The organism is Streptomyces sp. NPDC058086 (assembly GCF_042885015.1).
GTDB lineage: Bacteria > Actinomycetota > Actinomycetes > Streptomycetales > Streptomycetaceae > Streptomyces.
Genome location: NZ_JBHVST010000034.1, coordinates 1 through 96,935, shown reverse-complemented (window position 1 = coordinate 96,935; position 96,935 = coordinate 1). Strand labels below are relative to the sequence as shown.

Genomic DNA, 96,935 nt, shown 5'->3' with positions numbered 1-96,935 from the left:
ACGACCTGCGGGCCCTGATCGTCCTGGCGCCGGAGCTCGCGAACATCTCCTACCGGAAGCTGCTGATCGACTACGCATGCGCGGGACCGGGGCTACCACGGGAACTCGTGGCCAAGGCCCGCCGTATCCGCGAGAACTGAACACGCGCCCTCTGGCAGGACGCTCAGGTGCTGATCTTCAGCACGGAGTACAACGAAAAGGGCCCTGGGACGATCTCCCAGGGCTCTTAACCTGTGTGCACTCGGCAGGATTCGAACCTGCAACCTTCTGATCCGTAGCTCTACATAGATCGGTCAGCGGTGGTCATACAGGTCGCTTCACGGTCTTCTGCGGGCTTTGCTGGACGCGGTCGGTCGCTGTGGTTGCTGTACTTCGGTGCTGTACTGCCGCAGTCACCAGCCACGCCACTCATCGGTGTTCTCGGCGCGCCCGACATTGCATCGCATCGCCAGAGCTGCCACGTCGATGCCGTGCTCGGTCAGCGTCTGGTCGCTACACCCGCGCCGTGACCGTTGACGTCTCTCCTGTCCCGGTGTCTCGATCAGGCGGCGCCGTGCCACTCGCCCGAGGAGGCGCGCAGTCCGCGGACACCGTTGGGGGTGCCGATGCCGGTGGGTGCGTCGTATCCCGGCATCGCAGCGAAGCCGTCAGCAGCGCCGGTGGTGATGTCGAAGAAGTCCTGCCGGTGGGCGTAGGGGTAGGAGTTGGGGAAGGTGCCGGGGGCGGGGTTGCCGGCCAGGGCATACATCCCGGCGATCAGCGGAGCGGAGATGCTGGTGCCGTTGGCGACGAACCAGCCGGTGGAGCCATTGAAGGGGGTCGTGTCGTACACCGCGAAGTCGTCGGCGACGGCGGAGACGTCGGCGATGGTGCGGTTGGTGCAGATGGTGTCGTGCTGGAAGGCCGGCTTGGGTTCGAAGAGGGAACAGCCGCATCCAGTGTCGCTCCAGGCGCTTTCCGTCCAGCCGCGACGGTTGTGCGCACGGGCCAGCGTGGTCCCGCCCACGGCGGTGACATAGGGGGATGCGGGCGGATACTGCGTTACGCCTGCGTGGTCACCCGATCCGAAGGTGAAGGCCACCCCGGGGTGGTTGAAGTGGAAATCGAAGTCGCCCTCGAACGAGGCCTCCGGCAGGACCCAGCTGTTGGAGATGAACTTCGCGCCCTGAGCGACGGCCTGGTCGACCCCGGCGAACAGGTTGGTGAAGAAGTTGTCGTCGGTCTCGACGACCAGGATGCGGCAGTCCGGGCAGGCGGCGCTCACCGCGTCCACGTCGATGGACGACTCGAATGCCCAGGTGGGGTCGGTGGCGGACGGCGGGGTGGTGCCGCCGTTCTGGTTGATCACGCGAAGGCAACCGTTGGCCTTGGTGCACGGCGGGAGGTGGAACTGGCGGCGGTAGACGGCCAGGTCGCTCTCCAGGTTGGGGTTGTGGAAGGCGACGTCGATGGCCACTGTGCGGCCTCTGCCGTGGCTGCCGGACAGCTTGTAGGCACTGCGGATGTCGAACGGGCTGAGGCCTGGTGGCATCTGGCCTGGTGGAAGGGAGGAGAGAGGCCTGAAGTTGGGGTTGAGCATGGCCAGACAGGCCCCGTGGTTGAAATTGAATGTCGGCTGACAAACACGCACGGAGGCCCGCGGTTTGGGATTGCCGGCGGCCGAATCGGGGGCTTGGACCGTCTGTGTGCGGTGGCCGACAGGCGATCCATCCGCCTGGGCGGTCGCCGAAGCTGCTGCCAAGCCCACCAGCACGAAGGCAGCGGCCAGCAGCGACCGGATCGGACGGGCGCGGAACATGACACTCCTCCGGGGCCGGACGGGCGGCACCGTGCTCGGGCGGGCTGTCGCCGCCTGGCCTTCGGGCTCGCGTCCTTGACCCGTCCCTCCCGGCTTTCCCCACCGGTCCGCGCAACCCGTAGCGGCGTCTGCCGCGGCGCCCACTGTCGGCGCCCGAGTGCGAGACCGGTCCGAGCAGCGCCTGATCACCCGCCGGATGGCGTACGGAAACCACCCGTACAGCAGAAGAAGACCGCCACACCCGCGACACGGCCTGACCGAACGACATTCACCTCGCCGAAGCCTCTGTGAACCGTGCCGCGTCCGCCGAAGGTGATGATGTGCCCCCATGATCGAGTTGCTGCTCGACTCGTTGAGTCAAGATCCAGGTCGGCGGCGCCTCGATGGCCGAGTCAAGGCGATGGGCGCCGGCCAACAGTGAGGACGGCGCCCATACGAGGTCAAGGCTTTGAGGTCTGTGCTCATCCTTATCAGGTCGATCACAGGGGCTTGTCAACGTCGGCCAACGGTCCCTGCGCCTCGGTTGATCGTCCACTGAGGCCCGGCACCGACCGCTGCTGTTCGTGCTTGTTGGTGTCAGCCACTGGTGTCAGCCGACACACATGGTCTTGACAAGGGCTGCCCACGACCTGTGCCTGGACCCGCGGCCGCTGGAGTCTTAACTCACTTCACGCCGACGTAGACACCCGTGGCGCTGACCGCCGGGGTCGTGGTGGTGCCGGCGAAGCTGTAGCGCCAGTAGCCGCTGTAGTTCGCGGTCGCGGTGGTCTTCAGGTTGCCGTACGAGTCGGTGTACACAGTCTTGATCGTGGTGTATGTGGTGGTGCCGGCCTTGCGGAACTGGAGCTTGACCGGCTGGTTGGTGTAGCCGTGGTACAGGTTGTCGTCCCAGTCGGCGCGGGAGAGCTTGGCGGACGCCGTGAACGTCTTGCCCTTGTAGACGGACGTCGAGCTCACGGTGGTCGTCAGCTTCGAGTAGCGCTGCACCAGGGTGGTGCCCAGGCCGCTCTGGTCCTTGTAGCCGACCTTGCTCATGTCAGGGTTCTGCTGGTCCTGGCCGTTGAAGGCGACGGCCTCGGCGGCCACGTTCCAGGTGCCGGCGTCGTCGGTCGGGTAGATGTTGATGGAGCCCTTGCAGGTGGCCGTCGTCGACGAGGGCCAGCATCCGCGCGTCGGCGGCATCGGACTTGGCTCGGGCAGCGCTGCCACGATCGCGGTACCGGGCTGCTGCCAGCGGGTTGATCGCGTAGATCTTTCGGCCGGTGGCTCGCAAGCAGGCGACCAGCAGCCCGCGCGGAGTCTCGATGGCGACCGGGGTCAGGCTCTCGGCGCTGTCACCGTGCCGGGCCAGCAGTTCCAGCAGCGCGTGGAAGCCGGCACTGTCGTCGCTGATCCGCAGCTTGGCCAGCTGGTATCCGTCGTGGTCGACCAGGGCTATGTCGTGGTGAGGTCGGCATGGAGCGCGGTTTCGGGATCACTCCCGGCCCGTTTCTCCATGCCGCCCTACCCAACCGCACGCCCGGTTCGGGAAGGGGCCGTCGGAAAAGGACCCCAGCCAGGGGCACCTCGTCGGCGGCCTACTTCACACGCCCTGGCCATGGAGCTGGACGATCCAGGGTTTCACCACGGCGTGCTGTCCGACTTCCGTGAGCGCCTCGCCCAGGACTGCCGCGCCGACCGTCTTCTCGACCTGGCGCTCGCGCGCCTGAAGGAGGCCGGACTCGTGCGCGAGCGCACCACGCAGCGCACCCACGCCACCCACGTCCTGGCTGCCGTGCGCGACCTGACCCGGCTGAAACTGGTCACCGAGGCCGTCCGGGCCGCGCTGGAAGAAGTGGCCCGCACTGCTGCACACCTGTTGACCGGCCTGGTCGACGAGGACTGGGGGCGCCGCTACGGCCGTCTGGTCCGTCTGGGCAAGAACCCCACCCGGCCCAAGACCAGGATCCTCGCCGCCGGCGACGACGCCTGCCGACTGCTGGAACGCCTCCACCGGCACGAACCGGGTTACCGTCCCGGCCCGCAGGCCGAGGCGCTGCGGACATGGGGCCACACACAGACCACACGTCAACCATCGACTGCGGCACGCCGCATGAGGCGGGGGCGCAGGGCGACAAGGAGTGCAGCGATGACGGCCCAGAGCGCGAGCGTGACGATGGGTCCCGTCGCGTGCGCGCCCCCGAAGTAGCTCAGGCTGCGGATTGCGCGGACGGCTGCGCCAGGCGGTAGCAGTGCCGAGACGGCTCGGGCGGCGCTGGGCAGCAGATCAGCCCCTATGACTGCGCCACTGGTGGCGTTGCCGACGGTGAGCAGCACGAGGGTGGCGATGGGGAGGCCGACTGGGCCGAGGTAGGCGCCAAGCAGTTTGGTGGTGAAGGCGGCTGCGGCTGCCAGCAAGGTGAGGGTGAGGGCCAAGAATATGACGGGAGCCGGGACAGCACCCAGAAGGGGACCGGCGATGATCGCTGCGAGGGTGCCGATGGCCGTCGAAGCGCCGCCGAGCAGCCAAAACCGGTGACGCAGGTGCAGGAGCTTTGCCAGGCCGAGTACGTTCGAGGCGAGGACGAAACCGGCCAGGGTCACACCGAAGGCCACGTAGAAGCCGGCCAAGCCGCGGGCGTCGAAGCGGGCCAGGGGGACGACGTCCTTTGTGGTGACATGCATGCCCGCGCCGTTGGCGTAGACGCTGACGAGGTTCTTCACCGCCGCAGTGGTGGATGGGCCATCCGCCCCGGCGATCTCGAGACGCAGCCGCCCTGCGCTGTCGGCGCTGAGCGCGGCGGCAGCGTCGCCATGCTCCACTGCCTCGTGCGCGGCCTCGGCGTCAGCGGCCAGGTGCACCTCGACGCTGCCGCCAAGGGCCTGGCGCATCTTGTCTGGCAGGTGGTGGGGCGCTGTGACAGCGATGGGGACTTGATGTGGCTGGGGGTCACGCTGCAGGCCGATGTAGCAGCCGATGAAGGCCGATACGACGATCAGGGCGATCAGAATCGGCTGGAGCCAGACCTGTATTGGCGGGCGGTGGGCCTCTTTCGGCCTGGGCAGGAGTTCGGCTATTGCGGGTGCTTCTTGGCATTCGTGGGCTGATCGGATAGGGGTTTCCAAGGCTGGGCCTTCTGGTTGAGGGACGTGGGGGTCGTCCAGAGGGAGCGGGCGGAGGTCAGCAGGGCGGCCAGATCTCCGCTACAGGCCCCTGATATTGCGGGCAATCGCGCGCAGGCATGCGGCAGGGGCACCGAAGACACTTAAGAGCATATGCTCGTATTCTGCATACGGCAAGTACATTCCCTGCATGGTCACCGTGCAGCTGTCGAACCATCGCTCTCACGGCACGGACCGGCACGAGCTCAAAGAGATGAGAGTCGTGACCAGATGCAGGCACGGCCCCGCTGTGGCCTGCGTAACGCCATCACGCGCGTTTGCACGAAGACGGCCGGCCGCCCGGTGAATGCTGACCCACTGCCGGCCCGGCGATGGCTCGGTTTCGAAGATCTCGCTGCTGCGCCGGGATCGACACCCGCTCAATGCCCCATCTCCACGATGGGGCACCACAGGTCACACAACAAGGCACGCTCCCGGCAGCGGCGCCAGGCGCGACCATCACCACGCGCACGCAGTGCGCACATCATCCCCGAGGAGATCGACCAACGACGACGCAGGATGAGACGCGGCTGCCACGGAGGCAGACCACCAGGATTCAACCGGGAGACATACCATCGACGCAACATGATCGAGCGCTGCTTCAACCAACTCAAGGGCTTCCGTGGGATCACCGCCCGGCGACCTGGGCGTCAGCCTGCAGCACGGCGGCTACCAGCGCATGTGCGTTCATGTCGATGAGGTCGACGCAGTGCGCACCAAACTCGCCGAGCGCGGCGTCGACCTCATCGGCGAGCCTTTCGAGATCGAGGACATCAGCCGCCGCCTGGCGTTCTTCCGGGACACGTGGGGCAACGTGATCGAACTGTCCCACAAGCTCCCCGCGCCGGATCCTGACCGGCCCCCGCTACGCCCTGGACGGCGTGTTCACCCGAGCCCTGGAGCAAATCCAAGCCCACGCCGAGACCGTCGGCGACATCGACTCGCTGGCGCAGATCGGCTCCACCATCGTCCACGCTCACCAACACTCCGCCGCCACGGGCAAAAAAGGGGAATCCGCCGGCCGGACGAACCGGACGATCACGCCCTCGGCCCATCTCACCTGTGACGGCAAAGGCCGCCCGCTCGCGATCCCGGTGACACTAGGGCAACGCCACAACAGTGTCTGCGCGCGGCCTCTGGATAGAATGGATCCGTGTTCCTCGCACCGGCCTTGGCCGACCGCGCTGCAGGCCCGACCAGGTCATCGCCAACAAGGCTTAAAGATCCCACGGTTGGCTGACCGGACAGAGTTCGCGGTTGCCTCACAGCCGACGGAGCCGGACGGCCCAAGAGGCGGCGCCTGGGCTGGGCAGTAGGGCCTGCCCCCGGAATCGTCGTTTCAGGACTCGTCGGCGAGGAAGTGCTCGGCGAGGGGGGTGCCGGCGAACTTCTTGTTCATCTCGCGGGAGAAGAGCAGCAGCGTGTTGCGCGGCCGATGGAGCACCGCGAGTTCCTGGGCCTGTCCGACGGCGTTGCGGGTGACCGTGACGACAACCTTCATGGGCTCGCCGAGGACTGAAGCATCGTAGATCTCGAGGAAGCCGTTGTCGCCGAAGTCTCCGGTGAAGCTGAAGTCCTGGAACTCGTACAGTTCGCGGGCCTTGACCACGATGGCGCGGACCGCCTCCGCGCCACGGGCGGTGCCGTTCATGGCGGCGCCTTCCAGGGTGACGTCGTCGGCCAGGTTGTCCAGCCACCATGGGTAGTAGCTGAGTCCCTGGCGGCCGTTGTCGCTGTTTTCCGCGTTCGTCATGTCATGCCTACTTCCGAGATCCGGCCCTGGCCGCTTACATATGGACCGGCTACCGGTGATTCCAGCGAGCAGATACGAGCATATGCTCTTATTTTTCCGGTAGCAAGCCTGTCGTCCGGCCGGCGTGGCGCCACCAGGGGCCGGCTGGCCTCGTCACAGCCGCAAGCTACGAGTACATGGGAGCAGAGTCTCCAGGTTGCCGAGGGCGCGGGCGGCCAGGTTGGCCAGGCTCCGCTTGATGTGCGCCCACGCGCCCTCTACCGGGTCGAGGTCGGGCACGCACCCTGGCCCACCGCCTGCACCACAACACGCCGGGGCAAGATGCACGGCCTCACCGCATGAACACGTATGCAGCCCTCACACACTCAAGACTGTGAGCTCGCAACTGGGCGTCCACAACGCCCTCGAGCCTTGCCACTCACAGTCGGCACGCAGCGGACCAGCCGGACGACGCCGACCCAGTGACCGTCACCCAACCACACTTGGCGCGCCGCCAGCCCCCTACGCAGTCACGATCCATCCGGAAGGCCGCACAGCCGCTCGCCAATCAGGGGCGAACCGTTGCGGCGGCCACCCAAGCCGTTACAGCGGCAGACCGCCCCCCCCGGATGGACGACATCGCGCTGCTGCTCCTCAGATTTGTCACCGCCAGGTGACCTCGGTTGGTGACCGAGTTCACCGTGGGGACGGCTGTGGTTGTACCAGTCGACCCCACTCGATCGGCCGCGCGAACCACTTCGGGTTCAGCAGAGGGCGCTTGATCAGGAGCGGCGCGTGCTAGCGTGCCGAGGCGTCTCAATCGTTCATGAGTCTCCGTCAGCTTGTTTACCGAGACTCTGTGTTGGCTGGTGCGGTCTCTTCGGGGCTGGCGCATACTGAGGGCCCGCTTTTCGCGTCGGGTGGCCGCCGGGTTCCACTTCACCGGTGTGGTGGTGTGGTGAGCGGGCCAGCGTCAAGTTCGGTGAAGGCGGCGTTGGCCGAGGCCACGACGACGGCGGTGTTGTCGAACAGTGTGCCGTTCCAGCCCCAGGCAAGGTGGATTGATGGATGCATGAGGGGCAGCGCTGATCGTTGCGGCGGTATTCATCCACTGGGTGCAGGCAGCGGCCCTGGCGGGGGCCACAGCCGGCACCCAGCCAGCTCTCATAAGTGCCCTGCGTCAGCCCAGGAGTTCGGCTGAGGTCGTCACGATGCTGTCGGGTGCCTGGTGGCCGAGGTCGTGCTCGATGTAGTCGACGTGGAAGCCGTCGTTCTCCAGGGTGGGGACGATGCGGTGGCTGGTGTTGGTGAGGGGCAGAATCGTGTCGCGCCGGCCGTGGGAGATGAAAATGGTCGGGCGGCCGTCGCGGCGGCCCGGCGGGATGCAGCCGGGGGAGTAGGCAAGGACGCGGGTGAATAGGTCCCCGTTGGCCAGGCCGAGGCCCAGGGCGTAGGAGGCGCCGTCGGCGAAGCCGGCGACGGCGATCCGGTCGCGGTCTACTGCGAAGTGGTCGAAGACGGTGGCCATAGCGTGCTGCACGCTGGCCGCGTCCTTGCCGAATGCGCCGTCCGCGATGGCATCCCAGGTGACCTGTTCGGAGCTGGGGGCCAGGAGCAGAACCTTGCGCTGCGCGGCTTCCGTGCGCAGCAGGGTCAGCATGTCGCCGGGTACGCCGGTGGCTCCGTGGAAGGCGACCAGCAGAGGAGGCACGCACCAGTGGGGCAGGCGGGGCGGCACGTAGAGGAGGGCGGGTCTGGTGGGGGTGTCGAGCCAGTGCAAGCCTGCACCGAGCGGAGCATGAAGGGGCGGGGCGGGCTCTACGGCCAGGGCGCCGTCAGCGAGTCCGGTGGAAGTGGTGAGCACGGTTCCTCCGTGAGGCAGTGGCTGCGGCGCCGCGCCCGAGCTCCGCGACGCGGAACCGAAGGGGTGCGGTGGCGCGCGCCCGTTGCGGGACGAGGTGCGCCACCGGTGCTGCGCCGAGAAGGGGGAGGGCGCATCGCTCGTCGGTGACGGGGCTCCGGCCGGCGGGGCCAGAACGGAAAGCCGCCGTCGTGTGCGTTGAGGGCAGCTGCCCGGGATGGTGTTGACGAGCTTGAGCACGAGGGCATGAAGCGGCCCTCCGCGGTCATGCCGGCGCCGGTCCACGAGATCCACAGCATGGTCATGGCGATGAACAGTGAAATGGGCTCGCACCACAAGACGCGGAAGCACCGCTGATCAAGAAGTAGCCACCCTCACGCACCGACCTCGCGACCGAACGCGGGGCCGGATCCGGGGCGACGCGACCTCCACTCTGGTGTGACGCTGCTCCCCGGATCGGCACCGTCAGGCGTCGTCCGCAAGGTTCCTCGCTGGCCTGGGCGGCCTGGCCTGGACGAGCTCCTTGACGTCGGCCTTCGCCGGATGGTGGTCCATGCTTGTGAAGGGGCCGAGCCTGCATTCATTGAGCCCGCAGACCCTGAGGAGCGGGAGGCGCCGGTGCCGGCCTTCAGGCCTTGTCCGGCGGTCAGAAGACCTGGGCGAAGCAGCCCAGGGTGACAGCTATCGAGAGCACTGCCAGCGAGACTGCCATGAGGGGCTTGGGTACGTGCATGGGAATCCTCCATCGTTTGGGCTGATGTGGCTCACAGGCAGTACCGAACGAGCCACTCGTCGGCGTTGTATGTGTTTGTCGCCGGGTTCGGCATCGTGGCCGCCCGTTCTTCGATCATCTCCTCGGGGAGGATTCGCTTCGGCAGCTCGCCAAACCGGGCGGGCGCACCAGGCGGGCGGCGGGTGGTGAGGTGGAGCTTCGGGGAGAGTTCGGCCGCTGCGGAGAGTGTCGGCTCACGCACGGGAGCAGATCCGATGGGGGTTTCCATGACAAGGCTTTCGGGTGGAGGGGTGCGAGGCTCGCTGGAGGGGTCAGGAGGGAGCATCATGCCACAGTTATGAGCATATGCTCGTATTTGTCTAATGGCAAGAGTGGGTGGTTCGGGGTGGACTCGTCGGCCCGTCGTCGACCGTTGACGTCAGGGTGACTGTCGCATTTGAGAGTACCTGCTCGTATCATGGGTGGGTGAAGCTCTGGAGGAGACAATGACCACTGCGCCGACGAATCCCGGCGACTCGTGCAACAACCTGGCCCTGCGCAAGGCGGCCCGGTACCTCGGTGCGACCTACGACAAGGCCCTGGCCCCCGTTGGTCTTCGTGCGACGCAGCTCAGCATCCTGCAGAAGCTGAGTGTGCACGGAGAAATGACGATCACCGGCCTCGCCGACGTGATCGCCATGGACCGCACGACGATGGCCTCAAACCTCAAGCCGCTTGCCCGCGAGGGTCTGGTAACCGTCGAGTCATCGGCAGCCGACCGCCGCGCACGGATCACCGCCATCACGCCGGACGGCCTCACCCGACTGAAGGCGGCGCTACCACTGTGGAATGCGGTGCAGGCCCAGTTCGAGGAGAACTTTGGCGCCGACGAGGCAGCCCATCTGCGCGCGTACCTCGAAGCCGTCCTTCAGACCGGATTCGAGCCCTGGGCCGAGTAGGGCACGACGCTTCTGGCGCTACTGAGGGCTGACGCCAGCCGCCCTGACGTCACCGAAGTGCCCGTGAACACGCCGGGCGTGACGGACCCCTTGACGCGGCTGCTTCCCTGGAGCGGGCGCATGGGGGGAGTCGTCGAGGGTGTGTGAGATCGGGCGTCGACGGCAGGGACTCGCTGTGCAGCCTGGACAGGCAAGGTCATCACGGAGTCGACTCTGTCGGCCGCGACGCAGGAACTGATGAAGATCAGGGCCGGCCAGATCAACGGCTGAGGCTTCTGCACCGACATGCACACCAAGGACGCCACGCACGGCGGGGAGACCTCGGTACGTCTCAACCTGATCGCGACTGAGGCCACGGTGTTCACCGAGGCCGAGCGGGCGGCCTTGGAACTGGCGGAACAGGGCATGCGCATCGCCGACGCGGCCGGTGGCGTCACCGACGAGGCCTGGGCGAACGCGGCCAACCGCTACGACGAGGACCAGTTGGCCGGGTTGGTGTCCCTCATCGCCCTGACCAACGCTTACAACCGCACCGCATGAACGTCATCATCCAGCGTCCGGTCCAGCTTCGACGACGCCTCCACCGTTAACTTCCCAGCCGGCGGCAGCCACGGCATCACGCCCTGCAGCGCGGCCTTCGCTTTCTTCTTCCCCAACCCCATCCACACTCGATTACGGAGTCGATCTGAACGCCGAGGGCAAGGTCCGCCGTTCCGCAGGTCTCGCGGTCACGCCCTCGGTACCCGGCGCCCCGGAACCGGCGTGTCACTACGAACAAGTGCGCCGTGGCGTTCTACGACCGCTCGCGCAATAAAGCGGGATCTGGCACGACGTACGCATCTGCGGCAACGCCGCGGGCCTCCCGGGCTCGTCGCAAGCAACTGCCTTGATCACCGGCGGCGGGCCGCTCCTTGAGAAGGGGCTCGTCAGGGTCGGCTGACGGAGATGTCGTCGGGGGCGTCGAAGGGGGCCGGGGTGAGGTCGATGAGGGATGCCTCGGTGTCCGGGCTTCCGCCTGGCCCGGTGGTGCCGGTGCGCTGCCGGCGGCGATCGTTGTACCAGGCGATGGCGCACGCCGCCAGGTACAGCAGGCTGATGGGGGTGGCGAGCAGCAGCATGCTGAGCGGGTCGGTGCTGGGGGTGGCGAGCGCCGCGAAGGCGGCGATGGCCATGAACATGCCGCGCCACCAGTCGGCCATCCGGCGTGCGCTGATCACGCCGCCGAGGTTCAGCAGCACGAGGAGGACGGGGAGTTCGAAGGAGAGTCCGAAGACGAGGACCATGCGGGTGGCGAGGTCGAGGAAGTCGTCGACGGGCAGGAGGTTGGTGGCGTTGTCTGGGGTGAAGGAGATGAGTACCCGTGCCGTGGTGGGCAGGGTCCAGTACGCCACGGCGGCACCGGTCAGGAACAGGGGGATGCCCGCCCCGAGAAAGGTCAAGGTGTATTTCTTCTCGTTGCGGTGCAGTCCTGGTGCGACGAAGGCCCACAGCTGATACAGCCACAGCGGGCTCGCGGCGACGACCCCCGCGGTGATCGACACCTTCAGCGCGAGGGTGAAGGGTGACAGAAGGCCGTTGAGGGAGATCACGCCGCAGCGGCCCGCGTCGTCCGCGCCGGCCGGTTGGCCCGGAGCGCAGCCGGGCAGGGGATCGATGAGGAATCCGATCAGCTGCTTGTAGAACAGGGCTGCAACGACGGTGATGAACAGGATCGCTCCGACGGCCTTGAGCAGGCGGTTGCGCAGCTCGCGCAGGTGCTCCCCCAGGGACATAGGCGCGGCGTCATGTGCTGGTTGGGTCGGCATGGGCGGTCCCGGTCCCTTCAAGTGCGGCACCGGCCGGGTGCTGGTCGGTGGCTTCGGCGTTTCAGCGCCGGTGGGAGGTGTCTGCCTCGGTCGCCTCCGGGGCCGTGTGCCGGCTCTCGGCCGCGAGCTGGTGGGCTGCGGTGGCGTGAACGGTCGGGGGTTCGTCCGCGTCGTCCTTCTGCATGGCCTTGGTCTCGCTCTTGAGGATCCGCAGCGACTGCCCGAAGGAGCGGGCCATATCGGGGAGCCGCTTGGCGCCGAACAGGAGCACGACGACGAGGAGGATGAGGATGATCTCGGGTGATCCGAGCCTGCCGAACATGGGCGTTTCCTTTCCGAGGGTCTGAAAGCGCAGGGGCGGTGCTCCTGCGCGGTGGCCTGGCCGCGGACGGATGCGGCAGCCAGGACCTGCGTGCCGGTCAGTGCGTTGACGGGCTGGGCCGACGGCGAGGCGGCCGTGGTCCTTCCCGGTTACGGGCCGTTCTTGTCGAGGCTGTAGCGCCCCGCGCCGGTGGCTTCCCGAGGCCCGTGGCCGGTGGCCGTGGGAAGCGGGCCGGGTGCGGCGGCCTTCCCGAGGCCCTTTGAGGTGTTGGTTCCGGCGCTGTCAAGCGGTTCGTCCCCTAGGCCGAGGTCGGCGGTCAGGTCGCCCAGGCCCAGGCTCTGGTCACCCAGCAGGTTCTTGGCCACGAAGGTCTTCGGGTTGAGGTCCTCGAGATTCAGGTTCTTGAGCTCGGTGGGGAGTTCGTCTCGAATGCTCGCCTGAGCGCTCTGCGAGAACTCGCGGAGCTTGCGCAGGGTCCGCACGGTGTCGGCCACCATCTTGGGGAGCTTGTCGGGCCCGACAAGAATGACGGCCAGCACGATCAGCGTCACAACTTCGAGTGGGCCGATGTCGGAAAACATCCATGCCTCCCGTCGGGGATGGTGAAGGCTCCGCCGCTCCTGGAAGGAGGCGAAGCGTGGCGGTGCCAGATGGCGTCCCGCCACGTGGTGTAGGGGATCAAGACACCGGAATCCGCAGGCCAGGGGCGCCGACCATGCCCGATCGGATATCCAACTCGCCTTACCGGGACGCTTCGTGGGCTGCAGTCTCCGCAGAGATCGCCAAGGGTCTCGAACCGGAGCGTGTAGCGCTTGATCCCCTGCACCACGTCGCGGGACACGACCGCGTGCTGCCAGTCGTCCGAAGGAGCGCCTGCCGAACGCAGGCCGGCCGCACGACGGCGTGCGGCTCCCCGGGGGCTGACCACCCCGGGTACAACTACGCAAGAGCGTTCGCTCCGGTCCTGCCCGCCGGGACACCCGGCGGGCAGGACGACCTCGGTCGAGGGCCCCTGCGGTGGGACTAGCGCAGGAGCCGGGCAAACATACCGGGCTCTTTGGTGAGGAGCTCCGGCTGCTCGAAGGCGGCGACATTGCCGCCCGGTCGAGCGCGTGCCGTCACGTCCGGGGCATGCCCGGACGTCTGGCTGTCCGTTAGCGGGACGGGCCGGTGACGCGGCGGTACGGGGCCAGGAAGCGCGTCAGTTCCGACAGCAGGTCCCTGGGGGCCTGCTCAGCGACCCAGTGGCCGGCACCGGGGATGACCACACCTTGCACGTCGTTCGCGAGGGGAATCATCGCCTTCCCGACCAGGTCACCCCAGCTTTCCGATCCGCCGATCGCCAGGACGGGCATCGTCAGCTTGTTCTCGGCGCGCGTCGCGTTCTGCGCGGTGGTGGCGTCCCACGCGCGGTAGAGACCGAAGCTGCCGCGCAGGGTCTCGGGGTCGGAGAAGAGACGGAAGTAGTACTCGCGCGCGTAGTTGGGCAGCTTCTGTCCGCCCTGGATGTCGAACTCGTAGCCGAAGAAGATCTCCTCCCGGCCGCTGACCAGCTTCTCGGTCAGCTTGTGGTTGACCCGGTTGAAGGGGATGTGCCAGAGCCTGTTGTTGTGGTCCTCATCGATGAACAGGGGCGGCGAGGCCTTCAGCGTCGGGGGCCCGGGAACCTCCAGGAGGGCCACGCGGGCGACACGCTGTGGATGGTCCGCCGCCAGCGCGTAGCTGATGATCAGGCCGGTGTCATGGCCGGCCACGGCGAACCGCTGGTGACCGAGGGCGTCCATAAGGGCGACCAGGTCGTTGGCGAGGGTAGCGGTGTCGTACCGGCTCTTGGGCTTCTCGGTCAGACCGATGCCGCGCTGGTCGACGGCGATGACCGTGTAGTGCCGGGCGAGCTCCGGCATCACCATGCGCCAGGCGTACCAGTTCTGCGGCCATCCGTGTACCAGCAGCAGCGGCGGGCCGTCGCCTCCGATGACCGCGTGCTGGCGCAGTCCGCCGGCCTGGATGAACCGGCTGGTGAACGTCTTGGTGAACCCGGCCGGAAGCCCCGGAGCCGTGGAGACCGAACCCAAACCCCTCGGTCTGCGCACGGCGGGGGAGGCAGCGGCGACGGTGGTCAATCCGCCTACCAGCGAGATACCGGCTGCGGCAGCAGCAGAAGCAGCCGCGCCGCCGACGAAGCCGCGTCGGGACAGCCCGCGCCGGGCACGGTGTGACAGCGGCTTTGATCCGGGGCCTTCCTGCGTGGGCGGCTCCATGGGAGACATGGTCATGAAAGTTTTCCCTTCGAACGTTGCTCGAGCGTCAGGGCGAAGCCAGGACCTCGAGACTAAGGAGCATATGCTCGTGTTTGGGCCGGCTTCGGGATCCGACTGATGGTGCGCCGGGGCTGTGTTCAGGGGCTGATCGGGGCCGGCCGTCCTGCAGGCTGGTCGTCGCCCGTCATTCCCGGGTGGCTGATGAGATGTCAGCGGCCGGGGAACCGCTGCGTGATCTCCTGGAGCACCCAGCCGTTGCCGTCCGGGTCGCTGAAGGTGGCGAAGGAGCCGTAGGAAGCGCGGCCGGGGTGCAGGCCGGCAAGCCGCCCCTGTCCCTCGACCCGGTGGGTGACCTCTCCGGCCTCATGGCCGTGGTAGAGCAGTCCTGCGGCGTCGTGGAAGACTTCGCCCACCTCGATGCCGCGACCGACGAGTTCTGCGCGGGCCTCCTCGATGTCGGAGACGGCGAGGTACAGGCCCTGGGCCGAGCCGGGTGTGGCGGAGGTGATCCCCGTGCCGAACATGATCGAGCACTCGGAACCGGGCGGCGTGAAGTGCACCGCGCGCCAGTTCTCGCTGGCGGCCATGTCGATGTCCAGACGGAATCCCACCTGCTCGTAGAAGGCCTTGGCCCGATCGACATCGGAAACAGGCAGCACGGTGACTTCGAGCTTCATGTACATGTAGGGGTCTTTCTCTCTTGATGTCGGTGAATCTCACACCTGTGAGTCACCGGTCGATGGGGGCCGGGGGCGGCGGAGCAGTACGAGCTGCCCACCGGCTCGGGGATTGCGATCCGGAGGGCGGACGATCGCGTTCCAGGTGGCGCACGCCTGCTCGATGCCGCCGCTCTTGAGGTGCATCTCGGCGCCGGTCACCAGGTCGAGCGCGACGACCCGACCTGCACAGGTGTCAGATGGGCGGGCTGTGGCGGCGAGGGCGTACGACAGCCGACCGTCAGCGCTTCAGGTGGACGGTGAAGTGCCTCTCGGTGTCACCGGCAGGAACGGTGCGAACAAAGCCTCGGGCGTTGCGGTAGTCGCCTGATCCGCCGGTGATGCCGACGTCGACGTAGGACGGGGCGGGCAGGTGGAGCAGCGCCTGCGCGGCGAACTGTCCCTCAGGCAGAGAGAAGGTGCCCAGGCACTGGAGCGCGGCCGGATTGACGCGGGTGTAGGTACAGACGACGCTGTGATCGCCGACCTTCTCGCCGTCGCGGTAGAGGTCTTCGTGGATGACGCGCTGGTCACCCGGGCTGATTCCCGCCCGGCCCAGATCGAGGTCTTCGATCGAGGTCTGTTTGCCGACCAGCTCGAAAGTTTTCGCGCGCTGGTCAACGACGTGCGCACTGGTGGAAGTTGACATGTCGGCCGACGCCAGCGGGGCGATGGCGACGCCGCCGGCGACGACAGTGGCGATGCCGGCGGCTGCACTCAGGTAACGCAGCTTGTTGATCTTCAATGTAGTCGGCAACTTGCCGCTCCGTTCTGTGGTGTGTCGATTCGGTGGCGGCAGAACCTTGGCCCGGATGCGCGGGGCCGACGCCTGCTCCGATCGACTTGTGAACAACCTCTGTTGGGGTGGCATTTCGACACTCATACAACCTCCGTCACCCTCCAAGGGGGTGACGGATCATCCGGTGATGACTGCCCTGGATGCCGAGCCGTGCTCTTGCTGGTGCGGACCTTGTGCAGTGCCAGGTTGTTGCACGTGTCGACGAGGTCCGCCCGCGTCGGGGTCATGTCGTCATGACGGGGCTTACCGATACACACGATAGGAGCATATGCTCCTATTACCGAAATGACAAGGGCTGGGTCTTGGGCGACGCCTACCGTGACCCCCGGTCCATCGCCGGGGGTGCGGGCGCGCGATGGTCGAGTCGCCCCCCGGCCCATCGCGGTCGGACGGTGATCCACCCGCGACCCGGACGTCCTCATCGTTGCGGACGCCGGATGCGACGCGCACCCCTCCGCGTCTTCCCTGTTGCCCATTTGGAGGCGGTCGCGGTGATATCGGTATGTCGCCGGCGCCAGGCGTCGCAGATGCGACATGTTGCCAAAGGTGACGGCCATGTGAGGAGCGGGCGCGGGCACCCCTTCGGGACGCCGCCATGGGTGCCCGGGCGACTTGGCGTCGCCGAGTCGTGAAAGGGTTCGGGGGATCTGCTCCTTGCTATCCAGCCAATAGGAGCATATGCTCCTATTGGTCCAGTGGTCACGTAGCGGAGCTGGAGTTGTCCGCTCGGCCGGGCCCCATCCCTCCTGGACCGCCTCGACTGCCTCTTTATCGCGTGCCCGTCCGGGTGCGCGCAGCATCGCGAGGTCTTACTGACCGTACATTTGCAGGGAGTATCACCATGACTGTCGTAAAGGCCGCTGCAGTCCAGATCAGTCCCGTGCTCTACAGCCGCGCGGGCACCGTAGAGAAGGTCGTGAAGAAGATCCGCGACCTGGGCGAGCAGGGTGTCCAGATCGCGGTCTTCCCTGAGACCGTCGTTCCCTATTACCCCTACTTCTCCTTCGTGCAGCCGCCCTACGCCATGGCCAAGGAGCACCTGCGCCTGCTCGATCAGGCGGTGACCGTACCGTCCGCCGAGACCGACGCGATCGCCGAAGCCGCCCGGGAAGCCCACATGGTCGTCTCGATCGGCGTCAACGAGCGTGACGGCGGCACCATCTACAACACGCAGCTGCTGTTTGACGCGGACGGCACACTGATCCACCGCCGCCGCAAGATCACGCCGACCTATCACGAGCGGATGATCTGGGGCCAGGGCGACGGTTCGGGCCTGCGTGCGGTAGATAGCGCCGTCGGCCGCATCGGACAGCTCGCATGCTGGGAGCACTACCTGCCGCTAGCTCGCTATGCCCTGATCGCCGACGGCGAGGAGATCCACGCCGCAATGTACCCCGGCTCCTTCGGCGGCCAGCAGTTCGCCGACCAGATCGAGGTCAACATCCGCCAGCATGCGCTGGAATCGGCCTGCTTCGTGGTCAACGCCACCGCCTGGCTCGATGCCGACCAGCAGGCGCAGATCGCCAAGGATACCGGCGGCCCCGTTGGTGCGATCTCCGGTGGCTTCTTCACCGCCATTATCGATCCCGAGGGCCGCATCATCGGCGAGCCGCTCACATCCGGCGAAGGCGAAGTGATCGCCGACCTGGACTTCGCGCAGATCGACCTGCGCAAGCGCCTGATGGATGCGCGCGGCCACTACAGCCGCCCGGAACTGCTCAGCCTGCAGATCGAACGCACGCCGGCGCCCCACGTCCGTGAGCGCAGCACTCGCCTGCCGGTCCAAACTGGCCGGGCGGCTGAAGAAGGCCGCCCCGTCGAAGCCCAGTGAGCTGTTTGCGGAGCCTGGAGGCCCTGCAGGGGGCTCGAACCGGACAGTAGGGGTTTATATTCGTAAATTCGGCGCGCGGTCTCATGCCGCCCATGTGCCTAATGCGTCGCGGTGTCGCGAATCCGCTTCTTGTTTTCCCGCCTCGCCTGGGAAGTGCCCCGGTGAACGGCTGAGCGACAAGTGTCGGATCAAATCCGAAGGGATATGGCCCCGGTCGACGACGCCGATGCCATCCTCAAGCTCGCCGAGTACCAGGACTGCTGGTCTTATGGAGGAGTTCCACTTTGACCGGATTCCGCAGGCCAGACGAAAGCTGCCCCACGAACCGGATGGGACCGGGCACCTGATCGGCGCCAGGCGGGAATAAAAGCGCGGTGAGAAGCTTAAGCCGCAATTCCCATTACTTATCACCGCCGCTCGTAACAATGGCACAGATTAGGCGAGGCTGAGGATGACCCTGCGGGGTGCGTCCTGCCATGCGAAGAGGAGGAACCCATGACTGAGTCACAGACTGAGAAGCAGCGCGTTAACATCGGAAAGCAGCACCCGGCCAATTACAAGGCTCTTATCGCCCTGTCCTCGACAGTGGAAGACACCACCACCGCGGCAGGTCTTGACCCGCTTCTGGTCGAGCTTTTGAAGATCCGCACGTCCCAGATCAACGGCTGCGCGTTCTGTCTCAAAATGCACACCCGCGACGCGCTCAAGAAGGGCGAGAACCCGGACCGGATCGCAGTGCTGCCCGCGTGGGAAGAAGCCGATTACTTCTCCGAGACCGACCGCGCGGCCCTACGTCTTACAGAGGCCATCGCGCACGTGTCCGAGGGGCACGTGAGCGACGACGACTACAAAGCGGCAGCAGTCGTGCTCTCCGCAGATCAGGTCTCGGCGGTCGCCTGGCTGTCAGCGTTGATGAACGCCTTCAACCGCGTCGCGATCACAAGTCGATACCCGGTCACCGGCAACTGAAGGTCACGTCCGCTGGAGTGGTGTAGTCGAGGCATGGAGGCAGGGCCTGTCACCGTGCCACCTTGGCGTACTCCGCCAGGATGGGCTGTTCCGGTGCGATCACCGTGTCGGGGATCTCCTTGAGGGAGAAGAAGCGCCAACTGGGGCCCCTGTCTACCAAGTCCGCCTCCCGCTGTCCACGGCCACCATCTCCACCGTCAACCGCCTGATCCGCGCCCACCTCAAGAAGATCGGGTCGCGGTGGCGGAAGCTGTCGGCCGGCCGGATCGCGGTCATCGTCCTGGCCGTCCTCCGTCACGACCAGCGGCTTTGCGATATGGCCGGCGGCAACAGCATTTCCGCCAGCACCCTGCGCCGCTGGGTCAACGAGCGGGCTTCGAGTCTGTTGAAGCCCCGCATGGCCACGGTCGCCGTCTCAGAACGACAGCGGCTGGCCGGGGAGGACGCCCTCAGCCCCTGCCAGCGAAATGCCCCGGGCAGCGGCCTGCTACCCGGACCCCGGGCGACCGGCCTCGGCATACCGCGCAGACTCCTGGCAGAAGTCGAGAAAACCACGAGCCCACGCACCGATGCCCTCCACATACCGGCCGACCGCCGCCTGCTCATCCGGCGCCAGGCCCATGGTCAAGGCGGCGGCCTGCAGATCGCCCGTCGCGACAGGCAGTTCGGCGATACGCCAGGACAGCCACCGGTGCACCTCGTCCACAGCCTCCTGCAGCGCCAGACAGTGATGATGCTGCAATACCACCACCAGGTTGCTCGTTTCGCCGCTGAGCAGCTCCTTACGCACAGAGAACAGATCGTTGGTCCAGCAGATGACATCCGCGGCGGTATCCCGCAGCCGGCGACAGGCCGGCGAGGACCACACCGGCTCGGCCAGCTCCGCGTCCTGCGCGTACTCGATGAGATCAAAGCACCAGCCCACCGCTCCGGACACCCGCCGCCAGCAGACATAAGCCTGCGGCGCCGGCACGCTGCGGTCCACACGGCGCTGGATCATGTCCCGGTTGGTGCCTATCCATTCCGCCAGATGCCGACGGAAGCGAGCGCGCCACGCGGGGCCCATGCAGCCGGCCACCCGCGGCACCACCTCCGCCAGGACGCGTACGGTCGCCGGCGCCGGTTCGGGCACGGCGCGCTTCCCGCCGGTGACGGCGCAGACCATGGCCTCCAGCTCCGCGTCGACCGTTCCGGATGCGGCCCGGTGGGCGTCGCTGCGGTCGTCGACGACGAACATCCACAGGACCAGGCGGGACAGCTCGGCCAGCCGCTCCGGTGGTGCCCATGGCCAAACTCGTCCGGCGAAGGCGGTATGGCACTCCCTGCGGGCCTGCTCGGCCGCCTCCGCGGACAGCAGCCCCGACTCCTGCGCCCAGGCGGTGACGTGAGGCTCCACCTGCGGCAGGCCCGGATTGAGCAGCGAGGGCCCGGAGATCTGCACGGCAGGGGCAGCAAACCCTTGCACGGCATCGGCGCGGACGGCCCGCGCTCCGGTCCCGTTACTTGCGCTGGCAGGCGTTTCTCCCACGGGAACCCCCTCCCGGCCCGATGACCACCCGGGCAAGGACCATGTCTGGTCGGCCATCCCCGCCGACCGCCTCTTACCCACCCAGCCGCGACCGGACGCCCGGAATCTCCCCGGAGAGTCGAGGCATTGGCCGCGAAGGCCTGCGCATGACGACCCGGACAGTCCCGGTACGGGCGGCGCGTGGAGGAGCTGCCCGGGTCGTGGGGCGGCGGCGGGGACGTAGGAGAGTGCTTCGCTGCGATCGCAACCGGGCACGGCGACGGTCGTGTTGAGGTCAGTGAGCCCGTTTCACCCTGAAGTTGCTGGTTGCGGGGGTGGTGTGATGGCTCTTCCTCGTACTCATGCTGGCCGTGGCCGGCTGTCCGGGCTGTAGATCATCTGTCAGCGGGTCCTACGTTGTTGGTGGGTTGGATGGCCGCCATGGACCAGGACGCGGTCGCCCTCGGTCACGCCCTCGAGGTCGACGAGGCCCTGCCACGCCGTCAGCCCGACGACCGGCAGCGCCGACGCCTCGACGTGCGAGAGCGACGCCGGCTTGCGTGCCAGGTGCAACGCCGGCGCCGACACGTCCTCGGCGTACGCGCTCGCCGCCCGCGGGAACAGCGGCATCCCGAACACCTCGTCGCCGGGCCTGAACCGCCACGTCCCCGCGGCACGATGCCGGTGGTCGGCTCGCAACGGCCGTGGATCTCGGCCCGGGGGACGTCGTAAGCGGCCAAGTAGGCCAGGGCGCCGCCGCGTCCGTACTCGTGGTTGACGCGCATCGCCCGGGTCTGTCCGGGGGCCAGAGTCGGGTGGCAGCGGCAGCGGGCCTGGATCGAGGTCTTCTCGTCGCTGGACAGGACGTACTCGTCGTCGCCGAGTGGGATGCTTTCGAAGGTGCGGGCGTACAGGTCTAGGACCCGCTGGGCCTGGCGCGGAAGTCCGGGTCGCGGATGAAGATCCAGGACCGGTACTGCCAGGGCTTGAGCGCGTCCTCGCGTAACCAGCGACGCACCGTGGACGCGGAGATGCTGTCGGTGATCCCGCGCGCGTTCAGCTCGGCGGCCAGTTCCGGACACGACCAGCGCGACAGCGGTATGCCGGTCTCGGCCGGCAGTTGGCAGGCCAGGGCCTTGGCCTCGGCGACCTGCACGGGGGTGAAACGGGCCGGGCGCCCTGAGCGTTTGCGGTCGGCCAGGGCCGGCAGTCCACCGTCGGCGAACCGACCGCGCCAGGTGCGCACGGTGTCCACGTGCAGCCGGGTCTCGGCAGCTATCCGGGCGTTGCCCCGGCCGCGCGCCGCGAGCAGGACAACTGTGGCGCGCTGCCGAGCCCGGTGCTCAGTCTTGTGGCCGTAGGCCATCTTCTTCAGGCGGTGGCGCTCGGCGGCGGTCAGGGTAAGGCACACGGCGCGGCCCAGGGGCATGGGAGGCAACGGCCAATCTCGGGAGAATCATTCGGGTGATCGACACCCTCTCCAATCTCCCCAGCTGTGTCTCACGCTGATCTGACGAGCCAGCCGGCCAGGACTCCAAGAGCGGCGACTGCCCCGGGGGTCAGGATCCCGAGAAGAGCATCTGCGCATGCGCGGGCTGCCCGGTATGCAGTCGAGGGCTCGTTGAGGCCAAGTCCGACGGCCGCATGCCGAGAGATCTTGACGGTTCCCAGTGAGCCTGAGATCCCCGAACTGTGAACCACCGCCTGCCCCATGGGACCCATGAGTACCTCCTTGTCCACAAGGAGGACGATGCCCCGGCAGTCCTTGATCCAGAACTCGTCCAACCAGCCGGTCTTGCTGGGGACACGAACTCGACGTATCTGCGTCAGCTTGCTCAGATCGACCGTGCGGTCGCCCGTGACAGTCCGAGCAGTCACAAGCTGCCAACCAGGGCCGTGCCGTACCGGGCGAAACGTCGTGTACAGGAGCGGAAATCCCAGCGCCAAAGCCAACCCCGCGAACATGGCGGGCACCCACGCACCGGACCGCATTACCCCGAATCGCTCCAAGAGCGCAGGTACAACGATGGCGCCACCCACGGCCCCACCGAGAACTGCAGCACCCACGTGTAAGCGACGACGGGATGTCTCGGCCGGAACCGCCGCCCGTGACGCCTTCTCGACAACGATGCCCGCGCCAGCGGCGCGGGCCGCGGAGCGGAACTTCTTCTCCTGCTTCTTCGACACCAGCGGAGCGTACCTGCAGCATTCTGAGGCGGTCCCCGCGCTGACGGGACTCCGTCGGAGCCTGGCCGTGCACACGCGTCGCCTGGTGGACGCCGGAAGCTTCACCCCGGCGGCGCCGGCGGATCCTGCGGGCCGGCCGCCGGAGGACCCTTGCCGGCCCGCCAGACCCGTCGTTCAGATCCTGTTCGTCCGCTACCTCGCCGCACGCCCTCTGGATGAGATCCAGTGCGTGGCCCAGACGCGACGACGTGACAGATGCACCCTCAGGATGCTTGACACGCACGGCCCGGCGGGCGTCTGGCGACTGGCTCCCGCAACAGCCACCCAGGGGCAACTGGCGCTTCCTGCCGGGGTAATGGCCTTGTACGACCTGAACTCCCTGCCGTACGCCGAACAGCTCCGCTGGCGGACACAGCGCTGTCCCCAGCACGCGTCCACCCCCACAGCCGCGGACCTGGCACTGACAGACTGGGAACCCTTCGACCCGCTCGTCCACCACCCGTACGTGCACCGGCGTCTCCCGACCCACAGCCGCCGGCCTCATCCTGGCGGCGGGGCTCGGAACGGAGCCCGGCGATGAAGAGACAGCACGCCGTAGAGATCACTCTCACCAGGCCGGTCACCCGAGTGGAGCTGCACAGAGCCAGTCGAAGAGTGCCGCTCGCGACGAACGCGGACCGCACCCGCCTGATGGCTGTGCGCCAGGCCAAGTCACCGGGACGCGCCCTGCGGTCCCTTCGTCAGGACCTCCATCGCCTCCTGCCCATCGACGTCTTGACGACCCACTACCCCGACGCATCAGGCCATGTCCTGCTCAATGTCGCGTTCACCCGCGCCATGCGCTCCGCGATCGACCAGACCGCGACAGCTCGGGGGCAGAAGCCCGCAGAATTCCTCGCCCGGGCCGTCGTCAAAGCAGTTGGGCGGGACGAGCGGGCTCGCACCCGGCACCTGACCGCGCAGCTCCAGGACCTCCTTGTCCATCACACCCCTGAAGCCGTCCTCGCCTGTGCGGCACGCGTCCTGCCCGACCACCAGCGTCCGCCGTTGAGATCCTCGCGCGACGCGGACGGTCGGCGGCGAAGTGCCGCACATACGACCCCTTGATCCTTCTGTACGCGGAGCTCTAGTTGAATACGCCTACCGACGAACAAGCCCACGCTGTCGACACCTTCCGGGACGGCCACCACATCGTGCTGCAAGCCGGTGCCGGGACGGGTAAGACCAGCACACTGGTCCTGTTGGCCGCGAACACACGACGCCGAGGTCGCTATCTCGCCTTCAACAGGGACATTGCCGATGATGCTGCTACCCGGTTCCCGCGCTCCGTGCAGTGCAGGACCGCTCACGCCACGGCCTTCGCGGCCGTCGGCCACCGGTTCGCCCGTCGGCTCAGCAGTCCGCGCCAGCCAGCCTGGCGGATCGGGCGAGCCCTGGGCGTCGGGTCTCCTGTCCGCATCGGTGATCACGAGATCAGCCACCGGACTCTGTCCCACACCGTGCTGCGTACGGTCACCTGCTTCTGCCAGTCCGCCGACAAGACCCCGGGGCCCCATCACGTTCCGGCGCTGCGCAGGTTGGGCACACCGAACGAGCGCGCCCAACTCGCCGAAGCCGTCATGCCGTTCGTCGGAAGGGCGTGGAAGGATCTACAGAATCCCGACGACGGTGTAGTCCGCTTCGAGCACGACCACTATTTGAAGATGTGGGCCCTGACGGAGCCGAAGATCGAGGCCGACTTCCTCCTCCTCGACGAGGCCCAGGACACCAACCCCGTCCTGGAGCAGGTCTTCGCCGCCCAACGCGATCACGCTCAGCTGGTCATGGTCGGCGACTCCGCCCAAGCCATCTACGGGTGGCGCGGAGCCCGGGACGTGATGACAGGCTTCGACGCCACCCACCTCACCTTGACCCACTCCTTCCGCTTCGGCCCGCTCCTTGCCGAACAGGCCAACAGGTGGCTCGCGCTCGCCGATGCTCCGATTCGGCTGACCGGTTCCGACAGCATTCCGACACAGGTTGGCCTGCTCACTTGCCCGGACGCGGTGCTGTGCCGCACCAACATCGGCGCAATGACTGAGGTCGTGAGGCTGCTGGAGGCGGGCCGTCGGGTGGCGCTCACCAGGGGCGGACAGACGCTCGCCGCACTCGCGCTGGCCGCCCGGGACCTCAAAGACGGCCGACGCACATCCCACCCCGAACTGGTTCTCTTCGCCTCATGGGGTGAGTTGCAGGAGTACGCGGAATACGATCCCGCCGGCCGAGATCTCCAGCCGTTCGTGGAACTTGTCGACACGCACGGGCCCGAGGCCATTATCGCCGCTGTCGACGCGCTGACCGACGAAGACAAAGCCGAGGTCGCGGTCTCCACCGCGCACAAGGCAAAAGGCCGGGAGTGGCTCGAGGTCAGAATCGCCGACGACTTTCCCCCGCCGCCGGACAGCGACCAACTGGACGACAGCGGCCACCCGATTCCGGAACCTGTAAGCGAAACGGACGCCCGTCTCGCTTACGTCGCCGTCACTCGCGCCCGGAACCAACTGGACCTCGGTGGGCTCGCATGGATCGAGAACCAACCAGTCCCTGCTGATGGCGCCCGGCAAACCGACGTAAGTGACTGACCGGTAATTTAGCTTCGGACCCCACTCAGTTGGAGTTGCCACGAGCAAGCAGGAGTCCAGCTGCGTACAGAACCTGGCGTACAGCCCGCGTCGTCTGGCCCATGAGGTCACTGACGCACCTTCACTACCTGCCGACGGCGGACAGGTCCCGTCTGCCCGCCGTCGGGTTCGGGCACCTGTCAGGGGACGAACATCGAGGCGCGGGATCCAGTGATCCAGCCGACGACGTGGTCACGGTCCGCTTCGGCTGTTCGGACATCTGCGACCTTGCGTCCTCTGTTGAGGATGACCATGCGGTGAGTGACCTCATAGCAAAGGGGCAGGTCGTGTGAGACGACCACGACCGCTGTTCCCTGCTCGGAAAGTTTCCGGATCAGGTCCTCGACCTGACGCGTCTGTTCGTATCCGAGCGCTGCCGTGGGCTCGTCGAGCAGGAGAATTCCGTGTGACTCTCCGGCGACCCGGATGGCGCTTCTCGCGAAGGCGATGGCTTGGCGTTGACCGCCTGACAGAAGCTCCACCGGGCGAATCATCGGCGCGGTGCGGACACCGAGTCTGTCGAGCTGCTCCTCCGCATGACGGCGTTGCGCTTTGTGGTTGACGAACCCGAACCAGCCGAGCGGTCCCTGGTAGAGGATCTCCCGACCGAGATTCAGGTTGGTCGCTATGTCCTGGGGCTCTACCAGGGACAGGTCCTGGTAGACCATCTGGATCCCGGCGGCTGCGGCATCCTTCGGTGCGTGGAAGGCGCGCGTCTCCCCGTTGACGAGGATCGTGCCGTGTGTCGGACGGTGTGCACCCGACATCACCTTGAGCAACGTGGACTTGCCCGCACCGTTGTCTCCCAGCAGGCCCACGACCTCTCCGGGGCCGACGCGGAAATCGATACCGTCAAGCGCCCGCACGAATCCGTAGTGGTGCTCGATACCGGACAGTTCCATCGCAGGGACGGTCATTCCTACACCTCCTTCTGATGGACCGAGAGATTGGCGGACATCAATCGCTTGGCGACGCTGGTGTGGATGGCTCGCTCCACGAAGAGCGAGCCGATCAGGAGGACACCGGTGGACACGGTCGCCCAGTATGGCTCCACGCCACGGATGGTGAGCCCGTTCGAGATGGTCGCCAGGATCAGGGCGCCCACGAGGACCCGGGGGAAACTGCCGCGGCCTCCGGAGAGCACGATGCCGGTGAGCGACACGGCGGTCAGTGAATTGAAGATGATCGACGCGTCGGCGGTCGGACTGGCCTGTGTCACCGTCGCGGTGCTGACGAGACCTCCAAGAGCCGCCAGTGCCCCCGAGATGACGAAGCCGAGGAGCCGGTACGCGCCGCTGTTGATTCCTGCGCGGCGTACGGCTTCGGCGTTCGCTCCCACGGCCATGACACGGAGCCCGTCGCGGGTACGTGTCAGGAACAGGAATCCGATGACGTAGACCGCGGCGACGATGAAGACGGGACCGGGAATGCCTGCGAAACCCCCGTACGCGAAGTAGTGGTGGGTCCCCATGAAGTTCAGCTGCGTCAGACCGGGGAACGACTGGCCGTGGGAGATGACGGCCGCCAGGCCGGAGAGCGCTGAAAAGGCACCGATGGTCACGATGATGGAGCTGAAACCGCGCAGCACGATCAGGCCGTTGACCAAGCCGACGACCAGTCCGCAGGCCAGCCCCGCGACCAAGGACAGCCAGGTGGGCGCGCCATGGGTGAGGAGCCAGCCGCACACACAGCTGGCGACGGCGGCCGTTCCGGGCAGGGAGAGATCCAGGGACCCGGTCATGACGCCGATGGCGACACCGGCGGCGAAGATCGCTGTGATCGCTGCGGCGTTGGCCACCAGGACGGCGTTCGTCATGGTGAAGAAGTACGGCGATCCCAGGAAGGCGAAGACCACGATGAGGATGCCCCACATCACGAAGACACCCTGATCCCGCAGGAAGACCAGCGCGGAGACGGATCGCGGCAGACTGTGGGACGCGAGAGCGGCTGCTCCCTGGTCCTCGCCTTCGTCCCCTGCGGCGGACGGCACAGTCTGTCGGCCGGTGGGCGCCGTCGTCACTGGCCGGCCTTTGTGATCTTCTGCGGCACCGTGAGCTGTTCGCCGTTCGCGGCCGGGTCCTTCACCAACTTGAACAGTGCGTCCATGGCCTGCTTGAGATCCCCCTGGTAGTCCAGGGCGACGAGGGCGTAGATCTTCCCGGCCTTCACCTTCGCCAGGGTTTCCGGAGACCCTCCGGCGGTGACCAGGCAGGGAAGCTTCTTGCCCGCTGAGGCGAACGCACCGATCGCACCCTGAGCAGCTTCGTCGACGGCACCGATGACCGCCTCGGCATCAGGGTGCCCCTGGAGGGAGTTGCCTATGTCGGTCTGAGCCTTCACGGTGTCCGGGGCCGCCTGGATTTTGGCGACGATCTTGGCGCCAGGGGCAGTGGCGGTCAGGGCGGCCTTCGTGGCCGCCTCGGTCTCGGCCGCGCCGGAAATGCCCGGGACGTTGACCGTGTGGATGACCTCGGTCTTCCCTCCGAGCTTCTCGTTGATGCAGTTCCCGAGCTGCGTGCCGAGTGCCTTGCCGATGGCCGCGGTGTCGGTGCGGTCGAAGGTGATGCCCGGCGTCATCCCGGACAACCCGTAGTCCGAGGGCGTCCCGGTGACGACCATCGGCACGCCCTTCTTCTGCGCCGACTCGACGAGTGGCCCCGCGGTCTTCGGGTCGAGCATCAGCGCGTAGACCCCCGCGGCCTGGCCGGTCTGCACCGCGGTCTGCAATTGGCTGAGCTGTGTCTGCGCGCTGCCGTTGGCTTCCTGGACGATGACCGTGTAGCCCTTTTTCTGAGCCTCGGCCTTCACTCCCTTGGCCAGCTCCTGCAAGGCCGGTGAGCTGGCGTAGCCGGGCGAGAATATGATCGTTTTGCTCCCGGAGTCACTGTCACCGGACTTCTTCGCGTCAGTGCTGCCGGCGGGGTCCGTGGTGCCGCCGCAAGCGGCGAGTGCGGTGAGTGCGCCTACGGAGACCGCGGCGGTCACTGCACGACGAAGGGGGCGGGCGTACTGCATCTGTGCTCCTACTTCCGAGGACGGCTGCTTCGCCGCCCGGGGCTTGTACCTGTGGTGCTCACGAGCGAGGCACCCGAGCCAGATGGGCTTGCCACGGCAGCCGACGGATTCGAGGCCGCGTGAAGATGGCTTGTCGAAATGTCTACAGAGCGGGCTGCGTGACGTGCATCACCAGGTAGTGGGCGCAACCGTAGGTCCAGGCACATAGGCACTGCGAGCGTTATGCGCGTGGCTGTCGTCAATAACAGATATTGATGACATCAATGGCGATATCGATCCTCGGTGAGGGGCTTTCTGCGCCTTCCGCTCACGCCTCAATTCGTCGAGATTCGGGAGGCCGACCGAGTTCTGTTCACGAAACAGAACTTTTTCCTTGGCGGCGACTGGAGTTCACGCTCACGCGTACCGAGCCAACTGATCGCCTTCGGAAAGCGCGAGCAGCCTTCTCCGTCAGACAGGACAGGGGTTTTCCGCGCTGGGCGCCGCACAATACCGGGGTGCGTCGAAGGGCTGCCGGCGGCTTACCTGTAACGGGGCGCGGCCATCGGCTCTTGGGCTGCCATGGACGGGTTTCGTGTGGTGCCATGCGTTGCGACCGGGCGCTGCGTGCGGCATCGACCACCGCTCGCCGGAAGGCCGCCGTCGAGCCGTATCGATCGTTGTCGAAGGTGTGGCTGCCCTCGAGGTGCCGTGTGAATTCGGTCAGGAGTAGGGCCGGGAGCGCCCGGCGAGCGCTCACGCTGTCTGCGTCGCTCGCCGGGCTACGACCTCGGTGCCCATCGCTGCGGCTACGGACGCCAGTTGTGTGGACGTTCCCGTTCCGGCGGCCGGGACGTCATCTGTTGCCCGACAGGGGAGTCGCCATGCGGTGGCTTCAGTAGCCGACTGTGAAACGGCGGTTGAGGTGCCGCGGGTTCTCGATCTCGTCCACAAGGGCCACGGCATAGTCCTCGTAGGTGACGCGGGCTTGGCCGTCCTCACCGGTGACCGGATGGTCAAGGCCGCTGCGGTAGGTGCCGGTGCGCTCGCCGGGGGCGAAGTGCACGGGCGGCGGGGAGATGTACGTCCAGGTGACGTCGTCGCCGAGGGCGAGGTAGGCGTCGAGGGCCTGGATCTGGCCGACGGCGTAGGGCTTGAACTCCGCGGGGAAGCCGGGGGCATCGAAGAAGCGCACACCCTCGTCGTCGAGGAGGCTCGCGCCGCCGCCCATGTGCACGATGCGCGGGCCGGTAGGACCCAGGGCACGCACGGCCGCGGCGACGGTGGCAACGGCGTGGGTGTACAGACGGGCGTCCGGGCCGCCGACGGTCAGCACCAGCACGTCGGCATCCTTGGCCAGGTCCCCGACCGTCCCGGCGTCGGTGACATCGCCGGACACCGGCCGCACCCCACTGGGCACGGAGCCGAGCCGGGTGAGGTCCCGGGCCACCGCGGTGACGTCGTGCCCCCGTGCGGCAGCCTCGGCGACGACACGGGAACCGGCCTTTCCGGCGGCTCCGAACACCACGATCCTGCTCATCGTCCTCGTTCCCTTTCCTTGTCCTGTATGGCGGTTCAGGTCTCGCACAGCAGTTCAGGCGCCTTGTGTGCCAAAGAGGTACTGGTTGCCGATGTCGATCAGGAACGGGCCGCCGTAGGACGGGTAGCGCTCCAGGATCGCCTTCTTGTACGCCTCACCGTCGTCGCCGAGCAGTTCGCGCGCGGCGGCCAGGTAGCCGCGCAGCTCGGTGTAGACGGCTGGTGTTGCGGGCAGGCCGTGCCCGGCCAGGATCGTGTCGTACGAGGTGTCGGCGGCCAGCGTGTCGAGGGCCTTCTGCCAGCCGTCGATGTCGTTGTTGCCCAGGAAAAGATGGGTGGCGTGGTAGACGAGGTCCTGGGCGACCAGGACGCCCTGCTCGGGCAACCCGATGACAAGCTCGTCGGCCGCCTCGCCGCCCGCCACGGCCTCGAAGACGAACGGTACGCCGTCGATGACCTCGGTACCCGGGCTGATCTCCACCGCAGGCGTGACGTCGGCGACCGGGATGAGCGTGCCGGTCGGGTCTTGCGCGTCGCCCTGGGCGGCGATCTGGTCGCGCACGGCGGGCAGCGCGTGCACGGGTGCCCCGAAGCGGGCCGCGCCGTGGAAGTGGTCGGGGTGGGCGTGCGTGATGATCAGCCGGTCGATCGGCTTGCCCAGCCCCTTGGCGTAGGCGACGACCTCGTCGGCGTACCCCAGTGCGTACTGGGCATCCACGGCCACGATGCGGGCCGGGGTCTCGATCAGCTGGGTGGTGACATTCAGACTGTCGGCCGGTGCCATGTAGCTGTGCACGCGGACGGCGCCCTTGTCGATGACCGTGACGGTGCCGTTCATGTCGCTCTTCTCCCTGCTGGGGCGGTATCCGATCGTTGCTATAGCTCCACTGTCATCCCGGCACCCGCAGGGGGCGAGATACGCTGAAGACTCCTTATGGTCAAAGACGGACATGAGCGAGGTCTCGATGTCGGCCTCCGAAGTCGCGCCCACCCGTGACGCGCCGATCCCCGGCTTCTCCTTCAACCCGCCCGCCGCCCCGGTCGAAGGGTTCGAGCTGACCGACCTGGCGAGTCTGCACGAGCGGATGGGCGACGGCGGCCTCCAGCGCGTCCACCGCGTCGGCTTCCACACCGTCACCCTGATCACCGAGGGCAGCGGGGAACACGCCGTCGACTTCGTCACCTATCCCTGCCGCCCGGGCACACTGCTGTGGATCCGCCCCGGCCAGGTCCAGCGCTTCGACCGTCCCGGCACCATGCAGGGCACCCACCTGCTGTTCACCTCGGCCTTCCCGCCTCGCCTGGCCAGCAGCGACCGCCTCGTGCGCGAGTGGTACGGCCCCGTCGTCCGGCAACTGGGCACAGGCCACGACTACGCCGCCCTGTCCGCTCTGCTGAGCAGGCTGCGCGCAGAGTTCACGCGCCCGGACGGCACCGTGTCGCGGGAGATCATCCAACTCCTGCTCGCCACCGTGCTGTTGCATATCGACCGGCTGCAGCAGCCCGGGACGAACGGCGACCCGCACGCGGGCGGAGAGGTCTACGTCCGCTTCCGCGCCGAACTGGAACGCTCCTACGTCAGCACCCGCCGTGCCGAGGACTACGCCCACCGGCTCGGCTACACCGTCAAGACCCTCACCCGCGCCTGCCTCGCCGCCACCGGGCAGACCGTCAAACAGGTCATCGACGCCCGCGTCGCTCTCCAGGCCCAGCGACTGCTCGCCCACACCGACGAGCCGGTCGTGGTTATCGCTCGCCGCCTGGGCTTCTCCGAACCCACCAACTTCGGCAAGTTCTTCACCCGCCACACAGGGACGACGCCTGGCGCCTTCCGTCGCCACCACGCCGCGCAGTGACCCGCGGCCCCAGGAGCCGACGGACCCGACCATTTGCTCAGACGACCCATGGGCCCGTGTGCGGTGACATCGCCGGCCTCACGGGAGTCGGGACGATCGCACAGCGCTCTCTCGGTTGGCTCTCGGGCCACTGACCTCGTCCTCCCAGTTTCTGTCGCAAGGATCAGTGACGCATCGCGCCGCCTGGCGGCGAAGGGACTCACAGCGGACTCCCCGTCAGTTCCCAGCTTTCTCTCCGGGTTTCCCCTGCCGTACAGGTCAGAGTCGACCAATGCGCCGCCAGGACGCGGGTGCGCACGGGAGCCGTCCCACCGACCCCCACTACTCGAGGAACCCATGACGCAAACGTTCAGTGGCTTGCGTACGGCTCACAGTTTCCAGTCGCCGGCACCGGCCGACGCCGCGGACTCGGCGGCACCACGCACGTCGACGGTCGAGATCGTCATCCCGGTCTACAACGAGGAACGGGCCCTGCCCGGCTGCATCCGGACCCTGCACGCGCGGCTGCGCGACGAGCTGCCGTACCCCTGGCGGATCACCGTGGCGGACAACGCCAGTGTCGACGGCACCCTCGCCGTGGCCCGGGCACTCTCCGAGGAGTTGCCCGGTGTCGGGGTCGTCCACCTCGAACGCAAAGGCCGTGGCCTCGCGCTGCGTACCGTCTGGGGGACGAGCGACGCCGACATCGTCGTCTACATGGACGTCGACCTGTCCACCGGCCTGGACGGGCTGCTGCCACTCATCGCCCCACTGGCCAGCGGCCACTCCGACCTCGCCATCGGCAGCCGCCTCGCCTCGGGCGCACGCACCGTGCGCGGTCCGCGCCGCGAGCTGATCTCCCGCTGCTATAACGCCCTGATCCGGCTCACCCACGGTGCCCGCTTCAGCGACGCCCAGTGCGGATTTAAGGCCGCCCGCACCGAGGCGCTGCGCCCGCTGCTGTCGAAGACCGAGGACGACGCCTGGTTCTTCGACACCGAACTGCTGCTGCTCGCCGAGCACAACGGACTGCGTATCCACGAGGTTCCGGTGGACTGGGTGGAGGACGTCGACACCCGGGTGGACGTCGTCGGCACCGCGACCGACGACCTCAAGGGCCTGTGGCGGATGGCCCGGCTCAAGGCGTCCGGTGCCGCCCGTGTCCCGGTCCCGGCCCGCCCGCAACCGGCCGCCGAGCACCCCGACGCGGTCCTGGCCCCGGATGCGGCCCGTTCCCAACTCGCCTGGCAGATCACCTGCTTCGTCGTCATCGGCATCGCCTCGACCGTCGGCCAGGCCCTGCTGTACTGGCTGCTGCGCGGCTGGTGGCAGCCGGCCCTCGCCAACTTCGTCTCCCTGCTGGTGCTCACGCTCCTCAACACCGAGGCGAACCGCCGACTCACCTTCCGCTACTCCGCGGACGGTATCGGTGCCGGTCGCGCCCATCTGGGCGCGGGTGCGCTGTTCGTCGTCGGCTACCTGATCACCTCGGCGGCCGTCCTGGTCTTCCGCGACGCCGTGCCGGACGCGTCGGCCGCCGCCGAGACCCTCATACTGGCCGTCTCCTCGGTCCTGGTGACCGGCATCCGCTTCCTGGTGCTGCGGCTGGCCGTGTTCCGCCGCGCGTCCTGACCCCTCCCGAGATCCGAGACCTGAGAGCGAATCTCCCCGTGACTCACACCACCGAGGCGCCGTCGGGCACCGTCACGCGCCTTCCCGTCATCAGCCGCGCCTTGCCGCGCTGGGCGGCTGCCCCCGTCGCGCTGGGCCTGATCCTGTTGCTGTCCGCGCTGCTGTACGGCTGGGCGCTCGGCTCCCTCGGCTGGGGCAACACCTACTATTCGGCCGCCGTGAAGTCGATGGGCCAGAGCTGGACGAACTTCCTGTTCGGCTCCTTCGACCCGGCCGGAGTCATCACGGTCGACAAGCCCCCGGCCGCGCTCTGGCCACAGGTGATCAGCAGCAAGATCTTCGGCTTGCACGGCTGGGCACTGATCCTGCCCCAGCTGCTGGAGGGGGTCGCCACCGTCCTCGCACTGCACCGCACTGTCCGCCGCTGGGCGGGGGAGGGCGCGGCGCTCCTCGCCGCCCTGGTGATGACTCTGACCCCGATCACCGTGGCGATCAACCGGGACAACAACCCCGACACGCTGCTGGTGCTCTTCCTGGTCAGCGCGGCGTATGCGCTGACACGCGCCTTGCAGTCCGAGTCGGGCCGGCACGGCATGTGGTGGCTCTGCGCGAGTGGATTCCTGATCGGCTGCGGCTTCCTCACGAAGATGATGGCGGCCTGGATGGTGCTGCCGGCCCTCGCCGTGGCCTGGCTGGTCGGTGCCACCGGAACCTGGCTCGCACGGGTCGGGCGTCTGCTGATCGCCGGTGCCGTGTGCGCCGTCTCCTCGTTGTGGTGGGTCGCCATGGTCGCCTGGTGGCCGGGTGAGCGGCCGTACATCGGCGGCAGCACCGACGGCGGCGCCTGGGACCTGGTGACCGGTTACAACGGGCTCGGCAGGATCTTCGGTGAGAGCGCGGGCAGCGGCGGCATGGGTAACATCGGCGGCGCCTTCGGCGGTGAGGCGGGGCTGCTGCGGCTGTTCAACGACCAGGTGGCCGGGCAGATCAGCTGGCTGCTGCCGGTGAGCGCGGTGGCGCTGATCGTCGCCGTGGTCGGGGTGGTGCTGCGCCGGCGCGGGAGCAGTTCAGCGGGCGCGGCGCTGGAGGGCTCCGGGTGGGTGTTGTGGGGGACCTGGCTGCTGGTGTGCGGGCTGGTGTTCTCCACCCAGGAGGGCACGTTCCACCCGTACTACACGACCCAACTCGCCCCGGCCATCGCCGCGTTGACGGCCGGCTTGGTCATCGCGCTGACGCGGGCGCACCGTGCCGGGGCACGATGGGCGCTGCCGGTGGGTGCCGGGACCGTGCTACTGACCGTGGCATGGGCTGTGACTGTGATCCGCCGGGTTCCGGACCGGCACGGATGGCTGGCCTGGGTGGTGCTCGCGCTGGGGCTGAGCGCTGCGGGGTTGCTGGCCGCCGCGATGCTGAAGCCGCGGTTGGCGTCGGCCGCTCTCGGCGGCGCGGTGCTGGCGGTCCTGCTCGCCCCGGGCGCGTGGGCCGTGAGCGTGCCGGGCGGATCCGGATCGGCGATGGGCGGAACGAACCCGACGGCAGGACCGATGACAATGTCCTTCGGCTCCGGGCGTATGCCGGGAGGCAACGGCGGCGGCGACCTGCCTGAGGGGTTCGAGATGCCGGGAGGTAGTGGGGGCGGTGATCTGCCTGAAGGCTTCGAGATGCCGGGGGGCAGTGGCGGCGGTGATCTGCCTGAGGGCTTCGAGATGCCGGGAGGTAGTGACGGCGGTGACCTGCCCGAAGGCTTCGGTGGCAGCGGTGGCTCAGGTTCGGGCCAAGGCGGAGCGATGCCCTCGTTCCCGGGAACCGGCGGTGGCTCGGGCGGCTTCAGCGGCCGTCCTGGCGGATTCGGTGGAGCGGACCGCGGCAGCACCCTCAGCTCCGACCAGCGCAAGATCCTCGACTACGCCGCCGAACACTCCAAGGGCGCTCGTATCACCCTCGCCGTCGACGGTGGAGCCACCGGGGCGGCTGCCTACATCCTGAACAGCGATGCCACAGTGATCGGCATGGGCGGCTTCCTGGGCAGCGACGACGCACCGTCCGTGCAGCAGCTGGAGAAGTGGACCAAGAGCGGAGACCTTCGCTACGTGCTTGGTTCGTCGGACGGCGGCATGCGTGCCCGGATGGGCGGCGAGAACAGCGCGGCCACCGAGCGGTCCAACTGGATCAGCCAGAACTGCACCGAGGTACCCGCCAAGGAGTACGGCGGGAGCACCGACGGGAGCGGCTCCGGCGCGGGCGGCATGATGGGCGGTATGAGTACGACCCTGTACGACTGCGCCGCCACGACCCGGAACAAGTAATCGCTCGACAGAACGGATCACACAGCACGATGCCCGACCCCGCCGCCGCGCCTGCTCCGAGCCGCCTCCTCGTCGTCGAGGACGATCCCAGCATCCGCATGCTGCTGGAGTCGGCGCTGCGACTGTCCGGCTACGAGGTCTTCGGTGCCGCCACCGGTCAGGAAGCACTGCGAGATGTGGAGGACCGCCGCCCGGACCTCGTCCTCCTCGACATCATGCTGCCCGACCTGGACGGCCTCGAAGTCACCCGCAGGCTGCGGGCGGCCGGGATCCGCACACCGGTGCTGTTCCTCACGGCCCGCGGTGAGCTCGCCGACCGCATCGCGGGCCTGAGCGCCGGTGGCGACGACTACGTGACCAAGCCCTTCAGCATCGAAGAGGTGTTGCTGCGCATCCGCGCCATCCTGCGCCGGACCTCCCCGGAGCACCTGTTCGGCCCGGACGGGACCGACAGCGGAATCCTCCGCTTCGCCGACCTGGAGTTGGACGAGAACGCGCATGAAGTGCACCGGGCCGGCAACTACATCCCGCTGTCCCCGACCGAGTTCAACCTGCTCACCTACTTTCTCGAGAATCCCAACCGGGTGCTGAGCAAGGCCAAGATCCTCGACCGGGTGTGGGGGTACGACTTCGCGGGCGACGGCCGCATCGTGGAGACGTACATCAAATACCTGCGCCGCAAGATCGACCGTTTCGCTCCGCCCCTGCTGCACACCGTGCGCGGCGTCGGATACTGTCTGCGGTTCCCTCAGGGCCACAGCGAAGGAACCGATCGGTGACCCGTCGTCGGTGGGTGCTGCGCCCCCGCTCGCTGCGCGGCCGGCTCGTGTGGGGCGTGACCCTGCTGGCCGCGGCCGCAGTGATGACCGCCCAGGCCATCGGGGTCGCGGGCATGCACTCCTGGCTGCTGAACCGGGTCGACGCCCAATTGAAGGAGTTCGCCCTTCCGGAGCGGGCCACCGCAGACGACGGCGAGCCGCCCGTCAGACCGGTACCGGGCTCCGTCACCCTGCCCTCGGACTTCCGGGTCACCTTCTACGACACCGCGGGCAAGGAGCAAGGCACCATCGGCGGCGGAAGCAAACCGGGCCCGCAGCTGCCGCGATCCACCGGCGAGTTGCATCTGACGCAGGGACAGGAGAGCACCGTCCCCGCCCGGTCCGGCGACGGCCAGTGGCGGGTGCTGTGGCGGGAAGTCCCGGCGAAGGGCACCTCGTACGTGGTCGCCCTGCCACTCGACACCGTCGAGGGGGCCTTGTCGAAGCAGCTCGCCCTCAACGCCGTCGTCCTGGGCGTGGCCGTGATCGGCCTGATCGCCATCGGGCGCACAGTGGTCCGCCTCGGACTCCTGCCGCTGACCCGCATGGAGCACACGGCCCAGCACATCACTGCCGGGGACATCAGCCTGCGGCTGCCCGACACCGACCCGCGCACCGAGACCGGCCGCCTGGGCACCGTACTCAACGACATGCTCGACCGCCTTCAACAAGCCCTACGACAGCGGGAGTTCTCGGAGGCCCGGTTGCGTCGCTTCGTGGCTGACGCCGGCCATGAACTGCGTACGCCCCTCACCACGGTCCAGGGCTTTGCCCAGCTCGCTCTGCGTCATCCAGACCGTCCGGCCGAACAGCGTCGCGAGGCGGATGAGCAGATCGTCCGCAACGCCGAGCGCATGAACCTTCTGGTCGACGACCTTCTGCTGCTCGCCAGGCTCGACCAGCAACCCGCCTACCGCACCGACCTCGTCGACCTGCTGTCGCTCGCGGCGGACGCGGTGAGCGCGGCGGCCGTGCGCGCGAACGGCGAGCACCGCGTGACGCTTAGCCCTCTCGACGCGAAGACCGACGACGCCGAACTGGAGGTCGTGGAGACGGTGGGTGATCCCGATCGCCTGCTCCAGGTCGTGAACAACCTCTTGTCCAACGCCCTTGTCCACACGCCGCCGGGCACGCCTGTCGATGTACGCGTCGGCACCGCCCGGGCAGGAGCGGCCACTGGCGGCACTGACCGTCCGGGCCGCACCAGCGCCTGCCCGCCCATGGCGGAGTCCACCCCGATCTGCGTCATCGAGGTAGCTGACCGAGGACCCGGGCTTCCGGCGCAAGAAGCCGAGCGGGTCTTCGAGCGCTTCTACCGAGTAGACCCCTCCCGTTCCCGCGACCGCGGCGGCAGTGGCCTCGGCCTCGCCATCGCCTCGGCGATCGCCCAGGGCCACAGCGGTCGCGTGGAACTCGACACGGCCCCGGGTGAGGGCTGCACCTTTCGGCTGGCCCTCCCCTTGGCCGACAACGTCCGAAGCCTCTGAGGAAACTGGTCGCGCACGGGGGAACCCGGGCGGCTCCGGGCCACAGCGCACGGCGTGTCCCTCAGCCTGGCCCGAAAACCGGCGTCTACCGTGCATCTCCCGGTGCAGGACGAGCCGTGATCACTGCGCGGCGTGCCTGGGAGAACGGCGGACGGCCAGCACGGCAAAGTCGTCCTGCTGGTCGCCATGGCGGGCGAACACACGGGCATCGTCGTACAAGACCCCGGGCAGAGCTGTAGCGGTGACATCTGCGTGGGTGGCCAAGCGATCATTGAGGGGATAGAACGTGCCCTCCCCCGCCCGGGTCTCGGTGAGCCCGTCGGTGCTGAGGACCAACGTCGCGCCGGCCGGGAACGAGAACCAGCTGACTGTCACAGGTTCTTCGGCGAGCGCCGCGAGCCCGAGGGGGACGCCGACATCGATGTCCGGTGTGCTCACACGGCCGTCGTGAAGCAGCCGCGGCGGCACATGCCCGCAGTTGACGACCTGGGCCTCGTCATGGGCGTCGATGCCGACGACGAGGACGGTGACGAACCGTTCGTCGTCGCCGGTCCTCTCGGCGTAGGAGTTGTGACGCACGACGGAGGCGTCCAGAGCGTCGGCGAGCGCGGTCAACGTAGGCTCCTGGTGGGCTGCCTCACGAAAAGCACCGATCACGGCGAACGCGGCGCCCAGCGCGGCGAGCCCCTTGCCCTGCACGTCTCCGATCAGCACGCGGGTGCCCCAGGCGGATTCGACGACGTCATAAATGTCGCCGCCCACGAGCCGATCCTCCTGCACGGGTTCGTACACCCCGTGGACGAGGACGTCAGGAGTGACGAGGGGGAGAGGCCGCAGGATCTGCCGTTGCATGGCCCCAGCCGTTGTGTGAAGCCGAAGCATGTCCTGCTCGCCCTCGATGCGTCTGCGACAGGCGTACACGGATGCGGCTCCCAGGCACACGGTGAACAGCATCATCAGGACACGGTCGCGAAGCGATCCCTGGTCGCCGCCCCACAGGAAAGCGATGAGGGCTGCGGCGACTGCGGTCCAGGCACAGACGAAGGCTGTCTGGCGCACGGTGCACAGCGCCGACGCCGCCGCGGGTAGGAAGACCGTGAAGCCCACGAGCAGCGCCACGGAGTCGGAGACGATCCCGGGCACCAGGACCAGCAGCGTCATCGTGATCACGCCGGTCAGCAACGCGCCGTTGCCCGGGGGCTCGATCGTCTCGAAGGCCTCGGCTGCGCGCGAGGGCCGTCGCCGGCGTCCGCGCCTGCGTCGGCGTCCGTGCGAGCGGACCCGCGGCGTCTACGCGGCACGACATCTCCTGGTCGGACAGCGAACTCTCGACAGCATTACGCCGTCCCGGACGGACTGCGGCCGTGCGCTGCGCGGCTCCGTGAGGGTGTCGCGCAGCGCCGCCGCACGGGGCAGGCCTGTCATCTCCCGGCTTCCGTGGCCTGGGAAACCAGGGCGCTCGGTGCCTCGTTCTCCAGGATGAGCCTGGTCGCGATGTTGTTCACGGCTTGCTCGAACAGCGCGCGGTCGGCGGGATCGGTCAAGTCCCAGTCCTGGAGGCGTGTGTCGAGCCAGCGCCGCCAGGAGGCGCTCATCCGATCGAATTCGGCGCTTCCCGCAGGGGTCAGCCGCAGCGCGTCACCCTCACGCTCGCCATAGCCCGCCCGCACCACCTCGTCGAACACTGGGGCCAGAGCGTCCGCGGGGAGCCTGTGGGCTTCGGCGATGTCTTCGAGGGACGCCTCTCCCTTGAGCTTGCTGTACCAGTGGATCTGGCCCAGCGCCCACACCTGGCCCTGGGCCAGGTCGTTCCCGGCGGCGGCGTGGAAGTCGCTGCGCGCTGCCGGATCGTCCTTGAGCCTGCTCATGACCGCCGCAAGTTCGCGTTCGAGCCGTGCGACGCTATGGTCGGAGTCGGGTGCGGCGAAGCCGTCGCCCATGTCGGTCGCCTCGGCCCGGGCGCTGTCGCGCAGTGGTACTTCCTTGAGGAACCAGGCGATGACGAAGCCCGCGACGGCGACGAGGACGACCCAGCGGAAGACGAAGGTGAGGGCGTCCGCGTAGGCGTTCAGGACCGGAGCGATCTGGGCTTTCGGCAGTTTCCACAGCGCTGAGGCGCTCCCGGCCACATCTTCGGACACACCGCTCTCCCGCACGGCCTTGGGCAGTTCGCCGGCGAGCTGGTTCTGGTAAAGGGTGCCGAAGATCGCCGTACCGAACGAACCTCCGATGGACCGGAAGAAGGTGACCCCGGACGTCGCGGTCCCCATCTGGCTGTACGGCACGGTGTTCTGCACCGCGATCGTGAGGACCTGCATGGCGGAGCCCATGCCCATGCCCAGCAGGAGCATGTACAGCGACTCCAGCCACACACCGGTGCCCGGACCCATCATGGACATCAGATACAGGCCGACACCCATGAGGGCCGAACCGACGATCGGGAAGATCTTGTAGCGGCCGGTTGAGCTGACTACGTTGCCCGAGACCACCGAGGTGACCAGCAGACCCAGCACCAGCGGCACCGTGCGGAGCCCGGACGAGGTGGCGGACGCCCCGTCCACGTACTGCAGATAGGTCGGCAGGTACGACATCGAGCCCATCATCGCGAAACCGACGATGAAGCTGAGGATCGAGCACACGGTGAACACGCGTTGGCGGAAGAGCGCCATGGGGAGCATCGGCTCTTCGGCCCGCAGTTCCACCCACACGAAGGCGGCATACAGCACGACGGAGCCGACGAGCAGGCCGCTGATCACCGCCGAGCCCCAGGCGTATTCGTTGCCACCCCACTCGAGGGCGAGCACCAGCGCGCACGAAGCGAGGGCCACGCAGGCGATACCCGCGTAGTCGATCACCGGCCGGGCCCCTGCCTTCACCTGCGGGATCGCTCGGGCCACCACGATCATGACAACGATGCCAAGCGGCACGTTGACGTAGAAGCACCAGCGCCAGCTGCCGTTGTCGGTGAAGAAGCCGCCCAGGGTGGGGCCGAGCACCGTCGCGACGCCGAAGACCGCGCCGAGGGCGCCCTGGTACTTCCCGCGCTGGCGCAGTGGGACCACGTCGGCGATCAGGGCCATGGCCGTGACCATCAGGCCACCGCCGCCGACACCCTGGATGGCGCGGGCGACGATGAGCATCGTCATGTTGGTCGAAGCGCCCGCGATGATCGAGCCGGCGAGGAAGACGACCGCGCTGATCTGGAAGACCCGCTTACGGCCGAACAGATCACCGAGCTTGCCCGCCAGGACCGTGGAGATGGCCTCGGCGAGCATGTAGGCGGTGACGACCCAGGCCATGTGCCCGGAGCCGCCCAGTTCCGTGATGATGGTGGGCAGTGCGGAGGACACGATCGTCTGGTCGAGCGCTGCCATCAGCATGGCCAGCAGGATCGCGATGAAGGCGAGGTTCGTCTGTTTGCCGCTGAGAGTCTGGGGACTGCTCTTCACCGTGGCCTCACTCATGAAGGTCATGATTCTTGTGTGTGCGGTGCGCGAAACACGAAAGGCTTCAGACAACGTGTTGCGGAAGGTGGGACCGGGGGCACGGCAGAGTGCGTCAGGGCAGTTGACAGGGCCGTCGTGCCCCCGGAGCTGGTTTGTGCTGCGGGTGTGGGCAGGTCAGAACGGGTACCGCTGGATCTCCCCCTGCGCCGTGACCCACTGCACCTCGGAGAAGGTGTCGAGGTTGGCCTTGCCGCCGAACCGGCCTCCCGTGCCCGAGGTCTTGGCGCCGCCGAAGGGGGCGACGGCCTCGTCGTCGACCGTCTGGTCGTTGATGTGGACCGCGCCGGACTCGATCCGCTCGGCGAGTTCCAGGGCGCCGTACACGTCCTGGGTGAGCAGGGAGACCGACAGCCCGTACGGGGAGGAGTTGATGATGTCGATGGCCTCCTCGACCGTCTCGTACGTCGTGACGGGCGCCACCGGGCCGAAGATCTCCTCGGTGAAGGCGGCCGCGTGGTGCGGCACCCCGGCGAGTACGGTGGGCCGGTAGAACAGGCCGTCGTAGGTGCCGCCGGCGGCGAGGACCGCGCCCTGCTCGACACTGCGCGTGACGATGTCGTGGATCTTGTCGCGCTGGCCTTCGTCGATGATCGGGCCGAGGGCGTTGTGGGGGTCGGTGGGGTCGCCCACCGGGATCGCGTCGGCCTTCGCGGCCAGCTTCGCCACGTACTCCTCCGCGACAGAGGAGTGCACCAGGTGGCGGCCGGTGGTCATGCAGATCTGGCCCTGGTGGAGGAACGAGCCCCAGGCGCCCGCCGAGGCGGCCGCGTCGAGGTCTGCGTCGGGCAGGACCAGCAGGGCGTTGTTGCCGCCGAGCTCCAGGTGGACCTTCTTCAGCAGCGGTGCCGCCGCCGCGCCGATGGTGCGACCGGCCGGGGTGGAGCCGGTGAAGGAGATGCACGGCACGTCAGGGTGGGCCACCAGCGCCAGCCCGACGTCGGCTCCGCCGGGCAGCACGTGCAGCAGGCCCTCGGGCAGACCCGCCTCGGCGAGCAGCTCGGCGAGTGCGAGACCACCGCCGATGGGGGTGCGCGGGTCGGGCTTGAGGATCACCGCGTTGCCGAGGGCGAGCGCGGGCGCCACCGACCGCATGGCCAGGATGGCGGGGAAGTTGAAGGGCGAGATGACTCCGACCACACCCAGGGGGAGACGGCGGACCAGGGACAGCCGCGGCTTGGAGCTCTGCAGCAGCTCGCCGTACGGCTCGGAGGTGAGCGCGGCGGCCTCGTGGAGTTCGCCGACCACCAGCCCGCCGATCTCGAAGCCGGCCTTGCCCGCGGCGGAACCGGATTCGGGGATCAGCCAGCGCAGGATGCGGTCTGGGTCGGCCTCCAGCAGGGCCGCCGCTTTGCGGAAGACCTGCGCCCGCTGGTCGTAGGGCAGCTTGGCCCAGGCGCGCTGAGCCGCCTGAGCCGTTGCGACCGACGCGTCGAGATCGGCGGGGGAGGCGGCGCCCACGGTGGCGATGACCTGGCCGGTCGCGGGAGCGGTCACGTCGATGGTGCCGTTCTCGCCCTGTGTCCAGGAGCCGTTGAAGATCTTCCCCTCCCACAGGGGCCGGGACTGGGTGGTCTGCTGTTCGGTAGCGGTGCTCATGCGGGTTCCTCAGGTAGGGGCCAGCAGTTCAGCGGTGGTTACCCGGCGTCGCCGTCCTCGGCCGGAGGCCGGCAACGCCGTGTGTTCTCCCAGGCATGCGGGCCGGGGCGACCCCCGGTTGCCCGCCGGGCGTGGTGTCAGCTGTCGCTCGGGCGGTGCAGCGGCGTCGGTTCGAGCACGCGGTCGCCGATCTTCACGGGCTCCGCATCGATCAGGATCCAGGCGACAACAACGGGCTGGTCGGTGTCGTTGAACCAGATGTGGTTGGTGCCGCGCTGCACGACGACGTCACCGGTCTTGAGCCTGGTCTGCTCCCCGCTGTCGAGTTCCAGCCCGAGCTCGCCTCCGAGGACGATGGCGTAGTCCATGGAGTTGGTGCGGTGCATGGGGGAGCGGTGGCCGGGCTCGAGCTCGCCGATGCGGAACACGGTGCCGCCCTTGGCGGTCACGCCGACCTTGCGCTCCGCGCCGTCCGTCGGGTCCGTGTTGTCGACGGGGCTGGTGTCGGTCGTCCAGATGACACGTCCGAACTTGCTCGGCTCGTCGAGCAGCCGGTCGCTGGCGATGACGGCGAGGCCCTCGCTGTTGTGTCCGGTCACGACGCGGCGGATGTCGGGTGCGGGCATGGTGGATTCCTTCTGTCGATGGAGGCCGATGGAGGGGGATCAGATCGCCGAGTCGAAGGGCGCCTCGGTGGCCGCGGCCACCTGGTCCTTCGTGGCGCCGGGCTGCAGTTCGCGCAGCACCAGCTGCCCGTCCCGCACGTCGAGGACGGCGAGTTCGGTGACGACCGTGTCGACCACCGCCTCGGCGGTGAGCGGATAGGTGCACTCCGGTACGAGCTTGGAGCGGCCGGCGGAGTCGCGGTGGGTGGTGGCGACGATGACCTTGCGGGCGCCGATGGCGAGGTCCATCGCACCGCCGACACCGAGGACGTCTCGGCCCGGCACCATCCACGACGCCAGGTCGCCGCGCTGGGAGATCTGGAGGGCTCCCAGCACGGTCGCGTCGACATGGCCGCCGCGGATCATGGCGAAGGCGTCGGTGCTGGAGAAGCAGGACGCGCCGGGTGTCGCGGTGACCGGCTGCCGGCCGGCGTCCACGAGGTCCGGGTCGAACTCGTCCGGCGAGGGCGGCGGCCCCACCCCCAACAGGCCGCTTTCGCTGTGCAGATGGACCCGGCGCCCGTCGAGGAACGCGGGGATCAGGGTGGGGATGCCGATGCCCAGATTGACCACGTCCCCGTCGTGCAGTTCGGCGGCGGCACGGTGGGCGATCAGGTTCTTGATGTCGTTGGGATTCACTGGGGCACCGCTACCACGTCGACGTACAGATGAGGGGTGCTGATCTCCGCCGGAGCCAGCTCACCGGTCGGTATGACCTCGCCGACCTCGGCGATGACCAGGCGTGCCGCTGTCGCCATCGCGAGGTTGAAGTTCTGCGCCACACCCCGGTAGAGGAGGTTGCCGAGCCGGTCGGACCGGTTGGCGTGGACCAGAGCCACATCGGCCTGCAGGGCACGTTCGAGGAGATACGTACGGCCGTCTTCGAACACCCGTGACTCCTTGCCCTCGGCGAGCACGGTCCCGGCGCCGGTCGGGGTGTAGAACGCGGGGATGCCCGCGCCGCCCGCCCTGATCGCCTCCGCGAGGGTGCCCTGCGGCAGCAGGGTCACCTCCAGGCCGCCGGCCCGCTGTGCGGCCGCCACTTCGGGGTTGCCGGAGAAGAACGAGCCGATGACCCGGCGTACTTGCCCGGTGCGAAGCAGCCCTCCCAGCCCCTTGCCCGGCTGGCCGAGGTTGTTGCTGATGATGGTCAGATCACGCCGACCGCTCTCCAGCAGCGCGTCGATCAGGCGGACGGGAAGCCCGGCGGGCCCGAAGCCACCGCACATCACGGTGTCGCCGTCCCGCACCCGGGCGATCGCCGTCTTCGCGTCCTCGAAGACGGTGTCCATGTGAATTCCTTCCTCAGGATGTCGGCGTCAGGCGCCGACGCCGGTGGTGCGGGCGAAGTCCAGGATCAGCGGCGCGGCCTGGTCGTTGAGGGCGAAGGCGTTGTTGGGACCGCCGGTCTTCAGGGTGTTGGCGAAGGCCTTCTCCCAGGCGTCCTCGTCCCACGGCGGCTCCACCACCTTGGAGCCCTTGATCAGGGCGTGGACCGAGTAGCAGGTGAGCAGAGGGTGTTCCTCGTCGTTCGCACCGCTGCGGATGATCGCGGTGGGCGTGCTGATCGTGGCGAGGTCGTCGTCGCGGACACCGGGGATGACCTGGCCCGGAGTCGGGATGAAGGCGGACAGCCACAGCTTGAGGACGCTGATGAGCTCCGCGCTGGACAGCGCCTCGAAGCGTTCCTTGTTGCGGGGGTTCTGCTCGATCCGCTGCTTCCAGTGCGGAAGCTCCGTCACGGCCTCGACGCCGCCCTTGCGGGCGGTGGTGATGTTCTCGACGATGTACGCGTTGCCCAGGGCCAGCGTGGGGTAGATGCCGCCGGCGATGTGCCAGAGGAACAACCCGCGGGTGACTTCGGGATATTCGAGCGCGGTGATGATCGAGACGCGGGCGCCCGCCGAAGCGCCGACGATGACGGTCGGTCCCCAGCCGAGGTGCTCGATCAGCTGCCGGAGGGTGTCGGCGTGCATGTGGGACTCGGTCGGCCAGCGGTCGCCGAACTGGATGTCCGACTCACCGCCGTTGGGCCGGTCCCAGATGAGGACCTTCAACCCGCCCTCGGCCAGGAGTTCACCCAGCGACCGCAGGAACCCCCTGGGCGCGCGCCCGCCCGGAGTCAGGACGACGGGGATTCCGCTCTCCTCGCCCAGGACCTCGTAGACGACGACGCCGCCGTTGATCTCCACCGAACTCATTGACTGCCTGCTCTCCTTGAGATGTGTCCCGCTTGCGCTGCCGCCTGTGCCGGTGTGGGCCTCAGACCGTCACCACATGGCCATGTTCGGCTCGACGCCGAGCAGGACCCGGCCGTAGAGCTCGGCGATGTTGTCCCACGCCACCGCGATCTGGTGAGAGCCGGCGTTGACGTCGCGGTGTATGCGGGAGATCGGACTGGGGTCGAGGATCGCGTTCGCGCCGGACGCGTCGTAGAGCCGGTTCACGGCGCTGACCGCCAGCTTCGCGGTGTAGCAGTGGTTTCTCCGGAACCTGGCGCGCTCCTCGTCGGTCAGCTGCTTGCCGGCCGCGCCGAACTCGATCAGGTCGCGCAGGTCGGCACGGAGCAGAGCTATCGCCGCGTCGGCCTCGGCGGCCGACTCCGCGAGCCGCAGCTGCGGACCGGGAAGGTCGGCGTGGCTGCGCCCACCCGGCAGGCGGCGCTCCGGGGTGCGCTTGGCGAATTCCTTGATGGCACCCTGAGCGAGTCCGACCAGCGGCGTGGACAGCCAGATCGGCATGACCTGCGACTGCGGCATCCCGTAGGACGCCCGCCCGTGCCGGTCCCGCGCCTCGGGATGAGCCGGCCCCGGGTAGAACACCCGGTACTCGGGGACGAACACGGGCTCCTCGATGACGACGCTCTTGCTGCCCGTGCCCCGCAGCCCGGCCGGGTACCAGTCGTCGACGATCTTGACGTCGCTGCGCGGAACCAGGAGGTAGGCCTGCCGCTTGCGCGGGATGTCCATCGCGCCGAGCCACACCCACTCCGCGTGGTCGACACCGCTGGAGAAGGGCCAGCGGCCGGAGATCTGCCAGCCGTCCCGGACCTGCTCGGTCTTGCCGGTGGGCGCGAAGGCGGAAGAGGAGATCACGTCCGGCGAGGCGAAGTACTCGTCCTGGACCTCCTTGGAGGCCGTACCCATGAGCCAGTTGTGGCTCTGGGTCACGGCGTAGAACCAGCCCGTCGCCCCGCAGCCCTGGGCAAGCCGCCAGCCGACCTCGAAGAGGGTGTCGATCTCCACGCCGTGTCCGCCGTAGGTCTGCGGCGTCGCGATCCGGATGAGCCCTGCGTCGACCAGATCGCGGACCGTCTCCTCCGGAACTCGCCGCTGCTCTTCGGTCTTCGCGGCCCGCTCGGCGAGGACCGGCACCAACGCTTCGGCACGCGCGATCAGTTCGGCGGGGGTGGGAGCGGCCTTGACGCCTCCCTGTCCTGAAGAGGTCGGTTCCGACAGAGGTGGCTCGGAAACGCTCTGGTACGACATGGGCCCTCCTAGGACGCAAGACTCTCTGAACAGTGGGGGGATTGATATCGGTCCCGTTTATTCCGGGCTTATGCGTCGCAGGCGCATCTTTTCCGCGACGACGCGACCTACATTGCGCTCGGACCGCGCCTCCGGCAAACGCACGGCATCGATATCCTGTATTTCTCCGATGAATGTTCCCAGGTCGGCGCCCATGTCCATCCGGCGAGAGTGCGCGCGGGAAGCAGTGATGCCATGAATGTCTGATATTAAGAGAGTGCATTTCAAATGGCTCGGCCAGGCTGGCACAGTAGGCGAGGGGAGGGTATCCGGAGCAGGGCTTAAATCGCCAGAGCGGCTTTCAATTCGGAACCTTTTCCGTGGCACCACTGTCGATCACCGAAGGACGATCATGACCGACCGTTTGCTCACCCATCTGCGGCATGTGGACATCGCCGTGCCGGACTACGACAAGGAGCTGGACTTCTACTCGAGTGCCTGGGGCCTGGCCAAGGTCGCGGACGACAGCGGGATCGCCTTCCTGGCCGCCGAGGGCAGTCCGGAACAGTACATCGTGCGTGTGCGCAAGGCCGAGGAGAAGCGACTGGACCTGGTCGCCTTCGGTGCCGCAACCACGGTGGACGTGGACAAGCAGGCGGAGCAGCTGCTCGCCGACGGCGTCAAGCTGATCACGCAGCCGGGGCGCATGGACACCCCCGGCGGCGGCTACGGCTTCCGCTTCTTCGACATCGACGGCCGGACCGTGGAGGTCAGCGCCGACGTCTCCCCGCGCAAGCACCGCCGTGTCGAGGAGCGCGAGTCGATCCCCGTGCGGTTGTCACACGTGGTGCTCAACTCTCCGAACCTCGACATCACGCGTGACTGGTACGCCCGCCACCTCGGGTTCCGACTGTCCGACACGATCCAGCACCCGAAGATCGGCAACGCGATGCACTTCATGCGCATCAACTCCCAGCACCACTCCATCGGTCTCGCCCAGTGCCCGCACATGTCGGTGCACCACATGTCCTTCGAGATGCGCGGCATCGACGAGTACATGCGGGGCACGGGCCGGGTCAGGAAGGACGGCAGGGCCAAGCACCTGTGGGGGCCGGGCCGACACGTGGCCGGTGACAACACGTTCAGCTACTTCCTGGACCCGCAGGGAAACATGATCGAGTACACCACGGAGCTGGAGCAGCTCGACGAGGACACCTGGCACCCGCACATCTACGACCCCTCCAAGGAGAACGTCGCGGACCAGTGGGGCACCGCGAACAACCCGAAGGAAGAGGACACGGGCGACCACGCCTTCAACGACCCCGACCGCAGCGCCTTCGTCGCTCCGCCGGTCTGATCCCCCGACGCGCCGCAGCCTCCGCTTCGCCTGACCGAGGCGGGGGGGTGGGGCCGTTCGCATTCTGCGTTCCGAATACTGCCCGCGAACAGTCGGATCGGGTATTTCCTTCCCTCATACCAGGGATGAATAACTGCCGCTCCTGATCGAGGCCGATGGTCGATATTTCGTTGCTATCGTCCGGAGAAGAAGAAGGAGGAGGGAATTCCCGTGCTGGACAACAATGTTTTTCGTAATGCGATGACGCAATTCGGAAGCGGTGTCACCGTACCGGTCACCGTCGACGACTCCGGGCAGTCCTGGGGGTTCACGGCGAGCGCGTTCTGCTCGGTGGCCCTGGACCCGCCGTTGGTGCTGGTCTGCCCCGCCCGCAGCGCCGAGTCGTACCCCGCGTTCGTGAAGTCCCAGCGCTTCGCGATCCACATCCTCGGCTCGGAGCATGCCGATGTCGCCATGCGCTTCGCGGAGAAGCGGACCGACAAGTTCGAGGACGGGCGCTGGTACCAGGCCGAGGACGGACTGCCCGCCTTGAGCGGTGCGCTGGCACGGGTCAGCTGCGTCACCCATGCCGTGCACGACGGCGGCGATCACGCCATCCTGATCGGCCGCGTGGTCCACGCGGAGGTCGACGAGGCGGCGGAATCGCCGCTGCTGTACTTCCGGCGGCGCTTTCTCGACCCGGTCGCCAGTTGAGCGATCGCCATCTCGGCCGACTGGAATTCCGGCGGCATGTACGCCGTGAATAACTGCCATCGGCGCCATTCATTCCACAGGGTCTTGGATGAGGACCCGTGATCACGCAAGGTGTGCCCCATGAGTTTTGGACTCGGAACATTCGCCGGCACCGACGGTGTCGCCTTTCCCGGTCTGGTCATTGACGGTCGTGTGTTCGACCTGCGGCCGGAGTTCAGCGACACGAGGTCGATGCTGGACGACTGGGACGCGTCCCTGCGCCGGCTCCACGAGCTGGCCGCGGCGCCCTCCGGCGACGGTGTGGCGCTCGACAGCCTCCGCCCGCTCCCGCCGGTGGCCTCCGGCCAGGTGCTGTGCGGCGGCGCCAACTACTACACGCATCTGGAACAGATGCACGCTGCGATGCTCCGCAACCGGGGTGACGAGCGGTCGATCGAGGAACTGCACGCCGAGGGGCGGAAGTTCGCGGTGGCTCGCAAGACCAACGGGGTGTTCGTCTTCGCGGGTCTGCCGAGCGCCCTGAGCGGTGCCACCGACGACGTGGTGCTGTGGGGGCCGGGCGAGCAGCACGACTGGGAACTGGAGCTCGCCGTGGTCATCGGCCGTGGCGGCCACTACATCGCCGAGGAGAACGCGCTGGACCACGTGGCCGGCTACACGATCTCCAATGACATCAGCACCCGCGAGGTGATGCGGGCCTCCGGCTCCGGGATGACCGACTTCCTGGCGTCGAAGGTCCGGCCGACGTTCTTCCCGACCGGCCCCTACTTCGTGCCGCGCGAGTTCGTGCCCGACTACCGGGACCTGCGCATCACGCTGAAGGTCAACGGCGAGGTCATGCAGGACGAGAGCGTCAGCGACATCATCCATGGAGTCGAGGAGCTGGTCGCCCACGCGTCGACTCTGGTGGAGCTGAGCCCCGGCGACCTGATCCTGACGGGTTCCCCGGCGGGCAACGCCGGTCACCACGGCAACCGCTGGCTCGTGCCCGGCGACGTCATGGAAGGCGAGATCACCGGACTGGGAGTGCAGCGCAACCGCTGCGTGAAGCCGGCATGAGGATCGACACCCACGTTCATCTGAGTACCGCCAGCTGCCCGCCGCCGCCCGGGATGCCCGCCCCGCCCTTCGTCTCCGCGGAGGCGCTGCTGGGCATGATCGACCGCTACTCGATCGACGGCGCGGTGCTGTCGCCGGTGGCCCCCGGCGTCTTCTTCGGCGACCCTGCCGACATCGGCAAGCGCGCGCGGCTGGTCAACGAGGAGGTCGCGCAGGCGGTCCGCGCCCACCCGAATCGGTTCGCCGGTCTCATGCTGCTCCCGCTGCCTGACCTCCACTCTGCGCTCGCCGAGCTGGCCTACGGCTTCGACGTCCTCGGGCTGGACGGTGTGCTGCTGATGACCAACTACAAGGGCACCTACGTCGGGGACCCGAGCTGGGCACCTCTCTACGCTGAGCTGGACCGCCGGGGCGCCTATGTCTTCGTGCACCCCACGATGCCGGGCAACGGGCAGGCGCTGGAGCACCCGCCGTGGCTGTACGAGTTCCCCTTCGACACCACGCGTGCGGTGACCAACCTCATCTACAGCGGTGTCGCGGAGGACTACCCCAACATCCGCTGGCAGATAGCCCACTGCGGCGGCACGGCTCCGTTCCTCGCGGACCGGATCGGCTCGCTTTCCGAGCGTGCGCCGAAGCTCGCCGAGCGCGCTCCCGCGGGCGCGGTCGAGTACCTGTCGCGCTTCTACTACGACACCGGTCTGGCCAACAACGAGTACGCCTACCGGGGGACGCGCCTGGTGGTGCCAGCCGACAGGCTCGTGTTCGGCACCGACTGGCCCAACTGCCCGCTGCCCGAGGAGGGTTCGGACCCGGCTCCAGACCTGGGCTTCCTCGACGATGCCGAGCGTGCCGCGCTGGACGCCAACGCCGCGGTGCTGGTGCCGCGGCTCGCGGCGCAGATCGCGGCGGACCGGGAGTCCGGCCTGAGATAGCGGCACGTTCCGCCTGATCCGTCGGCGACCGTCGCCGGAGACGATCCACATCACCCAGGCGACGGGACCGCCCCGCCGCCCCCGCCACCGGCGTCCTCGTACCTGATCAGGTGACCGGTTCGGTGCTCCACGGGAGGAGCACCGAACCGGTCTCGTCCCGGACGCCAGCACCAGGCCGCGCACAGCGGCGGGATGAGGAACCGTGAGCAACGAAACAGCAGGCGAGTCGCGTGTGGAGGACTCTCCGACCACCCTTGAGGCACAAGCCGTCGGCGCACAGAGGTCCGGTGCGCAGGCTCCGCAGCAGCAGTCCACCGACATTCTCCCGGCCGATGATCAGATAGCGGCCCGACTGGAGCGGCTGCCGTTCACGCGGTACCACCTGCAGATGGCGATCGTCCTCGCCCTGGCAGGGATCTTCGGCACCTTCGACCTCACCCTGATGGACCCGCTGCTCCCGGCCGTGCGCGACATGTTCGACCTCAGCCGCGTCGAGGCCGGCTGGGCCGGCGCGATCGCCATGGCCACCGCGGTCCTGGGCGGACCCCTCACCGGGATCGTCGCGAAACGCCTGGAGGTCAGGAGGGCGCTCGCCATCTCCCTCATTGTGTACGGCACATTCGGCGCCCTGTCGGGGCTGGCGTGGAACTACGCGAGCCTGATGGTCTTCCGTTCCCTCTTCGGGATCGGCCTGGGGGCCATGATCACCGCCCTCGGCGCCGTGGTCCGTGAGTCGACGGCATCACCTCGCCGCAAGCCGCTCATCGTCCTCGCCGTGCTCAGCCCGAGCCTCGGCCTGTTCGCTTCCACCGCGTTCGGTTCCGCAGCCATGTCCGCCCTGTCCGACGAGACCGCGTTTCGGACGATGCTGCTCATCGGGGGCGCTCCGGTGCTGATCGGCCTGTATGCGGTGGCCCGCCTGACCGAGTCGCCGCGCTGGCTGGCCGCTCACGGGAGGATTGCCGAGGCCGACCGCATCGTGAGCCGCGTCGAGCGTTCCGTCCTGCGGCGCGGCGGTCAGCTGGCAGAGCCCCGGAACAAGCCCCGGGTCGACCCCGAGCGACGTCGGCTCAATCCGATCGTGCGGCATACGGCGGCCTTCGCGGTGTTCTGTCTGACGGTCTTCATCGCTTACAACATCTACTTCCAGTAGATCACCGGCCGCGCCGCCTTCGCGTACCTCTTGCCGTGTACGAGAAGGCGGCGTGCCCGTGCTGCTTTCACCCCGAGTTGCTCAGGTGGCCGACGGCACCTCGGGCTTGCGGCTCTCGGAGCCCGTGTCAGGGGTCTTCCGCTCCGCCACCTCGGACTTGTCGTTCCCGATGCGCTTCTCGGGAAGGACGAAGGCGAGTATCAAGCCGACGAGGAAGATCGGCACCAGGTATCCGAACACCGGGTGAGCGCCTGCTGGTAGGCCGTGACCACGGCGTCGTGGAGCCGTTCCGGCAGGGAGTTGACGAGCGCGGGAGTCAGCGAGTCGGTGCCGCCGATCGCCTTGAGGTCGCTCGACGACAGACGGGACGTGAGCTGATCGGCCAGCCGGCTGGTGATCATCGGCCGCGCGATTTCGTCGTCCGCTCCGAGCGTGAGCTGTCCCAGCATGGACAACAAGTCGCCGCGGAGTGTGCCGGTGTCCGTGACGCCGGGGTCCACGGGCTGCAGCGCCGAGACGGCGGCCGCGATCATCTTCGGCTTGTTTCCCATTGCCGGTAGAGAGTGGCCTTGCTGCAGGGCCCGCGGGACGCGATGAGTTCCATGGACAACGCGCCGTATCCGATCTCACGCAAAGCCTTGAGGGCCACCCCGAGCAGCTCGGCCTCGCGGTCCGGAGTCATGCGCGGACGACGGACCGGGTCACGTATGCGCGGCCGAGACGCCGAGAGCCGGGATGATCACGGCCTCGACGTAGGCGGAGAGGAACGCCCGCGTCGGTGGTTGATCGTCGATGAGGGTGCGCGCGATCACTGCCCCGAGCACCATTTCTGTCACGAACGGCAGGGCCGGGCAGTCGGAGGCGACTTCGCCCCGGTCGATCGCCTGCTGGATCAAGCACCGGAGGGCCGCAGCATGTGGCCGCACCAGATGGTCGCGTACGCCTTCGAGGAGTGCCGGATTGTGGTAGACCGCCATCGCCATACTGCGCAACAGGGCCGAGCGCCGCTCGAGGACGTGGTCGTCCTCACGCGTCACCAGCGCCAGCAGGTCACCACGCAGTGAGCCGGTGTTGGCCAGGACGGTGTCGTCGGGCGACTCGTGCCGAAGCGCTCGTATGACCAGTTCGGCTTTGCCGCTCCACCAGCGGTACAGGGTCGCCTTGCTGCAGCCCGTGTGTGCGGCGATCTCGTCCATGGTCAGGGCTTCGTATCCGACGTCCTTGAGGAGGCCGAGTACCACCTCATAGATCTCGGCTTCGCGTACCGGGGTCATCCGGCGGCGCTGCTGCGACGCTGTGTTCGTCATGGTGCTTGCCTCCATCAGGTTCACCGTCAGTCGTCAGAGCGCCAGTGCTGTGGAGGTGACGGTGTCAGGCCCTGGTGTCAGAGCCGTTCGGCCAGTTCGGTGGCCGTGGTGCCGTAGGTATCGCGGACTTCGATGCCGGTGGGTGTGACAAGGAAGACCCCGCGGTCGGTGTAGACGCGGCTGACGCAGTTGCGGCCGGTCAGGGGACAGGAGCAGGCGTCGACGAGCTTGGCGGCTCCTTCGCGGGTGAAGAGGGTCATCATCACGAAGACCTGTTTCGCGCCAATGGCGAGGTCCATGGCGCCGCCCACGGCGGGTACGGCGTGCGGATCGCCGGTGTGCCAGTTCGCGAGGTCCCCGGCGGCGCTGACCTGGAACGCGCCGAGCACGCACACGTCGAGATGGCCGCCGCGCATTATCGCGAAGGAGTCCGCGTGGTGGAAGTAGGCGGCACCGGGCAGCTCGGTGACGGGGATCTTGCCGGCGTTGACGAGATCGCTGTCGGCCTCGTCGCCACGCGCCTGGGGGCCCATGCCGAGCATGCCGTTCTCGGTGTGCAGGACGACCTGCTGCTCCGGCCGCAGATGGTCGGCGACGAGAGTCGGCTGGCCGATGCCCAGGTTGACGTAGGAGCCGACGGGGATGTCCCGGGCCACCAGGGCGGCCAGTTCGTCGCGGTTGAGCGGCCCGCGGTCGGTGTGTTCCACCGTGCGGTCGGTGAGCAGTTTCATGCGGTCGCCTCCGTGAGCCGGTCGACGGCGACGAGCCGGTCGACGTAGATGGACGGCGTCACGACCGTTTCGGGGTCCAGAGCGCCGACAGGGACGATCTCGTCGACTTCTACGACGGTGAGGGTCGCTGCCGCCGCCATGATCGGGGCGAAGTTGCGTGCCGTCTTGCGGTGGACGAGGTTGCCCATCCGGTCGGCCCGGTGGGCGCGGATCAGCGCGACGTCGCCCTTGATCGGGTACTCCAGCACGTGCTCCCGGCCGTCGATGACGCGGGTCTCCTTGCCCTCGGCCAGGGGAGTGCCGGCGCCGGTGGGGGTGTAAAAGCCGCCGATCCCGGCACCGCCAGCGCGGATGCGTTCGGCGAGGGTGCCCTGCGGAACGAGTTCGAGTTCGACCTTGCCTGCCCGGTACAGCTCGTCGAAGACGTACGAGTCGCTCTGCCGGGGGAAGGAGCAGACGACCTTGCGGACCATGCCGCGGGCCAGCAGGGCGGCCAGGCCCGTGGTGCCGTTGCCCGCGTTGTTGCTGACGAGGGTGAGGTCACCGGCCCCGGTCCGGCACAGGGCGTCGACCAGGGCGAACGGCATGCCCGCGCCTCCGAATCCACTGATCAGCACGGTGGATCCGGAGGCGATGCCGCGCACCGCGGTGTCGGTGTCCGGGCAGGTCTCGATCACACCGACTCCAGGACCACGGCGAGTCCCTGGCCGACCCCGATACAGATCGCGGCGACGCCCCACCGCTGACCGCGCTCACGCAGCACATGCGCCAGGGTGCCCAGGATGCGGCCGCCGGACGCGCCCAGCGGATGACCGAGGGCTATGGCGCCGCCGCGGGTGTTGACGATCTCCGGGTCGATGCCCCACGCGTCGACGCACGCCAACGACTGCACGGCGTACGCCTCGTTGAGCTCCACCGCTCCGACGTCGCCCCAGCCGATACCGGCCGCGGCCAGCGCGCGTTCGGCCGCCTCGACGGGCGCGTATCCGAACATCTGCGGCTCCAGGGCGGCAGCGCCTCGCCCGGCGATACGCGCCAGCGGCTGGACGCCGACGAAATCGGCGGCCTGCTCCGAGCCGATCAGCAGGGCGGAGGCGCCGTCGCTGAGCGGGGAGGCGTTGCCCGCCGTGATCGTTCCGTCGGGCCGGAACGACGTCTTGAGCGAGGCGAGCTTCTCCAGGCTGGTGTCGCTGCGGATGCCTTCGTCGCGCTTGAGTTCGACGCCGGGGACCGGGGTGATGAGCGGCTCGTAGAAGCCCTCGTCCCAGGCCCGCTCGGCGAGCCGGTGCGAGCGCAGCGAGAACTCGTCCTGGCGCTCGCGGGAGATGCCGAACTTCTCCTGGAGCTGCTCGTTGCACTCACCCAGCGATACCGTCCACTCCTTCGGGAACCGCGGGTTCACATGCCGCCAGCCGAGCGTGGTCGACACCAAGGTGGCGTTGGTGGGTGCGAAGGGCTTCTCCGGCCTGGGAAGGACCCAGGGCGAGCGGGTCATGGACTCCACGCCACCCGCGACGACGAGGTTCGCGTCACCGGTCGCGACGGTGCGGGAGGCGACGATCGCCGCGTCCAGGCTCGAACCGCACAGGCGGTTGACCGTCGTCGCCGGAACGGTGACGGGCAGACCGGCCAGGAGCGCGCCCATCCTGCCGACGTTACGGCTGTCCTCACCGGCCCCGTTGGAGTTGCCGAAGACGACTTCGTCGATGCGCGCCGGCTCCAGTTGCGGGGTCTTGCCCACCAGGGCGCCGATTGCGGTGGCGGCCAGATCGTCCGGCCTGACTCCGGCCAGGGCTCCTCCGTGGCGGCCGAAGGGGGTGCGCACGGCCGAGTAGAGGAAACTGCCGTTCATTACTTCTCCTTGTCGAGTAACTGCCGATGCTCAGCGGGGCCCACGGGAGTGGTGCCGGGCGGTGTGGGCCCCGCTGATCTTCCCTACCGGCTGACCAACCCTCGAAGATCAGCCGGAGGAAGCCTTCTGTCCTCAGGCCGGCTTCACACAGCGGTTGCGCTGGACTCCCAGGCCAGTGATCTCGCCTTCCATGACGTCATCCGGCACCAGCCAACGGCCCCCGTTGTGGGCGGCGTTGCCCGCCGGGGAACCGGTCAGCAGGAGGTCGCCCGGCCGGAGGTCGACCAGGCGCGAGGCGTAGGAGATGAGCTGCTCGACCCCGAAGATGATGTCGTCGACGCTCTCGTCCTGCATGATCTTGCCGTTGACCTTCAGGATGATCCGCAGCGCACGGTAGTCCGGGACGAACTCGCGGGGGACCATGTACGGGCCGGTCGGGAAGAACGTCGGCCGGACCTTCGTTGCCAGGAAGTCGGTCATCCCGAAGTTGGGCCGGTTCATCACGTCGCGGGTGCTGATGTCGTTGGACATCGTGTAACCGGCGACGTGGTCGAGCGCCTCCTCCTCGGCGATGTCACGGCCGCCCTTGCCGATGACGACGGCGAGTTCGAGCTCCCAGTCGTGATCGTGGCCCGGGCCCCACAGGATGACGTCGTCTTCGGCGCCGCTCAGGGCACTGGGCAGTCCGGCGAAGATGAACGGTTCCCCGTTCGGCCGCTCCGACGCCACGCGTGCCGACTCGGCACGCAGCTCCTCGTCCGGCCGCGGGTCGCCCAGGCGCTTGAGCCGGGAGAAGTGCATCTGACGCAGGTGGGTGTAGTAGTTGGCACCGCCACAGAGCACCTGGCCGGAGGGCTCCACGGGTGGAAGGGGCCGCAGGTTCGCCAGGGCCTGACCGACGCCGGGGGGCGCCTCCGCCAACTCGCGCAGCCGCACCAGGGTGGCGTCCCAGTCCCTCAGCATCGAGAGCGTATCCGTGAACTCCGGTCGCAGATCGTGGACACGATCGTCGATGACGAGTCCGGGGAAAGCGACGCCGTCGGCGCCGGAGAACGTCCCTATTGCGAAAGACATGGGCACACCTTCAGTTGGTCATGTGCAGTCGTCCAAGGCGTGGTCCGATGACCGGCGTGAATATGAGACATTCACGCTCGACATGCCTCGTGGGTTCACCGGAAGTGGACCGCACATAGGGGTGGGAATTAATTCTTGGAGAATGAAACGCTGTGGTCGCGCTTCATCGCGCCGTCGTCATGCCGCGGCGTCGAGGAACTTCCGCCGGAAGTAGAGCAGCGGCTGGCCGTCCGCGTCGTCGACGGCCGCCTCCACGACCCGGCCGACCAGGATCGCGTGGTCGCCGCCGTCGTACACCGCGTGCGCTTCACAGCTGACACGGGCCAGCGCACCGCGCAGCTCGGGCAGCCCGTCCGCTCCCGTGGCCCACTGGGCGTCTTCGAACTTGTCGGCGCGCTTCTCCGCGAACCGCAGGGCGACCGGGCCCTGGTCGGAACTGAGCACGTGGATCGCGTACCGCTGAGCGTCGCGGAACACCGGGTAGGACTCGGCACCATGAGCCAGACACACCAGGACCAGGGGCGGGTCCATGGCCACGGAACAGAAGCTGTTGGCCGTGAATCCGCGCGGCTGCCCGGCGTCGTCGACGGTGACGGGAATGGTCACGCCGCTGCCGAACTGGGTCATCGCGTGGCGAAATGCAATCTGATCTATTGCCATTCGATCCTCCTTTTCTACCGGTACCGTAGCAGCGCGGGAGTGCCGAAAAGGCGGATGGAAAAGGGAATCTATTCATGCCTGGTATGACCGACAATAATGACCGCCGGTGCGGTTCCTCGCCGATACTTGACCGACTGAAGACAGTAAAGGCGATGGGCGGGAGCGCATGGAATATCGCAACCTCGGGCGCACGGGACTCAAGGTCTCGCGTCTCGTATTCGGCGGGCTGCATCTCGGCGAGGGTCTGTCCGAGGACGAGGCCGCCGATGTCATAGCAGCGGCGCGGCACAGCGGTGTCAACACCTTCTTCACGGCGGATGTGTACGGCGACGGAGCGGCCGAGGAGGCTCTGGGAAAGCACATCGGGCCGTGGCGCGACGACGCGGTGCTGATCATCAAGGCGGGCTACCGCGTGGGGACGCCTCAGGCCCCGCTCAGTCGCGAGGAACTGAACGCCACGCACGGCGACGGCGTTCTGGACCACGCGGCGCTGTGGCGCAAGGGCATCACTCCCACCTCGCGGGGGCTGTCGCGCAAGCATCTGACTCAGGCGCTGGAAGCCAGCCTGCGACGGCTCGGTACCGACTACATCGACGTCTACGCACCCCACTTCTGGGACTACGAGACGCCGATCGAGGAGACGCTGGAGACCCTTGAGGGGTTCGTCCGGGCGGGGAAGGTGCGCTACCTCGGCGTGTCACAGACCGCCCCGTGGCAGCTGTACCGGGCGCTATGGGCCAGCGACAAGCTCGGTGTGAGCAGGTACGAGTGCGTGCAGACCCGGTTCAACATCCTTGAGCGAGGGGCGCTGAACGAGTACCTGCCCGCGGCGCGGGTCGCCGGCGTGAGTGTCCTGGCGCACCAGTCGCTCGCCGGTGATCTGCTCACCGGCCGCTTCACCCGGGACTCCGCGAAACCGACCGGGCTCGGCTCCCTGCAGCGCTACATGGACATGTACTGGACGGAGTCCACCTTCGCCTTCCTCGACCGGTTCCAGGCCGTGACGCAGGCGGCGGGCCGGACGATGGGGGAGCTCGCCCAGGCGTGGGTCCTCGACCAGGAACCGGTGACCGCACTGCTCGTCGGTCCGCGCTCGCCTGAGACCCTGGCGCCTCAAGTCGCCGCGGCGACGAGGCCGTTGACCGACGAAGAGCGTGCGGCTGTGAACGCCCTGCTGACCGGAGGGGGCCAGTCCGCCTGACGGGCCCTTCCTGGCGCCGTATAGAACTGTTGCGTTTCTCCCGTGTTACACCTAGGCTCCTCGTTTAGTACGGAACCGTACCGTACTAAAGATGATCCGCTTCTAGAGCCGCTCGGCGTGCCGACGGGCTCAGTGAACGCACGGCGAGGTGGCCATGGCGCCAGGCGCAAATCTCCGGAAGTTCGACCTCAATCTGCTGGTGGCGCTGGATGCGCTGCTGCACACGCGTAGCGTGACCAGAGCGGGCGAGCAGCTCAATCTGACGCAGTCCGCCGTGAGCGCCGAGCTTCGGCGGCTGCGGCGCATGTTCGGTGACGAACTGCTGGTCCGGGTCGGCCGTCAGTACGAGCTGACGGCGCTGGCGCAGGACCTCATCGAACCGGTGAGTGACGTGGTCGCCCGCATCAAGCGGACGATCGAGCATCGCCGGACCTTCGACCCGGCTGTCGAGGCTCGCCGGTTCTCGGTCGTCATGTCCGACTACGCCATGCTGCTGTTGCTCCAGCCCGCCCTGTGCCGGGCCGCGAAGCAGGCGCCGGGGGTCGGCCTGGAGACGCGCCAGTTCAACGACCAGATTCAGCGTCTCCTCGGGCAGAGCGGGATCGATCTCGTCATCGGGCCCAACCTGGACCTGGACGGCGTTCACTCGCAGCGGCTGTTCAGTGATCGCTTCGTCTGTATCGTCTCTGATGACAATCCGGAGGTCGGCGACGAACTGACCGCGGAGCAGTTCGAATCACTGCCCCATCTCTCCATCGCCTGGCAGTCCTGGCTCGGCAACCCTCATATGCAGCGTCCCGGTGCCGGGTCGTTCACCGGGAATCTCGTCGGCCTGATGGGCCCGCGGTCGGCGGGCGATCTGTCCGCCGTGTATCACTCGGATGTGATCGCCGACAGCTTCACCCTGGCTCCCTTCCTCGTGAGGGGAACCCGTCTGGTGGCCGTCGTCCCGGAGCGCCTGGCCGAGCACTTCCGTGAGATGGCGGGCATCAGGATCATGGAGCCGCCGTTCAAGGCGCCGGACCTGCACGAGACGATGTACTGGACGGATCTGGCCGACACCGATCCAGCCCATGCCTGGCTGCGCGGCATGATCATGGACGTCGCCGCCGGCATCCCCGAGCCGGCCGTGGCGGGACCCGGTCCTGATCAGCGGCTGCTCTCGGCGGTGTGAGGCGGAGCCCGTTCCCTTGCCGATGCGCCGGTGACGGGGGGAGGGTCAGCCCACGCAAGGAGCCGACCCGCCCTCCAGAGCTGCCTCCGGGTTCAGTTCGGGTAGCGCCCGACGAAGAACTCGCTGTTGGGATCCTTGGTCGGTTCCAGGCCCGCGGCGACGAGGCCCTTGCGCAAGGCGTTCATCTGCGCGTCGTGGATCCGCATGGTCGGGTGGCGCAGCGGTCCGCCGCTGTAACCCTGCAGCCACGCCTGGTACTTCCACATGGTGCGGTTGATGAGCCCGAGGCCGTGGGCGGACGCCGTGCCCATCTTCGCCTTGCGGGCGGGCTGGAGCTCCCAGAACAGATCCGTCGCCGCGTCGAACTCCCCGGCCTGCAAGTGCTTCATGATCCGCGGCATTATCGGGCCGTAGTACTCGTGGTCGCTGGTGGCGGACAGCTCGATCGGCATGACCTGGGCGAGGGGAATCAGCTCGGCCTCGATCGGGCAGCTGATGACGATCTCCTTGCCGAAGTGCCGGTAACATTCGATCAGGCCCATCGCCGTGGGCGCACCGCCTTCGGCCTTGATGGCGACGATGTTGGGACAGTCGTCGATGAGCCGCCGGATCAGCCCGACCGGGATCTCGGAGGGGTGGATCCGTGAGCCGAAACCCCAGGTCGGCACGGGGAACAGCATCACGGCTAGGCGCGTCGAGTCGCAGATGGCCCTCGTGTAGTTGTAGACGTCCTCCTCGGACGTCGGGTAGAAGCCCGGCGGGTAGGTCAGCAGGACCAGCTCCGCACCGGTGTCCTCCGCCACCCGCAGGGCCTTGCGGGCCTGCTCCAGGGTGCTCCAGGCGGAGTGGTGGACGAAGGTCTGCCCGCCCTTCGCCTCGTCCGCGGCGACCTCGCAGAACCGGCGGTACTCGTCGAGGCTGAGGACGACCTCGGAGACGAGGAGCGCGCCGTCGAAGCCGTACTCGAACTGCTTGCGGACGTCGTGCCGGACAGCGGCCTCGTTGATCCCTTCCAGGTCGGTGGTGAACGACGGGATGATCACGTTGATCACGCCCTTGAGGTGTGCGCGGGCCCAGTCACGTGCCTCTTCGCGGGTGTACGACGCCATGGGTCTCTCTCTCCTGTCTCCGGGCTCTCCGGGCAACTGGTCAGTGGTCGAAGTGCACCGGCAGCGGGACGGCCAGTCCTGCCGCCACCGCCTTGTCCAGTACGATCCCAGCCGTCACCACGTCCTGGAGGCCACCGCCGACCGACTTGAACATCCGGATTCCGGCCCGGTCCACGGCCGTCTGTGCCTCGCCGCTCATGAGGTCGTGCAGTGAGACGCACTTGTCCCGGAAGGAGACACCGGCCTCGGTGGCGGCGATCAGGTCGCCGGTCTCCTCCGTCACCTCGGCCACGTCGTCGCAGACGATGAGGTCACAGCGTTCGATGACACTGCGTCCAGCTCACGCTGGTGCGGGGCGGTCGAGCCGATGGAGACCACTGTCGTGCCGGGACGCAGGTCGTCGCCGAACAGGATCGGCTTCTCGCCCCGGGAGCGTGCGGCCGTGAGGATGACGTCCGCGCTTTCGCGGAAGTACTCCCGGGCCGCCTCCGCGCTCTCCGCCGCGACACAGGGGATACCGAGTTCCTCGGTCATCGTCCGCGCGAACGCGGCGCGGCGTTCCGGGGTCGGGCTGTGGACCGTGATCTCGCTGATCTTCCGAACCCTCGCGAAGGCCCGCACGTGCGTCGTGGCCTCGAAGCCGCTGCCGAGCACACCCAGACGGAAGGGCCCGGGGCCGGCGAGACGGTCCAGGGCCGCCGCGGAGGTTGCCGCCGTCCGGTACCCGGTGATGAACTTGCCGTCGACGAACGCCTCGATCTCGCTCTTCTCGCGGTCGAACAGGACGATGACGTAGCCGGCGCCCTTGAACCCACCTCCGCCGGGCTGGAAGGTGACACCCATCATCTTGGCGCCGAAGTACCGTGAGCCCGCGGGTGCGGCGGGCAGTACCCGGAAATCCAGCCCTTCGCCGCGCACATTGGTCCGGGAGGGACTGTTCGCCTGCGTCACGGGGCCGGCGTAGGCGCGCTGCAGCGCCCTGATCGCCTCGTCCATGTCGAAGACGGTCTCCGCGGTCTGGTTCGACACGAAGTACGGCGCGTCGCCGACCTGTGCGTTCATCGTGCTTGCTCTCCTGACGCCGTTGATGAATTCAGAGAATGTCTGCTATTCCCGCCGTGAATCCGCTCGTGAATGGCTGGCACAAACAGCATGGGCGTACGCGGCGGTCGCGATTCTCAGGCCGGCTTCACGCAGCGGTTGCACTGCGCGCCCAGGCCGGTGATCTCGCCCTCGATGACGTCGCCGGGGACGAGCCAGCGGTTGCCGTGGTGGCCCGCGTTGCCGGCCGGTGAACCGGTCAACAGCAGGTCGCCGGGGCGCAGTTCCACGATGGTGGACGCGTAGGCGACGAGCTCCTCGACCCCGAAGATGATGTCGTCGACGCTCTCGTCCTGCATCACCTCGCCGTTGACCTTGAGGGTGATGCGCAGCTGCCGGTAGTCGTCGACGAACTCGCGCGGCACGAAGTAGGGGCCGGTGGGGAAGAACGCCGGCCGCACCTTGGAAGTCAGAAAGTCGGTCATCGGCCCCAGGGCCGGGCGCCTCATCACATCGCGGGTGCTGATGTCGTTGGAGATCGTGTAGCCGGCCACGTGGTCCAGCGCGTTCTCCTGCGCGATGTAGTGGCCGGCGCGGCCGATGACCACCGCGAGTTCGAGCTCCCAGTCGTGCTGCTCGCCCGGCCCCCACAGCACGACGTCGTCGGTGGCACCGCTCAGAGCGCTTGGGAGCCCGGCGAAGACGAACGCCCCGCCGTCCCGGCGTCCGCGCGCGAACTTCCGGCCCTCGGCGAGCAGTTCCTCGTCCGGTCGCTCGTCACCGCGGTTGCGCAGCATCGAGCGGTGCATCTGCTCCAGATGGGTGTAGTAGTTGGCGCCGCCGCACAGCACCTGGCCGGAGGCCACTGGGGGGAGCGGACGGAGGCCGTCGAGCGCCACGCCCTCGCCGGAGGGCGCCGCGGCCAGTTCGCGGAGCCGGCCCAGGGACGCGTCCCAGTCGTTCAGCATCGAGAGCGTGTCGCTGAACTCCGGCCGCAGGTCGTACACCCGACCTTCGACGACCAGACCGGGAAAAGGAACACCGTCCGCGGCGGAGAAAGTACCGAGTCCGAAAGTCATACACACACTCTGTTCGGCATCGGACCCGTATCCAAGCCCTCTAATGACGCACTGTATTAATCCGAGCTATTCATGGTTTCCATAGCGGCGAATTATTCGATGGGGGACGGTGTCCCGCCCTACTCGCGTGAGGCGCGGACCAGGCCGGACTGGTAGGCCCGCACCACGAGTTGGACCCGGTCCCGCACGTCGAGCTTCGCGATGGCGCGCTGGACGTGGCTGCGGACGGTCAGCGGGCTCACGTAGAGCTTCTGTCCGATCTCTTCGTTGGAGAGGCCCCCGGCCACCTCGGCGACCACCTCCCGCTCTCGCGCGGTGAGTTCGGGAAGCGCGTTCTCGCCGAGCGCGGTGGGCCCACTGGCCTCGGGCGGGGCAAGGAAGTTAGAGATCAGCGCCCGCGTCGCGGCGGGAGACAAGAGCGCGTCGCCGCCGGCCACCGTCCTGATGCCCGCGAAGAGTTCCTCCGGGCCGATGCCCTTGCCGAGGAACCCGGAGGCCCCCGCGCGGATGGCCTCGGCGACGTATTCGTCGGTCTCGAACGTGGTAAGGACGAGCACCTTCGTGAGGCGCAGCGCCTCGTCCGCGGTGATCTCGGCCGTTGCCGCGATCCCGTCGAGGACCGGCATACGGATGTCCATCACGACGACATCAGGGCGGGTGGCGCGGGCCATGTCGACGGCCTCTCTGCCGTTCGCGGCCACGCCCACGACCTCGAAATCCTCGCTGAGATCGATCAGGATGCGGAACGTACCGACGACGAGGGCCTGGTCGTCGGCGAGCAGTACGCGGATGGTCACTGGTGCGGTACCTCCTCGGGATTCGGATGCTGTGCCTTCTTGTGCATCGGAAGGCCGAGCCTGACGGTGAAGCCGCCCTCCTCCCTGGGTCCGGCCTGCAGCCGGCCACCGATGGACTGTGCGCGCTCGCGCATGCCGATCAGCCCGTAGCCGGAGACACGGTCAGGGCGGGATGCCGAGACGTCGGCGCGGCCGTCGTCGTCGACGCTGATGGTCACCCAGCTCGGGGTGTACGTCAGACGTACCGTGGCGCTGGCGGTTCCCGCGTGCTTGGTGACGTTGGTCAGTGCTTCCTGGATGACGCGGTAGGCCGTCAGGTCCACACCGGGCGACAGCGGCCGGGCTTCCCCTTCGGTGACGACGTGCACGCTCAGGCCCACACGCTCGAAGGATTCCAGCAGGTTCGGAAGCTGGGCGAGTCCGGGAGCCGGGTCTCGCGGCGAGTCGGTGTCGCCTTGCTGGCGCAGCAAACCGACGGTCGCCCGGAGTTCTCTCAGCGCTTCGTCGGTGGAGTCGACGAGGCTCGTCATCATCTCCGGCGCGCGCTCCGGATGGTGATGCATGAGGTACGTCGCCGTGCGGGCCTGCGTGGCGGCGAGCGCGATGTGATGAGCGACGACGTCGTGGAGATCACGGGCCATCCGCAGGCGTTCCTCGCTCACCCGGCGAAGGGCCTCCTCCTCGCGTGTGTGCTCGGCGAGCTCTGCCCGGGCCTCGGCGGCGGCGAGATACTCGGTGTTGCTGCGTACCGCGTCCCCGAGGGCTCCGGGCAGGAGCGTCCACGAGATCATCCCGACGATGACGAGCCCCCAGGGGGACTCGGGGTCGCGGGCCAGTGTGGCCGCGAGCAGGGTCACGGTCGCCGTGACCGCTCCGATGCGGGCCGTACGCCGATCGGTGCGAAGAGCGAGGAGGAAGAGCGCGACGAGACACGGCGCTTGCAGCAGGGGGTTGAGCTGGACGCCGGTGAGTGCCAGGACGAGCGCACACACCGTGGTGAGCCCTGCGGTGAGCCGCGGGTGATGGCGGTGCAGGAACAGGGACGCCGCCCCCAAGGCGACGATCACCACCACGTGCGTGGCGGGCACTCTCAGATGCGTGGGGCTCCCCGGGGGCAGGGCGCTCGCGATGACACCCAGGGCGAAGGTGGCCAGGGCCAGGGCGCTGTCCGCGGCGCGTGGGTGGCGGCGCGCTTTGTCGCGCCAGTCGCTGATCATCATGTCTCTCAGCCGTGTCCCTTGCTTGTTCCCTGTTCCACCAGCATCCCCGATGACGCGCGTGATGCGCGGCGGAGCGGTAGGCCGCCCCGTGAAGGGTGGCCTACCGCTCCGTACGCGAGCAGCCGGTCAGACGCGGCTGGGTTCGTGCTCGGACTCACCGAGCCCAGAGGCCAGCACGGTCTCGTGTGTCCGGTTCAGCTTCTCGCCCTCGACGTCCACGTTGGGCAGGATCTTCTGCAGCCAGCGCGGCAGCCACCAGGCCTTGTCCCCGAGGAGCGCGAGCAGGGCCGGGACGATGGTCATGCGGACGAGGAACGCGTCGAAGAAGACGGCTGCCGCGAGACCGAGCCCCATCATCTTGATCGTCGACTCGCTCATCCCGATGAACCCGGCGAAGACCGAGATCATGATCACAGCAGCGGCCACGACGACCTTGCCGCTGTGCCGGAAACCGGTGATGATCGCCTGTCCGGGCCGCTCGCCGTGGACGTACGCCTCGCGCATGCGGGTGACGAGGAAGACCTCGTAGTCCATGGCCAGGCCGAAGACCACGCCGATCAGGAAGATCGGCATCATGCTGGAGATCGGTCCCACCGTCTCCACGCCGAGCAGGTCGGCGAGCCAGCCCCACTGGAAGACCGCCACGATCACGCCGAACGACGCGCACACCGACAGCAGGAAGCCGAGCGCCGCCTTCAGCGGAACGAGGACCGAGCGGAAGACCAGCATCAGGAGCAGGAAGGCCAGCCCGACGACGAGCGCGAGGTAGGGCAGGATCGAGCTGGTGACCTTGTCGGCCATGTCGATGTTGACAGCGGTATTGCCGCTGACCAGGATGTCCGCGCCGGTGTCGGACTTGATGCCGTCGGCCTCGTCCCGGATCGTGTGGACGAGATCCTTGGTCTCGGTGCTGGCGGGAGCGGTGGATGGGGTGACCGTGAGCACGGCCGTGTCGCCCTGCTTGTTGAACGCAGGCTGCGACACGCTGACGACGCCGTCCGTCGCCTTGAGGTCGTCGGCGATGGTCGTGGCCGCGGCCTTGGGACCGTCGGACCCCTTGGCGTCCACCACGACGGTCAGCGGGCCGTTGAAGCCGGGACCGAAGGCGTCGGACAGGGCGTCGTAGCCTCGGCGCTCGGTGGTCGACGTGGGCTTCGACTCATCGCCCGGGTTGCCCAGCTCCAGATCGAGCGCCGGTACCGCGCAGGTACCCAGAGCCAGCACACCGAACATGAGCACGCCCAGCGGGCGACGGATCACGAAGCGAGCCCAGCGCGTGCTCAGGGGCTCCTTCCCCGGCGTGTGGGCCCCGTGTCCGGGAGTCCTGCCCGCCTTGGCCTGCTTGCGCACAGACCGGGACATCACGGCCTTCGGGAAGAAGCCGATCAGCGCGGGCAGCAGCGTCAGGGCGATCAGCACCGCTACCAGGACCGTGAACGCCGCGGCGATACCCATCTTGGTGAGCATGCTCATACCGACGACGGACAGGCCGACGAGGGCGATGATCACGGTGAGGCCGGCGAACACCACGGCGGAACCCGCCGTACCGACGGCCCGCCCGGCTGCTTCCTCGGGATCTCGGCCCTCTGCTCGTTCGGATCGGTACCGGGAAAGGATGAACAGGGCGTAGTCGATGCCGACGGCCAGCCCGAGCATCAGCGCCAGCGTGGTGGTCGTGGACGAGAAGCCGATGGTGCTGGCGAGCGCCGTGATGATCGCGACACCCGTACCGATGCCGAGCAGCGCGGTGAGCAGCGACAACCCGGCTGCCACAACCGACGCGAAGGTGATCAGCAGGACCACAGCCGCGACGGCGACGCCGATCAGCTCGCTGCTGGAGGACATCTCCATCGACTGCAGGGCGTCGCCGCCGATCTCCACGGTCAGACCGGAGTCACGGGCGTCCTGCGCCGCGTCCTTGAGCGAGGAGGTCGTGGCGTCGGTGAGTTCGCTGTTCGCCTCCGTGTAGTTGATGGTGGCGTACGCGGTGGTGCCGTCCTTGCTCACGGCATGCGTCTTGAAGGGATCCAGGGCACTCGACACCTGGCTGCCGTCGGCGAGCTCGCTCACCGTGTGCTCGATCGCCGCCTTGTTGTCGGCGGCGGTGATCTTCTGCCCGTCAGGAGCGACGAAGACGAGCCGGGCCGTGGCCCCGTCGGAGCTGCCGCTGTCGGGGAAGCGCTCGTCCAGGAGGTCGAACGCCTTCTGGGACTCCGTCCCGGAAATGGACATGGAGTCCGTGGGCGCGGCCGGGGCCTTGGCCGCGCCGAATATGGCGACGGCGAGTACCGCCGCCCAGAGCAACACGAACCAGTGTCGTTTACGGAACGACACTCGGCCCAGTCGATAGAGATACGTGGCCACGACGGAGGCTCTCCAGTCTGAATCTCGGCGAGGGGCGACCCGGCGGCGCAAGGCACGGCAGGCCACCGGAGCAGCGGGGAAGCAGCGCGCCTCCGACGTGGAGGCGGGAAGCATGCGTCCATCCTTCGTGGCGTGACCCCTCATCGGCGTCGTCGCCCGGCACGCAATCGCGCCTACTGCCGATGAAGGAGATCCGGTCTCGTCCGGCGAGGTCCACGTAGTCCGTGAGAACGACACGGTCGGGTGGGGCGCCCTTTCCTCGCATGAACAACGCGCATGTCTGGCATGACCGCTCCCCATTACCGGAACCCTCCTGCCGCGATGGAGAATCGGAACGGTCTTCAGGATCGGCCGGCTCGGGCCGGGACATCGCTTGCCGATGCACGAACGCTCTCGGTCCATCACGGCATCGCCCTCGACGGCAGGGAACTCGCGCCGCCCCCTCACGCTGCCCTAGCCGGACCAGGCCTGATCTGACCTTTCACTGCCAGAGCCGAGAGGAGCCCACTGTGGCACGAGTGAAGTACCTCGACAGTGACGACATGGAGACACCAGAAGCGCAGGCCGCCTGGCACCGCCTGGAGACCGAGCGGCCGAAGCCCATAGGTGCTGTCTTCCGCCTCACCGCACACTCCCCGGCCGTGCTCGCCGCTTCCCTGACCTACGGGCAGGCGCTGCGCGCCGACACGGTGATCGAGGACAAGCTGCGTGAGCTGGCGATCCTGACGGTCGCGCACGCCACCGGAGTGGAGTACGCGATCGCGCACCACGCCGGTCCCGCCGTCCTGCACGGCGCGACCGAGGAGCAGATCGCGAGCATCCTGGACTTCGAGACCTCGGATGCCTTCGACGACCGCGAGCGCGCCGTGATCCGGCTCGCGTATGAGTCGACGGTCAACGTCCGTGTGTCGGGGGCGACTTGGAACGCGGCCGCCGAGTTCCTCAGCGAGCGGGAACTGGTCGAGCTGGTCCTCAACATCGCCTACTACAACAACGGCGCCCGCATCATGGCCGCGCTCGACGTCGAACTCGAGGAACCGTACAAGGTCGACCCGGTCGGCCAGTTCCTGAAGGACATCAAGGGCCGGACGGTGAAGTCGTGACCATGCCTACAGAGGCCGAACTCATCAGGCGGACCGAGGAATTGCTGCCGGTCATCGCCGAACGAGCCGCCAAGACCGAGGACGTGCGGCGCGTACCGGACGAGACGGTGCGTGACCTGAGGGACGCGGGACTCATCCGCGTCAGCAATCCGACCCGCTACGGCGGCTACGGCCTCGACATCGACACGACCTTCGAGATCGGCTGGCGGCTCGGCCAGGCCTGCGGTGCGACCAGCTGGTTCTACACCGTCTCCCAGAGCCACAACTGGTGGATGGGAACGGCCTCCGAGGCTGCGCAGGAGGAGTACTTCGCCTCGCCCGACGTGATCTCCTCGTCGGCGTACGCGCCCACCGGACAGACGAAGCGGGTCGACGACGGCTGGTGGATCTCCGGCCGATGGCCGTACTCCAGCGGCGTCGACCACGCCGACTGGGTCATGCTCGGCGCCCTCGACCTGGAATCGAAGAGCCTCTACGCCCTGATGGTGCCGCGCGCGGACGTGACGATCGACGACGACTGGCACGTCTCCGGTCTGAAGGGCACCGGCAGCAAGACGATCGTCATCGACGAGCCGGTGTTCGTACCCCGGCACAGGGACATGAAGGCTGGTGGCCCGCCCGACCTGAAGTGGCGGGACAAGCACGAGCGTGGCTCCTACGGCGTTCCCCAGTTCGAGGTGATGCCGGCCGTGCTGGCCACGCCGCTGATCGGCATCGCGCAAGGGGCGGTGACCGAGTTCGTGGACCGCACTCAGAAGCGGGTGATCAAGCGAGGTCCGAACAGCGTGTCGATGGCCGAGGACCCGGGAGGGCAGTTCCGCGTCGCCGAGTCGGCCGCCGAGTCGGACGCCGCACTCAACATCATCCGCACCGACCTGCGGGAACTCATCGCGCACGGAGCGGCGGGCGAGGCGCTGACACCTCTGGACCGGGCCCGTATCTGGCGCAACCAGTGCTACGCGGCGAAGCTCTCCGTCTCCGCCGTCAACCGTCTCTTCGACGCCTCCGGCGCGGGCGCGCTGTTCGCGTCGAGCGCCCTGGCGCGGATGCACCGGGACGTCAACGCGGGATCGCACCAGGCGGCCGTCCAGTGGGACGCGTCCGCGGCACGCTACGGCAAGGTCCGGCTCGGGGTCGAGAGCCCGGAGTTGTGGTAGCCGTCCACCAGTTCCTCATCGGGCCGCTGAGACAGCCCTCGGTGTGCCCGATGTGATACGGCCCTTGATGGTCGGCTATGCGGAGTCGACCATCAAGGGCAGCCCGCCGGGCTTTCAGGGCTCAGGAGTGCAGCAAGGCGGGCAGGATGACGTCGTCCACGAATTCCTCCAGGTAGCCGGCGTCCGCGGTGAGGCCCTCGAAGAAGGGACGCGCCACCAACGCGCTCCACACGAGGTGCGGAAGGAACTGCACCGCCCCCGGTCGCCCGGGCAGCTCCTGGCGCTGCATCGCACGATCGACAACCCCCGCGAGTTCCTTCCGCGCGGGCTCCAGCATGGACGCACGAAACGCCGCGGCGAGCTTGGCGTCGGTCAGCAAGGCGTGATGCAGCGCCGCGATAATGGTGGTGTCCTTGTCCGCCCGCGATCCCAACTGCTCAAACAACAGCAGGAGATCGCCGCGGAGGCTCCCCGTGTCGCCGCCGACTGAATCGGCCGGCCGCAGTGCCGCCACCGCGGCGGCCACCATCTGCGCCTTGCTGCCCCACTGGCGGTAGATGGTGGCCTTGCTGCAGTGTCCTCGCGAGGCGATGAGATCCATGGACAGCGCGCCGTATCCGACCTCACGCAGGACATCCAGCGTGACATCGAGGAGTTCGCTCGCGCGATCCGGCGTCATACGCGGACGGCGGACAGGGCTGCGCGCTTCTTGCTCGTGCATGCCAGAAGACCCCTCAATAAAAAAGTACGGTTCCGTACCATAATACGATGCAGAACGACGGCGCCCTCGTTGTAGAGGGCGCCGTCGAGGTGCTCAGGATGCGTCGGAGTTCTTGATGAAGCGTTCGAGAACTTCCTTGTGCCGTGGCGTGGCCTTTCTGACGGGGTAGTGGATGCACCACTCGAAGTAGCGGAAGTCCTTCGCGACACCCCAGCGGCACAGGGCGTCACCCTCGTTGTAGAACTTCGCCATCTCGACGGTCGGCGTGGCGAAGATGTGCAGTGCGTGCTTCCAGTCGCCGGTGGGCCCGCATCCCCAGGCCATGCCCATCGCCGCGATACCGCCCTGGCCGTGCATGTTGTAGGCGTGCAGTACGTCGAACAGGGGGCGTGCGGCTCGGTCCAGCCGCCAGGCGCGCAGCGGTTCGGTGTCGAAGTTGAAGCTGCCGAACGCCGCGACGAGCGTCTCGGGCGTGGTGATCGCGACCTCGAGTTCGAGCTCCTGCTCCGGGAGCGGCGGCACGAGAGGACCGGCCTTGTAGAGCGGAGCGTGGATGCGCCATTCGAAGAGCCACTCCCCGCCGATGCCGCCGTCCGTGAAGAGCGGATCGGCGTGTATCAGTTCACGGGCCTCTTCGAGGGTTTCGGTCCGATAGATGTACAGGATCTCGGTGAAGTCGGCCGAGGGGCCCGCCTCGTAGAACTTCTCGCCCAACCCGTGGTTGTACGCGAGGTGCTTGCGGTAAAGGGACTCGACTTCCTCAGGCAGGTCGATCCCCTTGTCGAACAGGGACCGCAGAGCCGCCGCGACGTCCTCGCGCACCTTCGCCGAGCAGGCGAAGAGCTTGTCGGGTGTCGGCTCGCTGGCCACCAGGCGCAGAGTTCTCAGCTCACCGGGCAGGAACGGCGGCTTGGTGTCCTCGGCCGTAGCCGTGTCATCAGACATCTCATTCCTCCATGGCGGTTCAGGCGGAAGCGGCGATGAGGGAGGCCAGCCGGGGCACGAGCACGGCGGCATTCGCGTCCAGTGCCGAGCGCGTGCCCTCGTCGAGGAAAGCAAGCCCCGGAGCCGGGTCGGCGCCCTCGTCCGGCAGGGGCAGGTTCGGCCAGTCGGTGCCGAAGACGATCCGGTCCGCCGGAGCCACCAGACGGGTCGTCCGGTAGGCGATCTCGTTGTTGGACAGACCCGTGTCGTAGTACAGCCGCGAAAGGTACGCCAGAGCACCGGCTGGCGCCTTGCGCGCGAGCTGCGGTTCGCGTACACCCAGCGAGGCGATCCTCTCCGCGAGGAACGGCGTGGCGCCCCCGCAGTGCGCGACCTGCCACCGGATCTGCGGGAAGCGTTCGAAGATCCCGTTGTAGATCAGGTTCGCCAGCACCCGCGTCGTGTCGAAGGTGAACTCGTACAGCCACGGCGGATGCTCCAGCGGCATCCCGCAGGCGGGAAGGGTCGGATGCAGGAAGACGTACGCCCCGCGGCGGTCCAGCTCCGCGTACAGGGGTTCCCAGCTCTCGTCGCCCGCATAGGTGCCCTGGTAGTTCGTCATCAGCAGTACGCCGTCCAGCTCCAGGACGTCGAGGCCGTGGGCGACCTCCGCGACCGTCGCGTCGACATCGGGGAGCGGCAGCACCGTCAGGCCGGCGAAGCGGGTCGAGTGCGAGCGCACGGTCTGTCCGAGCTCGTCGTTGATCATCCGCACCAGCTTGGCCGCCTGCGTGCCGTCCCCCGCATTCAGGCCCATGGCCATCGGGGACAGCACCGCTCCGTTGATCGCGTAGCGGTCCATCATGCCCAGAATCGCGTCGGCGGTGACCGATGGCGGCCGGGGCACACCCGCCGGAACGGGCGGAGCGGGCAGGGTCTGCGGGCTGATGTGTACGTGCGTGTCGATCCTCATGCCGGCTTCACGCAGCGGTTGCGCTGCATTCCCAGCCCGGTGATCTCACCCTCCATGACGTCGCCGGGCACGAGCCAGCGGTTGCCGTGGTGACCGGCGTTGCCGGCCGGGGAACCGGTCAGCAGCAGGTCGCCTGGGCGCAGTTCGACGATCGTGGACGCGTAGGCGACCAGCTCCTCGACCCCGAAGATGATGTCGTCGACGCTCTCGTCCTGCATCACCTCGCCGTTGACCTTCAGCGTGATGCGCAGCTGCCGGTAGTCGGGCACGAACTCGCGCGGCACGAAGTACGGGCCGGTGGGGAAGAATGTCGGCCTGACCTTCGTCATCAGGTAGTCGGTCATCCCGACGTCGGGACGGCTCATCACGTCGCGGGTGCTGATGTCGTTGGAGATCGTGTAGCCGGCCACGTGGTCCAGCGCGTCCGTCACGTCGATGTCGCGGCCACCGCGGCCGATGATCACCGCGAGCTCGAGCTCCCAGTCGTGCTGTTCGCCCGGCCCCCACAGCACGACGTCGTCGGTGGCCCCGCTGACCGCGCTCGGGAGCGCGGCGAAGACGAACGCTTCGCCGTCCAGGCGGCTGCGCCCGAACTTCCGGCCCTCGGCGAAGAGTTCCTCGTCCGACCGTTGGTCGCCCTGCTTGCGCAGCAGCGCGGCGTGCAGCTGCTCCAGGTGGGTGTAGTAGTTGGCGCCGCCGCACAGCACCTGGCCGGAGGCTACCGGCGGGAGCGGGCGGAGGCTGTCGAGCGCCACGCCCTCCCCGGGCAGTGCGACGGCCAGCTCGCGGAGCCCGCCCAGCGAGGCGTCCCAGTCGTTCAGCATCGACAGCGTGTCGCTGAACTCAGGCCGCAGGTCGTACACCCGACCGTCGACGACCAAACCGGGAAATGGAACACCGTCCGCAGCGGAGAAAGTACCGAGTCCGAAAGTCATAAACATACCCTTCTTTGCGTCGGGCCCACATGTAAACCTTCGCGAAATTCGTCATTGCACTACCAGGCCCGGTGTGCCGAGTTCTGGGAACGACGGCGCTTTCCCGGAATTCCGCTCTTCTCGTCGACGAAAGATAGCAAGGAATGGAGAGGCGAAGAGGTTCGGAAAAAGCACGCTCATCCATCTCTGACATGACCAGCGGTAATGATCGGCGCCTCGTTGGAGCAGGCGTCAGGCCGCAACGAGGGCGAGGGGTGGTAGAGAGCGGGCGAGCTCAGGTGCTCGCCCTGCTCGCGAGGGCCTGACGTTACGCCGACTTTATAGTACGGTAACGTACCTTACTATCGGCTCGAGTACCGGGCCCAAGGCGTCCCCGTTCCTTGGACAGGTGATCATGACGTCAGGCGTGAACCTTCGTAAGTTCGACCTCAACCTGTTGGTGGCGCTCGACGCCCTGCTTCACACCCGCAGCGTCACCAAGGCAGGTGAGCAGCTGAACCTCACGCAGTCGGCCGTCAGCGCCGAGCTGCGCCGGCTGCGGCGCATGTTCGACGATGAGCTGCTGACCCGAGTCGGCCGCCACTACGAGCTGACGCCACTGGCGCAGACCCTCATCGAACCGGTGGAGGACGTGGTCGCCAGGGTTCGGCGCACGATCGAGCACCGGGTCACGTTCGATCCCGCCGTGGCGTCGCGCCGCTTCTCGCTGGTCATGTCCGACTACACGATGCTCCGGATTCTCCAGCCCGCCGTCCGTCGTGCGGCGGCCCACGCGCCGGGCGTCGGCATTGAGGCACGCCAGCTCAACGATCTGGTGCCCCGGATGCTCGGACAGCATGGCGCCGATCTCGTCATTGGCGCGGGCGTGGATATGGACGGGATCCACTCGCAGCGGCTGTCCACCGAACGGTTCGTATGTATTGTCTCCGCCGACAACCCGGACGTCGGTGACGAACTGCCCCTCAGTCTGCTCGAGTCCCTCCCTCATCTGGCCATCGCCTGGCAGCCATGGATGAGCGCTCTCCTCGCGCAGAAGCGCGGAACCGGCTCACTCATCAGCGAACTCTCCACCTTCCTCGGTCCTCGGCCGGCCGAGGACCGGTGCGCTGACCGCCGTAGGGACGTCGTCGCCGACAGCCTCATGCTGGCGCCCTTCCTGGTGCAGGGAACCCGGCTGGTCGGACTGGTCCCGGAGCGCCTCGCCCACCACTTCCGCGACGTTGCCGACCTCAAAGTGTTCGAGCCGCCGTTTCCGATGCCGGAGCTCCACGAGACGATGTACTGGAGCGATCTGGCCCATACAGATCCGGCGCACGTCTGGCTGCGACAGATGATCGCGGATGTCACCGCCGACGAGGCCGACACCGGATCGTCGCTCTTGCCGGGGCGGGAAGCCGATGACCGAGTGCTCTCCGTCGTCGGGGCACTCTGAGGGGCGCGAAGCCATAGGGCCGCGGAGGAAGTCGCCGCGGCCCTACTCAGTGAATCTGCCCGTACCGGGCCTCGGCCGTCACGGTTCTCCCGCTCACCGTGGCATCCGTTGGCTGATGGGCGGGCCACTGAGATCAGGTGTGGTCGGGGGAAAATCCGCAGGACCAGGTCAGCCGGGTCGCTCAGACCGGCGGAGCGATGAAGGCGCTGTGGTCGGCCTCGTTGTGGGTCTCCTTGCCGATGGCCTCCTCCATGGGGTTGTTGGCCGTGCCCCACTGGTCGGACACTCCGTCCTTGGACGGGTCGTAGACGTGTGGGTGCCAGGTGTCCTCGTCCAGCAGTTCCAGCTCCGTCGTGTACTCGACCATGTTCCCCTGCGGGTCCAGGAAGTAGCTGAACGTGTTGTCGCCCGCGAAATGCCGACCCGGCCCCCACATGAACGTGGCACCGGACTTCTTCACTCGGCCCGTACCACGCATGTACTCGTCGAGGCCGCGCATCTCGAACGAGATGTGGTGCAGCGACTGGTGCGGAGCCGCGGCGATCGCCATGGAGTGGTGCTGCGGGTTCATCCGCATGAAGTGCATCGCGTCCCCGATCTTCGGGTGCCGGATGGTGTCCGACAGTGCGAAGTTCAGATGACGCTCGTACCACTCACGCGTCTTGTTGATGTCCGCGGAGTTGAGCACCACGTGCGACAGCCGCACCGGGATCGACTCGCGCTCCTCGATCCGCCGGTGCTTGCGCGGTGACACATCGGCCGTCACCTCCACCGTGCGCCCGTCACCGTCGAAGAAGCGGAAACCGTAGCCGCCGCCCGGCGTGTCTATCCGGTCCGGCTGAGTGATCAGCCGGACGCCCCCGGCCAGTAGCTTCTCCGCCAGCGCGTCCACGTCCAGCGTGGTCGCCGCACCGTAGGAGACGAGGTCGAGCCGCTTCTCCTCGGACTTCCGCAGGCGCACCACGTACTGCTCCGGACTGCCCTCCGCGGCCAGGAAGGAAATGCCGGAATCCTCCGCGACCTTGGTAAGACCCCAGACCCCGGAATAGAACTCAAGCTCTTTTTCGTAGTCCGGCACACCGATGTCCACGTGCCGGAGGTGAGTGATAAGGCGGTCGGTCATGATCGTCCTTCGCTGATCGACGACGGCGGAGCGGTGCGGTATTCACAGAGCTACGGCAGGCTCCGGATCGAGATGAGCCCACGCGGTGCAGCATCGACGGGAATACCCTCCCGGATATCAACTCTGCCAGCCTTCTCGCGCCTCATGAAATTGATTCCATTGATGCTGGATATTCACGGGGTCACTGGCGTGCGTATGTTGCGCTTTTCGGGCAAAGCGTGCCCTTGGGGGTGTAGGGATCATTCATGGCAGGTATCGACGTCATGCGTGGGTCGGGGAGCACGAGCTTCTCTAGCGCTGCCCTGTTTGCGCACCCTCGATGAGATCCCCCAGGACCGCCCTGTGGCGTGGCGTGGCCTTTCGTCGCGGATAGTGAATGCACCACTCGAAGTAGCGGAAGTCCGACACAATGCCCCAACGGTAAAGGGCGTCCATCTCGTTGTGGAACTTCGCCATCTCGATCGAAGGAACCGCGAGGATGTGCAGGGCCTTGTCGAGGTCGGCGTTCGGGCCGCACGCCCAGGTGATGCCCATCGTCGCCGTTCCGCCCTCGCCGTACAGGTTGTAGAGGTGCAGCAGTTGGAAGAGCGGACGCGGGGCCTTGCCCTGTTGCCAGTCCTTCATCGGCTCCAGGTCGAAGGTTCCGTATGACGCGATCAGTGTCCGCGGGGTCGTCACCTCGACTTCGACCTCCTGTACCTGCTCCGGCATGAACGGCAGCCGGCTCTTGTACAAGGGCGGATGGATGTGCCACTCGAAGTACGAGTCGTCGTGGAAGGCCCCGGCTGCGTACAGCGGGTCGGCCCGCATCAACTTCTTCGCTTCCTCCAGGCTTTCCGTCCGGTATATGTACAGGATTTCAGTGAAGTCGGCCGAAGGTCCGGCCTCGTAGAACGCGTCGCCGAGGCCGTCGCTGTACGACAGATGACTCTCGTAGACGGGTCGGATGTCTTCAGGGAGCTCAGATCCCAGGCCGAACCTGGCGTGCAACGCGGCGGCGACGTCGGCACGCACTTTCGCCGAGCAGACGAAAAGGATCTCGGGGACCGGTTCGGTCGGCACCAGCCTCAGGGTCCGCAATTCGCCGGGAACGATCCGTTGGGAAGGTTGATCAGCCATGTGGTTCCATTTCCTGAGCGAGGATGTCGTTCGCTGAGAAGCTGACACGGAAGCCCACGGCAGGACCACCACGTGATTCATGAACATCGTCCATGCCTGGGATTTCCGGCAGTCATGCGCCGGTGCCGGATTCGACGTCCGCTGTGGTGCGTCCGGCGGCGGCGCGGGAACGGGCTAGCCGGGCTGACGGGTTCCCGTGAGGTGAAGGGCGTCGGCCTGTCGGCGGCGCTTCTCGTCGTCCGGTGTGGTGCGTGAACGCCCCCATCGGCTGCCCAGCCAGCCCAGGAGGAAGGCGGCCGGGATGGAGATCAGACCGGGGTTGCGCACGGGGAGCCAGGCGAAGTCCGCGTTGGGGAGAAGGGAGTTGGGGTTACCGGACATCGCGGGTGAGAAGAGCGGCAGCAACACGGCCAGCACCACTCCTCCGAAGACGGTGCACAGCAGCCCGCTGCGGTTGTATCCGGGCCAGTACAAGCTGTAGACCAGCGCCGGAAGGATGGCAGAGGCGGCGACGCTCGTGGCGAGCTGCGAACCGAAGCCGGTCGGGGAACCTTGCAGCACGACGGCTATCAGGACGCCGAGTCCACCGAGAGCGAGGGACGCGGTGCGTGCCACGGCGATTTCCGTGCCGGCGGCGGACGGACGGCGGCGCACGACATGAACATAGACGTCGCGGGCGACCGATGAGGCCGCGGCCAGGGTGGTGCCTCCGATCACGGAGAGCGCCGTGAGGAAAGCCGCGCAGGCGACGGCGGTGAACAGCAGGTTGCCCAGGACCGTTTCCTGCCCGCCGAGCAGGGAGCGGGTGATCAGCAGGAGAGAGGTGTCCCCGTCGGCGTCGCCGCTCTTGATTGTGTCGCTGCCGAGCACGGCGGAGGCTCCCAGCCCCAGCAGGACGAGCGCGAGGCAGACCACGGCGACGACGATGGCGGTGTGCCGGACCGAACGTCGCGCGGCGGCTCCGTCCCGAGCGGCGTGCACCCGCAGGAGGATGTGCGGCATACAAGCCGTGCCCAGTACCAGCACCAGCTGCAGTCCGATCAGGTCGACACGGCCCTCGGCGCTGTGCCCCAGCAGGTTTCCTGGTTGCAGGTAGTGGTCCTGTCCGCTCCCGCGCGCGGCCTTGGACACCAGCGTGTCGAGGTTGCCGTGGAAATGAACCAGCACTGCCAGACTGCTCACGGCCAGCGCCGCGAGAGTGACCGCACCGCAGAGGATCTGCACCAACGTGAGGCCCCGCATGCCGCCAAGAGCGGCACAGAGCACCACCAGCACCCCGAGCAACACCGTGCAGACCTGCTTTGCGCCGAGCGAGGAGAGGCCCATGAGCTGGGCAGTGATGGCGCCGGCGCTGTTCAGCTGAATGGCCAGGAAAGGCACGCAGACGCCCAGCGTCGCCACAGCGGCGGCGATTCTCGGCGCGGTACCGGAACTCCGGAGGGCGAAGAGGTCACCCAGGGTGTGCGCGCCGCTCTGCCGAAGCGGCCTGGCGAACAGGATCAGGACACCGAGGGAGAGCACTAGATCCACGGCCATGGTGATGCCGTCGAAGCCGCTGATGGCCACGACTCCGGTGACGTTCAGCAGGACCGTGGTTGCCAGGTAAGTGCCGGAGAGAGCGGCACCGTTCCTCAAAGGCGAGAGTGTCTGCGAGCCGACGTGGAAGTCGGCCGCGCTGTTGCCGTCCGGTCCTCCCATGATGGACAGGAACAGGGCGATGACGATGAATCCCAGGAAGCCGACCACCACGAACGACGGGCTGCCGGCGCTGACCACACTTTCGGCTGCGGACCAGGTCACGGGTTCCTCCCCGGTCTGGCGAAGAGCGTGTGCGGCCCTTGAGGGAGAAGCTCTGCGGTTTCGCCGGCGGCAAGCCGGGTGAGCGGCTCCAGGCGACGGGCGCACTGGCGGTCGTACCGGTCGACGGTCCACAGCAGGACGAGCGCCTGTATCAGGCAGAGCAGCAATCCCACGGTCAGGGGACCGGGGAGCACGGTGGTGCTGAACACGTCACTGCCGGTCAGACTCAGTACGGAGATCAGCGCGAAGCACATGGTATTGGCACCGACGAGCGCGCGATCCAGTCTCTGCGAGACCTCGCGGATCTTGGTGAGGGCGATGCTTCTCGCATCGGGGTGGGCCCCGTCCGGATCGTGCAGCGGGTGGGATGTACGTGGGGACGAACGCAACGGTTCCGCCAATGTCATCAGAAGGCTGCCTGGAGCGGCAGCGGAGTGGAAGTGGGTGACCCTCCGCACCGCGCACGGGGATGCCGGTCGGCGAACTGGCTGCGGTCGGAGGGCGGGGCCGGACGGCTCACGTCGTACGACGGCGATGGGTCGCACACGAACCGGGACGGCGACGTTGGTTCACGTGGCCGCCCTCTCCATTACCTACTGTGCGCAATCGACGGCGATTAGTGAAATTGATTCCGTCAATGTCCTTTATCGATGGTGCAATTGGGGCAGCTTGTTCTGAGATTCATTTGGTCGCCAGTCGGCTCAGCGCGCGGGAGCGGTCGCCATGTAGGTGTGGAAGCCGGACGTGTACCGCAGTTCGCCATCGGGCAGTACTGCCAGGGCCTCCAGATCCTCGGCCGCCTCAAGGGCGTCGAGCCAGTCGGCTCCCATGGCGAAGCCGGCCGTGGCCCAGATGTCGGCCCGGGCCAGGTCCCTGCTCACGACGGTGAGCGAGGCAAGGCCCGTTGCCGGCTTGCCGGTGTGCGGGTTCACGATGTGGCAGCCCCGCTCCGCGGTGCCCGAAGTGGCTACGGCGAGCCCTTCGTGCGCGACGATCGCGGCCAGGCGGCCGGGGCGCAGCGGATGCGCGATGCCGATGCGCCAGGGTTGACCCGGCGCGGGGCCGCCTGAGGTCTGGACGTCTCCGCCTCCGCAAACGCTGTGCCGGAGTGAGCCCGCGGCCCGCAGGATCCGGGACGCCTCCGTGACCGCCCATCCTTTGACATAGCCGCAGGGGTCGAGGCGGCCGGCGGGTCTGAGGCTGAACCACCCGCTCGTCTCGCGTTCTGCGTCGGCGCAGGCCGCCAGCACCCGGGCGACTTCCGGCTCGCAGGTGTCGAGTGTGACTTCGCCGCGGTCAAGGCGGCTGACAGCGCTGTCCTCCCGGTACGTGGAGTACAGCGCGTCGATGCGGTGAAGTCGGTCAGTCGCCTGGTGCAGCGCGTCCTCGATTTTCCGGCGTTGTCCTTCTGTCTCCGCGTCGCGGACATCGAAGGAGAACACGGTGCCCATGACGTGCACGATCCGGCGCAGCGGAACGCCACTCACAAGCCCGCCTTGTCGATCGCGCTCTGCAGGGACTGGGTGTAGCCGTCGCTGGTGTAGGTGGCTCCGGAGACCACGTCTATGTGGGAGCTCTGGGCTGCTATCGCCTCCTGGCGGAGCTGTGGCAGCGCCCGGCTGTTGAGCATCTTGTCGACGGGGTTTTCCTTGGGGTACTCCGGCACGGAGATGTCGGTGATCTTTCCGTCCTTGACCGTGATCTTGACCTGGATCGGACCATATCGCGTGTTCGCCGCGTCCCCCGTGACGGTCCTGGCGGCCGAAGCGGAGCCGCTGCCAGACGTCGCACGGGGGCTTGCACCGCTCGCCAGCGGGCCACTGGCGACGGCGCCGCCTGTAGTCGGAGGCGAGGGGTTGGAATCGGCGACGGCTGTCTTGAGGGAGAGCAACAGCACCACGCCTGAGGCGGTGGCGGCGGTGGTCACGATGAATCGGCGCACCATAACTCCTACGAGCGTGCGGGTGGGTGATGGACTCAGAAGGCGAACGACTCGAAGTGGATGCGGCTGCGCGGCACCCCGGCGGAGCGGAGTGCGGCCACGGCCGTGGCGGTCATCGACTCTGGCCCGCAGAGGAAGACATCGTGCCGGGCCAGATCGGGAATGATGGTTTTCAGGTTCTCGGCAGTGAGAAGCTCGCCCACCTTGCTGCGCCGCCCCACGAGGAACTGAAGCCGCGCACCGCGCTCGGCCGCGATGGCTTCCAGCTCGGATCGGAAGAGTATGTCCTTCGAGTGGCTGGCCCGATACAGCAGGGTCAGGTCGCCGGCGGCGGCTGGCAGCGTCTCGAAGAGCGCCCGTAGCGGCGTGATGCCGACCCCGGCCGCCAGGAGCAGCACTTTGGGCGAACGCCGGTGTGCCGCCGTAAAGGCCCCGTACGGCCCCTCCGCGCGGACCCTGGTGCCGGGCTTCAGCCGGGCGGCCGCTGCGCTGTGATCTCCCAGCGCCTTGACGGTGAAGCGCAGGTACTCCGGGTTGGCGGGGGCCGAGAGCGAGTACGGGTGAGCGGTCCAGCGCAGGCCGGGTGCCATGAACTGCAGTCGGAAGAACTGTCCGGGCTTGGCCCGGAGTTTCTCCAGCCGCCGCCCGGTGACGAAGACGGAGACCGTGCCGGGGCCCTCCCGCCGCACCTCCGCCACACGCAGCCGGTGCCGCAAGTCCGAAAGAAAAGGCACGCAGAGACGGAACCAGCAGACCAGCAGCACCGCACCGAGATACAGGGTCTGCCAGGCCAGACTCGCCAGGGGCTCGACGAACTGGGCTCCATCGGAGATCTGGTGGGCGAAGGAGAGCGCGACGGCGAGGTAAGTGCCCAGGTGGATATAGTACCAGGTTTCGTAGCGAAGCCGACGACGGGCGGCACGCGCGGAGGTGATCGCCACCGCGAAGAGAAGGAGGGTGCCGACGGTGGCTTTGAGCATGTCCGGGTAGTGGAAGACGATGTCCACCGTTTCCGTCATGATCCCTTTCCCGCCCGTCAGCGCGTAGCCCCAGATGATGAGCACGATGTGCGCGAGGAGGAGGCCTGTCAGGTACCGGCCGCCCATGGCGTGCCAGCGGGCGATGCGGTCGGTGCCGATTCCCCGTTCGAGGAAGGGCAGGCGGGCCATGAGCACGATGAGTACGGGGGCGGCGTATCCGGCCAGCAGTCCGGTGATCCGACCGGCCTCACTGAGCCATGCACCACTGCCCGAGATGGACTCGGTGTTCTCCCACCACAGGCCTGTCACCGCGATGGCGCCGGTCCAGATGACGGCGAGTACCGCGGCCGGCATGGTCCTGCGGACGAGGGAGGTCCCTGAGGTGATGAGTCCTGTGTCCTGGGCATGGGATGCCATGGCTTCCTTCACGGTATAGATCGACGGGCCTGCCAGGGGGGCGGCTTTTTGCGCTGTGGCAGGAGGCGGGAGGCAGAAGGCAGGAGATGCTGCCGGGCCGCGGCAAAATGAGTTTTCCTGAAGGCCTTTGGTGTGTCGTCGCGCGAGCGCGGTGCTTTTCCGTACCGCGTCCGGGCTACCGCTGGCACGGAGACAGCCGTCGAAATACCGCGGCTGCGGTAGGTGTGAGTGACGCGTCGGGGCGACATCTCCGCTGCCGGTGGTGTTTACGCTGGGTGCATGTGGACCGCAGTACGCTGCTGGGCGCGGCGAAATCCCCTGATCGTCGATCTCGCGTTGGTCGGCGTGATCTATATGTGCACCCTGATCGCTTTCGGGGCGCGCTTCTCGGCGCTGCCGTCCGCCCATCCAACCGCGCTGGACGCCCTTCTCGCCGCTGCCGCAACCGTGCCGTTGCTGGCACGACGACGCGCGCCCTTTTGGGCGCTCGGCATCGCGACGGCGGTATGCGTGATCGTCCAGGCCTCCGGCGGAGATGTCGCTCCTCTCGTCACCCCGTTGAGTGCGGCCCTGTACAACATGGCGGTGCGCACTGAGCGGCGCACCGCCTGGGCTGCGGCAGCCGTAACGGCGGCATGCACGATCGGGCCGGCCGTGCTCTGGGCACCTGGCCTGCTCTTTGGACCCCAGCGCCTTGGCGCGCTCACATGGATTGGACTGGCCACCGCCGTGGGCGACTCGGTACGCGGCCAGCGCGCCTACGTGAAGGCGTTGACTGAGCGCGCGACGCGGGCGGAGCGCAACCGCGAGGAAGAGGCCGCCCGCCGCGTCACCGAGGAGCGGATGCGTATCGCGCGGGAACTGCATGATGTGGTGGCCCACGAACTCACTTTGATCACCACCCAGTCCAGTATCTCCGTCCATCTAGGACAACGTGATCCGGCGGTATTGGTGGACAACCTCGTAGCCATCCGCGACCACTCCAAGCAGGCTCTCGACGAACTGCGCGCGATCGTGGGCCTTCTCACCCAGCCGGGAGATGGCGCTACGCCGCGGGATCCGGTCCCAGGACTTCACCAACTCGAAGAGCTGGTGGCGTCGTTCGCCCGTGCCGGGCTTCGGGTCGAGGTCGTCAAGGAAGGCGAGAAGCAGCCCCTTCCGTCGGCGGTGGACCTCGCCGCGTACCGCATCGTCCAGGAGGCACTGACCAATGTGCGCAAGCACGGCGGTGTGGACGTTGCCTGCGTCCGGGTCGGCTTCGGGCGCGACGCCGTACGCCTCACTGTCGAGAACGGTGGGTCCGTCAATGCCGCGGCACCGGACAACAGTGCTTCAGGGGGCACCGGACGGGGCCTGATCAGCATCCGGGAGCGAACGGCGGCGGTGGGAGGCCAGGTTGTTGTGGGTCGTCGTCCGCAGGGCGGGTTCTCCGTGGACGCCCGGCTGCCCTTTGCCCGCCCCGTCCGCCTGACCGAGCAGTCGAGCGGAGCCGGCCGGTGACCATCCGTGTCGTACTCGCCGATGACCAGGCGCTCCTACGGGGCATGATCCGGCTGCTGATCGACAACACGCCCGGCATGGAGGTGGTCGGCGAAGCCGCGAACGGCGCCGATGCCGTGGCGCTGGCTCGGGAGCACCGTGCGGACGTCGTGCTGATGGACATTCGCATGCCTGAGGTCGACGGTCTGGAAGCGACTCGGATGCTGACGTCGGACGAGTACTTGTGCGACGTGAAGGTGCTCATCCTCACCACTTTCGAGGTCGATGAGTACGTCGCTGAGGCGATCCGGGCTGGGGCCAGCGGATTCATCGGCAAGGGTGCCGATCCGGCCGATCTGGTCGGCGCGATCGAGACGGTGGCGGCCGGCGAATCACTGCTCTCCACGGCGGCGACCCGCGCCCTGATGGAGCGCTTCCGTCATCTGTCCGAGCCAATTGGTAATCGTCGACCGGAGCAGATGGAGCTGCTCACTCCCCGCGAGCGGGAGACGCTCACGCTGGTCGCCCGGGGACTGACCAACAACGAGATCTCCGCGCGCCTGCAGCTGAGCCCGCACACGGTGAAGACCCACGTCAACCGGACGATGGCCAAGCTGGGCGTGAGCGACCGCGCCCAGCTCGTCGTCATCGCTTATGAGAGCGGCCTTGTTCGACCAGGCCAGCTCTGAACACGACCGGCCCGACCTGACAGACGGTGATCCCGGTGCCGCCGCGGGGTCTCCGTCGTGTCCGATGAGGCGAGACTCTGTAATAGAAGTTTTTTCTAGAACAAGATTATGGTTACGCTGGCTGCCATGAAGACAGCAGTCGTGACTGGCGGCAATCGGGGTATCGGGTACGCGGTGTGCGAGGCGCTGGCTGACAAGGGCTACCGGGTCGTCGCGGTGGCGCGTGACCCCGCCGCGTCGGTGCCTCAAGGAGTCGAGCTGGTCCAAGGCGACCTCGCCTCGCGGCGGACGGTGGACGCTTTGGCGAAGGACCTGGCGGTAGAATGTCCCGCCATCGACGTGCTTGTCCACAACGCGGCCCTGTGGCCGACCGAACTGCAGCACAACGAGGACGGCATCGAGGCCTCGTTCGCGATCAACCACCTGGCGCCGTTCCAGCTGAACCTGGCACTGGAGTCGCGGCTGCGGCGCGTGGTGCAGGTCAGCGCCGGCCTCTACACCAGGGGCGAGATCGATCCGAACCGCACCCCGTGGGGCAAGGACTTCAGCAGTTCCCGCACGTACTGCGACACCAAGCGCGCGAACGTGCTGATGATGCCGCTGTTCGCGGAGCGTTGGAAGGACACCGGCGTGACCATCGACGCAGTGCATCCCGGCGTGATCCGCACCGGTCTGGGCGATCGAGGTGGCGCGCAGGGCGTGATGCTCCGCCTGGCGAAGCGGCTGTGGCGGGGCCCGGCCGCGGGCGCGGCGCCCGTGGTGCGCCTGGCGACAGACACCACAGGCACGGGACGCTACTTCAACACCCACAAGGAAGAGCCCCTGCAGGGCGACCCCGAGTTGGCCCGTCGGCTATGGGACCAGGCACGGGAGCTGACCCGTGCCAACGGCTAAGCAGCGGCGGGGGGAGGAGACCAGGCAGCGCCTGTTGGATGCCGCGCTGGCCGCACACGAAGCGGGCGAGACGACCGTGCAATCCGTCCTTGCGAGCAGCGGGGTAAGCCTCGGCAGCCTCTACCACCACTTCGGCAGCTTCGACGGGCTGGTCGCGGCCCTGTACGCCCGATGCCTGGGAGAGATGCTCGATGCGACCGTGGCCGAGATGGAGCGGGCGAGGACGGCCCGCACCGGAGTGACCGCGGCGGCCAAGGCCTACCTTGCGTTCACCATGGACCGTTCTGCTGAGGCACGAGTGATCCACCTGTCGGAGTACATCGCCTACCGACCCGCGCACGCCGAGGTGATCGCCGAGGCCAAGCGCCCCCGCATGGCCCGTATCTCCGCGTGGCTGGCACCGCACATCGAGGCCGGCTCGATCGTGGACCTGACGGATCCGCTGATCGAGATGGTTCTGGTCGGCCCGCTCGCGGAACTGTCCCGCAGGTGGCTGAGCGGTGCAGACGTCGACCTCGACAGAGCCGCCAAACTCCTTCCGCCGCGGATCTGGGCGGCACTGCGTGGTGGCGAGTAGCCGGATTCCTCATGCCCCCACGTTGCCGCCCCACGACCGAGTCTCGACTCACCGATCAGTAACCGGTCCGCGACTGCGGAGCGAAAGCGGGGATGCCATCTGAGCTGAGGCAACGGGACTTTTCGAGCGGGCTCGACTGCTGCGCCTGTTCGTGAGACCGCTGCATCGACGTCGCGGACAACAGTGGTGCGGCACACGCGACGACCCGCGTCGGTGAGGGAGCACTTCTGCGAGTGAACACGCCGTCTCACCGCTGTAGCGCAGAGGTGACGCCGAGCTCTGACGAGTTCCGATGTCTGTCACAAGCTCCTGCCGCTAAACCTGGGCGAGCATGCGGCATCGAAAACGTCAACGTCCTGCGGGGTAGCGGGTGTGCCGTTGTCGCAATACGAGCCGAGGGCTTTCGCGTAGTCGGCGACGCGGTGCAGGAGTTCCAGACGCGTGTCATTCCGGTTGGCCGGACTGAGGAATCGGGCGGTCTTGTCGGCCAGCCTCGTGAGATCGGTCCTGGCTGTACCCGAAGCTCGGAGGAGGGGGCACAGCAGGTAATCGGACTGGGTTGCCTCGGCCCATACCAGCACGGTGCCGAGCATGATGTCGTCCAGGGAGGTGAGCCGATTCGCTTGCGGGAGGCCATCACAGAGCGCTGCCCAGTCGGTGCGCGGCATCTGCCAGGTGGCCAGAGAGCGGCGACGTCGGGCGTAGTTGACGCGTCGGGGTAGTTCATCCAGATGCTGGACCAGTCGTTCGGCGATCTCCTCGAAGCGGGACCACAAATCGCTGTCGCCGAACTGACCGCGGAGTTTGACGAGCGCGCTGCGGGCTCGTCCTTCGGGGATGTCCAGAGCGCGGGCACACTCGACCCAGGACCCTCCGATAGTCATCTCGACCAGCTTGAGCGGTGCCGCTCGGCGCAGATGGCGGACGGTGTAGAGGTTGGGATGGGGCACGTGATCAGCGAAGTCCGCGAAGAACGTGTCGTACCAGCCTTGGGGCAGGTGAGATGGGACTTCCTCGGCGGTGAAGTGACAGTCCCGCGAGGCGACGCGCAGATTGGCGTACTCCCACGGCCCCGCGGCGTGGAAACCGTGTGCTCGCCGCACCATCGCCCGGGCCAGGGTCGGCGAGAAACCGGGACGGCTGAAGAAGGAGCGGCACGCGCCCGCTGGCGCGTGTTCCAACGCGAACCGGGCCAAGGGGCGGATGAGAGTGCGCAGTTGGGCTGGGCCGTCTGCTGTGCGGAGCACTTCCTCAGCGGCCAACAACAGTGCGCCGCACTGGGCACTTCCCTGCGGCGCAGTCCACAGGGCTGCGAGGTGCGAGGTGGACTTGGGCCGGGGCGTGCGCAATTCTGCATGCAGAGGGCGGGCATGGCTGTCGATGAGGGAGGCAAGGGCATCCGAGGGCGCCAGACTGCTGCCGGCAGGCCAGCTCAGCTTGATGAGTTGAGCGGTGTGTACAAGGTTCTGGAACGAGGGAGTGCCTGCTGAGGACCCCTCCACATTCTCGTCGGAATGAAGTGACAGCCGTGCGTCCAGCCGACGCTGCAGGCCGAGGAGGCGGTAATGGTCTTCGCTGGGGAGCATGGCCGGACTGTGATCGCCAGCCTCTTCCAACCGGGCGCCACAGGGGTGGGGCCGTACGCGCCGGTTGTCCTGCCCGCTTAGGAGGTTTCGGCACTGGAGTGGATGCAGGATGTGTGCGCTGCCGGGTTGGGTGATCAGGGTTGCACGGCCCTTGTACGACTGGGCCAGGTCAGACCGACAGCTGGGACAACGGCTGTGTAGGAGCTGACGGTGGATTGTGCAGGCGAAGACGAAGGGCAGGTGCCAGCGGAGGTTCCACGGGCCGCCGTACGCTTCCTGCACGGGACTGCCGTCACCGTTGAGGCACTGTGGGCAGAAGCGGCTCGACTGACTGACTGCCCAGTTGGACTCGTAGAGATGGCTGACGCTGCCGAACATCCCCGGCCGACTTTCGGGCTGACGAGATGTGTTGCCCCGCATGGTTTGTAGCGCGGGGAAGATCCCCATGTAGCGGCGCAGGCCGAGGTTCTGCGCCTCAGGGACGGAGAGGCCTGTTACTCGCGCGAATTCAGCAACCGTCTCCGGGGGTAGTTCGAGCAGGTAGTCAGCTGCGAGACGGCGTTGGCCATTGGTCGGGAGACCACAGAGGTGTGCCACGCGGGCGAGGGAGCGCCCGAGCCGGTAGGCGAGCCGGAGGAGGTACCCGGGCAGGGACTCCTCCGGCAGCGGCTCCAGGCTGCGGGCCAGGGGACGGTGCCACACCTCGGTCATCCGGCGTCGGCCGCGGCCGGGCCGTCATCGTCGAACACGGTGTTGCGGCCGCGAGACTGTTTCTTCTGTGTCGGCTCATGGGGCGGGATGTTGGGCTGCTCGCCGGATCCCGCGTCGAGGTCGGGCATGTCGTCGGGGGTGACGGTGAACTGGTTGAGCAGCTCCTTCGTCAGGCGTTCGCTCTTGTCCTTTATGGCGCGGCGGCAGCCGTGCTGGACGAGCTTCTCCAGGATGCCGACGACGCCCTTGGTGCGGTTGAACAGGTACTCGGGCATGTCGCCCTCGGTGAGCATGCCAGTGGTGCTGGTCAGCAGCCGCAACTCGCCTTCCAGACGCCGAAGATGGGCCATCCAGGCCTCCATCCCCGCAGGTGTGACGTACCTAAACGGGCCGAGGTCGACGACCTGGAAGCGGCGTTCGTGCTGGCTGGCGGCGTGGTCGTTGGGGCTGCGGCCGCGGTCCTTGACCGGCTCGTAGATCCACTCCTGGGTCTTGGGGTCGCGGCGGCCTTCGCGTAGCAGGCCCGAGGTGGGGATGCCGACGCCGACGAGGATGAGAGTGACGGGCATGCTCATCATTTCGCGGATCAGGTCGAGGACGTCCTGGTCGGCTTCACGGTGCAGTTTGAGGCGGGTGATGTCGTCGATCACGAGGGCTTTCGTGGCGTGCTCGATGACCGCGGTCTTGACGGTGCGCACAAGGTCTTCCAGGCGCATCCCCTTGTAGTCCTCGCCGTAGAAGTCGAGGATCCGCTGGCAGGTGGAGATGGGCGTGGCCTTGACCGGGCACCGTACGTAGGCGACGGGGGCGACCAGGTCGCGGGTGCCGGGCATGGCGTCGGGGTTCGCCTAGTTGTGGAGGGCCAGCCACTCTTCCTGGAAGATGGCCAGGGCTTCGCAGATCGCGTGACCCCTGCGCAGAGTCCAACCTCACCGAGACGTCAGACCTCGGATCAGCCGCCCGTTGAGACGATGCCGGTTGAGCCCCTGACAACTGCCCAGCGCTGCTTGGACTCCGACGTCAACCCCCGAAGGATTTCCGGAGCCGACCACTTAGTGATCGGCGCTTCTGACCACGTTGATGTCAGCGGTTGATGTCAAAGGCCCCCCCGGGATGATCCCGGGGGGGCCTTTGACCTGTGTGCACTCGGCAGGATTCGAACCAACCTGCCACCCGCGTCGGGAGTCTGGACGAACGACAGGGAGCTGGCCGCGGCCATAGCCCCGGGTGACCGATCGGACTCCACCCGGCCGGCGCAGGCGCGGTGCTGGACCTGTGCGCGGGCGGCAGCCCGTTCCCGGCGGACGGGCTGGAGTTCACGTGAGCGGGGCTGCCGTCGCGTCCCAGTCGATGTGGTGGTCGAACTGCCAGGCCATCTTCTCCGGGTTGATCAGCTTCATGGTCGTCGGCATCACGAGGTCGCGCAGGGCGCGGCCGACCGGGCCCGCGGTCTTGTTGCTGTTCGTGCGGGCGCCGAGCTTGATAATGCGTTCGACGCGGGGTCGGCGCAGTTGTTCGTACGCCGCGAAAGCCTGGTCGTAGGGCAGGTCCCGCAGGCAGCGAGCCAGTTCGACGGCGCTTTCGGCGGCGATGGAGGCGCCCTGTCCGGAGCTGGACGAGGCGGCGTGGGCCGCGTCGCCGATCAGGGTCATGCGGCCGTGGGTCCAGTTCGCGACCCTCGGCATGTTCTCCATCGGGCCGGTGATGAGGAGTTGGCCGACGTCGGTACGGCTGATCATTTCGAGGGCCGGGGTGCGGTCGTCGGCGAAGGCGGTCCGCAGGGTGCGCATCCACTCCTCCGCGCCGATCGCCTGAGCCTCGGCGACTGTCATCGGTGCGCGGTGGGGCAGGTTCACGAACCACACCGCCGAGGAGTCGTCGAAGACCTGGTAGCCGAAGAACGCGCGCTTGCCGAAGCACATGTACATGACGCCGTCGGTGGAGGGCATCCCTGACCGGTCCATCCGCGCTCCGAAGCACACCAGGCCGGCGTAGTTCGGCCGCGGTGCGGCCGGGTCGATCAGGGAGCGGACCGTGGAGCGGATGCCGTCGGCGCCGATCAGGATGTCGGCGCTCGCCTGTGTACCGTCCGCGAAGTGCGCGGTGACGCCGGAGCCGGTGCCTGTCGTGCCGGTCAGCCGCTTGCCGTGGTGGATGGGAACGGAGCGGCGCTCCGCCTCGTCGTAGATCGCCCGGTAGAGATCGGCGCGCCAGACGAACTGCAGGGACGGGAGGCGGGAGGGCGGGGCGAACCGCGCGAGGTGTTTGCCCGTCCAGCTCCGTAGCCCCATGGCGGTGACCGGGGTGCCGATGGCGCGGACGAGGTCGCCCGCGCCGATCGCGTCGAGGGCGTTCTGGCCATTCGGGGCGATGGTCATGCCGCCTCCGGCCCCGTCGGCCGTGTGGTCGTACGCCTCGTGGACGGCGGCCTCGATACCTGCCTGGCGGAGCGCCATCGCGGCGACCGGGCCGGCGATACCGCCGCCGACGACGAGTGCGGTGCGGGCCTTGCCGATGCGGGTCATGACTGGTGCCCCCTCGAAGGGTCGTCGATCGTCGGTATGCCGCCGCTCTTGTGCGCGCGGCGCACATCCTGGAAGTACGCACGGGAGAACATCGCCGACAGGATCGCGATGCCACCGCGGTGGATGCGGATCTCGCTGTTCGTCGCAGAGCCGGACAGACGGACCCGGCGGCCGGCCGTCGTGTTGTGGGTGGATGAGGACTGGGAGTCCTTGACCTTGCCGCGGGCGGTCCACCTCAGGTTCCAGTGGTCGATGGCGGTGGCGTCGTCGACGAGCAGCTTGACCATGGCCCGGTCCATGGCGAGGTGGATCTCGACGTCGTCGGGGAGGCCGGGGGAGCGGAGGTCGAGGACAGCGGTGCCATGGCGGGCCTTGATCTCGAAGCGGCCGGCCTCGGTCCAGTTGCCGAGGTGCTTGACGAGGTCGTGGTCGGAGTGGATGCGCTCGGTGCGGGACATCTCGGTGGTTCCTCTCGGGGCTGTGTCGCGTTGACGATTTGATAGTTTCACTGAAACTAGTATCTCGTCAACTAGTCATTCCGGGGCTAAAATCGAGTCCATGACCACATCCGCTCCCCGCAGCTCCCCCCTCGCCCTGACCGTCCTGGCTCTGCTGCACTACAAGCCGCTGCATCCGTACGGCATCCAGCGGCTGGTCAAGGACTGGGGCAAGGAGCAGGTCGTCAACGTCAGGCAGCGTGCGAGCCTCTACCGCACGATCGAGCGGCTCAATGGCGACGGGCTGATCACGGTCCGCGAGACCGGCCGCGATCAGCAGTACCCCGAGCGGACCGTGTATGAGGTCACCGACGCGGGGCGCGAGACCGCCCGCGCCTGGCTTGAGGAGATGCTCTCCGCGCCCAAGGAGGAGTTCCCGGAGTTCCCGGCCGCCCTCTCGAACCTTCTGCTGCTCACGTCCGACGAGATGGCGGACGTACTGGAGCGGCGGGTCGACGCCCTCGCGGAGCAGCTCGACGGTCTGGAAGCGGCCATGGCCGCAGAGGCGGAGCAGGGGCTGCCGCGCATCACCCGCCTGGAGACCGAGTACCTGCGGGCCGTGACGGCCGCGGAGCTGGAGTGGGTGCACGCGGTAGTCGAAGACCTGCGGGCTGGCAGGCTCTCGTGGTCGAAGGAGCAGCTGGACGCCCTCGCGGCGGGGCCGGTGCAGGAGTGAGCCCGCCCCCCGGCGCGTCCCGGGAGGCCTGAGCGTTGCGTTCTCGCGGGGTCGAACCCCAGCCGTTCGTCTCACTTCCGTGTCCTTTGGGCCGGGCAAGGGACATCGCCTGTGAGAAAAGGACACGGAAAATGCGAACCTACAGGTTGCCCCACTGCCCGTCCGGCCGCCGCACCTTCACCGAGATCAGCGCATGCTCATGCAACAGGGGCTGACCGGACCGGGATTCGTAGTGGCAGAACACCGCGACGACCAGGCCGTCGAGGACCGGGGCACGGTGACGGCCGGCGCTCCCCCACCGCACTGTGGCAACCGACTCCTCCAGTCAGGCAAGCGCCCTGCTCCGCCCGATCTCCTGGCACAGCTCCAGCACACCGCGGGTGTCGTCGTCGACCAGCCCCCATGCCACCTGAGCGGTCGACGGCGCCCGGAACCCCAGATCCAGGGCGAGGACCGCGTTCTCGATCTGCTCGATCGGCCGCCCCAGAACAGTCGCCCGCCGTGCAGCCTTGGGGTCCAGCCCCGCGTCCCGACGCTCGCGCTCGATCCGGTCGGCATCCGGGTGCCGCCCCTCACCCAGGAGGAGTTCGGCCTGCCGCTCGGTCACGACGGCACCGGGTGCCGAGCGCAGCCAGACACCGGCCCCACCAGCGCCCGGCCGGGACACCGGCCTCCTCCTGCGCGGCGAGCAGCGGCTTGCCCGCCGGGCGCCGGCCGTCGCCGACCATGACCCCACAGAAGAAGTAGCGGCAGCCAGACCCGGCGTGCATCGTCGCGATACTCAGCATCCGGCCATGAGACACGGCCTGTGACCTGCAGAGATACGCGATCCCGTGAGGCGGGAGAGTTCACCAGAGATTCATGGCCGGTCCCGTCCGGAGGGCGCCGGCGGCGACCTCCTGCCCGCACAGCGGGCTGCCTCACATGCCTTCGCCGCCGCTATGGGTGAGGCCGTACAAATGATGCGTCGGAAGCTCAACGTGCGTCGAGCGACGTACGTTCACTTCTCGCTGTTCGCCGGCCTGGCTGCGGCGACGGCCGCGCACGCGGCGACGGAGCGGGCCGCGCGTGAAGCCCGCAAGGAAGCCCGCCGGAACGACGCCTGATGCGCACCGTCTGCGTCCGATCCTCGCCGACGTCGAGGCCGGAGTGCGGTCACCCGAACCACGCCGCGCGCTGCTGCGCCGCTTCATCGAAACCGCCGCTGCCGAGACCGGACAGACCACCAGGCCCGGCCTGCCGCGCTGGCTCGACGTCGGCCCCGACCTCCTCAACCGGAAGGGCTTCCGCGTACTGAGGCTCGGCCGTGTTCTGCGCGGCACGCGGAGCCTCGCGTCGGAACGCGTCCTTCAGGTAGAGCACGGCGACGGCGCCGAGCACCCACAGCGGGAGGATCACCAGGGCGCGGGTCAAACCGTCGTTCTGAAACCCGGACAGCCCCTGCATCGCGCGGACGCCCACCCCGACAGGCAGGACCTCAGACAGCGGGTGCAGCCAGGACGGAAGGTACGCCGCCGGCAGGACCCCGCCGCTGCTGGCATTGCCGAGGATCAGCAGGAGTATCGAAGCAAGACTGACGCCCGCAGCTCAGCAGCCACCCGAGGTGACGTCCTCAGCCGGCGTTGTCTTGTGCGGCGGCCCTGACCTGCGGCGAGACAAAGCCGAGTCTGGCGAACGGCTCCCTTGCGTTCCTGGTCGCATGGATCGTCCAGGGGGATCCTGGAGCTGTGGCAAGAAAGAGCGTCCAGAGTTGCAGTCAGTGCGGCAGCCCGCTGCCCCAGGGCAGCCGGAAGTCACGCCGGTACTGCTCAGCGGCCTGCCGCACGAAAGCGTGGAGACGGAAGCATGAGCGGGAGGAGTGGTGGCGGAGCAATCCGGAGTTCGCCGTCGCCTTGCGTGAGGGCCGTCAGTACCGCCGGCCGAAGAAGCGGTGCCCGGTCCGTCGGCGAGGTCACGGGCGGCAACCGCAAGCGGGTGGATGCCCTGTACTGCTCACCGAGGTGCCGCACCCGGGCCTATCGCCAGAGGCAATCGCGTTCAGAAGGCGTCACACCGTGACGCCCGGCCTTCGACGGGCCCGGAGGACCATTCGGTGCTCATGCCGAAGACGACGGCGTCGAGGTCGGTGATCAGCCCGGCGGCGAAGGAGGCCAGGCCGCACTGCTGGTCGGCGCAGACATCGGCGATCCATCCGGGCAGCCGGTCTCCTTCACGGTTGGTCATGATGGTCGCGAACGTCCGGACGTGGGCGGTGGCGGCCGTGAGCTCGGGCGAGCGGGCCAGCAGCGTCTTGAGCTGCAGTTGGTCGTCGTCGCGTAGGTGGTCGGGGTGGCTCATGATCCAGCGGGTGGCTTCGCGGGGCGAGGGAGGCCGGGCCATCGGCGGCCGGTTGGTGGCGGGTCGGCGTCCGGGACGCAGCGGATGGACGTAGTCGCGCAGAGTGCTGTAAGCGCAGCGGGCCCCACGTTCTTGCAACTCGCGGTGGAGGCTCGACAGGTTCGTGCGGCCCTCGGCGATCCGTTGCTCCAGGTAGGGCCGGTAGCGGTCGAGTTTGCTGGTCCGGTCTTGCCACTGGCCGTGCAGCATCGCCTCCGGGCTGGCGGCGCGAGCGTACTTGCGCACCGTGTTGCGGCCCGTCCGAGCCGGCGGGCGACTTCGCGCAGGCTCAGGCCCTTCTCGACCTGGGCGCGGACCGCGGCGTGGGTATCGCGGAGCCGGTCGAGGAACTTCCCCGGCGGGTAGGGCTCGGGTGGCTCCTGGCCGACGGAGGTCGGCACGGGCCCCGGTTCGGGTTCGGGCGAAGGTTCCGGCTCGACGAGGTCGCGGAGGAGCGAGCGTTGGTGGGAGACCAGGCGTTCGACGGCTTCGCCGAGGTTGTGCCAGACATGCCACTTGTCTGCGCAGTGCCGGGCCTGCGGGGCGCCGGTGCGGGCACCTTCGGCGAAGAACGCCGCGCGGTCGCGGCAGACGATCTCGACGCCGGGGTGCTCGCGCAGCCATGTGGCAAGGGTCTCGGCCTCGCGGTCGGGCAGCAGGTCCAGGGGCTGGTGGGTCTCGCAGTCGATCAGGATGGTGCCGTACCGGCGTCCCTTTCTGGTCACGAACTCGTCCACTCCCAGCACCCGCGGCACCGCCCAGGCCGGCTCCGGCAGCGCCATCACCACGCGCAGCACGGTCATCCGGCTGACCACGATGCCCAGCATCAGCCCCAGCCGGACCACGGCGCGCGCGGCCAGGACGACACCAAGAGCACCGACGATCCGCTGCAGGACGGGCGTTCGCCGACCGTAGCGGCTGGTCAGCCCCTCGACCTGCTCGGCGAAGGTCACCCTCGCGCAGTCGCTGTTGTCGCAGAACAGCCGGCGCACCAACAACTCGATGAGCACCGGCTGGGTGCCGACCGGCGCATCGGCGATCCTGCGTCCGTAGCGGCTGTGCACCCGTGTCGACAACGCCTCGCACCCTGGACAGACGGCTGCGGTCCCGTCCTTCGTGCTCGCGGCGATCCGCAGCACGCCGCTCTCCACCACCACGCGTTCCACCAGCACCGTTATCAGGTGCGGGAACAACAACTCCGGCAAGGTCTCACACGACCGAAGGATGATGCCCAGCATGACGGAGCGTCACCGGCGCACGGCAGCAGTCATGATCCGGTCGGTGGTCTCCGAGCCTGGCGACACCACCTCCGCGACCAGCAGCACGTGCTCAGGGCGGGTAGGGGTGACGTCGATCGTGTCTGCGCGGTACATGACGACGTCCGGGCGGCGATTGGTGAGCGGCAGGGCCAAGGAGGCAGGCGAGACTCGGCATCAGTCATGGCCCGCGCCGTTGAATGGATCTTCGCCACCGCCGGAAAAAGGACTGAGCTGGCCAAGCGTGTCGGCTGGGCTGCCGACCTGGTGTCCCGCCTGGCGGGGGTCACCGACCACGAGGAGCAGCACTGGGCGCGGGGTTCCACCTGCACGCTCACGCCAGCCCTCCACGGTGGGCAGATCCCGAGGTACGCGGTACCCGCCGATGGCTAATCGTTGCTTCCGAAGAATGACCCCCGCACATGGCTCCATGCCGAAGGACCGAACGTGGCCTCGGGTACTGCCGAAGAGTCCGGAAGGGTCCGCCAGACCATCAAGGCACCACTGGGCAGGACCTCATACTTGTACACCGCGGCGCCAGGCTCGTCTTCATACGGCATAGCCAGGGCTTCTCGGTCTTCATGGCGATCGACGTCCGCGATCGCCTCCGGCAAGAGAATGACGTAAACGCTCATTCCTCGACGGTATGGCGGGCCAGCAGGTTCCGCCTGCCAAGTGGTGGTGGACATCTATCTTGAAGGTCGGTCTCCACGGACTCGGCGGTGGCGCCACGCCGGCTGTGTCCGTGGGACGACGCGATCGCCGTCACCGCCGCCCAGGTCCGTGAAGTGTTCCAGCGGCTGTATGTGGCAGGCCAGTGGCAGATCGGTGACCCGCCCGTCCTGGTCGTCGTCGATGCCGGCTATGACGTGACGCGGCTGGCCTTCCTGCTTGCGGACCTGCCCGTGGAGCTGCTAGGCCGGATGCGTTCGGATCGCGTCCTGTACTTCCCGCCCGCGCCGCAGCCGGCGGGCAAACGCGGGCGCAAGCCCAAGCGCGGGGCGGAGTTCGCGTTCGAGGTTGCCGCCACTCAGCCAGTCCCGTCCGTCACCACGGTGACCGACACCACCCACTACGGGAAGGCCGTCGCGACTGCCTGGGACCGCCTGCACCCGCTGCTGGTCAGGCGCTC

General features: G+C 67.8%; 97 protein-coding genes and 4 pseudogenes. 29 read left to right on the top strand and 72 right to left on the bottom strand.

The window, feature by feature from the left end; all coding sequences use genetic code 11:
* Positions 1 to 541: 541 nt before the first annotated feature.
* The 10 genes and pseudogenes from ACFVWD_RS25955 to ACFVWD_RS25910 form a co-directional block, all read right to left on the bottom strand.
* Positions 542 to 1,531, bottom strand: coding sequence for a S8 family serine peptidase (locus ACFVWD_RS25955; protein ID WP_389599383.1), 990 nt, complete (start codon positions 1,529 to 1,531; stop codon positions 542 to 544).
* A 930-nt stretch (positions 1,532 to 2,461) separates the two neighbouring features.
* The gene (locus ACFVWD_RS25950) at positions 2,462 to 2,980 is read right to left on the bottom strand and encodes a hypothetical protein (protein WP_389599381.1); all 519 of its coding nucleotides are present in this window, start codon (positions 2,978 to 2,980) and stop codon (positions 2,462 to 2,464) included.
* A gap of 28 nt (positions 2,981 to 3,008) precedes the next feature.
* Positions 3,009 to 3,191, bottom strand: a pseudogene (locus ACFVWD_RS25945) (IS110 family transposase); the annotation flags it as partial.
* 189 nt (positions 3,192 to 3,380) lie between these two features.
* Positions 3,381 to 3,851 carry a hypothetical protein gene (locus ACFVWD_RS25940; RefSeq protein WP_389599379.1) on the bottom strand — a complete coding sequence of 157 codons (471 nt, stop codon included), beginning with the start codon at positions 3,849 to 3,851 and terminating at the stop codon, positions 3,381 to 3,383.
* Positions 3,852 to 3,865: 14 nt separating this feature from the next.
* Positions 3,866 to 4,903 carry a hypothetical protein gene (locus ACFVWD_RS25935; RefSeq protein ID WP_389599377.1) on the bottom strand — a complete coding sequence of 346 codons (1,038 nt, stop codon included), beginning with the start codon at positions 4,901 to 4,903 and terminating at the stop codon, positions 3,866 to 3,868.
* Positions 4,904 to 5,567: 664 nt separating this feature from the next.
* On the bottom strand, positions 5,568 to 5,771 hold the full coding sequence (locus tag ACFVWD_RS25930) for a hypothetical protein (protein ID WP_389599376.1): 204 nt from the start codon (positions 5,769 to 5,771) through the stop codon (positions 5,568 to 5,570).
* A 507-nt stretch (positions 5,772 to 6,278) separates the two neighbouring features.
* Positions 6,279 to 6,692: a hypothetical protein gene (locus ACFVWD_RS25925; protein WP_075033842.1), complete on the bottom strand. Its 414-nt coding sequence runs from the start codon at positions 6,690 to 6,692 to the stop codon at positions 6,279 to 6,281.
* Positions 6,693 to 7,610: 918 nt separating this feature from the next.
* On the bottom strand, positions 7,611 to 7,745 hold the full coding sequence (locus ACFVWD_RS25920) for a hypothetical protein (protein WP_389599374.1): 135 nt from the start codon (positions 7,743 to 7,745) through the stop codon (positions 7,611 to 7,613).
* Between the two features lie 106 nt (positions 7,746 to 7,851).
* A complete protein-coding gene (locus ACFVWD_RS25915; protein ID WP_389599373.1) occupies positions 7,852 to 8,535 on the bottom strand; it encodes an alpha/beta hydrolase in 684 nt (227 codons plus the stop codon).
* 761 nt (positions 8,536 to 9,296) lie between these two features.
* Positions 9,297 to 9,506 carry a hypothetical protein gene (locus ACFVWD_RS25910; RefSeq protein ID WP_389599371.1) on the bottom strand — a complete coding sequence of 70 codons (210 nt, stop codon included), beginning with the start codon at positions 9,504 to 9,506 and terminating at the stop codon, positions 9,297 to 9,299.
* A gap of 244 nt (positions 9,507 to 9,750) precedes the next feature.
* Here ACFVWD_RS25910 and ACFVWD_RS25905 point away from each other — a divergent pair, with 244 nt between their 5' ends.
* Both ACFVWD_RS25905 and ACFVWD_RS25900 read left to right on the top strand, forming a co-directional pair.
* Positions 9,751 to 10,203, top strand: coding sequence for a MarR family winged helix-turn-helix transcriptional regulator (locus ACFVWD_RS25905; RefSeq protein WP_389599369.1), 453 nt, complete (start codon positions 9,751 to 9,753; stop codon positions 10,201 to 10,203).
* A 189-nt stretch (positions 10,204 to 10,392) separates the two neighbouring features.
* Positions 10,393 to 10,743 (top strand): annotated as a pseudogene (locus ACFVWD_RS25900) (carboxymuconolactone decarboxylase family protein); the annotation flags it as partial.
* Between the two features lie 386 nt (positions 10,744 to 11,129).
* Here ACFVWD_RS25900 and tatC read toward each other — a convergent pair.
* The 7 genes from tatC to ACFVWD_RS25865 all read right to left on the bottom strand — a co-directional run bounded on the left by tatC (position 11,130) and on the right by ACFVWD_RS25865 (position 16,190).
* Positions 11,130 to 12,008: a twin-arginine translocase subunit TatC gene (gene tatC / locus ACFVWD_RS25895; RefSeq protein ID WP_389599368.1), complete on the bottom strand. Its 879-nt coding sequence runs from the start codon at positions 12,006 to 12,008 to the stop codon at positions 11,130 to 11,132.
* Positions 12,009 to 12,069: 61 nt separating this feature from the next.
* Positions 12,070 to 12,330 carry a Sec-independent protein translocase subunit TatA gene (gene tatA / locus ACFVWD_RS25890; RefSeq protein WP_389599366.1) on the bottom strand — a complete coding sequence of 87 codons (261 nt, stop codon included), beginning with the start codon at positions 12,328 to 12,330 and terminating at the stop codon, positions 12,070 to 12,072.
* 149 nt (positions 12,331 to 12,479) lie between these two features.
* On the bottom strand, positions 12,480 to 12,911 hold the full coding sequence (locus tag ACFVWD_RS25885) for a Sec-independent protein translocase subunit TatB (protein ID WP_389599364.1): 432 nt from the start codon (positions 12,909 to 12,911) through the stop codon (positions 12,480 to 12,482).
* A 573-nt stretch (positions 12,912 to 13,484) separates the two neighbouring features.
* Complete coding sequence (locus ACFVWD_RS25880) at positions 13,485 to 14,606, bottom strand: alpha/beta fold hydrolase (RefSeq protein ID WP_389599362.1); 1,122 nt, start codon at positions 14,604 to 14,606, stop codon at positions 13,485 to 13,487.
* 194 nt (positions 14,607 to 14,800) lie between these two features.
* A complete protein-coding gene (locus ACFVWD_RS25875; RefSeq protein WP_389599360.1) occupies positions 14,801 to 15,274 on the bottom strand; it encodes a VOC family protein in 474 nt (157 codons plus the stop codon).
* Positions 15,275 to 15,307: 33 nt separating this feature from the next.
* Positions 15,308 to 15,469 (bottom strand): hypothetical protein, encoded by a 162-nt coding sequence (locus ACFVWD_RS25870; RefSeq protein WP_389599358.1) that lies wholly within the window; start codon positions 15,467 to 15,469, stop codon positions 15,308 to 15,310.
* A 79-nt stretch (positions 15,470 to 15,548) separates the two neighbouring features.
* Complete coding sequence (locus tag ACFVWD_RS25865; RefSeq protein ID WP_389599357.1) at positions 15,549 to 16,190, bottom strand: hypothetical protein; 642 nt, start codon at positions 16,188 to 16,190, stop codon at positions 15,549 to 15,551.
* A 757-nt stretch (positions 16,191 to 16,947) separates the two neighbouring features.
* Here ACFVWD_RS25865 and ACFVWD_RS25860 point away from each other — a divergent pair.
* Positions 16,948 to 17,937 carry a nitrilase-related carbon-nitrogen hydrolase gene (locus ACFVWD_RS25860; RefSeq protein WP_389599355.1) on the top strand — a complete coding sequence of 330 codons (990 nt, stop codon included), beginning with the start codon at positions 16,948 to 16,950 and terminating at the stop codon, positions 17,935 to 17,937.
* Positions 17,938 to 18,432: 495 nt separating this feature from the next.
* Positions 18,433 to 18,906: a carboxymuconolactone decarboxylase family protein gene (locus ACFVWD_RS25855; RefSeq protein WP_389599353.1), complete on the top strand. Its 474-nt coding sequence runs from the start codon at positions 18,433 to 18,435 to the stop codon at positions 18,904 to 18,906.
* Positions 18,907 to 19,393: 487 nt separating this feature from the next.
* On the opposite strand, the gene ACFVWD_RS25850 is transcribed toward ACFVWD_RS25855, so the two are convergent.
* The 4 genes and pseudogenes from ACFVWD_RS25850 to ACFVWD_RS25835 all read right to left on the bottom strand — a co-directional run bounded on the left by ACFVWD_RS25850 (position 19,394) and on the right by ACFVWD_RS25835 (position 22,600).
* A complete protein-coding gene (locus ACFVWD_RS25850; protein WP_389599352.1) occupies positions 19,394 to 20,434 on the bottom strand; it encodes a hypothetical protein in 1,041 nt (346 codons plus the stop codon).
* A 414-nt stretch (positions 20,435 to 20,848) separates the two neighbouring features.
* A pseudogene (locus tag ACFVWD_RS25845) lies at positions 20,849 to 21,241 on the bottom strand (hypothetical protein); the annotation flags it as partial.
* Positions 21,242 to 21,329: 88 nt separating this feature from the next.
* Positions 21,330 to 21,842, bottom strand: a complete 513-nt coding sequence (locus ACFVWD_RS25840) for a helix-turn-helix domain-containing protein (RefSeq protein WP_389599350.1) — start codon at positions 21,840 to 21,842, stop codon at positions 21,330 to 21,332.
* 71 nt (positions 21,843 to 21,913) lie between these two features.
* Positions 21,914 to 22,600 carry a hypothetical protein gene (locus tag ACFVWD_RS25835; RefSeq protein ID WP_389599348.1) on the bottom strand — a complete coding sequence of 229 codons (687 nt, stop codon included), beginning with the start codon at positions 22,598 to 22,600 and terminating at the stop codon, positions 21,914 to 21,916.
* Between the two features lie 576 nt (positions 22,601 to 23,176).
* Here ACFVWD_RS25835 and ACFVWD_RS25830 point away from each other — a divergent pair.
* Complete coding sequence (locus tag ACFVWD_RS25830; RefSeq protein ID WP_389599346.1) at positions 23,177 to 23,707, top strand: hypothetical protein; 531 nt, start codon at positions 23,177 to 23,179, stop codon at positions 23,705 to 23,707.
* 23 nt (positions 23,708 to 23,730) lie between these two features.
* Complete coding sequence (locus tag ACFVWD_RS25825; protein ID WP_389599344.1) at positions 23,731 to 25,221, top strand: UvrD-helicase domain-containing protein; 1,491 nt, start codon at positions 23,731 to 23,733, stop codon at positions 25,219 to 25,221.
* Positions 25,222 to 25,400: 179 nt separating this feature from the next.
* Here the strand turns inward: ACFVWD_RS25825 and ACFVWD_RS25820 are convergent, their stop codons facing one another.
* The 5 genes from ACFVWD_RS25820 to ACFVWD_RS25800 all read right to left on the bottom strand — a co-directional run bounded on the left by ACFVWD_RS25820 (position 25,401) and on the right by ACFVWD_RS25800 (position 30,631).
* Entirely contained in the window at positions 25,401 to 26,162 is a 762-nt protein-coding gene (locus tag ACFVWD_RS25820) for an ATP-binding cassette domain-containing protein (protein WP_389599342.1), read from the bottom strand.
* 17 nt (positions 26,163 to 26,179) lie between these two features.
* The gene (locus ACFVWD_RS25815) at positions 26,180 to 27,280 is read right to left on the bottom strand and encodes an ABC transporter permease (RefSeq protein WP_389599340.1); all 1,101 of its coding nucleotides are present in this window, start codon (positions 27,278 to 27,280) and stop codon (positions 26,180 to 26,182) included.
* Positions 27,277 to 28,275 carry a sugar ABC transporter substrate-binding protein gene (locus tag ACFVWD_RS25810; protein ID WP_389599338.1) on the bottom strand — a complete coding sequence of 333 codons (999 nt, stop codon included), beginning with the start codon at positions 28,273 to 28,275 and terminating at the stop codon, positions 27,277 to 27,279. Before ACFVWD_RS25810 ends, ACFVWD_RS25815 begins: the two co-directional genes overlap by 4 nt.
* An 874-nt stretch (positions 28,276 to 29,149) precedes the next feature.
* Positions 29,150 to 29,794, bottom strand: coding sequence for an NAD(P)-dependent oxidoreductase (locus ACFVWD_RS25805; protein ID WP_389599336.1), 645 nt, complete (start codon positions 29,792 to 29,794; stop codon positions 29,150 to 29,152).
* Between the two features lie 54 nt (positions 29,795 to 29,848).
* Complete coding sequence (locus ACFVWD_RS25800) at positions 29,849 to 30,631, bottom strand: MBL fold metallo-hydrolase (RefSeq protein ID WP_389599334.1); 783 nt, start codon at positions 30,629 to 30,631, stop codon at positions 29,849 to 29,851.
* A 112-nt stretch (positions 30,632 to 30,743) separates the two neighbouring features.
* On the opposite strand from ACFVWD_RS25800, the gene ACFVWD_RS25795 reads away from it, so the two are divergent.
* The 5 genes from ACFVWD_RS25795 to ACFVWD_RS25775 all read left to right on the top strand — a co-directional run bounded on the left by ACFVWD_RS25795 (position 30,744) and on the right by ACFVWD_RS25775 (position 37,871).
* The gene (locus tag ACFVWD_RS25795) at positions 30,744 to 31,649 is read left to right on the top strand and encodes a helix-turn-helix domain-containing protein (RefSeq protein WP_389599332.1); all 906 of its coding nucleotides are present in this window, start codon (positions 30,744 to 30,746) and stop codon (positions 31,647 to 31,649) included.
* 336 nt (positions 31,650 to 31,985) lie between these two features.
* Positions 31,986 to 33,260 carry a glycosyltransferase gene (locus tag ACFVWD_RS25790; protein WP_389599330.1) on the top strand — a complete coding sequence of 425 codons (1,275 nt, stop codon included), beginning with the start codon at positions 31,986 to 31,988 and terminating at the stop codon, positions 33,258 to 33,260.
* A 38-nt stretch (positions 33,261 to 33,298) separates the two neighbouring features.
* Positions 33,299 to 35,566 carry an ArnT family glycosyltransferase gene (locus ACFVWD_RS25785; RefSeq protein WP_389599328.1) on the top strand — a complete coding sequence of 756 codons (2,268 nt, stop codon included), beginning with the start codon at positions 33,299 to 33,301 and terminating at the stop codon, positions 35,564 to 35,566.
* A 29-nt stretch (positions 35,567 to 35,595) separates the two neighbouring features.
* On the top strand, positions 35,596 to 36,345 hold the full coding sequence (locus tag ACFVWD_RS25780) for a response regulator transcription factor (RefSeq protein WP_389599327.1): 750 nt from the start codon (positions 35,596 to 35,598) through the stop codon (positions 36,343 to 36,345).
* 83 nt (positions 36,346 to 36,428) lie between these two features.
* The gene (locus ACFVWD_RS25775) at positions 36,429 to 37,871 is read left to right on the top strand and encodes a sensor histidine kinase (RefSeq protein ID WP_389599389.1); all 1,443 of its coding nucleotides are present in this window, start codon (positions 36,429 to 36,431) and stop codon (positions 37,869 to 37,871) included.
* A gap of 120 nt (positions 37,872 to 37,991) precedes the next feature.
* Here the strand turns inward: ACFVWD_RS25775 and ACFVWD_RS25770 are convergent, their stop codons facing one another.
* From ACFVWD_RS25770 to ACFVWD_RS25735, 8 genes are all read right to left on the bottom strand, one after another.
* The gene (locus tag ACFVWD_RS25770; RefSeq protein ID WP_389599325.1) at positions 37,992 to 39,041 is read right to left on the bottom strand and encodes a PP2C family protein-serine/threonine phosphatase; all 1,050 of its coding nucleotides are present in this window, start codon (positions 39,039 to 39,041) and stop codon (positions 37,992 to 37,994) included.
* Positions 39,042 to 39,292: 251 nt separating this feature from the next.
* On the bottom strand, positions 39,293 to 41,344 hold the full coding sequence (locus tag ACFVWD_RS25765) for a DHA2 family efflux MFS transporter permease subunit (RefSeq protein ID WP_389599323.1): 2,052 nt from the start codon (positions 41,342 to 41,344) through the stop codon (positions 39,293 to 39,295).
* Between the two features lie 147 nt (positions 41,345 to 41,491).
* Positions 41,492 to 42,973, bottom strand: coding sequence for an aldehyde dehydrogenase family protein (locus tag ACFVWD_RS25760; RefSeq protein WP_389599321.1), 1,482 nt, complete (start codon positions 42,971 to 42,973; stop codon positions 41,492 to 41,494).
* A gap of 137 nt (positions 42,974 to 43,110) precedes the next feature.
* Positions 43,111 to 43,599: a cupin domain-containing protein gene (locus ACFVWD_RS25755; RefSeq protein WP_389599320.1), complete on the bottom strand. Its 489-nt coding sequence runs from the start codon at positions 43,597 to 43,599 to the stop codon at positions 43,111 to 43,113.
* A gap of 39 nt (positions 43,600 to 43,638) precedes the next feature.
* Entirely contained in the window at positions 43,639 to 44,277 is a 639-nt protein-coding gene (locus ACFVWD_RS25750; RefSeq protein WP_389599318.1) for a 3-oxoacid CoA-transferase subunit B, read from the bottom strand.
* Complete coding sequence (locus tag ACFVWD_RS25745; RefSeq protein WP_389599316.1) at positions 44,274 to 44,930, bottom strand: CoA transferase subunit A; 657 nt, start codon at positions 44,928 to 44,930, stop codon at positions 44,274 to 44,276. Before ACFVWD_RS25745 ends, ACFVWD_RS25750 begins: the two co-directional genes overlap by 4 nt.
* Positions 44,931 to 44,957: 27 nt before the next feature.
* Entirely contained in the window at positions 44,958 to 45,839 is an 882-nt protein-coding gene (locus ACFVWD_RS25740; RefSeq protein ID WP_389599314.1) for an alpha/beta hydrolase, read from the bottom strand.
* Between the two features lie 69 nt (positions 45,840 to 45,908).
* Positions 45,909 to 47,126, bottom strand: coding sequence for an acyl-CoA dehydrogenase family protein (locus ACFVWD_RS25735; RefSeq protein WP_389599312.1), 1,218 nt, complete (start codon positions 47,124 to 47,126; stop codon positions 45,909 to 45,911).
* 391 nt (positions 47,127 to 47,517) lie between these two features.
* Here ACFVWD_RS25735 and ACFVWD_RS25730 point away from each other — a divergent pair, with 391 nt between their 5' ends.
* From ACFVWD_RS25730 to ACFVWD_RS25710, 5 genes are all read left to right on the top strand, one after another.
* Positions 47,518 to 48,462 (top strand): VOC family protein, encoded by a 945-nt coding sequence (locus tag ACFVWD_RS25730; RefSeq protein ID WP_389599310.1) that lies wholly within the window; start codon positions 47,518 to 47,520, stop codon positions 48,460 to 48,462.
* A gap of 240 nt (positions 48,463 to 48,702) precedes the next feature.
* Positions 48,703 to 49,155 (top strand): flavin reductase family protein, encoded by a 453-nt coding sequence (locus tag ACFVWD_RS25725; protein WP_389599308.1) that lies wholly within the window; start codon positions 48,703 to 48,705, stop codon positions 49,153 to 49,155.
* 120 nt (positions 49,156 to 49,275) lie between these two features.
* Positions 49,276 to 50,214, top strand: a complete 939-nt coding sequence (locus ACFVWD_RS25720; RefSeq protein WP_389599306.1) for a fumarylacetoacetate hydrolase family protein — start codon at positions 49,276 to 49,278, stop codon at positions 50,212 to 50,214.
* A complete protein-coding gene (locus ACFVWD_RS25715) occupies positions 50,211 to 51,149 on the top strand; it encodes an amidohydrolase family protein (RefSeq protein ID WP_389599304.1) in 939 nt (312 codons plus the stop codon). The genes ACFVWD_RS25720 and ACFVWD_RS25715 overlap by 4 nt, the downstream gene beginning before the upstream one ends.
* Positions 51,150 to 51,351: 202 nt before the next feature.
* On the top strand, positions 51,352 to 52,302 hold the full coding sequence (locus ACFVWD_RS25710; RefSeq protein ID WP_389599302.1) for an MFS transporter: 951 nt from the start codon (positions 51,352 to 51,354) through the stop codon (positions 52,300 to 52,302).
* A gap of 81 nt (positions 52,303 to 52,383) precedes the next feature.
* Here the strand turns inward: ACFVWD_RS25710 and ACFVWD_RS25705 are convergent, their stop codons facing one another.
* From ACFVWD_RS25705 to ACFVWD_RS25665, 9 genes are all read right to left on the bottom strand, one after another.
* The gene (locus ACFVWD_RS25705) at positions 52,384 to 52,527 is read right to left on the bottom strand and encodes a hypothetical protein (protein ID WP_389599300.1); all 144 of its coding nucleotides are present in this window, start codon (positions 52,525 to 52,527) and stop codon (positions 52,384 to 52,386) included.
* Complete coding sequence (locus ACFVWD_RS25700; protein ID WP_389599298.1) at positions 52,503 to 52,853, bottom strand: hypothetical protein; 351 nt, start codon at positions 52,851 to 52,853, stop codon at positions 52,503 to 52,505. The genes ACFVWD_RS25705 and ACFVWD_RS25700 overlap by 25 nt, the downstream gene beginning before the upstream one ends.
* Positions 52,832 to 52,906 carry a hypothetical protein gene (locus ACFVWD_RS25695; protein ID WP_389599387.1) on the bottom strand — a complete coding sequence of 25 codons (75 nt, stop codon included), beginning with the start codon at positions 52,904 to 52,906 and terminating at the stop codon, positions 52,832 to 52,834. The genes ACFVWD_RS25700 and ACFVWD_RS25695 overlap by 22 nt, the downstream gene beginning before the upstream one ends.
* A gap of 97 nt (positions 52,907 to 53,003) precedes the next feature.
* Positions 53,004 to 53,609, bottom strand: coding sequence for a TetR/AcrR family transcriptional regulator (locus tag ACFVWD_RS25690; RefSeq protein WP_389599297.1), 606 nt, complete (start codon positions 53,607 to 53,609; stop codon positions 53,004 to 53,006).
* Positions 53,610 to 53,686: 77 nt separating this feature from the next.
* Positions 53,687 to 54,340, bottom strand: coding sequence for a 3-oxoacid CoA-transferase subunit B (locus ACFVWD_RS25685; protein WP_389599295.1), 654 nt, complete (start codon positions 54,338 to 54,340; stop codon positions 53,687 to 53,689).
* Positions 54,337 to 55,017, bottom strand: coding sequence for a 3-oxoacid CoA-transferase subunit A (locus ACFVWD_RS25680; protein ID WP_389599293.1), 681 nt, complete (start codon positions 55,015 to 55,017; stop codon positions 54,337 to 54,339). Before ACFVWD_RS25680 ends, ACFVWD_RS25685 begins: the two co-directional genes overlap by 4 nt.
* A complete protein-coding gene (locus ACFVWD_RS25675; protein WP_389599291.1) occupies positions 55,014 to 56,192 on the bottom strand; it encodes a thiolase family protein in 1,179 nt (392 codons plus the stop codon). The genes ACFVWD_RS25680 and ACFVWD_RS25675 overlap by 4 nt, the downstream gene beginning before the upstream one ends.
* Before the next feature lie 132 nt (positions 56,193 to 56,324).
* Positions 56,325 to 57,266 (bottom strand): fumarylacetoacetate hydrolase family protein, encoded by a 942-nt coding sequence (locus ACFVWD_RS25670; RefSeq protein WP_389599289.1) that lies wholly within the window; start codon positions 57,264 to 57,266, stop codon positions 56,325 to 56,327.
* 177 nt (positions 57,267 to 57,443) lie between these two features.
* Positions 57,444 to 57,926: a flavin reductase family protein gene (locus ACFVWD_RS25665; RefSeq protein WP_389599287.1), complete on the bottom strand. Its 483-nt coding sequence runs from the start codon at positions 57,924 to 57,926 to the stop codon at positions 57,444 to 57,446.
* 166 nt (positions 57,927 to 58,092) lie between these two features.
* On the opposite strand from ACFVWD_RS25665, the gene ACFVWD_RS25660 reads away from it, so the two are divergent.
* Both ACFVWD_RS25660 and ACFVWD_RS25655 read left to right on the top strand, forming a co-directional pair.
* Positions 58,093 to 59,127, top strand: a complete 1,035-nt coding sequence (locus ACFVWD_RS25660; RefSeq protein ID WP_389599285.1) for an aldo/keto reductase — start codon at positions 58,093 to 58,095, stop codon at positions 59,125 to 59,127.
* Positions 59,128 to 59,281: 154 nt separating this feature from the next.
* The gene (locus ACFVWD_RS25655; RefSeq protein ID WP_389599283.1) at positions 59,282 to 60,301 is read left to right on the top strand and encodes a LysR family transcriptional regulator; all 1,020 of its coding nucleotides are present in this window, start codon (positions 59,282 to 59,284) and stop codon (positions 60,299 to 60,301) included.
* A gap of 92 nt (positions 60,302 to 60,393) precedes the next feature.
* Here ACFVWD_RS25655 and ACFVWD_RS25650 read toward each other — a convergent pair whose 3' ends face one another.
* The 7 genes from ACFVWD_RS25650 to ACFVWD_RS25620 all read right to left on the bottom strand — a co-directional run bounded on the left by ACFVWD_RS25650 (position 60,394) and on the right by ACFVWD_RS25620 (position 67,911).
* A complete protein-coding gene (locus ACFVWD_RS25650; protein WP_389599281.1) occupies positions 60,394 to 61,410 on the bottom strand; it encodes a dihydrodipicolinate synthase family protein in 1,017 nt (338 codons plus the stop codon).
* Between the two features lie 40 nt (positions 61,411 to 61,450).
* Positions 61,451 to 61,702: a hypothetical protein gene (locus ACFVWD_RS25645; protein ID WP_389599280.1), complete on the bottom strand. Its 252-nt coding sequence runs from the start codon at positions 61,700 to 61,702 to the stop codon at positions 61,451 to 61,453.
* Positions 61,690 to 62,472 carry a hypothetical protein gene (locus tag ACFVWD_RS25640; RefSeq protein WP_389599278.1) on the bottom strand — a complete coding sequence of 261 codons (783 nt, stop codon included), beginning with the start codon at positions 62,470 to 62,472 and terminating at the stop codon, positions 61,690 to 61,692. The genes ACFVWD_RS25645 and ACFVWD_RS25640 overlap by 13 nt, the downstream gene beginning before the upstream one ends.
* 116 nt (positions 62,473 to 62,588) lie before the next feature.
* Entirely contained in the window at positions 62,589 to 63,530 is a 942-nt protein-coding gene (locus ACFVWD_RS25635) for a fumarylacetoacetate hydrolase family protein (RefSeq protein ID WP_389599276.1), read from the bottom strand.
* 119 nt (positions 63,531 to 63,649) lie between these two features.
* The gene (locus ACFVWD_RS25630; RefSeq protein WP_389599274.1) at positions 63,650 to 64,327 is read right to left on the bottom strand and encodes a response regulator; all 678 of its coding nucleotides are present in this window, start codon (positions 64,325 to 64,327) and stop codon (positions 63,650 to 63,652) included.
* Entirely contained in the window at positions 64,324 to 65,547 is a 1,224-nt protein-coding gene (locus tag ACFVWD_RS25625) for a sensor histidine kinase (protein WP_389599272.1), read from the bottom strand. The genes ACFVWD_RS25630 and ACFVWD_RS25625 overlap by 4 nt, the downstream gene beginning before the upstream one ends.
* Positions 65,548 to 65,673: 126 nt before the next feature.
* Positions 65,674 to 67,911, bottom strand: a complete 2,238-nt coding sequence (locus ACFVWD_RS25620) for an MMPL family transporter (protein WP_389599270.1) — start codon at positions 67,909 to 67,911, stop codon at positions 65,674 to 65,676.
* Positions 67,912 to 68,420: 509 nt separating this feature from the next.
* On the opposite strand from ACFVWD_RS25620, the gene ACFVWD_RS25615 reads away from it, so the two are divergent.
* Together ACFVWD_RS25615 and ACFVWD_RS25610 are read left to right on the top strand one after the other, a co-directional pair.
* The gene (locus ACFVWD_RS25615) at positions 68,421 to 69,014 is read left to right on the top strand and encodes a carboxymuconolactone decarboxylase family protein (RefSeq protein WP_389599269.1); all 594 of its coding nucleotides are present in this window, start codon (positions 68,421 to 68,423) and stop codon (positions 69,012 to 69,014) included.
* A gap of 2 nt (positions 69,015 to 69,016) precedes the next feature.
* Positions 69,017 to 70,171, top strand: a complete 1,155-nt coding sequence (locus tag ACFVWD_RS25610) for an acyl-CoA dehydrogenase family protein (RefSeq protein WP_389599385.1) — start codon at positions 69,017 to 69,019, stop codon at positions 70,169 to 70,171.
* A gap of 121 nt (positions 70,172 to 70,292) precedes the next feature.
* On the opposite strand, the gene ACFVWD_RS25605 is transcribed toward ACFVWD_RS25610, so the two are convergent.
* From ACFVWD_RS25605 to ACFVWD_RS25590, 4 genes are all read right to left on the bottom strand, one after another.
* Positions 70,293 to 70,892: a TetR/AcrR family transcriptional regulator gene (locus ACFVWD_RS25605; protein WP_389599267.1), complete on the bottom strand. Its 600-nt coding sequence runs from the start codon at positions 70,890 to 70,892 to the stop codon at positions 70,293 to 70,295.
* Between the two features lie 93 nt (positions 70,893 to 70,985).
* Positions 70,986 to 71,837: a hypothetical protein gene (locus ACFVWD_RS25600; protein ID WP_389599265.1), complete on the bottom strand. Its 852-nt coding sequence runs from the start codon at positions 71,835 to 71,837 to the stop codon at positions 70,986 to 70,988.
* A 19-nt stretch (positions 71,838 to 71,856) separates the two neighbouring features.
* Positions 71,857 to 72,789 (bottom strand): amidohydrolase family protein, encoded by a 933-nt coding sequence (locus tag ACFVWD_RS25595; RefSeq protein WP_389599263.1) that lies wholly within the window; start codon positions 72,787 to 72,789, stop codon positions 71,857 to 71,859.
* Positions 72,786 to 73,670, bottom strand: coding sequence for a fumarylacetoacetate hydrolase family protein (locus ACFVWD_RS25590; RefSeq protein WP_389599261.1), 885 nt, complete (start codon positions 73,668 to 73,670; stop codon positions 72,786 to 72,788). Before ACFVWD_RS25590 ends, ACFVWD_RS25595 begins: the two co-directional genes overlap by 4 nt.
* Positions 73,671 to 74,163: 493 nt before the next feature.
* On the opposite strand from ACFVWD_RS25590, the gene ACFVWD_RS25585 reads away from it, so the two are divergent.
* Positions 74,164 to 75,156 (top strand): LysR family transcriptional regulator, encoded by a 993-nt coding sequence (locus ACFVWD_RS25585; protein ID WP_389599259.1) that lies wholly within the window; start codon positions 74,164 to 74,166, stop codon positions 75,154 to 75,156.
* A 181-nt stretch (positions 75,157 to 75,337) separates the two neighbouring features.
* Here ACFVWD_RS25585 and ACFVWD_RS25580 read toward each other — a convergent pair whose 3' ends face one another.
* From ACFVWD_RS25580 to ACFVWD_RS25550, 7 genes are all read right to left on the bottom strand, one after another.
* Positions 75,338 to 76,279 carry a VOC family protein gene (locus tag ACFVWD_RS25580; protein WP_389599258.1) on the bottom strand — a complete coding sequence of 314 codons (942 nt, stop codon included), beginning with the start codon at positions 76,277 to 76,279 and terminating at the stop codon, positions 75,338 to 75,340.
* Positions 76,280 to 76,570: 291 nt separating this feature from the next.
* Positions 76,571 to 77,341: a YciI family protein gene (locus ACFVWD_RS25575; RefSeq protein WP_389599256.1), complete on the bottom strand. Its 771-nt coding sequence runs from the start codon at positions 77,339 to 77,341 to the stop codon at positions 76,571 to 76,573.
* A 231-nt stretch (positions 77,342 to 77,572) separates the two neighbouring features.
* Positions 77,573 to 79,198 (bottom strand): hypothetical protein, encoded by a 1,626-nt coding sequence (locus tag ACFVWD_RS25570; protein WP_389599254.1) that lies wholly within the window; start codon positions 79,196 to 79,198, stop codon positions 77,573 to 77,575.
* Positions 79,195 to 79,605, bottom strand: coding sequence for a hypothetical protein (locus tag ACFVWD_RS25565; protein ID WP_389599252.1), 411 nt, complete (start codon positions 79,603 to 79,605; stop codon positions 79,195 to 79,197). Before ACFVWD_RS25565 ends, ACFVWD_RS25570 begins: the two co-directional genes overlap by 4 nt.
* Positions 79,606 to 79,899: 294 nt before the next feature.
* A complete protein-coding gene (locus tag ACFVWD_RS25560) occupies positions 79,900 to 80,685 on the bottom strand; it encodes an FAD:protein FMN transferase (protein WP_389599250.1) in 786 nt (261 codons plus the stop codon).
* A complete protein-coding gene (locus tag ACFVWD_RS25555) occupies positions 80,682 to 81,143 on the bottom strand; it encodes an FMN-binding protein (RefSeq protein ID WP_389599248.1) in 462 nt (153 codons plus the stop codon). The genes ACFVWD_RS25560 and ACFVWD_RS25555 overlap by 4 nt, the downstream gene beginning before the upstream one ends.
* A gap of 32 nt (positions 81,144 to 81,175) precedes the next feature.
* Positions 81,176 to 82,537, bottom strand: a complete 1,362-nt coding sequence (locus ACFVWD_RS25550) for a ferric reductase-like transmembrane domain-containing protein (RefSeq protein ID WP_389599246.1) — start codon at positions 82,535 to 82,537, stop codon at positions 81,176 to 81,178.
* A 279-nt stretch (positions 82,538 to 82,816) separates the two neighbouring features.
* Here ACFVWD_RS25550 and ACFVWD_RS25545 point away from each other — a divergent pair, with 279 nt between their 5' ends.
* The 4 genes from ACFVWD_RS25545 (at position 82,817) to ACFVWD_RS25530 (ending at position 86,176) form a co-directional block, all read left to right on the top strand.
* On the top strand, positions 82,817 to 84,037 hold the full coding sequence (locus ACFVWD_RS25545) for a sensor histidine kinase (protein ID WP_389599244.1): 1,221 nt from the start codon (positions 82,817 to 82,819) through the stop codon (positions 84,035 to 84,037).
* Complete coding sequence (locus tag ACFVWD_RS25540; protein WP_389599242.1) at positions 84,034 to 84,705, top strand: response regulator; 672 nt, start codon at positions 84,034 to 84,036, stop codon at positions 84,703 to 84,705. Before ACFVWD_RS25545 ends, ACFVWD_RS25540 begins: the two co-directional genes overlap by 4 nt.
* A 126-nt stretch (positions 84,706 to 84,831) precedes the next feature.
* A complete protein-coding gene (locus ACFVWD_RS25535; RefSeq protein ID WP_389599240.1) occupies positions 84,832 to 85,599 on the top strand; it encodes an SDR family NAD(P)-dependent oxidoreductase in 768 nt (255 codons plus the stop codon).
* Positions 85,586 to 86,176, top strand: coding sequence for a TetR/AcrR family transcriptional regulator (locus ACFVWD_RS25530; RefSeq protein ID WP_389599238.1), 591 nt, complete (start codon positions 85,586 to 85,588; stop codon positions 86,174 to 86,176). Before ACFVWD_RS25535 ends, ACFVWD_RS25530 begins: the two co-directional genes overlap by 14 nt.
* 299 nt (positions 86,177 to 86,475) lie before the next feature.
* On the opposite strand, the gene ACFVWD_RS25525 is transcribed toward ACFVWD_RS25530, so the two are convergent.
* From ACFVWD_RS25525 to ACFVWD_RS25510, 4 genes are all read right to left on the bottom strand, one after another.
* Entirely contained in the window at positions 86,476 to 88,473 is a 1,998-nt protein-coding gene (locus ACFVWD_RS25525) for a TniQ family protein (RefSeq protein WP_389599236.1), read from the bottom strand.
* Positions 88,470 to 89,306: an AAA family ATPase gene (locus ACFVWD_RS25520; RefSeq protein ID WP_389599235.1), complete on the bottom strand. Its 837-nt coding sequence runs from the start codon at positions 89,304 to 89,306 to the stop codon at positions 88,470 to 88,472. Before ACFVWD_RS25520 ends, ACFVWD_RS25525 begins: the two co-directional genes overlap by 4 nt.
* 483 nt (positions 89,307 to 89,789) lie before the next feature.
* Positions 89,790 to 90,998: an FAD-dependent oxidoreductase gene (locus ACFVWD_RS25515; protein ID WP_389599234.1), complete on the bottom strand. Its 1,209-nt coding sequence runs from the start codon at positions 90,996 to 90,998 to the stop codon at positions 89,790 to 89,792.
* On the bottom strand, positions 90,995 to 91,456 hold the full coding sequence (locus ACFVWD_RS25510; protein ID WP_389599232.1) for a hypothetical protein: 462 nt from the start codon (positions 91,454 to 91,456) through the stop codon (positions 90,995 to 90,997). Before ACFVWD_RS25510 ends, ACFVWD_RS25515 begins: the two co-directional genes overlap by 4 nt.
* Before the next feature lie 100 nt (positions 91,457 to 91,556).
* On the opposite strand from ACFVWD_RS25510, the gene ACFVWD_RS25505 reads away from it, so the two are divergent.
* Complete coding sequence (locus ACFVWD_RS25505; RefSeq protein ID WP_389599231.1) at positions 91,557 to 92,171, top strand: PadR family transcriptional regulator; 615 nt, start codon at positions 91,557 to 91,559, stop codon at positions 92,169 to 92,171.
* Between the two features lie 139 nt (positions 92,172 to 92,310).
* On the opposite strand, the gene ACFVWD_RS25500 is transcribed toward ACFVWD_RS25505, so the two are convergent.
* Positions 92,311 to 92,475, bottom strand: coding sequence for a relaxase domain-containing protein (locus tag ACFVWD_RS25500; protein ID WP_389599229.1), 165 nt, complete (start codon positions 92,473 to 92,475; stop codon positions 92,311 to 92,313).
* A 21-nt stretch (positions 92,476 to 92,496) separates the two neighbouring features.
* The gene (locus ACFVWD_RS25495) at positions 92,497 to 92,838 is read right to left on the bottom strand and encodes a hypothetical protein (protein WP_389599227.1); all 342 of its coding nucleotides are present in this window, start codon (positions 92,836 to 92,838) and stop codon (positions 92,497 to 92,499) included.
* Positions 92,839 to 93,130: 292 nt separating this feature from the next.
* Here ACFVWD_RS25495 and ACFVWD_RS25490 point away from each other — a divergent pair, with 292 nt between their 5' ends.
* A complete protein-coding gene (locus ACFVWD_RS25490) occupies positions 93,131 to 93,277 on the top strand; it encodes a hypothetical protein (RefSeq protein ID WP_389599225.1) in 147 nt (48 codons plus the stop codon).
* A 49-nt stretch (positions 93,278 to 93,326) separates the two neighbouring features.
* Here ACFVWD_RS25490 and ACFVWD_RS25485 read toward each other — a convergent pair whose 3' ends face one another.
* The 4 genes and pseudogenes from ACFVWD_RS25485 to ACFVWD_RS25470 form a co-directional block, all read right to left on the bottom strand.
* Positions 93,327 to 93,617, bottom strand: a complete 291-nt coding sequence (locus tag ACFVWD_RS25485; RefSeq protein ID WP_389599223.1) for a hypothetical protein — start codon at positions 93,615 to 93,617, stop codon at positions 93,327 to 93,329.
* Positions 93,618 to 94,208: 591 nt separating this feature from the next.
* The gene (locus tag ACFVWD_RS25480; RefSeq protein ID WP_389599221.1) at positions 94,209 to 94,508 is read right to left on the bottom strand and encodes a hypothetical protein; all 300 of its coding nucleotides are present in this window, start codon (positions 94,506 to 94,508) and stop codon (positions 94,209 to 94,211) included.
* On the bottom strand, positions 94,505 to 95,752 hold the full coding sequence (locus ACFVWD_RS25475) for an ISL3 family transposase (protein ID WP_389599219.1): 1,248 nt from the start codon (positions 95,750 to 95,752) through the stop codon (positions 94,505 to 94,507). The genes ACFVWD_RS25480 and ACFVWD_RS25475 overlap by 4 nt, the downstream gene beginning before the upstream one ends.
* A 42-nt stretch (positions 95,753 to 95,794) precedes the next feature.
* Positions 95,795 to 95,953: pseudogene (locus ACFVWD_RS25470) on the bottom strand (Uma2 family endonuclease); the annotation flags it as partial.
* A 33-nt stretch (positions 95,954 to 95,986) separates the two neighbouring features.
* Here ACFVWD_RS25470 and ACFVWD_RS25465 point away from each other — a divergent pair.
* Positions 95,987 to 96,196 (top strand): hypothetical protein, encoded by a 210-nt coding sequence (locus ACFVWD_RS25465; protein ID WP_389599217.1) that lies wholly within the window; start codon positions 95,987 to 95,989, stop codon positions 96,194 to 96,196.
* Here ACFVWD_RS25465 and ACFVWD_RS25460 read toward each other — a convergent pair.
* Positions 96,193 to 96,438, bottom strand: a complete 246-nt coding sequence (locus ACFVWD_RS25460) for a hypothetical protein (RefSeq protein ID WP_389599215.1) — start codon at positions 96,436 to 96,438, stop codon at positions 96,193 to 96,195. The two genes, ACFVWD_RS25465 and ACFVWD_RS25460, sit on opposite strands and share 4 nt — an antisense overlap.
* Before the next feature lie 87 nt (positions 96,439 to 96,525).
* Here ACFVWD_RS25460 and ACFVWD_RS25455 point away from each other — a divergent pair.
* Positions 96,526 to 96,935 (top strand): transposase (locus ACFVWD_RS25455; protein ID WP_389599213.1); only part of this gene is annotated, 410 nt, incomplete at its 3' end.

Excerpts from the sequence above, each read along its gene's own strand:
- ACFVWD_RS25955 (WP_389599383.1), bottom strand. The coding sequence starts at position 1,531 with ATGCCACCAGGCCTCAGCCCGTTCGACATCCGCAGTGCCTACAAGCTG.
- ACFVWD_RS25950 (WP_389599381.1), bottom strand. The coding sequence starts at position 2,980 with ATGCCGCCGACGCGCGGATGCTGGCCCTCGTCGACGACGGCCACCTGC.
- ACFVWD_RS25925 (WP_075033842.1), bottom strand. The coding sequence starts at position 6,692 with ATGACGAACGCGGAAAACAGCGACAACGGCCGCCAGGGACTCAGCTAC.
- ACFVWD_RS25920 (WP_389599374.1), bottom strand. The coding sequence starts at position 7,745 with ATGCATCCATCAATCCACCTTGCCTGGGGCTGGAACGGCACACTGTTC.
- ACFVWD_RS25905 (WP_389599369.1), top strand. The coding sequence starts at position 9,751 with ATGACCACTGCGCCGACGAATCCCGGCGACTCGTGCAACAACCTGGCC.
- tatC (WP_389599368.1), bottom strand. The coding sequence starts at position 12,008 with ATGCCGACCCAACCAGCACATGACGCCGCGCCTATGTCCCTGGGGGAG.
- tatA (WP_389599366.1), bottom strand. The coding sequence starts at position 12,330 with ATGTTCGGCAGGCTCGGATCACCCGAGATCATCCTCATCCTCCTCGTC.
- ACFVWD_RS25885 (WP_389599364.1), bottom strand. The coding sequence starts at position 12,911 with ATGTTTTCCGACATCGGCCCACTCGAAGTTGTGACGCTGATCGTGCTG.
- ACFVWD_RS25880 (WP_389599362.1), bottom strand. The coding sequence starts at position 14,606 with ATGACCATGTCTCCCATGGAGCCGCCCACGCAGGAAGGCCCCGGATCA.
- ACFVWD_RS25875 (WP_389599360.1), bottom strand. The coding sequence starts at position 15,274 with ATGTACATGAAGCTCGAAGTCACCGTGCTGCCTGTTTCCGATGTCGAT.
- ACFVWD_RS25865 (WP_389599357.1), bottom strand. The coding sequence starts at position 16,190 with ATGAGTGTCGAAATGCCACCCCAACAGAGGTTGTTCACAAGTCGATCG.
- ACFVWD_RS25860 (WP_389599355.1), top strand. The coding sequence starts at position 16,948 with ATGACTGTCGTAAAGGCCGCTGCAGTCCAGATCAGTCCCGTGCTCTAC.
- ACFVWD_RS25855 (WP_389599353.1), top strand. The coding sequence starts at position 18,433 with ATGACTGAGTCACAGACTGAGAAGCAGCGCGTTAACATCGGAAAGCAG.
- ACFVWD_RS25840 (WP_389599350.1), bottom strand. The coding sequence starts at position 21,842 with ATGCCCCTGGGCCGCGCCGTGTGCCTTACCCTGACCGCCGCCGAGCGC.
- ACFVWD_RS25830 (WP_389599346.1), top strand. The coding sequence starts at position 23,177 with ATGAAGAGACAGCACGCCGTAGAGATCACTCTCACCAGGCCGGTCACC.
- ACFVWD_RS25820 (WP_389599342.1), bottom strand. The coding sequence starts at position 26,162 with ATGGAACTGTCCGGTATCGAGCACCACTACGGATTCGTGCGGGCGCTT.
- ACFVWD_RS25810 (WP_389599338.1), bottom strand. The coding sequence starts at position 28,275 with ATGCAGTACGCCCGCCCCCTTCGTCGTGCAGTGACCGCCGCGGTCTCC.
- ACFVWD_RS25805 (WP_389599336.1), bottom strand. The coding sequence starts at position 29,794 with ATGAGCAGGATCGTGGTGTTCGGAGCCGCCGGAAAGGCCGGTTCCCGT.
- ACFVWD_RS25800 (WP_389599334.1), bottom strand. The coding sequence starts at position 30,631 with ATGAACGGCACCGTCACGGTCATCGACAAGGGCGCCGTCCGCGTGCAC.
- ACFVWD_RS25795 (WP_389599332.1), top strand. The coding sequence starts at position 30,744 with ATGAGCGAGGTCTCGATGTCGGCCTCCGAAGTCGCGCCCACCCGTGAC.
- ACFVWD_RS25790 (WP_389599330.1), top strand. The coding sequence starts at position 31,986 with ATGACGCAAACGTTCAGTGGCTTGCGTACGGCTCACAGTTTCCAGTCG.
- ACFVWD_RS25780 (WP_389599327.1), top strand. The coding sequence starts at position 35,596 with ATGCCCGACCCCGCCGCCGCGCCTGCTCCGAGCCGCCTCCTCGTCGTC.
- ACFVWD_RS25775 (WP_389599389.1), top strand. The coding sequence starts at position 36,429 with ATGACCGCCCAGGCCATCGGGGTCGCGGGCATGCACTCCTGGCTGCTG.
- ACFVWD_RS25765 (WP_389599323.1), bottom strand. The coding sequence starts at position 41,344 with ATGACCTTCATGAGTGAGGCCACGGTGAAGAGCAGTCCCCAGACTCTC.
- ACFVWD_RS25760 (WP_389599321.1), bottom strand. The coding sequence starts at position 42,973 with ATGAGCACCGCTACCGAACAGCAGACCACCCAGTCCCGGCCCCTGTGG.
- ACFVWD_RS25755 (WP_389599320.1), bottom strand. The coding sequence starts at position 43,599 with ATGCCCGCACCCGACATCCGCCGCGTCGTGACCGGACACAACAGCGAG.
- ACFVWD_RS25745 (WP_389599316.1), bottom strand. The coding sequence starts at position 44,930 with ATGGACACCGTCTTCGAGGACGCGAAGACGGCGATCGCCCGGGTGCGG.
- ACFVWD_RS25740 (WP_389599314.1), bottom strand. The coding sequence starts at position 45,839 with ATGAGTTCGGTGGAGATCAACGGCGGCGTCGTCGTCTACGAGGTCCTG.
- ACFVWD_RS25735 (WP_389599312.1), bottom strand. The coding sequence starts at position 47,126 with ATGTCGTACCAGAGCGTTTCCGAGCCACCTCTGTCGGAACCGACCTCT.
- ACFVWD_RS25730 (WP_389599310.1), top strand. The coding sequence starts at position 47,518 with ATGACCGACCGTTTGCTCACCCATCTGCGGCATGTGGACATCGCCGTG.
- ACFVWD_RS25725 (WP_389599308.1), top strand. The coding sequence starts at position 48,703 with ATGACGCAATTCGGAAGCGGTGTCACCGTACCGGTCACCGTCGACGAC.
- ACFVWD_RS25720 (WP_389599306.1), top strand. The coding sequence starts at position 49,276 with ATGAGTTTTGGACTCGGAACATTCGCCGGCACCGACGGTGTCGCCTTT.
- ACFVWD_RS25715 (WP_389599304.1), top strand. The coding sequence starts at position 50,211 with ATGAGGATCGACACCCACGTTCATCTGAGTACCGCCAGCTGCCCGCCG.
- ACFVWD_RS25700 (WP_389599298.1), bottom strand. The coding sequence starts at position 52,853 with ATGGGAAACAAGCCGAAGATGATCGCGGCCGCCGTCTCGGCGCTGCAG.
- ACFVWD_RS25690 (WP_389599297.1), bottom strand. The coding sequence starts at position 53,609 with ATGACGAACACAGCGTCGCAGCAGCGCCGCCGGATGACCCCGGTACGC.
- ACFVWD_RS25685 (WP_389599295.1), bottom strand. The coding sequence starts at position 54,340 with ATGAAACTGCTCACCGACCGCACGGTGGAACACACCGACCGCGGGCCG.
- ACFVWD_RS25675 (WP_389599291.1), bottom strand. The coding sequence starts at position 56,192 with ATGAACGGCAGTTTCCTCTACTCGGCCGTGCGCACCCCCTTCGGCCGC.
- ACFVWD_RS25670 (WP_389599289.1), bottom strand. The coding sequence starts at position 57,266 with ATGTCTTTCGCAATAGGGACGTTCTCCGGCGCCGACGGCGTCGCTTTC.
- ACFVWD_RS25665 (WP_389599287.1), bottom strand. The coding sequence starts at position 57,926 with ATGGCAATAGATCAGATTGCATTTCGCCACGCGATGACCCAGTTCGGC.
- ACFVWD_RS25660 (WP_389599285.1), top strand. The coding sequence starts at position 58,093 with ATGGAATATCGCAACCTCGGGCGCACGGGACTCAAGGTCTCGCGTCTC.
- ACFVWD_RS25655 (WP_389599283.1), top strand. The coding sequence starts at position 59,282 with ATGGCGCCAGGCGCAAATCTCCGGAAGTTCGACCTCAATCTGCTGGTG.
- ACFVWD_RS25650 (WP_389599281.1), bottom strand. The coding sequence starts at position 61,410 with ATGGCGTCGTACACCCGCGAAGAGGCACGTGACTGGGCCCGCGCACAC.
- ACFVWD_RS25640 (WP_389599278.1), bottom strand. The coding sequence starts at position 62,472 with ATGAACGCACAGGTCGGCGACGCGCCGTACTTCGTGTCGAACCAGACC.
- ACFVWD_RS25635 (WP_389599276.1), bottom strand. The coding sequence starts at position 63,530 with ATGACTTTCGGACTCGGTACTTTCTCCGCCGCGGACGGTGTTCCTTTT.
- ACFVWD_RS25625 (WP_389599272.1), bottom strand. The coding sequence starts at position 65,547 with ATGATGATCAGCGACTGGCGCGACAAAGCGCGCCGCCACCCACGCGCC.
- ACFVWD_RS25610 (WP_389599385.1), top strand. The coding sequence starts at position 69,017 with ATGCCTACAGAGGCCGAACTCATCAGGCGGACCGAGGAATTGCTGCCG.
- ACFVWD_RS25605 (WP_389599267.1), bottom strand. The coding sequence starts at position 70,892 with ATGCACGAGCAAGAAGCGCGCAGCCCTGTCCGCCGTCCGCGTATGACG.
- ACFVWD_RS25600 (WP_389599265.1), bottom strand. The coding sequence starts at position 71,837 with ATGTCTGATGACACGGCTACGGCCGAGGACACCAAGCCGCCGTTCCTG.
- ACFVWD_RS25595 (WP_389599263.1), bottom strand. The coding sequence starts at position 72,789 with ATGAGGATCGACACGCACGTACACATCAGCCCGCAGACCCTGCCCGCT.
- ACFVWD_RS25580 (WP_389599258.1), bottom strand. The coding sequence starts at position 76,279 with ATGACCGACCGCCTTATCACTCACCTCCGGCACGTGGACATCGGTGTG.
- ACFVWD_RS25565 (WP_389599252.1), bottom strand. The coding sequence starts at position 79,605 with ATGACATTGGCGGAACCGTTGCGTTCGTCCCCACGTACATCCCACCCG.
- ACFVWD_RS25555 (WP_389599248.1), bottom strand. The coding sequence starts at position 81,143 with ATGGTGCGCCGATTCATCGTGACCACCGCCGCCACCGCCTCAGGCGTG.
- ACFVWD_RS25550 (WP_389599246.1), bottom strand. The coding sequence starts at position 82,537 with ATGGCATCCCATGCCCAGGACACAGGACTCATCACCTCAGGGACCTCC.
- ACFVWD_RS25545 (WP_389599244.1), top strand. The coding sequence starts at position 82,817 with ATGTGGACCGCAGTACGCTGCTGGGCGCGGCGAAATCCCCTGATCGTC.
- ACFVWD_RS25535 (WP_389599240.1), top strand. The coding sequence starts at position 84,832 with ATGAAGACAGCAGTCGTGACTGGCGGCAATCGGGGTATCGGGTACGCG.
- ACFVWD_RS25525 (WP_389599236.1), bottom strand. The coding sequence starts at position 88,473 with ATGACCGAGGTGTGGCACCGTCCCCTGGCCCGCAGCCTGGAGCCGCTG.
- ACFVWD_RS25520 (WP_389599235.1), bottom strand. The coding sequence starts at position 89,306 with ATGCCCGGCACCCGCGACCTGGTCGCCCCCGTCGCCTACGTACGGTGC.
- ACFVWD_RS25515 (WP_389599234.1), bottom strand. The coding sequence starts at position 90,998 with ATGACCCGCATCGGCAAGGCCCGCACCGCACTCGTCGTCGGCGGCGGT.
- ACFVWD_RS25510 (WP_389599232.1), bottom strand. The coding sequence starts at position 91,456 with ATGTCCCGCACCGAGCGCATCCACTCCGACCACGACCTCGTCAAGCAC.
- ACFVWD_RS25505 (WP_389599231.1), top strand. The coding sequence starts at position 91,557 with ATGACCACATCCGCTCCCCGCAGCTCCCCCCTCGCCCTGACCGTCCTG.
- ACFVWD_RS25490 (WP_389599225.1), top strand. The coding sequence starts at position 93,131 with ATGATGCGTCGGAAGCTCAACGTGCGTCGAGCGACGTACGTTCACTTC.
- ACFVWD_RS25485 (WP_389599223.1), bottom strand. The coding sequence starts at position 93,617 with ATGCAGGGGCTGTCCGGGTTTCAGAACGACGGTTTGACCCGCGCCCTG.
- ACFVWD_RS25480 (WP_389599221.1), bottom strand. The coding sequence starts at position 94,508 with ATGAGCCACCCCGACCACCTACGCGACGACGACCAACTGCAGCTCAAG.
- ACFVWD_RS25465 (WP_389599217.1), top strand. The coding sequence starts at position 95,987 with ATGGCCCGCGCCGTTGAATGGATCTTCGCCACCGCCGGAAAAAGGACT.
- ACFVWD_RS25460 (WP_389599215.1), bottom strand. The coding sequence starts at position 96,438 with ATGAGCGTTTACGTCATTCTCTTGCCGGAGGCGATCGCGGACGTCGAT.